The sequence below is a fragment of the Nitrospirillum pindoramense genome (assembly GCF_007827955.1).
GTDB lineage: Bacteria > Pseudomonadota > Alphaproteobacteria > Azospirillales > Azospirillaceae > Nitrospirillum > Nitrospirillum amazonense_B.
Genome location: NZ_VITR01000010.1, coordinates 115,343 through 226,543 on the forward strand (window position 1 = coordinate 115,343; position 111,201 = coordinate 226,543).

The window sequence follows — 111,201 nt, forward strand, 5'->3', positions numbered from 1 at the left end:
CGTGGTGGTCTACGTCGCCGTCTCCTTCACCGCGCTCAGCGTCGTGGGACCGGACGCTCTGGGCTCGGCCAAGGCGCCTTTGCTGCTGGTGGCGCAGGTCACGCTGGGCCGCTGGGCCACGCCCCTGATCGTCACGGCGGCGGTGGCCGCGCTGATCAAGTCGATGAATGCCATCTTCCTGGTCTACGCCCGCTTCCTTTACGCCATGGGCGCCACCGGCGTGTTGCCGGCGCCGTTGGGCCGCATCCACCCACGCTTTGGCACGCCGCACGTGGCGACGGCGGTGGCCTTCCTGGCGTCGTGCATCGGGCTGTTCCTGCCCGACAGCCTGCTGTTCCTGCTGCTGTCCATCAACGTGCCGACCATGATGAAGTATTTCGGCTCGTGCCTGGCCGCCTACAACGTGGCGGACAAACACCCGGAGGTGCGGGCCCAGGCCCGGCTGCGTTTCAGCCCCGGCCTGGTGAAGGCGCTGTCGGCCCTGGGCATGCTGGCCGCCCTGGTCATCGCGGCCCTGGGCTTTGGCACCGACTGGCGACCCTATGCCTTGCTCACCGTCTGGCTGGCGCTGGGATTGGCATATTACTTCCGGACCTGGCGGTGGCGGGCGGCGGCGATCTGAGCACTTTGGGACGATCTGAAACACCCGACACATAAGGAAGCAGAACCCGAAGGAGGCCTCGGGGGAGGGAATGGCCGCCACGCGGAAATGCGAGTGATTCTTATTGACTGTTCCCCGATATTCCGCGAAGCCTGAGGCCGCCACATCAAGATGGTTAATCCACCTGAATTGCATGGGGCGATGCAGGCGGAGGTGAGGTCGTGCGCGGCCCCAATATGCGACTAGCTCTTAATCGCATTTTTCCGCTGGTGGTGGTGCAGCGAGATTTTTGGGATTGTGGGGAGAACTCAGGTGATGAAGTCCAGGAAAGCGGCGTGCTTGCATGCCGCCTATCTCATGGGCACCGTGGCGCTGCTGGCCCTGGTGCCAGGCGGGGTGGCGCACGGGGCGGATGGCACCGACGGCGCGGTGTCCACGGACACGTTGGCGACGATTGACGTCTATGCGGACCGGGAGAACGCCCAGACGGTCGCGACCAAGCTGCCCATGACGCCACACGAACTGCCCCAGTCGCTGTCGGTTCTCGGCGCGGAACAGGTGCAGGAACAGAAGCTGGTCACCCTGGACGACGCCATGCGCCAGACGCCAGGCGTGATCGTCGAGCCCATAGACGGCAACCGTGTGAATTTCTATTCACGGGGCTTCGAGATCATCAACCTGCAGTATGACGGCATTCCCACCACCATGGATGACCGCATCTTCGCGCCGCCGGATCTGGCGGTCTTCGACAAGGTGGAGGTGCTGAAGGGCCCCGCCGGCTTGCTGGCCGGCTTTGGCGGCCCAGGCGGTGCCATCAACCTGGTGCGCAAGGTGCCGCTCAGCACCACGGCCGGCTATACCAACCTGACCGTCGGCTCGTGGGATAACTATCGGCTTGAGGGTGATTTCACGGGTCCTCTGAATGAGGCCGGTACCGTCCGCGGCCGGCTGGTCGGCGCGTTTCAGGAGCGGGACAGCTTCCAGGACTGGACGCATCAGAAGCGGCTGCTGGGCTATGGCACGATGGGGGCCGACCTGACGCCCGACACCACGGCCACCGTGGGCGCGTACCGGCAGGAGAACGACTACAAGGGCGGCTGGAACCTGCCGGGTAAGGTCAACGTGGTGGGCGGAAAATATGTCCTGAGCCTGCTGGATGTGCCGCGCTCCACATCGCTGGGGGAGAAATGGAACGATGACCAGTTCACCACCACCGGCGCCTTCGCCAATGTGGAGCATCGCTTCGGCAACGGCTGGCACATCAACTTGGGCACGCAGTACCTGGACAATGTGTTGGACCGGGTCATGGCTTATGCCTACGCCCCGGTGATCGCCGGCCAGAATACCACCACGATGTATGCCCAGAAGGTGCGCTACGACCAGTCGCAGGCGGGTACCGACATTTCCGCCTCCGGCCCCTTCAGCCTGTTCGGCCAGGTGCACGAGGCGGTGATCGGCGCCAGTTATGAACGGACCGAGTTCCGTGCCCGTTCCGCCAACGGCTACAACCCCAACGGCAGTATCTGGTCGTCTACGGTCAATGCCTATTCCCCGGTGGCGACGGCGGCGGAACCGGTGTGGGCCCCCTGGCAGCGGGACGACAGTACCCTGACCCAGACCTACAGCACCTATGGGGCGGTACGGCTGCGCCTGCTGGACCCGCTGCGCCTGATCGCCGGGGTGCGCGCGACCTGGTGGGACACGGCGGTCGACACCGCCCTTCCAACCAACACCCCGCGCAGCACGGCCTCAATCAATGGCAAGGTCACGCCCAATGCCGGCCTGGTCTATGAGGTGAACCCGGCCGTGGCGCTCTACACCAGCGTCACCAAAGTCTTTGAACCGCAGTCCTACACGGATGCCAGCGGCAAGGTGCTGAAGCCCCTGCAGGGCCTGCAGTACGAAGTCGGCACCAAGGTGGACTTGTTCGAAGGCCGCCTGCATAGCAGCGTGGCGCTCTTCCATGTCGATGAGGAAAACCGCGCCCAGGCCGACACGCGCTATCCCAACCAGTCCATCTATCTGGCCCAGGGCAAGGCGCGGAGCCAAGGCGTGGAACTGGACCTGACGGGCGAGGTGCTGCCCGGCTGGACCGTCACCGCCGGTTACGCCTACACCTTCGCGGAAAATCTGGATAGCAGCGTCACCGACAGCAGCGCCTTCAGCGCCATCGCGCCCAAGCATTCCTTCAAGCTGTGGACCAACTACCGCTTGCCGGAAAGCCTGGACCGGCGCTGGACCATCGGCGGTGGCGCCACGGTGCAGTCGGCCATGTCCAACACCTTCCCCACGCTTGGCAACGCCGTGTTGACCCAGGGCGGCTACGCCGTGTTCGACGCCCGCGTCGGTTTCGACGTGACGGAAAAAGTCAGCATCGCGGCCAATGTGAAGAACCTGTTCGACCGCACCTACTACCAGCGCATCGGCACACCGCAGTCGGGCAACATCTATGGCGAACCCCGGTCCGTGCTGGTGACCCTGCAGGCCAAGCTGTGACCCTGACGGGGGCGTGCCTTTGCCCCCGTCAGGGCGATGCCGCCAGAGCGGATCGCAAGAATGCGAAATCGCTATGAAGCGTGAATCCGCTCGCTGACAAGGACCTGGAACCGAGCGCGGTCACGTCCCCCCGGATGGTGTAGCAGGCACCGGTGCCGGAACAGCCCTGTAGGACGGCGTAGCCGGCCGGAAGGGCTGCCCCGGCGGGCGGTCATCGTGGGTCTTCGGTAAAGTCTGGTCACCACAACTATCCCCAACCGAGGGTGACCACGATGACCGACGAGATGATGGCACTGCGCAGCATGCTGGAAAAGGGCGCAGACGCCGATGTGCTGAGGCAGATGATCGGCTTTGCCGCTGAGCGGCTGATGGAATTGGAAGTCCATGCCCTGACCGGGGCGGCGCCTGGGGAGCGGTCACCCGACCGCCTGGTCCAGCGCAACGGCTACCGCGACCGCGACTGGGAAACCAGGGCCGGCACGGTGGAACTGCGCATCCCCAAGCTGCGCAAGGGCAGCTACTTCCCGGGCTTCCTGGAGCCCCGGCGCATGGCGGAAAAGGCGCTGACCGCCGTCATCCAGGAAGCCTATATCCAGGGCATCTCCACCCGCTCGGTGGACGACCTGGTGCAAGCCATGGGCATGTCGGGAATATCCAAGAGCCAGGTCAGCCGGTTGTGCGCCGACATCGACGACCGGGTGAAGGCCTTCCTCGACCGGCAGATCGAGGGTGACTGGCCCTATCTCTGGATCGACGCCACCTATGTGAAGGTCCGCCAGGACAAGCGCACCGTCTCGGTCGCCGTCACCATCGCCATGGCGGTCAACAGCGACGGCCGCCGCGAGGTGCTGGGCATGGACATCGGCCCGTCGGAGGCGGAAACTTTCTGGACCGACTTCCTGCGCAAGCTCAAACGCCGGGGGCCGAAAGGCGTCAAGCTGGTCGTCTCTGACGCCCATGAGGGCATCAAGGCCGCCGTCGCCAAGGTGTTCTGCGCCACCTGGCAGCGCTGCCGGGTGCATTTTATGCGCAACGTCCTGGCCCACGCCGGCAAGAACGGCCGCCGCGTCGTCTCCGCCTTCATCGCCACCGCCTTTGCCCAGAACGATGCCGCCGCGGCCAGAGCCCAGTGGCGCCAGGTGGCCGATCAACTCCACCCCAAGGTGCCCAAACTCGCCACCCTGCTGGACGAGGCCGAGAACGACGTGCTGGCCTACATGACCTTCCCGAAGGAACATCGGGCCAAGATCCACTCCACGAACCCCATCGAACGCCTCAATGGCGAGATCAAGCGCCGCACCGAGGTCGTCGGAATATTCCAAAACGAGGCCGCCATCACCCGCCTCGTCGGTGCCATCCTATTGGAACAGAACGATGAATGGGCCGTCCAACGCGCCCGTTACATGACCCTTGAGACCATCGCTCCGCTCAGCGATGATCCAACCATCATGCTGGCCACAATGGCCGCATGACACAGCCGGCCAGATATGCCGGAGAGCACGACGCCAAAGCGCGAGCTACACCACGTCAGGGGACACGATCCCGAGCGCGTTTAACCGAAACGTGCTCGGTTCCTAGAGCAGACTCAGCGAGAACCGCCTGCGCCTGGTTTTAAGCAGCCGGCTCCGGACGCAGACTTTCAAGGCCCTGCATCCTTGAACAGCCGCGACCGGGTGAGAATGCGCACGCCCTCCAGGGAGAACATGCCGCCCCGGCCGGGAAACGGGTCGATGATAAGGCGGGTGTGCTTCCAATATTCGGACCGGCCTTCCCCCTGTTGAGGGCTGCCGCCGATCTCACCCAGCAGGACGTCGCCATCACCCACCACAAATTCGCCGGTGGAGCGCTGCGGTCGCGGCGGCGCCCCCTTATTCCCAGCGCAGCATGTCCATTCCCGGAGCGCAGGACACTGAAAATTCGTTCTGCCTTCCATGGAATTCTGATTAAATTTTCTGAAAATGCCTCACATGGCGACACGAGAAATACTTTTAAATTTGGAATGCCTACTACAGGGAATTGAATATGCCTACTTGCCTGATTATTGATGACGATGAAATCATTCGCCGCGTTATGAAAGCGATGCTTTTACATCTTGGATGCAGCCGGGTGTGGGATGTTGCCGGCGGGCAGGAGGCGTTGGCTCTGCTTGGCGAAAATTCACCCGACATGATTTTTGTGGATTGGGTGATGCCGGGAATGAGCGGCCCGGATCTCATAAAGAAGATAAGGATGCTACCTAAAGGTAATTTACCCAAGATAGTGATGTTCTCATCTGAATGCAATATGAATAGGATCAATCATGCCTTTGACGCCGGGGCCGATGATTATCTACTAAAACCAACAAACATCGATTTACTGCTGAAGAGAATCCAAAATATGGGCTTTCTTGTCCAATAGTCTACTTTCCAGCTGTGACCTGTCGATATTTCGTGGGAGACATCCCATAGGCTTTGCGAAAGCGGGCCGTGAAGTGGTCGGCATTTGAAAAGCCTGCCAGCACGGCGATCTCTGAAATGTTCTTGTTATCCAGGCGACGATTGGCCAGCAGTGCGCGAGACCGCTCAAGCCGCAGGGTCCACAACTCCGCCATGAAACTTGTTCCCGTGGCGCAGAACAGCGAATGGAGGGTCCGTACGGAAATTCCATGCTCCGCCGCAAAGCCGGCGGGGCTAAGGGAGGGGCTGGAGAGGCGGTCACGCATATCCGAGCGCAGTCGGTCGAAAAGAGAGCGACCGCTGGCGCGGAGTGGCGCCGCATCTGGGCCGGCACATAACGCCAATAAACCGGCGATATTTTCCGCGATGTCGGCGGCGGGAAGCGCCAAGCCCCCCATTGTTTTGGGGGAGATCTCCAACATCATCTCCGCGATGGCTTTTCCCCACCCGGATATGGTCGATATTTCACTAAAGAACAATCCCGTCGGAACCGAACCGATTGAACGAATCCAAGATTTTTCAAAATATAAAGTTACAAACTCCACCGGCCCCTTCATTTCAGCTTGAAACGGGCTTGATATGGGATTGCAATACACATCACCAGGACGCCAATACAACTCATCTGAATTTGAATATATCTTGCCATTTCCCTTTCTGATCAGGGAAAGGCACAATATTTCGAGTCCATCCCTGGATATGTGAAAGGGCAAGCGCTGCGCCTGGATGTCGCTAAGCCAAAATTGGGTCACCTTCCCAAAGCCAAAGTCCACATATTCGGTGCTGGCGCTGAAATGATCGGCATCACGAAAGTCACACCGGACGCCATGGCAGGCATCCCCGACGTGATCGGCCCAGTATTCTTTTGCCTCCCGCTGCCCCATTCCCTCGGTGCTGAACCGGATAACGTCACTCGACAAACTACCCCCGTCGCACCGATGAAGGGTGCGTGCGCAGTGTGCATAAGGAGTATATTATATATTGAATAAATTCAGGCCGGAGGAGGGATGTATGGTTAACGCCCGGCCTGAAAGGATAGGTTTTATGGTTAATTATTCCTAGTTTGGGTAGATCGGGGCTGAGCGCCTGTCAGACACCGAGGGGCGTCGCTTCCAGCGCCCTGTTCTCCTCATCCGTGAACAGCCGCGACCGGGTGAGGAACCGCAGGCCCTCCGGCCCTTCCAGGGAGAACATGCCGCCCCGGCCGGGAACCACGTCTATGGTCAGGCGGGTGTGCTTCCAGTATTCGAACTGGGCCTTGCCCATGTAGAAGGGCTGGCCGCCGATCTCACCCAGCAGGACATCGCCGTCGCCCACCATGAACTCTCCGCGCGGGTAGCACATGGGGGCACTGCCGTCGCAGCAGCCGCCGGACTGGTGGAACAGCAGGGGGCCATGACGGGCCTCCAGCCTTTTGATCAGCGCCAGGGCGTTCGGGGTGACGTCCACCCGGACCACCTTGGCAGGTGATCCGGGGGTCACGTCGGCCCGGCTTTCTGACATCAGATCCGCCGGGCCCGTCATCAGAAGAAGCCCAAGGCGTTGGGGCTGTAGCTGACCAACTGGTTCTTGGTCTGCTGGTAATGGTCCAGCATCATGGCGTGGTTTTCACGCCCGATGCCGGACTGCTTGTAGCCGCCGAAGGCCGCGTGGGCCGGATACAGGTGATAGCAGTTGGTCCACACGCGGCCCGCCTGGATCTCCCGGCCGAAGCGATAGGCGCGGTTGATGTCGCGCGTCCACACGCCGGCCCCCAGGCCATACAGCGTGTCGTTGGCGACGTGCAGCGCCTCTTCCTCATCCTTGAAGGTGGTGACGGCCACGACCGGGCCGAAAATCTCCTCCTGGAAGATGCGCATGCGGTTGTGGCCCTGGAACACGGTGGGCTGGACGTAGAAACCGCCGGCCAAGTCGCCCGACAGTTCCGCCCGGGCACCACCGGCCAGGACCTTGGCACCCTCCTGCTTGCCGATGTCGAGGTAGGAGAGAATCTTCTCCAACTGCTCGGAGGAGGCTTGGGCGCCGATCATGGTATCGCCGTCCAGCGGGTTGCCCTGCTTGATGGCCCGGACGCGGGCGAGCGCCTTGTCCATGAAGCGGCCATACAGGCTTTCCTGGATCAGGGCGCGCGAGGGGCAGGTGCAGACCTCGCCCTGGTTCAGGGCGAACATGACGAAGCCCTCGACCGCCTTGTCGAGGAAGGCGTCATCCTGCGCCGCCACGTCGTCGAAGAAGATGTTGGGCGACTTGCCGCCCAGTTCCAGCGTCACCGGGATCAGGTTTTGCGACGCGTACTGCATGATCAGCCGGCCGGTCGTCGTCTCACCGGTGAAGGCGATCTTGGCGATGCGGGAACTGGACGCCAGGGGCTTGCCGGCCTCGACACCAAAGCCGTTGACGACGTTGATCACGCCTTTGGGCAGCAGGTCCTGGATCAGTTCCATCAGCACCAGGATGCTGACCGGGGTCTGCTCCGCCGGCTTCAGCACCACGCAGTTGCCGGCCGCGAGGGCGGGGGCCAGCTTCCACGTCGCCATCAGCAGCGGGAAGTTCCAGGGGATGATCTGGCCCACCACGCCCAGCGGCTCGTGGTAATGGTAGGCGATGGTGTTGTGGTCGATCTCCGAGATGCCGCCTTCCTGCGCGCGGATGGCGGCGGCGAAATAGCGGAAATGGTCGGCGGCCAGCGGGATGTCGGCGGCGCGCGTCTCGCGGATGGGCTTGCCGTTGTCCCAGGTTTCCACCGTGGCCAGGGTTTCCAGGTTGTCGTCGATGCGCTGGGCGATGCGCTCCAGCACCCGGGCGCGGTCGGCGGCGGAGGTGCGGCCCCAGTCGCGCTTGGCGGCGTGCGCCGCGTCCAGCGCGCGCTCGATATCCTCCGCGTTCGACCGCGGCACCTCGCAGATGACTTGGCCGGTGATGGGGGTGGTGTTCTGGAAATACTCGCCGGACGCGGGCGGCACCCACTCGCCGCCAATGAAATTGCCATAGCGGCTCTTGAACGAGACCGGGCTGCCATACTGTCCGGGGGCGATCTTGGCCATGTAACGTGTCCTCCAGCTTGTTTTGCGCCTCAGGCGGGCGGTTTGCGCTGGGCTCTCAATGGCAAGGGCCGTGCCAACCTCGTTGGTCTTTTCAGGAATCCCGTCGGATCAAGCCCTTAATCCATGCCACTTAGGTCGGGTTGCGGGGCCGGTCGATCTGCCTCATGCTGCCGTTCAAAGACAGGCGCCGGAACTGTCGCGAGCCGCGACAGCCGCGCAACACCTGTCGCAACAATCGGGCTTGCGACACCCGTCGCGGCATATGGGAGGATAGGCATGGCGAACGCCCCGCACAGCCCGGCGATGGCCGTGGCGCGTGAGCGATTGGGCGAGGCGGGTGGCCTGGAGGGCGCGCCCATCCCGCTGGTTATCGCCCGGTCTTGGCGGCGTTGCGCCGACCGGGGCCTGCGCGCGGACCGGCCGGCCCACCAGGACCCGCTGCCACGCGCCGATCTGGCGGCGTTGCGCGACCGTCATCATACCTTGATGCATCTTGCGACACCCGAGCTGGACACCCTGCACCGGGCGATGCGGGATCTGGGCGGCATGGTGCTGCTGACCAACGACCGGGGTCTGATCCTGGACGCGCGCGGGGATGCCGGTTTTGTTCGCCGCGCCCGCCGCGTCTCGCTCCAGCCCGGCGCCGGGTGGGGGGAGGATGACGAGGGCACCAACGCCGTGGGCACGGCTCTGGCCGAGCGCGCCCTGGTCCAGGTGCGGGGGCCCGAGCACTACCTGACCGACAACGCCTTCCTCATCTGCACCGCCATGCCGGTGACCGATCCCTATGGCGCCGTGGCGGGGGTGATCGACTTGTCGGGCGACACCCGCCATCCCCGGGCGGACGCCCATGGCCCCGATGCCCAGGCCCTGGCCCGCCTGGCGGTGGCCCATCTGGAACACCGCTGGGCCGTGCGAGCCGCCGAGGGGCATGAGGCGCTGATCCGCCTGCACGCCCATCCGGCCTGGCTGGGCACCCCGCAGGAAGGGCTGCTGGCGGTGGACGACGGCATCATCCAGGCGGCCAACCCGGCGGCGTTGACCCTGTTGGGCCTCGGGAATGAGGCCCTCGGCCGGGTCCGCCTGGACAGCGTGCTGAGCGGCGGACTGGAGCGGGGCGACCGGCTGGTGCGAACGGTGGCGGAGGATCGCCCCCTGCATGCCCGCATGACGACGCCGGGCAAACGCCGCCCGTCCACCTCTCGGCCGTCCGCCCGCCGTCCCGCGCGGCAGGATCAGGGGATGACTGCGGGCAGGGACGGCATCCTGTGGGACGCCACCACCCGCCCCCTGCTGGACCGCGCCATCCTGGCGCTGGACGCCGGCATTCCCATCCTGCTGCAGGGGGAGACGGGCTCGGGCAAGGAGGTGTTCGTGCGCGCGGCCCACGCCGCCTGCGGCCGCGCGCAGGCCCCGCTGGTGGCGGTCAATTGCGCCGCCATTCCGGAGGGGCTGCTGGAATCGGAACTGTTCGGCTATGAGGACGGGGCCTTCACCGGCGCCCGGCGGGGCGGGCACCGGGGCCAGATCCGCCAGGCCGACGGCGGCATCCTGTTCCTGGATGAGATCGGCGACATGCCGCCGGCGCTTCAGGCCCGCCTGCTGCGCGTGCTGCAGGATGGCGAGGTGACACCCGTGGGCGGCCGGCCGGTGAAGGTGGATTTCCTGCTGGTCACCGCCACCCACCGCGACCTGGCGGCCTGCGTGGCCCAAGGCACCTTCCGCGCCGACCTCTATTACCGGCTGAAACACCTGGTGGTGACCCTGCCGCCCCTGCGCGATCGCCCGCTGGACGCCATCATCGATGCGCTGCTGGCCAGCTTTGGCGCCGATGACCGGGGTATCCGCTTGGCCCCGGCCACCCGCACCCTGTTGCGCCGCCACGATTGGCCCGGCAACCTGCGCGAACTGGCCAACCTGCTGCGCACCCTGGTGGCGCTGTCACCGCCCGGCGCCCTGATCACCCCGGCCGACCTGCCGGCGGATTTGGCGGGCCGGGCCCCCAAGGACCTGGGCACGGCAACCCACCCCACGCCCAGCCTGAAGGCGCGGGAGGACGACGCCATCCGCCAGGCCCTGGCCCGCCACCGGGGAAATGTCAGTGCCGCCGCCCGGGAACTGGGCGTGCACCGCAGCACCCTGCACCGGCGCCTGCGACCGGACTGACCCTGGGGCCAGCCGGGGGAAATGGGTCAGGGAGCGATGGCCGCCAGCGCCGCCTCCGCCATGGCGCGATAGCCGGCGTCGGAGGGGTGCAAATGGTCACCGCAGTCATAGTCGGCGCGGATGCGCTCGGGATGGGCGGGGTCGCGGACCGCGGCATCGAAATCGATCACGTCGTCGAAGGCGCCGCTGGTGCGGATCCAGGCGTTGATCTTCTGCCGCACCGCGTCCTTTTCCGGTGTGGCGTAGCCGGGGAAGGTGGCGCCGATGGCCGGGGTGAGGGTGGCGCCATGCACCCGCAGGTGCCGCGCCCGCGCCCGGTCGATCAGTTGGCGGTAGCCGGCGATGATATCCTCCGCCGTCACCACGGGATGGGTGGCGCTGGTCCGCAGGGTCGGCAGGCCGCTGAGGCCCAGATCGTTGATGCCCTCCAGCAGGATGACATCTGTGACGCCGGGAACCGCCAGCACGTCGCGGTCGAACCGGGCCAGGGCCGACGGCCCGACCTCACCGCGCAGGACGCGGTTGCCGCCGATGCCGGCGTTGGCGATGCCGATATCGCGCCGGCCTTTGGCGCGCAGCAAGGCGGCCAACTGGTCCGGCCAGCCCCGCATCAGCCGGTCCTTGGCGCCGAAGCCGTCGGTGATGGAATCGCCGAACGCGACGATGGTGCGGCCTTGTGCGCCGGCATGGACCAGCAGGGCGGACACGATCTCCCGCGCGTCCTCGCCCCGCGCGCCATCCAGCGCGACGGCCTCGGTCCGGTCATCACCGGAAAGGATGTCGGTGTGATGGTTGTTGTCCGCTTGCGGCACCGTCACCGGCTGGGGCAAGTGCAGGCTCACCACCAGCACGGCCCCGGCATCGAGTGGCAGATCCAGCGGATCGCTGACCAGCGGCGCGCCCGCCGTCACGCGGACGGCGCGGGCACCATCAAAGGTCAGGGTACGGAAGGCGCCGGGCGCCACATGCCCCTGGGCGTCGGCCACCGCGACCGTGGCGTGGTCGACCAGCAAGTCCTGCGGCAGGGTCTCTGCCGACAGCCGGACGCGCACCTGGTCGCCGCCGGCACTGACGCGCAGGGTGTAGCGCACCGTGCCTTGCACCTCCGGCGCCGGCTTCCAGAAGGGCAGGGGCAGCTTTTCGATGGGCAGGGAGGGGCTGGACGCCCAGGTGGTTATCCAGCCGGCGGTCTCGCCTTTGGCCCAAGCCACCGGACACAGGCCCGCGATGAGGCCGGCCGCGGCCAGCGTAGTCAGCAATAGGGATCGCCGCATGGATTAGTCCCTCCCATTATCGTTTGTGTTCGCGGCCGCCGCAGTCAGTCTCCGACAGCCACATAACAATTATCTTTAATAACTTTTATAACGACACACGCGGCACGACAAGCCCTCATTGCAATCGGTTGCAGCTGCGCCTCCAACTCCCTTGGATGTTCGCCCCTTTGACCTTATGCCCGCAACTGATCCCGGATGGGCAGGCTGCGGATGCGTTTGCCGGTGGCGGCGTGGATGGCGTTCAGCAGGGCGGGGGCGATGGGGGGCACGCCGGGTTCGCCCACGCCGCCCAGGGGCGCGTCGTACTGCGCCGCCGGCATCAGGTGCACGCGGATGTCCTTGGGGGCGGCCTCGATGCGGGTGACCTCATAGCTGTCGAAATTATCCTGCTGCACCTGGCCGGCCTTGAAGCTGATCTCGCCCAGCGTGGCCAGGCTGACGCCTTGAATCACCGCCCCTTCCAGCTGCGCCCGCACCCGGTCGGGGTTGATGACGGGGCCGCAATCGAAGGCGATATCGACACGGGGGATGGTCAGCTTGCCCTGGGCGTCCACCGCCACCTGCACGACGGCGGCGGCATAGCTGGCGAAGCTGCGGTGCGCGGCGATGCCCCGGCCCTGGCCCTTGGGCAGGGGCTTGCCCCAGCCAGCCTCCTTGGCCGCCCGCTCCACCACGCCACGCAGGCGGCCGGTGTCATAGGCGTAGGCCACCGGGTCTTCGTTATAGTTCCAGCCGTCCGCCATGTCGGCCGGGTTGATCTGGCGGCCCGGGCCGATCAGGTCCAACAGGAAATCCTTGGGGTCCCGCCCGGCAGCGGCGGCCAGTTCAGCGACGAAGCTCTGCACCGCGAAGGCGTGCGGGATGTTGGAGACGCTGCGGAACCAGCCGATGCGGGTGTGGCTCTCCGCCTCCGGGTTCTCCACCCGCAGGTTGGGCACGATCCAGGGCGTGTTGACCGCGCCCATGCCCAGTTCCGAGGCGCCCTCATGCTTCACCCCGGGTGCGAAGGTGGCGTTGATGGCGGGGGCCACGGTGCGGTGCAGCCAGGCGACCGGCTTGCCCTTGGCGTCCAGCCCGCCCTCCAGCCGCTCCACCGACACGGTATGCAGAAAACCGTGGTGCAAATCGTCGGTGCGGGTGAAGGTCAGCTTCACCGGCCGGCCATCCATGGCGCGGGACAGCAGGGCCGCCTCCGCAATGTAATCCGGCTTGGACTTGCGGCCAAACCCGCCCCCCACCAGGGTCTGGTGCACGGTCACCTTCACGGCCGGGATGCTCAGCACCTTGGCCACCGTTTCCCGCGTGGTCTGCGGCGCCTGGGTGCTGCCCCAGATCTCGCAGGCATCGCCCGTCACCTGGGCCACCGCCGCCGGCGGCTCCATGGGCGCCTGGGCCAGGTGGGGGATGTAGTATTCAGCGGTGACGCGCTTGGCCGCCGCCTTCAGGGCGGTGTCCACGTCGCCCTGGTTGCGCGCCACCTGGCCGGGGGCGCGGGCCGCCGCCTCCAGCTCCGCCCGGTAGGCGGCGCTGTCATAGCGGACGTTGGGACCGTCGTCCCAAGTGATCTTCAGTTTCTCCCGACCCTTTAGGGCGGCCCAGGTGTTCTCCGCCACCACGGCCAGGCCGCCCTTGGGCAGAAAGCCGGAGGGCAGGGGCGCTGTGTTCAGCACCACCACCTTGACCACGCCCGGCACCTTCAGCGCCTCATCCACCTCATAGTGGACCAGCTTGCCGCCATGGACCGGCGGCCGGGCGACCACGGCATACAGCATGTTCTCCCGCCGCACGTCGATGCCATAGGTGGCGCGGCCGGTGGTGATGTCGAAACCGTCGACCAGGCCGATGTCGGCCCGGCCGATATAGCGGAACTTGGCGGGGTCCTTGAAAACCAGCGCCTCACGCGCCGGCACCGGCAGGGCGGCCGCGGCGGCGGCCACCTCGCCATAGCCCAGGCGCCGGCCGCTGGCGGCATGCATCAGGCTGTGGTGGTCCGCCGTCACCTCCGCCACCGGCACCCCCCATTGAGAGGCTGCGGCCTGGGCCAGCATCTGGCGCGCGGCGGCGCCGATGCGCCGCAGGGCCTGGAAGTGGTGACGCATGCTGCGCGAGCCGTCGGTGTTCTGGTTGCCGTAGCGCGCCTCGTCACCCGGCGCCTGGTCCACCCTGACCTTGGCCCAATCGGCGTCCATCTCGTCGGCGATGACCATGGCCCAACTGGTGCGCACGCCTTGTCCCATTTCCGCCCGGTGGCAGAGGATGGTGACGGTGCCGTCGGCGGCCACGGCCACGAACAGGCGCGGGTCGTCCTTGACCCCGCCGGGCATGGCGTCACCGCCATACTTCTTGGGGCTGTCCTCGGCCCGCGCGGCGGGGCCCAGCCCGCCGGCCAGGACGAAGGTGCCGGCGCCCAGCCCCATCAGGACGGCGCGGCGGCTGAGATTGGTGATGGTTCCGCTCATCACTTCGCACTCCCGCTGCTGGCCGTCTTGCGTTGCGCCCCGCCCGCCGCGCGCTTGATGGCGGCGCGGATGCGGGGATAGGTGGCGCAGCGGCAGATGTTGCCGCTCATGGCGTCGTCGATGGCTTCGTCGCTGGGATGGGGCGTGTCCTTCAGCAGGGCCGCCGCCGACATGATCTGCCCGGCCTGGCAATAGCCGCACTGCGCCACGTTCAGTTCCCGCCACGCCACCTGCACGGGGTGCATGCCGTCGGGCGACAGGCCCTCGATGGTGGTGACGGCCATGCCGGCGAGATCGCCCAGCGTGGTCTGGCAACTGCGGATGGGGGCGCCATCGGCATGCACAGTGCAGGCCCCGCACAGCGCTTCACCACAGCCGTACTTGGTGCCCGTCAGGCCCTGGACATCGCGCAAATACCACAGCAGGGGCATCTCGGGATCGCCCTCGAAACGCTGCTCCTGTCCGTTCAGCGTGAACGTGATCATGTCAACTGCCCTACCTTGTCATGCCGCGCATGGTGCCACCGGTCCCTCGAGAGGGGAACCGTTCTCGGCGGACTGAGAATGAACAGGTCAGCCGGCCCCCTGCATCTGCTGCTTGAAAGTCAGCTCAATGAACTCCGCCGGGCGGACCAGTTGCAAGGTCACGGAAACGATCATATAGCCGTTCAAGATGTCCTGCGTGGTCATGGTCGATCCCAGCCCGCATTGGACACTGAATGCGTCGCTGGCCTTGGCGCCGACCAATCCGCCCTGGGCCCAAAGCGCCGTCAGGAAGTTGGAGATCATGGCCGTGACGGCAACCCAGGTTTGCTGATCATTCCCCGCGAGAACAGACTGTTGCAGAGCGTTTTTGATAGACTGCTCGATATAGATCAGGGTGCGGTGCGCCTGGATATAGCGATAGTCGTTGCTATTGCCATCCAGGGTGCGGGCACCCCCCACCATCGGGGCATAACCGGAGAAGACACGCAGGATGTTGATGGCATTGCCGTTCAGTGGGACGTTGTAGTCCGCCTGCTGGTCATTGTTCATAAGTATCGTGGGCGCCTTCACGCAGCGTAGCGGCCGGTTGGCCGGGGCAACCCAGACGCCCCGATCGGTATCGGTTTCAGCCCAGATCCCGGCCGCGAACCCGCTGGGTGGCGCGATATTCAGCTTTTGGGCAATGATCGCTTCGATCTTCCCCAGCAGGGGCAGGACACCAAGCAGGTATTGGTTGGTGGCGCTGATCTCGCTGGCGCTGGGCGGCTGAGCCGGCGGCGTATCCGGGCAGGCCGCCGCCAGACGTGTCTGGACCTCCGCCAGTTTGGCGCCGGTGTAAAGGGACGCCGCTTCGTGGGCCAGCAAACTCCGCACCAGCGCAGCGCTACCCCACAGGCGGGTGTAATCGACCTCCCCGGTGGTGACCAGGCTGGTATACAGCGCCGGCGCATAGGCGGCGCCATAGCGGAAGGCGTCAGCCGCCGGAGCGATGGCGGCGTAGAAGGCGTCACGCTGTGCCGCCAGGCCATCGATGGTCCAGCTTTCAGGATTCAGCGCGCCCGGCAGGTCCAGGATGGCCATACGGTCCTGCAGGGCGGCCGCTTGCGTCAGCGTGGTCGTCACCACCGCCGCATAATCAGTGTCGGACAGCAGGCAGGCATCCGGCACCACGGTCATGGTTGGCCCCACCTGGGTCCCCGCCGCCTGCAAGCCGGCCAGCAGGGCGTCCTTGGAGACACCGCCTTGGCTGTAATCCGCGACCGACACGACATAGCAAGTGCCGCCGCCATTGGCATAGAAGGCCTGGATTGCCCGGTACAGGTTGAAACGCGGTCCGCTTGGTCTGACCGCGTAGTAAGCGGTTCCCTGGCCACTCGGCGGTGTCGCCTGGAAATCGGCTGTATCTGCGGTTGTGGGTACCACATCACAGGGCTGGGGATAGGCACCCCCAAAATAGGCCATGTAATCGGCGAGGGAACCCACCGCGACCGCTTGGCCGTACAAGGCCTTCAGGCTGGCGGGCGCTTGGGCGTGCTCCGTATGGCCGATGAAGATGGGGATGGCCGTCGGCACCCCGACGATGGCGGGTGGGAAGGCCGAAAGTTCCGTTATGTAAACGCCGGGTGTGGTGTAGCTGGTCGGCTTGGGCACGGGCAACATTCCCTTCATGAGCACGTTCCCGGCAGTATGCCCGCAGGCCAGAACCCGCCCAAGGCGAATATCACCTTACGCCTGCCCCACCAATTCACGCCTGGCCGTGGTCAGCACCCGCCGGCTAAGGTCGGCAAGGTGGTCGGCGGCCAGGCGGCTGACCTGCCAGAACAGGGGCACGTCAAGGACGGCGCCGGGGACCAGTTCCACCAGCCGACCGGCCTGCAAATGGTCGCGCACCAGTGGCGCCGGGTTCATGCCCCAGCCCATGCCGGCCAGCGCGCCGTCGACAAAGGCCTGGGTCGACGGCAGCCAATGGGTCGGGGGGACGACATCGCGGCCCAGTTCCCGGCGGATCCAGTCATGCTGCAGCCGGTCCTTCTGGTTGAAGGTCAGCGCCGGGGCGCGGGCCAGGTCCTCCGCTGTCACGCCCTCGGGGAAATACCGGGCGGCGAAAGCCGGGCTGGCCGTGGCGTGATAGCGCAAGGCGCCAAGGGCGGTGACGCGACAGCCCTGCACCGGCTTTTCCAGCGAGGTCACCGCCGCCAGCACCCGGCCGCGCCGCAGCCAGTCCGCCGTATGGTCCTGGTCGTCGATGACGATGTTCAGCAAATGGTCACTGGCGTGCGTGAAGGCCGCTGCCGCCGTCAGGAACCAGGTGCCCAGACTGTCGGCATTGGTGGCGATGGCCAGCGTCACACGGGATACGCCGGCCGCCGGATCGGCCAAGCCCGGCAGGTGCGCTGTCAACTCCCGCTCCAGCAAGCCGACATGATCCATGTGCCGGCAAAGCCATTCGCCCTTGTCCGTGGCGGTGCAGGGCGTGCCCCGCTCGATCAGCACGACGCCCAGCCGTTCCTCCAACGCCTTGACGCGCTGGGAAATGGCAGAAGGGGTGACATGCAGCGCAGCAGCGGCTTTCTCGAAGCTGCCCGTCCGTGCCACCAGCGCCACGGCCCGCGCCGCCGGATAGTCGATCATGGGTAAGTTTCGCTAAACCAGAATTAGTCTCATTAATTAGTCTAATTCCACGGGCCCCGCTATCACAAGGGCGGGCAACGTCGGGATTTCCTGGTCATGAATTTCTCCGTCTTCATCGCGGGCCTCAGCATGGGCCTCAGTCTCATCGTCGCCATCGGGGCGCAGAACGCCTTCCTGCTGCGCCAGGGCCTGCGCAATCGGCATGTCTTCGCGGTGTGCTTGGCTTGTGCCCTGTCGGATGCGGTGCTGATCGGGGCGGGGGTGGCCGGCTTCGGCACCATGATCGCCTGGCTTCCCTGGTTGGACACGGCCATGCGGTATGCCGGTGCCGCCTTCCTCGCCTGGTATGGCGCCAAAAGCCTGTGGTCAGCCTGGCACGCCACCGGGGCGCTGACGGCCGCCGGGCGGGCGGAGGATGACGGGCTGGCGAAGACCCTGTTGGCCTGCCTGGCCATCACCTGGCTCAACCCGCATGTCTATCTCGACACCGTGGTTTTGCTGGGGGCCGTGTCCACCCAATTCGACGGTTTCCAGGCATCCTTCGCGGCCGGCGCCATCACCGGTTCCTTCCTGTTCTTCTTTTCGCTGGGCTATGGCGCCACCCGCTTGCGCCCTGTCTTCGCGCGCCCCGCCGCCTGGCGCGTGCTGGAGGGCGCCATCGCCCTGGTCATGTGGTCCATCGCCATCACCCTGGTCGCCGGGCGGTAGCCTGAATAGTTCATCAGGGTTAGAGGGCAGCTTAAGCCTCAGAAATTACATAGGATTCGATTGCTAAAGCCGAAACTGCCGGTTCCCAAAGCACCATGCCCCGCCGACGTCGTAACGGTCGCGGCCTGCCAGAGGTCGTGGGCGGCCTCTGCTTGCAGCCTACGATAACGCGTCTGGAGAAACCCGCCAGGCTTGGTAGCACTCAAACAAAGTGACGGCGGCCAAGGAAGAGTTGTTTCTGCGACAGCTTCGCCACCGTCCCCGCGGATTGGAGTCACAACACAAAAATGAGTCACACCGATTTATATATAGAAATTGGATATAAAATCCCTTTATGATTGTATTTTTGACATTTAACCGCCTGAGGTAGTAGTGCCTATGGACGATCCACGCATCATTTTTAAAGCCCAGTTGGACATGGGACAAGCGCTTTGCCTATTGCCGTTGGGGCGCGTTCTGGTTGAGACGCCAACGCGCCTGTCTGACACATTAATACTTTACCCCCCTAATTTCTTCCTACCGGAAGATTTGCGAGTAGTTTCGTATCCAGCTTATGAGTTACAACGAACCTATAGTGATAACCTACCGCTAATGCAGAGCGCCGCGACCGGAGTGAGCCTCCAAGAATTCTTTGGATCAGCTCTACTGGCACTACCAGTCGAGATAGATTGGAAAGACTTATATAGACCAAAAACACACTCTGTACATCTTGAGATGATTTCAAGGGCGGCAGCTAAAGCTGAGATCGTTCTTGATCTGGTCCGATTCCACCACTGTTGTATGGTCCTCCCCGACACTCTGCCCGGACCGGCCGGATATTTAGAACAACAGGGGTTCTCAGCAGGTCTGTTCTATTCGCTGACCAATCACGAAAGCTACATTATAGCCGGTCAGATCATCAGCCATGTCGTAGTGGTCGGTTTGGGCTTAGACATGGAATCGCTTCAGCTAGACGACTACCCGAAAGGCGGCCAAGTCGAGAATCTGGCGCGCCACGGTTTGCGACTTTACAGCGCTGCGCTTACCGCATCCGACGACACTGCCAAGTTCATGCAGTTGATGACGCTGCTGGAGTTTCTGTCCAACCCTGATAACTACGAGAAGATGGAAAAGACTAAGAAGTGTATTGCCTGTCACGTAGCGCACGACCCCAGCGAATATGATCAAATCATGAACGATTTCCGTTTTCTGACTAGCGACCAGAACACGCCCAACAGGGGCCTGCGCCATAACATCGTACATTTAGGCAAACGGCTGGAGGATCTTCTCAGCGCAGATGAGCGCGAAGCGGTCCTCAAGCGATTGGATCGATACGTGGGCATAACGTTGGAAGATTTCATTGAACGTGGCGACGCCGACTGGGAGACGATTGACAAATATCGGAAAACGCGACGTTCGGCGCTGGGTATACAGCCGGAGTAATATTTCTCATTTATCCTATGCGCGAAACTGTTCATTCTTGTCCCTGTTGGGCTCCACCGTGCGATGAATTGCCCAGGTTAGACCCCAGGCGCGCGAAGGGGAACCATCACTGTGGTGGAGCGTTGTGCGGTGCTTTCAGTTGGTCCCTCCGCTGCAGGATGCCGCCCATGCGCCCCTTCACCCCCATCGCCGTCTGGGAAGCCCCCTCCGTCCGTCGCGCCATCGCCACGGTGGACGAGGCGTCGAATTGGCTGATCTATCGTTGGCCCGAAGCTCACCTGAACGATCCCGCCCGTCAGGCGGCCACCGCCGCTTGCCTGGCCGCCCTGGACGGATCGGGGGAGGTGGAAGCGGCGCGGGCGGCCTTCATCTCCGCGGCGCAGGCGGCGCGCATCCTCGCGGACGCGCCATAAAACATTGGGCGGCGTCCCGCGGCCCACTGATGAGTCCCGTTCATGGGACCGTGCAGACTTTCAGGCATAGTCGCCGCGCCATGCCCACCCCAGATTGCTCCCTAGCCCACCCGGTCGGCGGTTGGGGCAACAGGAGCAGGCGACGATGGAGATCATCCGCAACGGCGCGACGCCGTCCACCCGGGGATCCTCGGACTATTTCACCGGCACGGTGCGCCTGGACCAGTCGTTCCAGGCCGGGGCGCCGGCAACCTTGCGCGGCGCCACCGTGACCTTCGAACCCGGCGCCCGGACGGCCTGGCACACCCATCCGTTGGGGCAGACCCTGATCGTGACCGCCGGCCTGGGCTGGGCGCAGCGCGACGGCGGCCCGGTGGAGGAGATCCGCCCCGGCGACGTCATATGGTTCGCCCCGGGGGAGCGTCATTGGCACGGCGCCACGGCAACGACGGCCATGACCCACATCGCCCTGCAGGAGGCGCTGGACGGCAAGGTGGTGGACTGGCTGGAGCAGGTCTCCGACGCCGACTACCGGCGCTGATCACACGATGCCGGCCAATCCCCGTGCCGTGGCCACGAAGGCGTCCACATGCGCCGGATCGGTGTTCCAGGCGGTGACCAGGCGGATGCAGGCACCGTCCCAGCGATAGAACCGGAAGCCCGCCGCCTCCAGACCGGCGATCATCGGCTCCGGCAGGATGGCGAAGACCTCGTTGGCCTGCACCGGGCTGCGCAGGCCCACGCCCGGCAGGGCGTCCAGGCCGGCCGCCAGGCGGGTGGCCATGGCGTTGGCGTGGGTGGCGAGGCGCAGCCAGAGGCCGTCGGTCAGATAGGCGTCCAGCTGGGCCGACAGGAAACGCATCTTGGAGAACAGGTGGCCGGCGCGCTTGCGGCGATAGGCGAAGCTCTCCGCCAGGGCCTTGTCGAAGAAGATCACCGCTTCCGCCGCCAGGGCGCCGTTCTTGGTAGCGCCGAAGGACAGGACGTCCACACCGGCGCGCCAGGTGATGTCGGCGGGCGCGCAGGCCAGGCTGGCGACGGCGTTGGCGAAGCGGGCGCCATCCATGTGGATGCGCAGCTTGTGCGCCCGCGCCACGTCCGCCAGGGCCGCCACCTCGTCCGGGGTGTAGACCGTGCCCGCCTCGGTCGCCTGGGTCAGGGTCAGGGCCGCCGGCTGCACATGGTGGACGAAGCCGGCGCCGGCCTTGTTCAAGCTCGCGGCCAGGACCAGCGGGTCCAGCTTACCCTGGGGGCCGGGCAGGGGGACCAGCTTGGCGCCGCCGGACATGAGTTCCGGCGCGCCGCATTCGTCCACCTGGACATGGGCCTCGTCATGGCAATAGACGGCGCCGTAGGGCGGGGTCAGCACCGACAGCGCCAGGGCGTTGGCGGCGGTGCCGGTGGCGACGGGGAACACGGTGACGTCGCATTCGAACAACTCGGCCAGGTCCCGGCTCACCCGCTCTGTCAGGGGATCGGCGCCGTAGGAGGGCTGCGCCCCATCGTTGGCCGCGGCCAGGGCCGCCAGGATCTCCGGGGCGGCACCCACCACGTTGTCGCTCATGAAGTTCATCGAGGACCGTCTAAGCCTTGTTGCGTGATACGGAGGAGGATCGGGCCGCACGGCCACGAGATGAAAGCGAAAAAGCGCGGAAATCCGCAGTGCTGTCACGCCTCGCTGAAATATTGGGCAAGCACCGGCGGTCGGGATTGCGCCGCCGGCTTCGTGACAGACGCCATTAAATCTCTGTCATGTAGACCGATTACGCTGGTGGGCCGGCCATCGGTGTGACCGTAATCACGGCGTCCGGGGAACCTGCGGGCGCATCGTCTGGTTGGGTTCGGACGCACCATTTGAAGAAGATGGGGTGTCTGATGAAGTGGTTCCAGTAACGACCGCGATCTGGACCTTCCCGGTGCTGGGTTCCAGCAGCACGATACGCTGGGTCCCATTGGGAAGTCCGACCTGGACGGCCAGGCGGTTGCCCACGCTGGTCATGGCCTCGATGCGGCTGCCTTCGGGTAGCTTCAACAAGGGGGCCAGGGCCTCGGGCGACGCGGCCGGAAGGGTGATCGTGCCCGGTGCCGCGTCATGGCGGCCGAAGGCGCGGGGGTGGTTGGGGTCGGTGGCACGCCGCCAGATCTCCACCCCGATGAAGGTGAAACCGGCGACGATCAGTACGCCCATGATGACGAGGAAGGTCTTTATTGTCCGCACTTGCTTCAACCATCTGTGCCGCCCCGGGCCAGCCTGCCGACACCGCCTTCGCGCGCCCTGGCGCCGCGGCGGGTGAGGGCGGGGCTGACCGCCTGGACCTTGGCGCGCCGGTGGTCGACGGTGCGGAGGATGAGGATCTGGAGGGCGAGGAGACGGGTTGCACCCTTCTCGCCGTCACCATTCCCGACACCGCGGCCCGCGACCGGCTGGACAAGGCCCTGGCCCAACTGGCGCCAGAGACCGCCAGCCTCACCCGCTCACGCCTCCAGGCGTTGATCGGCGAAGGCCGCGTGACCCTGGATCAGCCGGGCGGCCAGACCATAGACGACGCCTCCTACCGGGTCAAACCCGGCCAGGTGTTCCACATCTCGGTTCCTGCACCCGAGGCGGCGGTGCCGATGGCGCAGGACATCCCGCTGACCATCGTCTTCGAGGACGATGATTTGCTGGTGATCGACAAGCCGGCCGGCATGGTGGTGCATCCCGCCGCCGGCAATCCGGACGGCACCCTGGTCAACGCCCTGCTGTTCCATTGCGGGGAGCGCCTGTCGGGCATCGGCGGCGTGCGCCGGCCCGGCATCGTCCACCGGCTGGACAAGGACACCAGCGGCCTGATGGTGGTGGCCAAGACCGATCGCGCCCACACCGGGCTGTCCGCGCAATTCGCCGACCGCACCCTGTCGCGCACCTACCACGCCGTGGTCTGGGGCGCGCCGGCGGAAGCCCAGGGCGAAATCGAGGGGAATATCGGCCGCCATCCGACGGATCGCAAGCGCATGGCTGTGGTAAGCAAAGGAGGCAAGCCGGCGCTGACGCGCTGGCGGGTCCTGGCGCGGCACGGCCTGCTGAGCACCCATGTGGAGTGCAAGCTGGCCACCGGCCGCACCCACCAGATCCGGGTGCACATGGCCCAGATCGGCCACCCCCTGGTGGGCGACCCGCTGTATGGCAAGGCGCGCCCCACGGGCGCGTTGGGCGCGCGGCTGAAGGAAGCGTCGTCGGCGGCGCAGGCCGGACTTCTCGGTTTTCGTCGCCAAGCGTTGCATGCGAAGGACATCGCCTTCCGTCATCCGGTGAGCGGTGGGATGCTGGCCTTTACCAGCGACCTGCCCGCGGATCTCGCAGGGCTGATTTCTAGTTTAGAATTATTTTAAAATGTGGTCGGATGCGCGTCTGAAGCGTATACTGATCAACGTGTCACCCCAACCCCGCCCGGGGGGCTCCATTGAGCATCCGGTACCGGGGGGATCGCCCGATATCCGGGGATCCTTAGCCGTGAAAGGTTGTTGACCATGGCCACCTTGCCCGCCATCCCCGCCATCAGCTCGGAATCGAGCCTGTCGCGCTATCTCCAGGAAATCCGCCGCTTCCCCATGCTGGAGCCGGAAAAGGAGTTCATGCTGGCCAAGCGCTGGCAGGAACATGAGGACGGCACGGCCGCCCACCAGCTGGTGACCAGCCACCTTCGCCTGGTGGCCAAGATCGCCATGGGCTACCGCGGCTATGGCCTGCCCCTGTCGGAACTGATCTCCGAAGGCAACGTCGGCATGATGCAGGCGGTGAAGCGCTTTGACCCCGACCGTGGCTTCCGCCTGGCCACTTACGCCATGTGGTGGATCCGTGCCGCGATCCAGGAATACATCCTGCACAGCTGGAGCCTGGTGAAGATGGGCACGACGGCCGCGCAGAAGAAGCTGTTCTTCAACCTGCGTAAGCTGAAGGGCCAGATGCAGGCCATCGATGACGGCGACCTGTCGCCCGAGACGGTGACCGCCATCGCCACCAAGCTGGACGTGCCGGAACAGGACGTCGTGTCCATGAACCGCCGCCTGGGCAGCCCCGACCACAGCCTGAACGCGCCCCTGCGCGTGGATGGGGAGGGCGAGTGGCAGGATTGGCTGGTCGATGAGACGGAAAGCCAGGAAATCCGCCTGGCCGACCGGGAAGAGCTGGGCAAGCGCAAGGCCCTGCTGGCCGGCGCGATGAAGGGCCTGAACGACCGCGAGCGTCGCATCCTGGCCGAACGCCGCCTGCGCGACGACCCGACGACGCTTGAGGATCTGTCGCAGGAGTTCGGCATCAGCCGCGAGCGTGTGCGCCAGATCGAGGTGCGGGCGTTCGAAAAGCTGCAGAAGGCGGTGAAGAACGCGGCGCTGGAAACGCATCTGGCCTAAGCCTGGACTTTCCCCCAGGCAGAAGGCTGGCGGTCGGCAGAAGCGGTCGATGGCAAGGATGTTTGAATAAGACGGCGGGGCCCTCGGTCCCGCCGTTACCTTTTATGGCATGGGGGCCGCGGCAATTCTGACAAACGGTGATAAAGCCAGCCTGCCACCTTCCGAATAAAAAGGAGAAAAAAGAAAGCGACCACACCTTTCGGCGCCGCCTTTATTTTTTTCATCTCTGGCCGACCAAGTCGGGCTTAAAGACCTTTTATTAACGATCACAGGCTATCACCATAAGCGACGCGTTTATGAATCAAAGAGCCTGAGACCGATATGAGCCACAAGGCCGACCTCGACAGCCTGGACATTGGATATCGGCGCCTGTCGGCCGCGGAGATCGAGCAGGCGCTGACCCTGCATCTTCGCTACCTGCAAGGTCAGCGGGGCGGGGCGCGGGCCTGCCTCAAGTTCTGCGACCTGTCGCACGCGGTGCTGCGGGGCCGGGTTCTGGCGGATGCCGACCTGACGGGTGCCCGCCTCAGCGAGGCCGACCTATCGGATGCCGATCTACGCTCCGCCTGTCTGTTCGGGGCCGATCTGCGGCGCGCCACGCTGGAACGGGCCAACCTGGTCCGTGCCGACCTGCGCGGCGCCGCCTTCAGGGGCGCCAGCATGCAGCGGGTGATGATGGTGGAGGCCGACCTGCGGGATGGCCATCTCATGCGCAGCAAGAACGGGGAATTGACACCCAACGTCCAGGGCAACGCCTCCGCCGAACTGGCAGAGGCGTCCATGACGCGGGCCGACCTCAGCCACGCCAAGCTCTCCAACGCCTTCGTCATGCAGACGGACTTGCGGGATACGGACCTGCGGGGCGCCGTCTTCATCCGGGCGGATCTCAGCGGGTCCGACCTCACCGGTTGCAACCTGGAAGGGGCGGACCTGTCGGAGGCCAACCTCAGCGGCACCAAGCTGGACGGGGCCGTGCTGACCCGCGCCCTGCTTCGCAGCACCAACCTGTCCAAGGCCAGCCTGCTGGGCGCGTTGCTGGACGACGTGGACTTGTCCATGGCCAACCTGACGGGGGCCGACCTGGTGCGGCGCCTGGACGATATCGCGGGCACCATCGGCGAAACCTTGCGCCGTCACCGCCTGTGGATCTTGAGCAACGGCGGCAAGGGGCAGCGGGCCGACCTCTCGGCGCTCGACCTCAGCGGCCAGGACCTGTCCAACCTGAACCTGTCGGCCGCCATCCTCAAGCAGGCGAACCTGAAGGGAGCGAAGCTCAGCGGCACGGTACTGGCCATGGCTGATCTGTCCATGGCGGACCTGCGCCACGCGGACCTGGCCGGAGCCGATCTGCGCGGCGCCTGCCTGGAGCGCGCCAGCCTCAACGAGGCCAACCTGGCCAACGCCGTGGCATGCCCCATGGATTTGCGCAACGGCCACGCCTGGCCAACCAATTTCAACAAGGCGCGCATGGTGCGGGTGAACCTGGCCGGCGCCGACCTGACCGCCGCGCGGCTGGAGGATGGGGACCTGACCCAGGGCAATTTGCGCAACGCCATCCTGGCGGGCGCCAGCCTGACGGATGCGATCCTGACCATGACCGACCTGCGCGAGGCCGACATTCGCAACGCTGACTTCCGCGGCGCCAAGAACCTGTCCGCCGAGTCCCTAGCCCTTTGAGTGGGGCCCTTTGAGTGGGGCCCCTGTGATTGTGGTAGAATGGCACTATGACCAGCACCATCTCCCCTCAGTCAAACGACCGTCGTAAAGCCGTGCGCCAGCCCGGCGAGGCCTATCCTCTCCGCGTGGGTCGCGAACCGGCGCGCCTGGTCGACTGGTCGGTCAAGGGTGTCGGCCTGCAACTGCGGGGGGGTGTCGACACCCTGGCGCCGGGTCAAACGCTGACGGTCAGCATCCACAGTGAGCTCACCAACGGCGTGGCGCTGTTCCCCGTCGTCGTCCGCCGGGTAGATACGGAACGGCGCGTCATCGGCGCCGATTTCCTGGATGAGGCGGAGGACGCCGCCAACTTCCTCGCCTGCCTGCTGGCGATGTCGGACGCCCGTTAGGGCAGATCGGCCAAAGGTGAGATCCCCTTTGGGCGCGAAGCTGCTCATGGACAGACTCAGCTGGTGCCGGCTGCGTCTGGCTTTACGCGGCCGGCACCAGTCCTGGACAGGACACCCCGCCCGCACACGCCTCGCACAGGCGTTGCCGTCCAGCCAATAAGCCCATTCCGGCGGGCGGCCAGGCTGTAGGGCGCGTCGTCGCACCGTGTGGGCGATGCCGCCGCCAGCCCGTGAAATTTCAGAATAACTGGCACCGTCCAGGCGCAATTCAAATTCCGTCACCCGCCCACCGCCGAACACCAGGTGGGCGTGGCGGCTGATCAAGCTCGGCGTGATCCACCGACCGCCGGCATCCCACACCTGCACCGCCAGGGTCTCCGGCCGGCCGGGAAGCTCCGCAGGGCGGCCAATCCAGGAGCTTCGGCCGTCTTTGACCGCCAGGGTGCCATTTTCGGCGCCACCGTAAGGCGTTGCCGCCTCCGCCGCCATGGTGGTCGGGTTGGCGTTCACCCATAGGGGTTCCCGCCGCTGGGCGGTGGCGCGATGATCAGCGGGGGATGGGGGCACGCCTCTTAAGGATTCCTGACAGGTCAGATTATCCGACAAGTCTTTACGATCGATCAATCCGCCGCTAGGATGGGCCCGTATCGTCGTCCTGGCCACCGAAATTGGCAGTTCCGGTGATCAACTGGCGGCTATCGATGGCCGCCAGCCGGCGAAGCAGGCAAGAGGCATGTCAATGGGCTCCCCCCTTCCGCCGCGCGGTGTCAACACGCGCACCCTATTCATCGGCCTGTCCCAGCCGCCCGGCGGCTGGAACCGCGATGTGGCCACAACACCCAATGGTGAGCGCCTGGAGGAACCGTACTGGCCGGACCATGACCGGCGCCTTCTGACAGGTCACCACTTGGCCATCGACTGCGCCCACCGCCATGATCTGGATGCGCCTATGGTTGGCCCCATGGTCGGCAAATGACGGCGCCGGTGTTCACCTTCCGGCAGGGGACGGCGCCGCTGCTGATCTCCTTCCCCCATGTCGGCATCCAGGTGCCGGGCGATATCGCCCCCCGCCTGGTGCCGGAGGCGCATGCCCTGGTCGACACCGACTGGCATGTCGACGCGCTGTACGACTTCGCGGACGCGATTGGCGCCTCCACCCTGGTGGCGGGCTACAGCCGCTATGTCGTGGATCTGAACCGGCCGGCGGATGACGCCAACCTCTATCCCGGCCAGGCGGGCACCGGCCTGATCCCGGAGGTGATGTTCGACGGCACGCCCTTGTATCTGCCGGGGCAGGGGCCCGACGATGACGAAAAGGCCGTCCGCGTCGCCACCTGTTGGCAGCCCTATCACGCCCAACTGTCGGCGGAACTGGACCGGCTGAAGGCGCAGCACGGCTACGCCCTGCTGTGGGACGCGCATTCCATCGCGGCGGAGGTGCCGCGCCTGTTCGACGGCCGGCTGCCCGACCTGAACCTGGGCAGCAACGCCGGGGCCTCCTGCGCCGGCAGTTTCGCCGACGCGGTATTCGGCGTGGCGCAGTCCAGCGGCTATAGCGCCGTGCTGAACGGCAGGTTCAAAGGTGGGCACATCACCCGCCACTACGGCCGGCCGGCGGCGCATGTCCACGCCCTGCAACTGGAGCTGTCGCAGGACACCCACCTGGCTCCCGGCCTGGTGCCGGCGCTGGACAGGAACCGCTGCGGCAGGCTGCGCCCGGTGCTTCGTTCCATGATCGAAACCTTTCTGTCCTCCGCCGCCCAGCATTACGCCGGCGCCTGAAGATAGCCTCATAGCATTTTGTTTTTCCTCGGGAGTTCTCGTGCCATGCACACCCTCACCCTGGTCCCCGGCCACCTGACCCTGGCTGACCTGCGCGCCACCCTGGCCGGGCCCGTCCGCCTGCTGGTGGACGACGCCACCCTGACGCACGCGGAGAAGTCCGCCGCCACGGTGGACGCCGTCATGGCCGCCGGCCACACGGCTTACGGCATCAACACCGGCTTCGGCCTGCTGGCCAAGACCCGTATCGGCAATGACCAACTGTCTCAGCTTCAGCGCAACCTGGTGCTGAGCCACGCGGTGGGCACCGGCCCGCTGCTGGACGACGCCATCGTCCGCCTGATCCTGGTGCTCAAGATTTCCAGCCTGGCGCGCGGCTATTCCGGCGTGCGCGGCAGCGTCATCCGGGCGCTGGTGGCCCTGGCCAACCATGGCGTCTACCCCTGCATCCCGTCCAAGGGCTCCGTCGGCGCCTCGGGCGACCTGGCGCCGTTGGCCCATCTGGTGGCGCCGCTGCTGGGCGTGGGCGAGGTGCGGGTGGACGGCCAGATCCTGCCCGCCGCCGAAGGCATCAAGCGGGCGGGGCTGGTGCCCATGGAGCTTGGCCCCAAGGAGGGCCTGGCGCTGCTGAACGGCACCCAGGTGTCGACCGCCCTGGCCCTGAACGGCTTGTTCGCGGCGGAGCGGGTGTTCCAGGCGGCTCTGACCGCCGGCGCCCTGTCGGTGGACGCGGCGCGGGGCAGCGACACGCCGTTCGACGCCCGCATCCATGAACTGCGCGGCCAGAAGGGCCAGATCGACACCGCCGCCACCTATCGCCGCCTGCTGGACGGCAGCGCCGTGCGCGCCAGCCACCTGGATTGCGAGCGGGTGCAGGACCCCTATTGCCTGCGCTGCCAGCCGCAGGTCATGGGCGCCTGCCTGGACCAGTTACGCATGGCGGCGGGTACCCTGCTGATCGAGGCCAACGCCGTCACCGACAACCCCCTGGTCTTCCCCGATACCGGCGACATCCTGTCCGGCGGCAACTTCCATGCCGAGCCGGTGGCCTTCGCCGCCGACCAGATCGCCCTGGCCCTGGCGGAGATCGGCAACCTGTCGGAACGCCGCATCGCCATGCTGGTGGACCCGCACCACAATGGTGGCCTGCCAGCCTTCCTGGTGAAGGACGGCGGCATCAATTCCGGCTTCATGATCGCCCACGTCACGGCGGCGGCCCTGGCCAGCGAGAACAAGGGTCTGGCCCATCCGGCCTCGGTGGACAGCATTCCCACCTCCGCCAACCAGGAGGACCACGTCTCCATGGCCACCTGGGCGGCCCGCCGCCTGATCGACATGGCCGACAACGCCGCCGGCATCGTCGGCATCGAGGCGCTGGCCGCCATCCAGGGCCTGGAGTTCCATCTGCCGCTGAGGACCTCGGAAGCATTGGAGGCGGCCCGTGCCAAGCTGCGCGCCGTGGTGCCGGCCTACGACCAGGACCGCTACTTCGCCCCCGACATCGCCGCCGCCAAGGCCCTGGTGGTGAACGGGGACCTGGGCGCGGGGCTGGCGTTCGAGTAAGAGGGGCGGCACCGGGGCGGTATGAGCGGGAGGGGAGCGGACCTTGACCACCACTGAGGAACGCCTGAGCGAACGGGCCTACCAGGCCCTGCGCGCCGACATCATGCTCTGCCGCCTGACGCCCGGGCAGCGGGTCAGTGAGGCCCTGCTGGCCGAGCGGCTGGGCTTCGGCAAGGCGCCCGTGCGCACGGCCCTGGCCCGCCTGTGCCAGGAGGGGCTGATGGCGGCACGGGCGCGCAGCGGCTTCACCGTGGCGCCCATCACGCCCGAAGACATCATGCACTGCTTCCAGATCCGCTTGGCGCTGGAGCCCATGGCCGGGCGGCTGGCGGCGGGGCGGCTGACCACGGCGCATGTCCGCCGGCTGGTGCGGGCCACCACCATCACGGTGGAACCGGACGACCCCGACCAGCATCGCAAGATCCTGGAAGCCGATCAGGATTTCCACGAGACCATCGCCGAGGCCTCGGGCAACCCGCGCCTGCACCAGATCCTGCGGAACCTGTACGAGCGCGGGCAGCGCCCCCTGTTCATGGGCATCCCCCAGTCGGAGGGGGCGGCGGCCTACCGGGCCGGCAGCCAGCCAGTGCTGGCCGCCCTGATCGCCGGCGATGGCGAGAAGGCGGCCCAGTTGCTGTACGAGCATGTCTATACCGGCCAGAATTTCGTCATCGAGGCGGTGCTGCGCCAATACCCATCACCGGAGGATGAAGGCGTGGATTAAAAATTTGATCGCGTTCAGGGCCCGGGCTGGGACGGGCGTCCCGGAACGTGCTAGGACGGGAATAATGGATAGGACAGGGCCCCGGACGTGCGGCCCACCTGATTGGCGCGAATGGGGAAAGGGACGGGTATGGGGTTATGGACGGTCAAGCCGGTCGATGCGCTCATCGCGGCCGGTGAGGGGAAGCACGGCGCCGCGAAGCTGACGCGCGGCCTGGGAACATTGGATTTGATCCTGGCGGGCGTGGGGTGCACGGTGGGGGCCGGCATCTTCGTCATGACCGGATCGCAGGCCGCCACCCACGCCGGCCCGGCCGTCGCCATCTCCTTCGCCTTCGCCGCCCTGGCCTGCCTGTTCGCCGGGCTGTGCTTCGCCGAACTGGCCACCGTCATCCCCGTCGCGGGCAGCGCCTACAGCTATACCTACGCCACGCTGGGTGAAATGGTGGCCTGGCTGGTCGGCTGGAACCTGGTGCTGGAATACATGATCAGCGGGTCGGCCGTGGCCGTGGGTTTCTCCGGTTATCTCAACGCCTTCCTGGAGCAATGGGGGGTGCATCTCCCCACCAACCTGGCGTCGGCCCCCTTGTCCTATTCGGATGAGAAGGGTTTCGAGTGGACCGGGGCCTTCATCAACGGGCCGGCCGTGTTCATCATCGCCCTGTGCGGCGTGATCCTCAGCCTGGGCATCAAGGAAACGGCGCGCTTCAACAACATCTCCGTGGCCATCAAGGTCGGCGCCATGGTGCTGTTCGCGGTGGTGGGCATCTTCTACGTCGACACCGCCAACTGGCACCCCTTCATTCCGGCGAACACGGGCGACGGCGCCTTCGGCTGGTCCGGCGTGTTCCGCGCGGCCGGCACCCTGTTCTTCGCCTATATCGGCTTTGACGCCGTTTCCACTGCGGCGCAGGAGGCGCGGTCGCCCCAGCGCACGGTGCCGCGCGGCATCCTGGGCGGCCTGGCCGTCTGTGTGACCCTGTACGTGGTGGTGGGCCTGGTCATGACCGGGCTGGCGCCCTACACCATGCTGGACGCGCCCGAGGCCATCTTCATCGCTATCCATCATGCCGGGCCGGCCCTGGCCTGGCTGGGCATGATCATCAACCTGGCCGCCATCCTGGGCCTGGGCTCCGCCATCCTCATCTGCAACTACGGCCAGATCCGCATCTTCTACGCCATGGCGCGCGACGGCCTGATGCCGCCGTCCTTCGCCTCGGTCAACCCGGAACACCATGTGCCGTGGCAGGCGACGCTGTGGGTGACCCTGGCCGCCGCCATCATCGGCGGCATCGCCCCCCTGGACGTGCTGGGCGACCTGGTGTCCCTGGGCACGCTGATGGCCTTCGCCCTGGTCTGCGTCGCCACCCTGGTGCTGCGCGTGCGCGACCCGCACCGCCCGCGCCCCTTCCGCGTGCCCTACCTGCCGGTGGTGGCCGTCGTCGGCGCCGTGATCTGCGTGGCGCTGATGATCTCCCTGGGCCTCAGCAACTGGATCCGCTTCGGCGCGTGGAGCGTGCTGGGCCTGGCCATCTACTTCGCCTATGGCATGCGCAACTCCGCCCGCCAGCGTGAGGCGCAACTGGCGGAGTGATCAGCCGGCGGACAGCAGAAGGGCGGGTTCGGAAGCGTTCCCGCCCATGCGCCGCCAGCGATTGACGGCGCCACGATCAAACGAAACAAACACTTCACCACCCTTGTCCCGGCCATCGGTCGCGATGACCCCATCGGCGAAGTCGCCCCCGGTACGTAAAAACGCGATGCCCGCCATCAGCGCCTGCCTATCGATGACGATCGCGTCTACAAGAAGCAGGCGTTCCAACTGATCCGCTATATCGGATGTGGAGAGGCGATACGCGCGTCGTAATACCCATACCGCCTCACAGACTGCGGGCAGGGGAATGACGATCCGCGTCGCTTTGACCAATAAGGCCCGCGCCTGCGTCGCCTGTTCGGGGTCATCTTCAATGAAAACGCGGACGAGAATGTTGGTGTCGACTGTAATCTTCATCGTTCGCCAGCCCAACCGGCCGCGATCGCTTCATTCATCTCGTCAATGGTAAGGACGGGCTGGCCGGGCCGTTTCAGCGCACCGAACAGCTCCGTTATGGCTAGGCCCGGTTTGGCATGGACCTGGACCCGGCCATCCGGCAATAGATCGACCACGACCTTGTCGCCTGGCCCTATGCCTAAGTGAGCCAGGACCTCCTGACGCAGGGTGACTTGGCCCTTGGCTGTTACCGTCAGTTCGATGGACATGGGGAAAAATCCCTCCCGTGGGGAATTCCCACATTGTAAGGCACGTAGCCCTTACTCGCAACTCACTGGACTTCACCCCTCCCAATCCCGTTCCAGGCGGCGGCTGGAAAAGATGAAGAACAGGGCGCTCAACAGGTAGAAGCCCAGGCCGATCAGCATGGAATAGCGCAGGGCCTCGGCGCCGAAGTGGGGCTTGAGGGCGTCGGACAGGCGGCCGAAAAAGAAGATGCCGAAGCCGATGCCCACCAGGTTGTTGATGAACAGGAAGATGGCCGAGGCGGTGGCCCGCATGGCCGGCGGCACCACATGCTGCACGGCGGCGATGATGGGGCCCAGCCAGGCGAGGCCCAGGGCCAAGGGCAGGGTGCATAGCGCCGCCACCAGCCACAGCTCCTTGGCCAGGAAGCCCAGGGCGTAGAGCGGCACCGCGATCAGGAAGGCCACGGCCGGCACCAGGGGATAGGCCGCCTTGGCGCGGCCGCCCAACCGGTCGGCCAGGGCGCCGCCCGCCCAGATGCCCAGCGTTCCCGCCACCAGGGTGCCGCCGCCCAGCAGCAGCGAGACGTCCGTCAGCGCCATGCCGTGCATGCGGCCCAGGAAGGACGGCATCCAGAACGCCAGCCCATACCCCAGGACGGAGCAGGAGGCGGCCCCGGCGGACAGCAGCCAGAACGACGGCTTGGTGCCCAGGATGGCCAGAACGGCCCGTAACGGCACCGGGCTGCCCGCGTTCTTCACGGCGTCGAACGCGCCGCGCGCCGGCTCACGCACCGTCAGCAGGAAGATCGGCGTCATGACTAGGCCAGCGATGCCGCAGACGGTGAAGGCCAGGCGCCAGTTCACCGCTGTGGCGATGTAGCCGCCCAGCAGGATGCCCAGGGCGCTGCCGAAAGGGATGCCGAAGGAATAGACGGCCAGGGCGCGGGCGCGCTGCTGCTTGGGGAAATAGTCGCTGATCAGGGAATAGGCGGGAGCCACGCCGCCGGCCTCCCCCACGCCCACGCCCATGCGGCACAGGAACAATTGCCAGAACAGGCCCACCTGGCCGGTGAGTGCCGTGAAGCCGCTCCACAGCGCCAGCGACACGGCCATGATGCGCACCCGGCTCATGCGGTCGGCCAATCGGGCGATGGGAATGGCGAGGAAGGTGTAGAACAGGGCGAAGGCCGGCCCGCCCAGCCAGCCCAACTGGGTGTCGGTCAGGCCCAGCTCCGTCTTGATGGGCACGGCCAGGATGCTGAGGATCTGACGGTCCACGAAATTCAGGGTGTAGACCACGAACAGCGCCGCCATCACCAGGGCGCGGTATGCCGGCCGGACCAGGGCCGGGGCCAGAACCGGTGACGGAGGAGGGGCGGCGGTCTCGGTCATCGTGCTCTCGCTCATGGGTGATCCTGGCTGGTCTCTAGCATAGTGGGGGCGGGCGGAACCGCTGATCTGAATCCCGCCCGCCCAGGCGCCGGACGCGCCGGTATCAGAAATGCAGGCCAACCGTGCCGGTGATGGTGCGCGGCGGGCCGTAATAGGCGGCGAAGGAATTGGCATAGGTGGCGCCGCCGAAGGGGTAGCCACCCACACGGTACCGCTCGTCCGTCAGGTTCTTGGCATGCAGGCCCACCTGCCAGTGATCATCGGCGGAGGTCCAGATGAAATTCAGGTCCAGCAAGGTGTAGCCTGGCTGGTCCAGGATGCTGGCAGTGTCGTACAGCTGGGTGAAGCTGCGGTACGACACGCTGGCGGAGGAGTTCAGGGTGCTCTTGTCATCGAAGGGCAGCAGGTAGGACAGGGTGAAGCCGGTGGTCCATTTGGGCGTGTTTTGGAAGCCGCGGGTGTTGGCCACGTCCACGTATTGCTTGCTGGCCAGGTCGTAGGACAGGAACTTGTCGAACTGCGCCAGGGTGTAGCCGACATTGGCCTGGGCCGTCAGCTCGCGGGTCAGCTTGGCCACGGCCTCCAACTCCAGGCCATAGATGTGGCTGGCACCGGCGTTGTCGACGAAGCTGGCGATGCCGGTGGCGGTCGGCACCTGGGTCGTCACCTGCTGCCCGCTGTAGTCGGCGTAGAAACCGGCCAGGTTCAGGGTCAGGCGCCGGTCCAGATAGTCCCCCTTCAGGCCCACCTCATAGCTGTTGACCGTCTCGGGGTTGTAGCCCTTGACCGTGTCGGGGGTCAGCACGGCGTCGCCGCGCATGTCAAAACCGCCGGACTTGAAGCCTTTGGAGTAGGAAACATAGCCGGTCATATCCGGCGTCAGCTTATAGCTGACGCTGGCGCGGGGCGTGAACTCGCCGAAGCCGCGGTCGTTGGTGTAGTTGGTGCGGATGGAGAAGGGGGCCTGCTGCTTGCCGCCGAACGCCGGGCTGCGGATGCCCAGGTAATAGGCGCGGTAGACGCTGCCCGTCTTGTCGTCGTTGGTGTAGCGGCCGCCCAGCGAGACCTTCAGGTCGTCGGTGATGTCATAGCTGAGGTCGGTGAAGCCGGCGATGCTCTTGGTCTTGACCGAACCGGACGTCAGGATGCTGAGACCCAGGTTCTGCACGTCGGTGTCGAAGGCGCCGGCCGCCGTGGCATCCATGTAATAGATGCCGGCCACACCCTGCAGCCGCTCACCGGTGTAGACGGCCTGGACCTCCTGGCTGAACTGGTGGTCCTTGTACTGGGCGGGCACGTCCAGATAGGGCTGGGGCAGGTTGTCGAAGTCGATGTTGGTCTGGGTGTAGCCGTCCCGGTAGGCGCTAATGGCCTTGAACAGCCACTGGTCCGACACCTGCCATTCCGCCGTCAGCGATAGGCCCCGGTTGGTCACGAAGTTATGGTCGCCGACACCGGCCATGGTGTCATAGACGTCGGCCAGGGGCGGAGTGCCGGCCGGTGTCGCCGTCTCGCGGTGGCCGCTCTTGGCGTTCGACATGTCGTTGGTCTGGTCGGCCGCCACCTTGATGGTGAATGTTTCGGTGGGCTTGAACTCCGCGCTGATGCGGCCAGCCACCACGTCCTTATTATACTGGTCGGCGCCGGTGTATAGGTTGTGGCCGTAGCCGTCATGGCGGTAGATGGCGACGGCGCCGCCGATGGCGAACTTCTCGCTGAGCGGCGTGCTGCCGGACAGGATGACGTTGTGCTCGTTATAGCTGCCGATCTCCACCCGGGCGTTGGCGGTGGGCTGGTCGGTCATGTCGCGGGTCACGTACTTGATGGCGCCGCCGATGGTGTTGCGGCCGTACAGCGTGCCCTGCGGCCCGCGCAGCACCTCGATACGGCTGACGTCATAAATGTCCAGCACCGCACCTTGCGGTCGGGCGATATAGACGTCGTCGACATACAGGCCGACGCCGGGCTCAAAGCCCCACAGCGGGTCCTGTTGGCCCACGCCGCGGATGAAGGCGATGAGGGTGGAGTTGGAGCCGCGCGCCACCTGCACCGTGGTGTTGGGTGACTTGTATTCCAGGTCGGTCAGGTTGACCGAGCCCTGGGCCTGCAACTGGTCGGCGGAAATGGCGGTGACCGCCACCGGCACGTCCTTCAGGTTTTCCGCCCGGCGGCGAGCCGTCACCACCACCTCCTGTATCGTGTCGTCCTCCGGGGCGGGGGTGACCGCTTGCGCCGCCGCCCCTTGCGCCCATGCGACATTCCCCATGACCAGGCCCGCGACCGAGGCCCGCGACATCCCCTTCAGCATCCGCCCCAGCGTCCAATCTGCAGCCTTGCCCATGTCCTTACCCTCCCGTTCTTTCCTTCGTTGATCGCCGTTTCCCGCCGGTTCCAACCAGTCAGGGCCAGCCTGCCAGGACCAGCCTGTCAGGGCGGCAGGCCGGCGGCGAAGCCGGCGATGATCTCGTTGAAGCGTTGCGGCTCCTCCAAATGCGGGGCGTGGCCGGAGGCGGCGAAAGTGACCTGCCGCGCCTGGGGCAGCGCCGCCACCAGCCAGTCCGCCGTGCCGGCGGGGTAAAGCTGGCTCAGGGCGCCCCGCAGGACCAGCATGGGCAGCCGCAAACTGCTCAGGTCCGCGCGAAAGTCCTGGACCAGAAGGTCCAGCCACAGCGCGGCCATGGCGTCGGCATCGCAGGCCGCGATCTCCGCCTCCGCCCAATGGCGCAGGTCGGTGCGCGGGGTGCCGGCGGCGAAGATGCGGCGGGCGATGCGCGGGGCGAAGGCGACCCAGTCGGCGGCCAGCAGGCGCGCCGCCTGGCCCCCCCGCGCCTGAACGGCCCCGCGCAGTCCCCAGGGCCAGCCGGCGCCATTGCACAGGCGCGGGCTCATGTCCACAACCACCAGAGCCGCCACCCGGTCGGTCATACCGTCCAACAAGGCGCGCCAGGCCACCATGGCCCCCATGGACCAGCCGACCAGCACGGCGCCGCGCAGGTCCAGGGCGGCCAGCAAGGCGCGCAGCGCCTCCGCCTGGCCCGTCACCGTGGGCCGGGGGGCGGGGGTGGCGCCGTGGCCGGGCAGGTCAGGGGCCAGCACCTGGAACGAACCGGCCAAGCCGGCGACCTGCGGGGCAAAGAATCCGCCATGCGTGGCCCAGCCGTGCAGCAGCACCAGGGGGCGCCCCTGACCCGCCAGGCGGTAGGCCATGAGGCCGCCGTCAGCCGGTGTCAGCGGGCATGCGTCCCCCCCGCGTGGCCGGGCCCCGGCCTGTCGCCCCAGTTCGTGCATCGGTGTTTCCCGCGCTTCGTGGTATCCACCGACACGAGCGTGCCGGCGGACCATCCTCCCGCCGACATGCTTGCCGTAAGATGAAAGTTGAGTCAACGTTCAAGTTATGAAAAACAAGAGAGGGAGGTGGGCCATGGTGCAATCGCGGGGTGCAATGGGACGGGACACGGTGGGGCGGGACGAAGTAGGGCAGGTTACGGACGCTAGCGAGGATGACGCCCTGACGCGGGACGGAATGGACGGACGGGAAACCGATATGCCAACGGCGGAGGCGGCGGGCGGCGACAAGGCCCCGCGTACGGAGCGGGGCAAGCGCACGTTGCGCAAGCTGCTGGACGCGGCCGCCCTGGAATTTGGCGAGCGCGGCTTTCACGAGGCGTCGGTCAGCGGCATCACCCAACGGGCCGCCGTGGCATTGGGCACCTTCTACACCTACTTCGACAGCAAGGAATCGCTGTTCCGGGCGCTGGTGGAGGACATGGGGGCGCTGACCCGGCGCTGGATCGCCGAACGGGTGGCCCAGGCGCCCGACCGCCTCACGGCCGAGCGGGTGGGCCTGGAAGCCTTCATCGAGTTCGTGCGCGCCCACCGCAATCTCTATCGCATCGTGATGGAGGCGCAGTTCGTTGCCGAGGACGCCTACCGGCGCTACTATCAGGTGTTCGCCGACGGCTATATCAACAATCTGGAGTCGGCCAAGAAGCGGGGGGAGATACGCGAGGGCGATGTGGAGGTGCGGGCCTGGGCCTTGATCGGCATCAGCGTCTTCATCGGCCAGCGCTACGCCGTCTGGGGCGACGACCGCCCGGCGGCGGAAATCGCGGCCGAGGCCGCCGATTTCATCGCCCGGGGGCTGAAGCCCTGATGTGACATGCCTTGCGTTGACGGGACCATTGCGTAACCGGAACAACAAGGGAGCGGGGCGCGCCGCGCCGCATCATGTGGGATCTGTTCGACCTGACGGCGCAACGCGCCCGGCTGTCGCCTGACCGCGTGGCCCTGGTGGATCTCACCACCAGCGACAGCCTGACCTATGCCGGTCTGGACGATCGCGCCGCCCGCGCCGCCGGCCTGCTGGCGGCCTTGGGTATCGAACCCGGTGACCGCGTGGCGGTGCTGTGCCGCAACCGTCCCGCCTTTTTCGTGCTGCTGTTCGCCTGCGCCAAACTGGGCTGCATCCTGGTGCCGCTGAATTGGCGCATGCCGGCGGCGGAATTGATCGGGGTGATGGCGGATTGCCAGCCCCGCCTGCTGTTCCATGGGGCGGAAGATGGCGCCACGGCGGCGACCCTGCCGGGCGACGTGCCGTGCCTCAACCTTGACGACGGCTTCGATGCGCGGGTGGGGGCGCACCGGCCCCTGTCGGCGCGGGATGTTTGGCCCGCCGACGACGTCTGGTACCTGCTCTACACCTCTGGCACGACGGGGGAGCCCAAGGCCGTGCTTTACACCTATGGCATGGCCATGGCGAACTACGTGAACCTGCGCCAGGGCGTGGATTTGGCGGAAAGCGACCGCACCCTGAACTACCTGCCGCTGTTCCACACCGCCGGCATCAACCTGCACACCCTGCCGCTGCTGATGGCGGGGGGCGAGGTGCTGGTGCGGCCGGGGTTCGACGCCGATGCCGTGCTGGACCTCATCGCCGATGGCCGCATCACCACCTTCTTCGGTGTTCCCGCCGTCTACCGACAGTTGGCGATGCATCCCCGGTTCGCCACCACGGACCTGGGCGGGGTACGGCGTTGGGCCTGCGGCGGCGCGCCGTTGGAGGACGCGCTGGCGCGCCGCTTCGTCGATCGGGGCGCTTATGTCTGCAACGGCATGGGCATGACGGAAACGGGGCCCACCCTGTTCCTGAACGACCCGGCCGGCGCCGAGGCCAAGGTGGGTTCCATCGGCAAGCCGCAGATCCTGTGCCGGGTGCGCGTGGTGGACGCGCAAGGGCGGGACGTGCCCCCCGGGCAGGTGGGGGAGCTGTGGGTGAAGGGCGCCGCCGTCACCCCCGGCTACTGGCGCCAGCCCGCGGCGACGGCCGCGGCCTTTTCAGACGACGGCTGGCTGCGCACCGGCGATCTCGTGCGCCAGGACGATGACGGCTTTTACTATCCCGCCGGCCGCTTGAAGGAGATGTTCATTTCAGGCGGGGAAAACGTCTATCCGGTGGAGGTGGAGAACGCGCTGCTGCGGCATCCCGGCGTGGTGGAGGTCGCGGTGGTGGCCGTGCCGGATGCAGTGTGGGGGGAGGTGGGACAGGCCCATGTCCGCGTCCAGCCCGGCACCGATGTGGAGAGCCTGGCGCGCCATTGCCGCGCCCTGCTGGCCGGCTACAAGGTGCCGCGCCATTTCGTCCTGGTGGACGACTTTCCCCGCACCGCCGCCGGGAAAATCCAAAAGCATCGGCTGAGGGCGCCGCTGCCGCAGGGCCTGGATTTGGCGTCGTGAGCGTGCCGTCGGGGCCTACCCGGGTGGATCGCGTCCTGACCCAGGATGATTTCGCCGCCTTCGCCCGCCTGTCGGGCGACGACAACCCCATTCATCTGGACGCCGGCCACGCCGCCCGCACCCGCTTCGGGCGCACCGTGGCGCATGGCGCCTTGCTGTGCGCGCTGCTGCGCGGGCTGGCGTCCGACGCGCGGCCCGGCCTGCCGCTGGCCCGGCTGGCGGTGACCTTTCCCGCCCCGGCCTATGCTGGCGAGGCGCTGATCTTCCGTGCCGACCCGCAGGACGACAGCCGCGTCCGACTTCTGACCCAGCGCCAGGCCGATGGGCAAGCCGTGTGCGAGGGGGTGGCGACCCTGGCGCCACTGGTCCCCGACGATGGCTGGACCGACCCGCTGGGCGGTTCCACCGCCAGCGTCACCCGCCTCTACACCGACGCGGATCTTGGCCTCTATGAGCGGCTGACCGGCCACCGCCTGCGGGAGCCGCTGGTGCTCAGCCTGCTTTCCTTCCTGTTGGGGGTGCGGCTGCCGGGGCCGGGCACCAACTACCTGAAACAGGAAACGGTGTTCTGGCGCCGAGTGCCGCTGGATGCGCCGCTCGATGCCACGGTGACCATCACCCGGTTGCGGCCCGACAAGCGGCTGGTGGACTTGGCCACGGTGTGCCGTGTCCATGCGACCGGGGGAGCGGGTGAGACCGTCGCCACCGGCCGCGCCCTGGTTCTGGTCCCCCATTGGAATCCGGAACGCTGGGCCAGCCATGCCCAATTGTCGGATTGCCAAGCCTGACCAGTGATAGTATCCAATATCCGACGGTGAAGACGCCGTCATTGTTGCATCAGGAGCGGGGCCGGCGTCCCGCACCAACCTGCCAACCCAGGCAAGGTGGTTTCCGCAGCGCACGCGGAGATGTGGCGGCCCCGGGATTGATCCCGCGCGGCGGCAACCAAGTGGGTCGCAGCGTATGGTCGCATGGCCGGTTCCGTCCGTCTGGAGTGGATACGCCGTGCATATACCCGCCGCCTTCCCCGTAAGCCTTTCCAATGTCGTTACGTCACCGGAAGAAGATCAGCCCACTCTGGCGATCGCCCCCGGCATCGTCACGGGGCCTGGCGACAGCGTTCACCCGCTGCGCGAGGAACGCACGCCCCTGCCAGGCGTATCTGACTGCGTCGCCCGCACCTATGCCGTGGTGCACCGCCGCCATGGCGTCCACACCCACATCTACACGGTGTTGGAGAGCCGGCATCACCAGCGCCGGGTGGTCCACCTGCGCCAGGTGCTGGCGGGCGAGCAACTGGTCGCGGCCCGCGCCTGGGTGCTGGCCGGCCGCCATCTGCGACGCCTGAGTTTCTGACCCCCGGGGAGACGCCTCAGATCCTGGGCATGGCCGGTTGCAGATAGCGCAGCAGGACGATCAACTCACCAGCATAGCCGTCCACGTCGGGCGGCGCGTCCAGGGCATTAAGGATCTGGGCGCGGCCCTGCAGCCAGGTGGAGACGATCTGCGCCTGGAATGGGGAAAGCGAGGATTGGCAGCCCACCACATGGTCGAGGGCCGCGCGGATACGTGATCCCCGATCCTGGCGGAAGGCCAAGTATAGCGGGACCAGCGGTGTGTCGCGGCAGGCCTCCAGCGCGAAGTCGCCCATGGCGTAGGTGGCGTTGCGCCCGGCGATGCGGTCCCCGTCAAGCGGCACCAGCATATGCTCCGCCACGGCCCGCAGAAAGACGCACAGGGGCGGGGGCTCGCGGTGGGTCGCTGGAACCTCCCGCCGCAGATCCTCATGGATCAACTGGAAGGCGCGGCGGATGATGTCGGCACGACAGCGGAAATGATAGGTGGTGGAGGATAGGGAGACGCCCGCCCGTTGCGCCACAGCGCGGTGGGTGACCGCGGCCACGCCCTGGTCGATGATGATGGCGACGGCGGCGACGGCGATGCGCCGCTCGGTCTCACCCCAAGCGTCCACGCCGTCCTGCGCCCTGCATGCCGGGCGGCGCAGGCGCTCATGCCATAGGCCGCTGTCACCCTGCGGATCGCACAGGTAACGGACGTTCTCCGCCACCGACAGGGCGAAGCCCGAGGCGCCACCGGCCACCAGCAGGGTGGAACGGTCCCCCACCAGGTAATGGGTCATGATGTCGGCCACATGGGCCGGCAGGCCGGCCAGGGCGAACAGGTCCCGGTTGCGCGCCTTCCGTTCCTCATACCACGCGGCCAGGATGGGGCGCAGCGCGGGGGTGTGGCGGGCCTGATGGATCAGCTCATACCACACCAACTCGATGGCACCCTGCCGGAAGGACAGATCCAGCGCCTGCACCACCAGCGCCTCCGCCAAGGCCGCCAGGGGCATGCCTTCCCGCCCGACGGACTCGTGGAACTGCACCCAGGTCTGCCGGTCCCGCTCCACCGCCGCCTGGAAGACGGTCTGGGTCAGGCTGTCCTTGTCCCCCAGGTGATAGGGGACGGCGCTGGCGGAGAGACCGGCGGCGGCGGCCAGATTACGGACGCTGAGGGCCTTCAGGCCGCCCTGGGCCAACAGGGTATGGCCATGGTCGATCAGCCGTTCCCGCACCCCGGCCAACGGCCGGGCGGTGGCGCGGGGTGGGGTCGCGGCCCCCGACGCGCGATCATCTGGGATATTGGATAAAGCCGAACGGGTCGGGGACATCAGGCCAGAGTTCATGACCGTGCTTTTTTCAACTGCCGTAGGGCACTGATAATCCATCCGGGTTAGAACAGCAATGCAAGGATGTCAGAATATATCACAATTGCGGTGCGGCAGCCCCTCCCAGCCCAGAAGATCGCCCAGCCGGGAGACGTCACGGTCCGCCCTGCTTACTTTCGGACAGGTAGGCCGCACTGAAGGTGTGCTTGGCGGCGGCGATGGGGTGGAGGGTCGGGTAGAACTGGACGAAGGTCGTGTCCACGGCGCCGTGCTCCCGATGACAGCTGTAGCAGCTTTGCTCCACGGGCAATTGCTCGGCCGGCGCCGGCGTCGTATCGGCCGCCGCGAAGGAGTAAAAGCCCCAGCCGTCGTCATGAAAGCGCGCGGTGTCCTTCACATGGACCTCCAGCCCCATGACCTCCGATGTCTGGAAATGGCCGTTCTTGTTGATAGAGCCTTTGTCCGCCGCGCCGCGCACCTCTAGCACGAAGGTCGTCTTCTCCGGCCAGGTGCCGGTTTGCTTGAAGGCGAGGTAGGCCTCACGGTTCACGAAGACGTTGTCGAACATGGAATGGCCCATGCTTCGGGCGGGTCCATAGGACATGTCCAGGCCGGTGGTGACATAGACCCATTCGCGGTACCCGTCAGGGAAGGCCAAGCGGTCATCCTTGTCGAAACGCGGAACGAAAGGGGTGGTGTCGTCCGCCGCGATGGACGAACCGGCGGTTACCGACAGCAGGCAAAACAGGGGCAACGCCGCCGCGAGACGGCGGGCGGAAAGAAACCAGGCCATGGGGGCCTCCGGTGATGGGTGTGGATGGGTTAGCCTGCTCCGGCTGGGGAGAAATGGGCTTGGTACTGGCTGGGGGACACGCCGTAGCGCTGGCGGAAGGCCCGGCGGAAGGCGTCGGCGCTGCGGAAGCCGATGGCGGTGGCCAGCGTCTCCACGCTCACGCCTGGCTGCACCAGGCGGCGGCAGGCCTCGCCCAGGCGCAGGTCGGCGACATAATCGGCAGGCGGACGGCCCAGGGCAGCGGTGAAGCGGCGCCGGAACTGCCGGGGGCTGAGGTTCACCCGCGTCGCCAACTCCTCCACCGACAGGTCGCGGTCCAGATTGCCCAGCATCCAGGCCGAGAGGTCGGCGAACCGGTCGGCCGCCCGGCTCTGGAACCGCAGGGGCTCGGAGAATTGGGCCTGGCCGCCGGGACGCTTCACGAACACCACCAGTTCCCGGGCCGTCGCCAGGGACAGCGCCGGCCCGTGATCCTCCTCCACCAGCGACAGCGCCAGGTCGATGCCGGCGGTGACGCCCGCCGCCGTGTAGAAAGGCCCATCCTTCAGGAACAAGGCGTCGTCGCAGACGCGCAACGCGGGAAACTTGCGCGCCAGGTCGGCCGCGTGGCGCCAATGGGTCGTGACCCGCCGGCCGTCCATCAGGCCGCTGGCCGCCAGGCCGTAAATGCCGGTGCAGACGCTGGCCACCCGGCGGAAACGATGGGCGTTATCCACCAGCCACCGGGCGACGGCCCCGTTGGTCGTGGGTTCCCGAAGGCCCTTGCCGCCCGCGATGATCAGCGTGTCCAAATCCGGCACGTCGCCGGCCGCCAGGCTGTATGCCGGCGTGAAAGTGATGCCGGATTCGCTGGTGAAGGCACCCGCCGCCACGCCGATCAGCACGACGCGGTAGGGGCGGTGGTGCGGCGACCCCGCCTGACCGGCCTCCGCCAGGTCGGCGGCGTTGGCGAAGACTTCGGCCGGGCCGGTCACGTCCAGGGCGTTGACGTCGTCGTAGCCGATGATGCCGATAAGCGCCGATGCCCGCGTCATGCCCGCCCCAATCCCGTCCCCATCCCGCCCCGATGCCGGGGTTTCGATGGGGACAGTATCCGCGGGACGGGCGCCGGGCGGAAGGACATCCGCCCGACACTTCCGGCCACCGCCGGTGGACCCTGGCCAAGTGGCACCAGCCGCCACCAGCGGCGGCTGGCCGCGCGGGGTCAGGGTACCTCGTGGCCCTGGCTGGCCTCCAGAATCTGGAACCAGTGCTGGCGCTGCATCTTCAGATGGGCGGCCTGAGTGTAGGTGCGCACCCGCTCCAGGCGCGTCGTGCCCAGCACCGGCACCGGCCGCGAGGGATGGCGCATCAGCCAGGCCAACGCCACCGTGCCGGGGTCATTCACCCCGATCTCCGCGCCCACCGCCTCCAGCGCCGCCAGGGTGCGTCGCGCCTGCTCCGTGGCGCCGGTGAACAGGCCGCCGCCGCCCAGCGGTGACCAGGCCATGGGACGCATGCGCAGTTCCAGCGCCTGGTCCAGCGTGCCGTCGAACAGGGGCGCCAGGGTGGTGACGGAAAATTCGATCTGGTTGGTGACCAGGGGCCGGGCCATCCGGGACTGCAGCAGGCGCACCTGCGACGGGTTATGGTTGGACACGCCGATATGGCGGATCATGCCTGACCGCAACAGCCGGTCCAGCGCGTCGGCCGTGTTGTCCGGGTTCATCAGCGGATCCGGCCGGTGCAGCAGCAGCAGGTCGATGTAATCCGTGCCCAGGTTGCGCAGCGACTGTTCCACCGAGGCGGTGATGTGGTCGCCGCAGGTGTTGTAGTGCTTCACCACATGGCTGGGCCGCTGGGGCGACAGCAGGGCGATGTCGCACTTGGTCACCAGTTGCAGGGAAGAGCGTTTACCGCCCCATTCCTTCAGCGCCTGGCCGAACAGGGCCTCCGCCCCGTAATCGCCGTAAATGTCGGCATGATCGAAGCTGGTGATGCCCAGTTCCAGGCACCCGTCCAGGAAGCGGGCAAGCTTTGCCGGGGTGCCGGTTTCTTCCCCCTCGCGGGAACGCCACGCGCCCCAGACCAGCGGCGACAGGCGCGGGCCTTCGGCATGCAGGCAGCTCAGGGCGTCGGGGACGGGCGGGATGTGGGTCGGGGTGCCAGGCATGGGTGCGATCCGGATCAAGGATGGGGAATGAAAGCCGTGGTTAAACCGTCTGGAAGAGGGGATGCCTTCGCAGCCCCCTGATATTCGACCTCTCCGAGGACCGCCGTCGAGTGGAAAACGTCAAATCATCCCAGCACCGTCGGTCATGGCGATGGCACAATCCGTGCATCGCTTTTTCATGCATTGTTGTCGTATCCCGTCGTGTTCCGTGTATTGGTGGACACGCTGGCGACACTGGATTTGAGGAGGGGCCCCAATGGGCTTGACCGCGATGGGCTTGACCATCCTGTTCGATGACAGCCGCCGGGTCCCCGACGACATTCTCGGCATGACCGGCGTTGGCAGTTTCGGCGGCCTGATCCATGGCCGGCGCACCTTGCTGCGCCATGTGCAGGAGGCGGCGCAGGAGGCGGGCCTGGCCCCGCCGGTCGTGCTGTCCAGCCGGGCCGCGCTGGATGAGGCGGCGGAGCGGGCGGCCACTGCCCCGGCCTCCACCCAATTCCTGCTGTTTCCCGCCAACCTGGCCGCCGCGGGGCCGCGGGAACATCTGACGCGCATGCTGAAGACCCTGGCCCAGGCCAGCGGCAACCAGGCCTGGCCGGTGCGCAGCGCCACCGACTGGACCGGCCTGGTGCTGGTGGAGCAGCGCCTGGCCGAAGGTGCCGTGACGGCGATGGCCCAGGGGCGCCTGCGCGAGTTCGTCGCCCGGCGACGCAAGGACTTCACCCAGCCTGACCAAGCCGACCTCGGCCTGATCGACCTGCGCGACCCGGCGCAATTCGTGGGATTTCTGGCCAACAATTTCGACGCCCGCCACTTCAACTCCATCAGCGACGGGCCGGACTACACCCTGGTGAAACGCTCACGCGACCGGGCCAAGCTGCGGCGGGAGTTCGACTATTACACGCTGCTGCCGGCGGAGCAGCGCATCTTCTTCGTGCAGCCCTTCGACTTCCAGGATGACGGCGACACGGCCAGCTATCGCATGGAACGCCTGCTGATCGCCGACATGGGCATCCAGTGGGTGCATGGCACCATGACCCCGGCGGAGTTCGGCCTGTTCCTGGATCGGGTGTTCAGCTACGTCACCCAGCGCCCGGCTCGCCGCGTCGGCCGGCCGGAGGGCAGGGCGGTGATGGACCGCCTCTACCGCGACAAGGTGGTGGAGCGCGTGGCCCTGCTGAAAAGCCTGCCGGCCTATGGCGACCTGGCGCCCCTGCTGGCCCGGGCCGTGGGCGGCATCGACGCCCTGATGGATCGTTACCTGGCAGCCTATGAGAGCCTGCGGGACCGGTTTCCCGCCGACCGGCTGGTGGTGGGTCACGGCGACCTATGCTTCTCCAACATCCTGTATTCCAAGACGACGCAGTTGCTGCGCTTCATCGATCCGCGCGGCGTTGAGTCGGCGGATGAGCTGCACACCGACCCCTATTATGACCTGGCCAAGCTGTCCCACTCCATCCTGGGCGGCTACGACTTCATCAACAGCGGGCAGTATGAAGTGGCGCTGGGCGCCGACCTGGGCCTGACCCTGGCCAGCAACGCCGGGGAACGCGGCTGGGCGCAGGCGCTGTTCCGCGAGCGCCTGGCCCAGGCGGGCTTCGACCCGCTGCTGGTCCGGCTGTGCGAGGCGTCGCTGTTCATCAGCATGGCGCCCTTGCACATCGACGTGCCGAAGAAGATCTTGGGCTTCGCCCTGACCGCCCGCGCCATCCTGGATGAGATCGACCAGGCGCGGCATGGCGGGAAAGGCGCTTGAAGGAGAGCACGCCGCCCATGCCCACCCCCGTCCCCCCGCCCACGGTCATCATCACCATGGCGGGCATGGGCCAGCGCTTCCGCGACGCCGGCTACACCGTGCCCAAGTACCGGATCGAGGCGCATGGCCGCTCGCTGTTCGCCTGGTCCATGCTCAGCCTGCGCTCTTTCATCGAGGCTGGTTCGCCCTTCATCTTCGTGGCCCTGCGCCAGGACAGGGCGGAGGACTTCATCGGTGAGCAAGCCGCTGCCCTGGGCATCCAGGACGTGGCCCTGGTCGAGCTGGATGCCCTGACCGACGGCCAGGCGACCAGTGCCCTGTCGGCCCGGGACGCGGTGGCTCATCCGGACCGGCCCATGCTGGTCTACAACATCGACACCCATGTCGATCCGGCGCATCTGCCGGCGGATGCGGTACGCGGCGACGGCTGGGTCCCCTGCTTCCCCGGGCCAGGCGCGGCCTGGAGCTTCGCGCGCGCTGACGGGACCGGCCGCATCCAGGAACTGCGGGAGAAGGAGCGCATCTCCGACGACGCCACCGTCGGGCTCTACTGGTTCTCCTCCTTCACCCTCTACGCCCGCGCCTATGCCGAGTTCTTCGCCGACCCGGCCAACATGGCGAAGGGGGAGAAGTACATCGCCCCGCTCTATAACCACCTCATCCGGGCGGGCCTGCCCATCTACCTGCACCGCATGCCGGTCGAGGCGGTGGTGCCCCTGGGCACCCCGGCGGAAGTGGCGCGCTTCCTAGAGGCGACGCCGCCGACGCTGTAAGCCTTCCCCGTCAGCCGCGATGAACCGAGGCACCCGCGCGAAAAAGCAGATCCCGCAACCAGCGATAATCGATGGCGTCAATAATGGAGGGGCTATTGTCCGCCTTTGGGAACGGCACTATCCTTGAGTGATCGCGATAGGTGAACCATACCCAGCAGCTACACCCTCGGCCGGCATTTCGAGGAATTCATCCAGCAGCAACTGCACAGCGGCCGTTACAACAACGCCAGCGAAGTGGTGCGTGACGGCCTTCGGTTGCTTGAAGCGCGGGAACGGCGCCTGTCGGCACTGGATACGGCGTTGGCGGACGGCATCGCAGATATCGACGCGGGCCGGGTTTACGACCTGCATGATGTCTGTGATGAGCTTGAAGCGGAGATCGCGGCGCTGCCGGACACGTCGCGCTAATGAAGGTGGTTCTTTCGGGTCGTGCCCGGGCAGGCCTGTGTGCCATCGCCCTTTATATTGCCCGCGACAATAAGGACCGTGCCTTTGCCATCCTGTCGGAAGGTGGCGGCGTCCTCATGCCGCTGGCAGCTTATCCCTTCGGTCCCCGCTTCGCTTGGTTAGGCGATCGGTTCGGCGTATCGTGGCAGGTGAGATTAGTGTAGCGGAGTAGATAATATCTCAATATATTGCAGAAAATAACACAGCATTTATTTTTTCCTTTCAAGTCCCCATTTTTTGTACAAGTGCATACAGCATATGAGAACAAATATGCTGATGACATAAATTCCAACCTCCCAATTTTTTTCTGGGCTGGCGGATATATTGTAGATCGCAGCCGATGAAATGCAGAGTAATAGCGGGGTTAGTGCTTCATCGGGGCCATCTGTGAACAGCATGTATCCTAGATCGAATCCAGCAGAAATAGCGAGGGCGGCGGCAATGTATTTAAAGGTGTGTATTCCAGTGAAATGGGAATAAACGCGCTCGATAAAGCAACCATTATTTGATAATGGTGGCGGTATCATTTCAAATGTTTGAAGTATTTCAATAAATCCCTTTAATAACATTACAGCCATTAAAGAAAAGCCTATGGAAAATTGAGAAAATATCTTAATTTTCTCTGCTATTTTTGGTATTTTTCCTCTGTAAAGAATATCTAATTGCATTTCATTGTCGCAATTTTCATTTTTATCAATATTTTCCATGGTTAATCTCTCATTTTTTTAGTAATTCCGCTAAGGCAAAAAATAACGCTTTCAATGTTACTGTTTCTACGCCCTCTCCGCATCGATACCGATATGCGGCCTGGAGATTATATCTCAAAAATTGAATTTAAAAATAGATTTCTATCATTTTAGCACTATGTTCTCTGGGGCGCGAGCGATTGCTTAAGGGAACATCCTGCACTTCACACCAGCACCCCGCCCAGGATCATGTCCTGGTGCAGGCGGATCAGTTCTTCCTCGCCCATGCGGCCGGCGGGGTTGTACCAGGTGCACACGCCGGTCAGCATGGCCAGGATGGCGTAGGCGGTGACGGGCGGGTCGGTGCGCTTGAATTGGCCGGCCTCCATGCCGTCCTCCAGGATGGCGACCAGCAGGCGTTCATAATCGCGGCGCATGGCCAGGATGGCGGTACGGTTCTCGCCCTCCAGGCTGCGCAGTTCCGATCCACCGATGAACACCTCGTCCGTGCGGCGGATGTGGTAGGAGACGTGGAAGCGGATGAAGCGCCGCAGCCGGTCCAGGGGATCGGCCGCCCCCTCCAGCGCCGTCGCCACCTCGGCCGACAGGGCCACCATATGGTCGCGGATGAGGATGAACAGCAGTTCCTGCTTGGACTGGATGTAGTTGTACATCGAGCCCGGCTGGATGCCGACCTCCTGCCCAAGCTGGCGCAGGGTGATGGCCTCATAGCCATGTTGCCGGATCAGGCGCAGGCCCGCCGCGCGTATCGCCTCCATCGTCTTGGGCCCGCGTGAGCCCACCGTCCGCACCATGCCGAAAATTCCAATTCCTGATGTTTCCGGGGCTTAGGGCCGCCGGCGCCCGCGACTTTTCAGCCCGCCGCTGGCGGCCGTCAAGATCACGCCCCATTTGGTCCCTAAATCACCCTTGCGGCCCGCCCGAAAGAAACGTATGACCGTTTGTAAATAAGCAATCTCACATTCCCCGAGGGAGGACAAGCCCGCCATGTCGATCTCCGCCGCGTTCCCCACCATGGATTTTGGTCTCGGCGAAACCGCCGACATGCTGCGCGACGCCGTGGCGTCCTTCTCGGCGGCGGAGATCGCCCCCCGCGCGGCGGAGATCGACCGCACCGACCAGTTCCCCATGGACCTGTGGCGCAAGCTGGGTGACCTGGGCGTGCTGGGCGTGACGGCGGAGGAGGAGTACGGCGGGGCGGCCATGGGCTATGTCGAGCACATGGTGGCGATGGAGGAGATCAGCCGCGCCTCCGCCTCCGTGGGCCTCAGCTACGGCGCCCATTCCAACCTGTGCGTCAACCAGATCCGCCTGAACGGCCGACCCGAGCAGAAGGCCCGCTACCTGCCCAAGCTGATCTCGGGTGAGCATGTCGGCGCCCTGGCCATGAGTGAGCCCGGCGCCGGGTCCGACGTCGTGTCCATGAAGCTACGGGCGGAGCGCAAGGGCGACCGTTACGTCCTGAACGGCACCAAGATGTGGATCACCAACGGCCCCGACGCCGACACCCTGGTGGTCTATGCCAAGACCGACGTGACGGCGGGCCCCAAGGGCATCACCGCCTTCCTGATCGAGAAGGGCTTCAAGGGTTTCTCCTGCGCGCAGAAGCTGGACAAGCTGGGCATGCGTGGCAGCCACACCGGCGAATTGGTGTTCGAGGACTGCGAGGTGCCGGAGGAGAGCATCCTGGGCCAGGTGGGCGGCGGTGTCCGCGTGCTGATGAGCGGCCTGGACTATGAGCGCGCCGTGCTGGCCGCCGGGCCCCTGGGCATCATGCAGGCCTGCCTGGACGTGGTCGTGCCCTACATCCATGATCGGGAGCAGTTCGGCCAGGCCATCGGGGAGTTCCAGTTCATCCAGGGCAAGGTCGCAGACATGTACGTGGCGCTCAATTCGGCCCGCGCCTATGTTTACGCCGTCGGCCGCGCGGCCGACGCCAGGAAGATCACCCGCAAGGACGCGGCCGGGGCCATCCTGCTGGCGGCGGAAAGCGCCACCAAGTGCGCGCTGGACGCCATCCAGGTCCTGGGCGGCAACGGCTACATCAACGAATACGCCACCGGCCGCCTGCTGCGCGACGCCAAGCTGTATGAGATCGGCGCCGGCACCTCTGAGATCCGCCGCATGCTGATCGGCCGGGAACTGTTCCGCGAAAGCGCGTCTTGATCACCACCCCGGTTATCACCGCTCCGGTCCGCTGACCATCCTGCCTGGCACCAAGGGGGAACACCCGCGTCATGCCCCAGCTGATTTCCCAGATCGACACCCGCGCCGCCGCCTTCGCCGACAACGCGGCGGCCATGCGCGCCCTCGTCAACGACCTGCACACCACCGTCACCGGCATCAAGCAGGGCGGGGGCGAGAAGGCGCGGGCCAAGCACCTGGCGCGCGGCAAGCTGCTGCCCCGCGACCGGGTGCGCCACCTGCTGGACCCGGGCAGCCCCTGGCTGGAGTTCTCGCAACTGGCCGCGCACGGCGTCTATGACGATGTGGTGCCGGCGGCCGGCATCCTGACCGGCATCGGCCGCGTCTCCGGCACCGAATGCGTGGTGGTGGCCAACGATGCCACGGTCAAGGGCGGCACCTACTACCCCCTGACGGTGAAGAAGCACCTGCGGGCGCAGGAGATCGCGCGGGAGAACAACCTGCCCTGCGTCTATCTGGTGGACAGCGGCGGCGCCAACCTGCCCAATCAGGATGAAGTGTTCCCCGACCGCGACCATTTCGGCCGCATCTTCTACAACCAAGCCACCATGTCGGCCGCCGGCATCCCCCAGATCGCCGTGGTCATGGGCAGTTGCACCGCCGGTGGCGCCTACGTTCCCGCCATGGCGGACGAGTCCATCATCGTTCGCAACCAGGGCACCATCTTCCTGGGCGGCCCGCCGCTGGTGAAGGCCGCCACCGGTGAGGTGGTGAGCGCCGAGGATCTGGGCGGCGCCGACGTGCATAGCCGCACCAGCGGCGTCACTGACCATCTGGCCCAGAACGATGCCCACGCCCTGGCCATCGCCCGGCGCATCGTCGGCAATCTGAACCGGGTGAAGGCGCCGGCCCTGGCCCTGCGCGAACCGGCGGCCCCCAAGTACGCCGCCGAGGAAATCTACGGCATCATCCCCACCGATAGCCGCAAGCCCTTCGACGTGCGCGAAATCATCGCCCGCCTGGTCGACGGGTCGGAGTTCGATGAGTTCAAGCAGTTGTACGGCACCACGCTGGTCTGTGGCTTCGCCCACCTGTGGGGCTATCCCGTCGGCATCATCGCCAACAACGGCATCCTGTTCTCGGAAAGCGCGCTCAAGGGCGCGCACTTCATCGAGCTGTGCAATCAGCGCGGCATCCCGCTGATCTTCCTGCAGAACATCACCGGCTTCATGGTCGGGCAGAAGTATGAGAACGCCGGCATCGCCAAGGATGGCGCCAAGCTGGTGACGGCGGTGGCCTGCGCCAAGGTGCCCAAGTTCACCGTCATCGTCGGCGGCAGCTTCGGCGCCGGCAATTACGGCATGTGCGGCCGGGGCTATTCCCCGCGCTTCCTCTACATGTGGCCCAACGCCCGCATCAGCGTCATGGGCGGGGAGCAGGCCGCCGGCGTGCTGGCCACCGTGAAGCGTGACGGCCTGGAAGCCCAGGGCAAGAGCTGGAGCGCGGAGGAGGAGGAGGCGTTCAAGGCCCCCATCCGCGCCCAGTACGAACACCAGGGCCATCCCTATTATGCCAGCGCCCGCCTGTGGGACGACGGCATCATCGACCCGGCCGAGACGCGCATGGTGCTGGCGCTGTCCCTCTCCGCCGCCCTCAACGCGGCCCCTGACGCCAATAGGGTGGAGCCCACCACCTACGGCGTCTTCCGGATGTGAGATCAAGACCATGACCGATGTTCTTGCCACAGTGGATCAAACCGGAATCGCCACCGTCACCCTGGACCGGCCGGCCCTGCACAACGCCTTCAACGAGGGCGTGATCGCCGAACTGACCCAGTTGTTCGGGCAGTTGGGCGCCGACCCGGAGGTACGCGCCATCCTGCTGAAGGGCAACGGCCCCAGCTTCTCCGCCGGCGCGGACCTCGACTGGATGCGGCGCATGGCGGGCTACAGCCGGGACCAGAACCATGCCGACGCGCTGGCCTTGGCGACCATGTTGCGCACCCTGAACCGGGTGCCTAAGCCCACCATCGCGGTGGTTCACGGCGCGGCATTCGGCGGTGGCGTGGGCCTGGTCGCCTGCTGCGACATCGCCGTCGCGGCCGAGGGGGCCGCCTTCTGCCTGTCGGAGGTCAAGCTGGGCCTGATCCCCGCCACCATCGGCCCCTATGTCGTGGCCGCCATGGGGGAGCGCGCCTGCCGCCGCTATTTCCTGACGGCGGAGCGGTTCAGCGCGGCGGAGGCCCAGGCCCTGGGCCTAGTGCATCAGGTGGTGCCGGCCGACCAGTTGGACGGCGCCGTGGCCACGCTGCTGAAGCGCCTGGGCGAGGGGGGACCCGCCGCCCAGACGGCGGCCAAGGCCCTGGTTTTCGACTGCGCCAACCGGCCGGTGACCGACGACCTGATCAGCGACACGGCGGAGCGCATCGCCCTGATCCGTGCCAGTGACGAAGGCCGGGAGGGTGTCGCCGCCTTCCTGGAAAAGCGCAAGGCCGCCTGGGTCCAGCCTGCAGGGGACAAGTGATGATCGAGACGCTGCTGATCGCCAACCGCGGCGAAATCGCCTGCCGCATCATCCGCACCGCGCGCCGCCTGGGCATTCGCACCGTGGCCGTCTATTCCGACGCCGACGCCGATGCCCTGCATGTGACGCTGGCGGATGAGGCGGTGCGCATCGGCGCGGCGCCCGCCCGCGACAGCTATCTGCGCATGGACGCCATCCTGGACGCGGCGGCCCGGACCGGGGCGCAGGCCATCCACCCGGGTTACGGCTTCCTGTCGGAAAACGCCGGCTTCGCCGAGGCTTGCGCCGCCGCAGACCTGATCTTCGTCGGCCCGCCGGCCAGCGCCATCCGCGCCATGGGTGGCAAGTCCGAGGCCAAGGCCCTGATGGAAACCGCCGGCGTGCCCCTGGTGCCCGGATACCATGGGGAGGAGCAGAACAGCGGCGTGCTGGCGGCGGAGGCGGCCCGCATCGGCTTCCCCGTGCTGATCAAGGCCTCGGCCGGCGGCGGCGGCAAGGGCATGAAGGTCGCCACCTCGGCGGAAGACTTCCACGAGCAGCTGGCCTCCGCCAAGCGCGAGGCGCAGGCCGCCTTCGGCAATGACCGGGTGCTGATCGAGAAGTACCTGGGCCGCCCGCGCCATGTGGAAATCCAGGTGTTCGCCGACAGCCATGGCAACTGCGTCTACCTGTTCGAGCGTGACTGCTCCATCCAGCGCCGCCACCAGAAGGTGGTGGAGGAGGCGCCGGCGCCCAACCTGCCGCTGGACCTGCGGCAGGAAATGGGGGCGGCGGCCGTGGCGGCGGCCAAGGCCATCGGCTATGTCGGTGCCGGCACGGTGGAATTCCTGCTGGACCCGGTGGAGACGGGCGGTGACGGCCGCTTCTACTTTATGGAGATGAACACCCGCCTGCAGGTGGAACATCCGGTGACGGAATACATCACCGGCCAGGATCTTGTGGAATGGCAACTGCGGGTGGCGGCCGGCGGCGCCCTGCCGCTGAGCCAAAATGAGCTGGCGGTGAACGGCCACGCCATCGAGGTGCGCCTCTATGCCGAGGACCCGGACAAGGGCTTCCTGCCGCAGACCGGCACCCTGTCGCACCTGCGTTTCCCGGAAACGGGCTCGCATGTGCGCGTGGATACGGGCGTGCGCCAGGGCGACGCCATCTCCATCCATTACGACCCCATGATCGCCAAGCTGATCGTCTGGGACGTGGACCGTCCGGCGGCGGTCCGGCGCCTGCGCCAGGCGCTGGCGGAAACCGAGGTGGGTGGCCTGTCGGCCAACATTCCGTTCCTGGCGGCCATCGCCGGCCATCCCGGCTTCCTGGCGGCTGACCTGGACACGCGTTTCATCGAGCGCCACCAGGCCGACCTGCTGCCCCCGCCGGCCGCCCCCGCGGGCGACGTCCTGGCGCTGGCAGCCCTGGGCGTGCTGCTGGAGCGCAAGGCGGAGACGGTGGCCGCCGCCGCCCGGACCAAGGACCCGTGGAGCCCCTGGGCCACTGGCGATAGCTGGCGCCTGAACGACGCCGTGCCGGAGGTTCTGGCCTTCGCCACCAGCCACGAGGGCGGCGAACCGCAGGAAGTGCGGGCCTGCCGCCGGCGCGATGGCGGTTTCGACATCACCTTGCCCACAGGCGAGGAACTGACGGGCCATGCCCGCTTCGAGCCCGATAACGCTCATGGGGGCCACCGGCTGGTGGCCGAGGTCGGCGGACGCCGGCTGACGGCCGGCTGGTCACGCCGGGGGCGGGAGCTGGACCTGTTCCGTCCCGGCCGGCACCACCGCCTCACCCTCATCGACCCGCTGGATGTCGGCATGGTCGATGCCGGCGGCGGCGGGCGCCTGGTGGCGCCCATGCCGGGCAAGGTGATCGCCGTGCTGGTGGCGACGGGCGACCGGGTGGAGAAGGGGCAGGCCCTGGTGGTGCTGGAGGCCATGAAGATGGAACACACCATCAAGGCGCAAGGCCCCGGTACGGTGGAGTCCGTGCGCTACGCCATCGGTGACCAGGTGCCGGACGGCGCCGAATTGATCATCGTGACGGGAGACGAGGCATGAGCGCCGCCGTGAGGATCGTTGAGGTCGGCCCCCGCGACGGTCTGCAGAACGAGGCCGCCCTGGTGCCCACCGACACCAAGGTGGCCCTGATCAACCGGCTGTCGGCCACCGGCCTGACGGTGGTGGAGGCGGGGGCCTTCGTCTCCCCCAAATGGGTGCCGCAGATGGCGGACACGGCCGAAGTGCTGGGCCGCATCCAGCGGCGGGCGGGTGTCAGCTATCCCGTGCTGGTGCCCAATGAGCGCGGCTTGACCCAGGCGCTGGCGGCGGGCGTGACGGAAATCGCCGTCTTCGCCGCCGCGTCGGAGGCCTTCTCCCAACGCAACATCAATTGCTCCATCGCGGAAAGCCTGGACCGCTTCGCCCCCGTGGCGCGCCTGGCCCGCGACAACGGCATCGCCGTGCGCGGCTATGTCTCCTGCGTGCTGGGCTGCCCGTATGAGGGCGAGATCGACCCCGCCAAGGTGGCGGAGGTGTCGGCCCGGCTGGTGGAATTGGGCTGCGCCGAAATCTCGCTGGGCGACACCATCGGCGTGGGCACACCGGGCAAGGCCGCCGCCCTGGTCCGCCGCGTGGCGGAAGAGGTGCCGGTGGCCCAACTGGCCGCGCATTTCCACGACACCTATGGCCAGGCGCTGGCCAACCTGCTGGCCTGCCTGGATGAGGGGATCCGCGTCATCGACAGCTCGGTCGCGGGCCTGGGCGGCTGCCCCTATGCCAAGGGTGCCACCGGCAACGTGGCGACGGAGGACGTGGTCTACATGCTGGAAGGTCAGGGCCTGTCCACCGGCGTGGATCTGGATGCGCTTGCCACTATCGGTGGCTGGATCTCCGACGCCATCGGCCGCCCCAACGCCAGCCGCGCCGGCCGCGCTCTGCTGGCCAAGGCGGGATGAGGCTCGGCTATTCGGCGATCTTTTGCAACACCAGGTCGTGAAGCGCGGTGGCGGCCTGGCTCAGCCGGGCCCCGGCCCGGCTGAGCAGGCCCAGGGTGCGGCTCAGCTCCGGTTCCCGCATCGGCAAGCCAACCAGGCCGGGATAGGTGTCATTGGCCAGGGCCAAGCCGGGTAGCACCGCGACCCCCAGCCCGGCGGATACCAGCCCCAGCGCCCCGGCGACATGGTTGGCTTCATAATGGATGGTGGGGCGGCGCGGCAGGCTGGCCAACACGTTTTCGATCAGCACCCGGTTGCCGCTGTTCAGTGACACGGCGATCAGGCGTTCCCTCTCCAGGTCAGCCCAGCGGGCCGTCGTCGTGACCGCCAGCGGATGGTCCCGCCGGACGGCCAGCACATAGGGTTCGCTGCGGATGGGCGTGAAGTCGATATCCGCGTTCTGGGCCCCCAGGAAGCTGATGCCGATATCGGCCTCGCCCTCCAACACCGCGTCCAGCACCTTGCCGGCGCTTTCGTCGATGACGCGGATGCGCACGCCCGCATGGGTTCCCGCGTAGAGACGCAGGATTTCCGGCAAGACGTGGTTGGCCACGGAGGGCACGCAGGCCACCGTCACCAACTGCTTGGCCCTGCTGGCGCGCTCCACCATGCTGGCACGCGCCAGGTCCAGTTCCTCCAGAATGACAACGGCGTGGTTCAGGAACTGCCGGCCGGCATCCGTCAATTCCACCTTGCGCGTGGTGCGTTCCAGCAGGCGCATGTCCAGCGCCGCCTCCAGCTTTTCGATCCGCCGGCTCAGGGCGGGTTGGGAGATGTACAGCCGATCCGCCGCCGCGCGGAAGTTCAGGGTCTGCGCCACGGTGACGAAGGCCAGCACCTCCCCGAATTCGAAATCCAGCCGCATGGCACCCCCAATTGATACGGCATAGTTATCAATTGAGAAGATAAATGCAATTCCCGTCCACCGGAGGCCATCGCACAATGGCTTGGAGAGTAAAAACCGGAGGAAACGGAAATGACCGGAAGTGACCCCCGTTCAACGGGCGGCGTCATTTCGCGCACGCTCGCCCTGCTGTTGCTGGCGTCACCTTTGCCGGCCGGCGCGGCGGACCTGCACGTGGCCAGTTCCGGTGGCTTTGCCGCCGCATACAAGGCGCTGGCGCCCGAGTTTGAAAAGCGCACCGGGCACACGCTGGTTTCCGTGTGGGGCCCCTCCATGGGTGATACGCCACAGGCCATCCCCAATCGACTGCGCCAGCACCAGGATATCGACGTCGTCATCATGGTGGGCGACAGCCTGGACAAGCTGGTGCGGGAAGGGGAGTTGATGGATGTCGATCACCGGGTTCTGGCCCTGTCCAAGATCGGCATGGCCGTCAAGGCGGGCGCTCCGCACCCGGACATTTCCACCGTCGCGGCTTTGAAAAAGGTGCTGCTGGACGCCAAGTCCATCGCCTATTCGGACAGCGCCAGCGGTGTCTTCCTGTCCACGGTCCTGTTCGAGCGCCTGGGCATCGCCGACGCCATGAAGGGCAAGGCGCGGATGATCCCGGCGGAACCGGTCGGCGCCGTGGTCGCCCGCGGCGAGGCGGAGATCGGCTTCCAACAGATCAGCGAGTTATTGCCGTTGTCCGGCATCGATATCGTCGGGCCTCTGCCCGATGACGCCCAGAAGGTGACGCCGTTTTCCATCGGCATCGCCGCCGGGACCCGCGACAAGGTGGCGGCCGAGGAGCTGATCGCCTTCCTGTCGTCGCCGGAGGCGGCACCCCTGATCGTCAAATCCGGGCTAGTGCCCGCCAACACAGCCGGTCGCTGAGGTTCCCCCATGCCAGGTTCCACCCTGAAACAGCCGTCCAGGCTGGCCACCGTGTTGCGCGTGACGAGCGGCAACTTCCTGGAAATGTTCGATTTCTTCCTTTACGGCTTCTACGCGCCCTACATCGCGACCACATTCTTCCCCAGTGGGAACGACACCGCGTCGCTGATGCTGACCTTCGCCACCTTCGGGGCGGGGTTCCTGATGCGGCCGGTGGGCGCGGTCATCCTGGGCAGCTATATCGACCGGATCGGTCGTAGCAAGGGCCTGGTGCTGACGCTGGCCATCATGGCGCTGGGCACGGTGCTGATCGCCTTCGTGCCCGGCTACGCCAGCATCGGGCTGCTGGCCCCCGCCCTGGTGCTGATCGGCCGCCTGCTGCAGGGCTTTTCCGCCGGGGTGGAGATGGGCGGCGTCTCGGTCTATCTGGCGGAGATGGCGACGCCCGACACCAAGGGGTTCTACGTCAGTTGGCAATCCGCCAGCCAACAGGCGGCGATCATGGCCGCGGCCCTCATCGGCTATGGCCTGAACCAAATTCTGCCGGCGCAACAGGTCCATGACTGGGCCTGGCGCATCCCCTTCTTCATCGGCTGCCTGATCGTGCCGGTGATCTTCGTCATCCGCCGGTCCTTGCAGGAAACGGCGGCATTCAAAGCCCGCGCGCATCATCCCAGCTTCCGGGAAAGCGTCCTGTCCATCGCCGCCAACTGGCGGCTGGTGCTGGCGGGCATGATGATGGTGGTCATGACCACGGTCTCGTTCTACCTCATCACCGTCTATGCCCCGACCTATGGCAAGAGCGTGCTGAAGCTAGGGGCCGGCGACAGCCTGCTGCTGACCTTCTGCGTCGGCCTGTCCAATTTCATCTGGCTGCCCGTGATGGGCGCGCTGTCCGACAAGGTCGGACGCCGGCCCCTGCTGATGACCTTCACCATCCTGGCCATGCTGACCGCCTATCCGGTGCTGAGTTGGCTGGTCCACGATGTCAGCTTCGGCACCATGCTGATCGCGGAGCTGTGGCTGTCCTTCCTCTATGCCAGCTATAACGCGGCGGCCCTGGTGACGCTGACGGAGGTGATGCCGCCGGAGGTACGGACGGTGGGGTTCTCGCTGGCCTATAGCCTGGCCACGGCGCTGTTCGGCGGCTTCACGCCCCTGGTGTCCACCTGGTTGATCGAGGTGACGGGGGACAAGGCGGCACCCGGTTTGTGGATGGCCGCCGCCGCCCTCTGCGGCTTGCTGTCGGTCCTCATGGTCTACCGTCGCGACCCGGCCACTACGCGCATGGTGGCGGATACCGTCTGATATCCGCCATCCCCGCCACCCGGTGTTGACACAGCCAAGCCACTGGACATCTGGGGACCGGGCGGTAGAAAATGGAAATGGCACGAGCCCGACGACAGGGCCGGCCATCAGTCAGGGGTGGAGCTGGCGGCAAAGACCGGCCCATCCGTACTCAACTTCGGGGAGTAGCGCACAATGACCTCCACCCACGGAATCCATCGACGATCCCGCTCACGGGGATATGCCCCCGGTGCATCCGGCCTGCCCGATGCCGGGGAGGCGCGCGTCCATAGTTGACCTGTCAACGGTCAGCACCGCGCCTTTTTACAGCCCCATACCCCTTATGACCGTCTGCGCCCGGAAAAAGCGGCGCGGCGTCGTTTCATGGCATAAGGCCGCAGCCGATGGCCCTTTCCGGAACGATTCCGCCTATTTGCCGCTTTTCGCCGACCGGCCGGCGCCCGCCCCAGGCCTCTACAGGACGGGGCCCGCCAGGTCCGCCGCCAGCGGTTTCGCGGATCGAAAGGTAGAAGAATTCCATGAGCAGCACCGTCACCCTATCCTCTTCCCTTACCGGCGCCCCCACCACCAACCAAGCCCTGCTGAGCTGGGTTGGGGAGGTCGCCGCCCATTGCCAGCCGGCCGCCGTCCATTGGTGCGACGGCAGCCAGGAAGAATATGACCGGCTGTGCGAGGAGATGGTGGCCCAGGGCACCTTCATCCGCCTGAACCCGGCCAAGCGGCCCAATTCCTTCCTCTGCCGGTCCGATGCCGGCGACGTCGCCAGGGTGGAGGATCGCACCTTCATCTGCAGCCCGACGGCGGAGGAGGCCGGGCCCACCAACAATTGGGCCGATCCCGCCGAAATGCGCCAGACGCTGCAGGGCCTGTTCAAGGGCAGCATGCGCGGCCGCACGCTGTACGTCGTGCCCTTCAGCATGGGGCCCCTGGGCTCCCCCATTTCCCATATCGGCGTGCAGCTGTCCGACAGCCCCTATGTCGCCGTGAACATGCGCATCATGACCCGCATGGGCGCGGGCGTGCTGCGCCAGCTGGGCGATGGCGACTTCGTGAAGTGCCTGCATTCCGTGGGCGCGCCGCTGGCCCCCGGCCAGAAGGACGTGGCCTGGCCCTGCAACGCCAAGCACAAGTACATCGTCCACTTTCCCGAGACGCATGAGATCATCAGCTTCGGGTCCGGCTACGGCGGCAATGCGCTGCTGGGCAAGAAGTGCTTCGCCCTGCGCATCGCCTCCGTTCTGGGCCGGGAAGAGGGCTGGCTGGCGGAGCATATGCTGATCCTGGGCGTGGAAAGCCCGGAAGGCGAGAAGACCTATGTCGCGGCGGCCTTCCCCTCGGCTTGTGGGAAGACCAACTTCGCCATGATGGTGCCGCCCGCCGCCTTCAACGGCTGGAAGGTGCGCACCATCGGCGACGACATCGCCTGGATCAAGCCGGCGCCGGACGGCACCTTGCGCGCCATCAATCCCGAGGCGGGCTTCTTCGGCGTGGCGCCGGGCACCAGCCTGAAGTCCAACCCCAACGCGCTGCTGACCCTGCACGCCAATGTCATCTTCACCAACTGCGCCCTGACCGATGACGGCGATGTGTGGTGGGAGGGTCTGACCGAAACGCCGCCCGCCCACCTGATCGACTGGGAGGGTAAGGACTGGACGCCCGCCAGCGGTCGCAAGGCGGCGCACCCCAACGCCCGCTTCACCGCCCCGGCCAGCCAGTGCCCCAGCATCGACCCAGCCTGGGAGGACCCCGCCGGCGTGCCCATCAGCGCCTTCATCTTCGGCGGCCGGCTGTCGCGCACCTTCCCCCTGGTGTTCGAGACCCGTGGCTGGACCGAGGGCGTGTACTGGGCGGCGACCCTGGGGTCGGAGGCGACCGCCGCCGCCGTGGGCCAGGCCGCCATCCGCCGCGATCCTTTCGCCATGCTGCCCTTCTGCGGCTACAACATGGCGGAGTACTGGCGCCATTGGCTGGACATGGCCGGCAAGATCGACACCCTGCCGCGCATCTACCGCGTCAACTGGTTCCGCAAGGATCACGAGGGCAAGTTCGCCTGGCCGGGATTCGGCGACAACATGCGTGTGCTGAAATGGATCGTGGAGCGCGTCCACGGCCGGGCGCCCGAGACGGCGGAAAACCTGTTCGGCCTGACGCCGCGGTATGAGGACCTCACCTGGGACGGCCTGGACTTCGGCCGCGACCAGTTCGACACCGTCATGGCGGTGGACCCTGTGGAGGCGGAGACGGAACTGCGCGACCAGTCCGAGCTGTTCGGCCGCTTCGGTGGCGACATCCCCCAGGAACTGATCGACCAGCAGGACACCCTGCTGGATCGCCTGGCCCAGAACCGTGAAGCGGCCTGAACCGTCGTCCCGCTAAAAGAAAACCCCCGGATGGTCCGCCATCCGGGGGTTCCTTCAGGGCGGCACGGGATTAATAGCCCTTCGCCCAATAGACGAAGGCCACCGTGTTCCAACTGGCCGGGCCGTTGGGGCGGCCGCCGGCATCCTGGCCACCGATGACGAAACCGGTCAGGCTGGGGTCATCGAAGGGGATCTTGACGACGGTGGAGGGAGCGAAACCGCCACCTGGATCATAAGACATGGTGATGCTGACCGTCCGGCCGTTGCCGGGGGGGATGACCACCTGGCCCACCAGCTTGTTGTCCTGGGCGCCGGTGCCGTTCCAGGTGATCGGCTGCTGGCCGGTGACCTCGATCACGATGCGCTGGGCCCAATAGGCCGAATTGGTGAAACCGTTGATCTTGATCGTCGTGCCATCCGGCACGGGGAAAGTGGCGGTATTGTACATGCTGTCCTCCAGGGCTGCTCTTGCGGCGACCCGCCGCGCAACAACTTAAGCGCGTACAGGCTTACCGCTTTCTCATACATCTTTTTGCGAGAGCTTCCCACAAAAATAGATTTATAAAGTTGTGAGAGCCTGATCCTGGTGGACGCGATAAGATAAGGGCTTCCGGCGCCCGGCAGAAAGGGGCCCGGGCAGAAAAGGGAGAGCGGCCATGACCCACCGCACCGCTGACTTGGTCGACGCCTATGAGGACAGCCTGCAAAGCTGTGAAATCCAGTTCCGCTCCTTCGGGGCGCGGACCTCCTTCCACGGCCCCATCCGCACCGTGCGCTGCCATGAGGACAACGCCCTGCTGAAGCACACGCTGTCCGAGGCGGGCGAGGGGGCGGTGCTGGTGGTGGACGGCCACGGGTCGCTGCGCACCGCCCTGGTGGGCGACGTCATCGCCGGCCTGGCGTTCAAGCACGGCTGGGCCGGCCTGGTGCTGTGGGGGGCCGTGCGCGACAGCGTGGCCCTGGCCCACATCGACCTGGGCATCAAGGCGCTGGGCACCAACCCGAAGAAAAGCACCAAAACGGGGGCCGGCCAGGCGGACGTGCCGTTGTCCTTCGGCGGCGTGCAGTTCACCCCCGGCGCCTGGCTTTATGCCGACGAGGACGGCATCGTCGTCAGCGCCGTGCGTTTGTAACGCCGTCACGCACCGGCTTACCCTGGCAGCGGAATGAATTCCTTGTCGTCCAGATCCGGCAGCTTCATGCGGCCGGCGCGCCAGTCGGCCTTGGCTTGCTCGATCCGCTCCTTGCGGGAGGAGACGAAGTTCCAGTCGATGTAGCGCTGGCCCAGGGGCTCCCCGCCCAGCAGCATGACCACGGCGGGGGTGACGGCGGTGAACAGCACCGGCTGGCCGGGCGCGAACACCAGCATGTGGCCGGCCTCTACCGTCCTGCCCTCAACCTCCACCGAACCGACGGCGACATAGGCCGCGCGCTCCGGATACTCGGCCGGCAGTTGCGCCTTGGTGCCGGGCTGCAGCACCCAATGCACGTAGAACATCGGGGAGTGGGTCTTGACCTTGGCCTTGGCGCCGAAGGCCTCACCCGCCACCAGCCGGGCCCACAGTCCGCCATGCTCGTAGGTCGGCAGGTCGTCCACGCCATAGTGGTGGAAACTGGGGTCGGTTTCCTCGTCCGCCTCGGGCAGGGCCACCCAGGCCTGGATGCCGTGCAGGGGGCCGCCTTCGGCCCGCGCCTTCTCAAACCGCTCGGAATGGGTGATGCCGCTACCGGCCGTCATCCAGTTGACCTCACCGGGGCGAATGGCCTGTTCGGAGCCCACGCTGTCGCGGTGCATGATCTCACCATCGAACAGATAGGTGACGGTGGACAGGCCGATGTGGGGGTGCGGGCGCACATCCCGCTCCAGCGGGATGCCCTTGGGAAACTCCACCGGGCCCATATGGTCGAAGAAGACGAAGGGGCCGACATGGCGGCGCTGGGCCACGGGCAGGATGCGCCCCACCTCGAACCCGCCCAGGTCGCGCCGCCGCTGGTCGATGACGAGTTCGATCATGGTCCTGTCCCCCACGGGTTTGTTGAACAACGAGGATGCCTACGGCATCCCGGCAGATCAACCGGCACGCGCCCGCCGCTTCATTTTAAAGCACATGGCGCAACAGTGCGGTGGCGGCCACCCCCACGATCACCGTGGGCAGCATGGGGAAGCGGCAGGCCATGGCCAGTGTGACCGCCAGGCCGGCCAGGTCGGCCGGGTTGGTGGTGGTGAAGGCCGGCGCGATGACCGAAATCAGCACGGCCCCCGGCACCGCCTCCAGCACCGCGGTGGCGCGGGGGCTGAGGCTGCGGTTGCGCAGCACCAGGAAGCCGGCGACACGGGTGCCGTAGGTCACCGCCATCATGGACAGGATCGCCAGCAGCGACGGGACATCCAGGGCGACGTAGCGGGCCAGATCATTCACGGCGCGGCCTCCCGCGTTTCATGTCCGGCGACGACATAGGCGACGGCCAGGCCGGCCAGCGTTCCCGCCGGCACGTACCAGGCGCCGGGCACCAGCAGATGGGTGACCGCCGCGACCCCCAGGCTGACGGGCCAGGGCAGGGCGCGCCGCCAGCCCTTCCACATCCCCCGGACCAGCACCAGGAAGACGGCGGTGAAGGCCATGTCGAAACCATAGGCGTGGGGGTCGCCCAGCACCGGCCCGACCACGGCACCGGCCACCGTCACCGCGACCCAGGCGACGTACAGGGAAACGGCCAGGCCCGCATAGTAGGGCAGGCTGATCCCCGGCCGGCCGGTGGCCGCCATGCGGCGTCGCGCGTCGTCCATGCCCAAGGCCCAGGTCTCATCCGCCATGACGAACAGAACCAGGGCCGCCTGCCAAGGGCGCAGGGACCGCAGATGCCGGGCGAAGGCCGCGCCCATCAGCAGGTGGCGGCAGTTGACCAGCAGGGTCATGCCGGCGATCAGCGCGATCTGCGGCGGGCTGCGCCACAGTTCGATGGCCACGAACTCCGACCCGCCGGCGAAGTTCAGGCCGCACATCAGCGCCACCTCAAGCGGGCTCAGCCCCTTCATCGCCGCCTGCGACCCCAGGACCAGGGCGAAGGGCGCCACGCCCAGCAGGATAGGCATCATGGCGGCCAAGCCGCGACGGAATTCGGTGGAAACGGAGCGGCCGGGCCCCTCATCCGGGGCGGCCCCCTTAATTACCACGCCCTCGGGTGCGGCATCGTCGGGATGGACGGTGGCGGTCATGGGCGATCCGTTCGTCGGGCTGGAATGGATGACCATGGTAGGGGAATGGTGTCGTTGGGGAACTGCATAGTCCGTGCCCTTGCCCTGCCAATTTGGCATCCTGCCCCCGCACGCGCCCTGGGCCCCGGGTTGGGCCGGCGCGAATGATACGGAGAGGAGCGAACAGGAAATGCTGGTTGTCGACATGGTGGAACTGCCCGGCCTGGTGGGGCGCGACCTGGGCCCGTCCGACTGGATGGTGGTGGACCAGGACCGCATCAACCGTTTCGCCGACGCGACCGGCGACCACCAGTGGATCCATGTCGACGTGCCGCGCGCCACAGAGGCGCTGGGCGGCACCATCGCCCACGGCTTCCTCACCCTGTCGCTGCTGGCGCCCTTCAGCGACCAGACGCTGCAGGTGCGCGACGCGGGCAAGGGGGTGAATTACGGCTTCAACAAAATGCGCTTCCTGGCCCCGGTGCCGGCCGGCGCCCGCGTGCGCAGCCACCAGGTCCTGACGGAGGTTGAGGAAAAAGGCGGCGGCTGGCTGTTGACACGCACCGTCACCGTGGAAATCGAGGGACAGGAAAAGCCCGCGCTGGTGGCGGAATGGCTGACCGCCGTTTACCCTTAGCGCTATAAAATCTCTTGGAATATTTTAAAAGCGCTGGATAAGGCGGCAAGGATTCAGCCCATTAATTCCCATCATTTGCCGAATTGCCGCCATCATCGCTTGCTGAACTGCCCTCCGTAGCAAGGGCGGGCGCCAACATTCAAAAGCGCCCGCCACACCGCGATACGGAGGAGCATCATGAACACCCGTCTTCTGCTGAGTGGCGTGGCCATGGCCACCCTGCTGGCCGGGGCCGCCAACGCCCAACTGATCGGCGGTCATGCCACCGGGGCCGTCACCGGTGGCGTGAACAGCACCCTGAACACCGCCGCCGGCGCCAACCTGGGCGGCACCGGGATCGGGACCTCCTTAAACGCTCAGGGGACCACCCAAGGCGCCGTCCAGGGGGCCACCCGCGCCACCAGCCAGGCGGCCACCGGCACCGTCAACCAAGCCGGCCGGGCGGTGGATAGCGCCGCCACGACAGTGAAGACCACCACGGACACCGCGACGGAAGCGGCGAAGGCGAACACCAACGCCGCCGTCAACGCCGCGGCCACCACGCAGGAAGCGCAGAACGGCACCGTGACCGGCGCCATGGGCGTGACGGACGGCACCGCCGCCGGAACGACCCAGACCACCGGCAGCACCCGTGTCACCGCCAGCGCCCCGGCGCCCACGGTCTCGGTCCCCGCTGGGGAAGCGGCCCCCAAGGTCACGACCAAGGATGGCGCCAGCCTGTCGGCTGACGCCAGTGGCGGGGCGCCCAGCGACAAGCACGGGGTGAACGCCCGAAACCGGGCGAGCGTGCGCAGCCACGAAACCGCCTCCGTGGCCGGCACCTCCGCCAAGGTCGACGGCTCGGTCAGCACCTCGACCACCACGGGCGTGGCGCCTCACTGATCAGCGGATCTGATCTGACAGGTCCCTGATCTGTTCGGAGGGGGCGGGACTGGCCACGGGGCTGGTCCCGCCCTTCCGCCTTTTGGGGATCAGCTGAAGACGATGGTCTTCTGCCCGGTCACCAGGATGCGGCGCTCGATATGCCAGCGCACGGCACGGGCCAGGACGGCGCATTCGATATCACGGCCAATGTCCACCAGATCTTCCGGCGTCTGGGTATGGTCCACCCGCTCGATCCCCTGTTCGATGATGGGGCCTTCGTCCAGATCGGTGGTCACATAATGGGCGGTGGCGCCGATCAGCTTCACCCCGCGGGCGTGCGCCTGGTGATAGGGCTTGGCCCCCTTGAAACTGGGCAGGAAAGAATGGTGAATGTTGATGCACCGGCCTGACAATTGCCCGCACAGGTCGGCCGACAGGATCTGCATGTAACGCGCCAGCACCACCAGGTCGGCGCCCGTCTGCTTCACCACGTCCATGAACGCGGCCTCCTGGGCCGCCTTGTCCCGCTTCATCGGGTCGCCCTTCACCGGCAGGTGGTGATAGGGGATGCCGCTCCATTCCACGAAGGAGCGCATGTCGTCGTGGTTGGAGATGACGGCCGGAATGTCGATGGGTAGGGAGCCCGAGCGGGCGCGGTGCAGCAGGTCGTACAGGCAGTGCCCGAACTTCGACACGGCGATCACCACCTTGGGCTTCACCGTCATGTCCACCAGTTGCCAATCCATGCGGAACCGGCGGGCAATCAACTGAAAGCCCTGGCGCAGGCTTTCCAGATCCGGGAAACCTGGGCCATCGGGGCGGAAGGCCGTGCGCATGGAAAAGCTGTTGTTCAGCTGGTCGTTGAAATGGTTGGATTCAGTGATCGACGCGTCGTTGTCCGCCAGATAGCTGGAGACGGCGGCCACCACGCCCTTCACGTCGGGGCAGGTCAGGACCAGGACATAGGGGCTGTGAAGGGCGGGGGGCGGCTGCGTCGTCACGGCGAACTATTCCTCAAGGCAGGCGAGCATTATTTGGAAGGAAGTTACGCGGGTCTAGCATAAACCGGCCGCGTCACGCACCCCTTCTGCGTGCATGGCTCCCCATGGCCGGGGCGCGCCAGGAACGCGGGCGGCCATCCTCAAACCCGTTCCGTCAGTTCCCCCGCGATCTGGCGGGCGGTGGTCTGCAACAACCCGATGGTATCGGCCAACGGCCGCACCAGGGGCGTGTGCTGCACGAAGGGCACGGTCAGCGCCGCCACCGCCGCCCCGGTGGGGCCGATGACCGGGGTGGACAGGTCCATCACCCCCATGACGTAGTCGCTGGCCGCCTGCTCATACCCCCGGGCGCGAACCGCCCCGGCACGGTCAATGAAGCGGGCCACCCGGTCCGTCCCCACAGCCCGCTCCAGCATGGCCCGCCACACGGCCTGGGTATCCGGCGACTGGAAGGCATAAAGCACGACACCGGACGTCGCCTCCACCAGGCTGCGGTGATAGCCGGGGCGGACGGAGAAGCCCAGATGCCCCGGATTCTCGATGCGCGCCACCACCACCATCTGGTCGTCCGACGCCACCGCGAGGTGGCAGGACTGGCCGATGGCCAGGGTCAGGTCGCGCATCAGCGGCAACGCCGCCTCCAGCAAAGTGCGCACGGGCGCCCGCGCCATGCCCAGCGTGAACAACTTGTTGGTCAGTTCATAGCCGTCCGCCGTCGTGGCCGGGGCGATGTAGCCCCGAAACTCCAGCACCTGGATCATGCGGAACAGCTCACTGACCGAGCGGCCCAGCCGGGCGGAAATCTGCGACGGCGTCATGGGCATGCCATGGCTGGCCAGCAGTTCCAGGATATCCAGCCCCTTTTCCAGCGCCGGCGCCCGGTACTTGCGTACAGCCTCCGCCCCGCTATCGGCCGCGAGGTCGTCGGGGGTGTCGAGGTCGGGCAGGGGGGCGTCGACGGTCATCGCGGGTATCCGCCTGTAAATTGCGCTTCTTGGGCTATGCCACCTGGCGCGGCGCCGGGCAAGATATGGTGAGCGCGCTTGACTTCGGGGCCGCCGCCACCGATTTTATATGCGGAAGGTGATTTCGTATATGAATGAAAATCACCCCGCCCCGGGAGTTAGCAGCGGTAGCCGAATGGACGCCTTTCCAATCTTCACCCCCCATTGTCCAGAACTGCCGCCCCTGGGTTTCGGCGCGGCCGCGATCGGCAATCTGTACCAGCGGGTGGAGGAGGGTGCCGCCCGCGCCGCCGTCGCGGCGGCGGTGGATGCCGGCATCCGCTATATCGACACGGCGCCGCACTATGGCTTCGGCCTCAGCGAAAGCCGCCTTGGCGCCGTGCTGGCCGACCTGGACCCCCGGGAAGAGCTGCTGCTGTCGACCAAGGTGGGGCGGGTGCTGGTGCCGGTGGCGCCGGACGCCGGGCCGGTGCGCCACGGCTTCGCCGACGCCGCGCCGTTTGAGCCGGTGTTCGACTACAGCTATGACGGGATCATGCGGTCCTACGCCGAAAGCCAGCGACGGCTGGGCCGCGACCGCATCGACCTGCTGCTGGCCCACGACCTGGGCACGCTCACCCACGGCGACGCCCACGCCGGCCATTTCCGTCAATTCCTGGACGGCGGCTATCGCGCCATGCGGGAACTGCGCCACCAAGGGGCGGTGCGCGCCATCGGCCTGGGGGTGAATGAGTGGCAGGTGTGCCTGGAGGCCATGGGGCACGCCGACTTCGACGTGGTGTTGCTGGCCGGGCGCTACACCTTGCTGGAACAGACGGCGCTGGACAGTTTTTTCCCCGCCTGCGCCACCCGGGGGGTGAAGGTCATCGTCGGCGGCCCCTACAATTCCGGTATCCTGGTGAACGGCACCCGGGGGGCCGCGCCGCTGTACTACAATTATGAGCCCGCGCCGGCCGCCATCGTCGACCGCGTGCGGCGGCTGGAGGCGGCATGCGACCGGTTCGGGGTGCCGCTGGCGGCCGCGGCCCTGCAGTTCCCCCTGGCCCACCCGGTGGTGGCCAGCGTCATCCCCGGCATGGCGGACTCAGCACAGGTGGCCCACACCCGCGCCCTGATGGACACGGCCATCCCGCCGGCGCTGTGGCAAGCCCTGCGCGATGATGGCCTGTTGCACCCCGAGGCCCCCATTCCCACCGCCCCAACCGCGCCCCGCTAACTCCCAACACGACGAAAGCCGCATGAGCACGCCCATCTCCCCCCTCATCCTGCTGCATCCGGATGACAATGTGCTGGTCGTTCGCGCCGCCATCCGCGCCGGCGACGCCCTGGACATCGACGGCACGCCCGTCACCGCGGCCCAGGACGTGACCGTGGGCCACAAGCTGGCCCGGCGCGCCCTGGCCGCCGGCGACAAGGTGCTGAAGTACGGCGCGCCCATCGGGTCCATGACCGCCGCGGTGGACGTCGGCGGCCATGTCCACATGCACAACATGAAAAGCGATTACATCGCCAGCCATACACGACAGGTGGTCGGCGGCAGCGAAGGGGGCCACTGATATGGGCGAGATGCGTGGATTTCTGAGAAGCGACGGGCGCAAGGGTATCCGCAACGTCATCGTGGTCGCCTATCTGGTGGAATGCGCCCACCATGTGGCCCGCCGCATCGTCACGCTCAGCGACGACATGGACGTGCACCTGATCGGCTTCCCCGGCTGTTATCCCAACAGCTACGCCTTCCAGATCATGACCAAGCTGTGCACCCACCCCAACGTCGGCGGCGTGCTGCTGGTGTCCCTGGGCTGCGAGAGCTTCAACCGCGAGGCCCTGCGCCAGGCCGTGGCCGCCAGCGGCCGGCCGGTGGAAACCCTGGTCATCCAGCAGGCCGGCGGCACGCGGGCCACCATCGAGGCGGGCCGCGAGGCCGTGGGCCGACTGAAGGCCATCGCCGGCCAGACGCCGGTGGCGCCCATGGCGCGCCATGAGTTGGTGGTGGGCACCATCTGCGGCGGCTCTGACGGCACCAGCGGCATCACCGCCAACCCGGCCGTGGGCCGCTGCTTCGACTGGCTGGTCGAGGCCGGCGCCACCTGCATCTTCGAGGAGACGGGCGAACTGGTGGGCTGCGAGCGCATCATGTCCGACCGCGCCGTCACGCCGGAACTGGGCGCGGAGATCGAGGCCTGCGTGCAGAAGGCGGAGCGCTACTACACCATCATGGGCTTCGGCAGCTTCGCCCCCGGCAATGCGGAGGGCGGCCTGACCACCCAGGAAGAAAAGTCCATGGGCGCCTATTCCAAGTCCGGCTCCTCGCCCATCACCGGCCTGATCAAGCCAGGCGACATCCCACCGTCCGGTGGCCTGTACCTCATGGACGTGGTGCCGGATGGTGAGCCGCGCTTCGGCTTCCCCAACATCTCCGACAATGCGGAGATCGTGGAACTGATCGCGTCGGGCAGCCACGTCATCCTGTTCACCACCGGCCGCGGCTCGGTCGTCGGTTCCGCCATCTCCCCCGTCATCAAGGTCTGCGCCAACCCGGAAACCTATACCCGGCTTGCGGACGACATGGACGTGAACGCCGGCCGCGTCCTGGAGGGCAAGGCCACCCTGGATGAGGTGGGGGCCGAGATCCTGGGCCTGGTCGAGGCGGCGGCGGCGGGCAACCGCACCGTGTCCGAGGCCCTGGGCCACCAGGAATTCATCCTGACCTACAAATCGTTCGAGCCGGTGGGCCCCGCCTGCCTGCCCACGCGGGCCGCTTAGCCCGCAGGGATCGCGCAGGGCGCAACGAGATAGCCAAGGGGCGGATGCCCCGCCGGCGTTTGAGGAACAAAGGAAGACTCTCATGGCACGTTTAGAGGGAAAGACGGCGGTGGTGACCGCGGCCGCGCAGGGCATCGGCCGGGCAGCGGCAGAGCTGTTCGCGCGCGAAGGGGCCACCGTCTACGCCACCGACATCAACACCGATAAGCTGGCCGAGGTGGCGGGCTGCAGGCAGCGCCGGCTGGACGTGCGCAGCGACGCGGACGTGGCCGCCCTGGCGGCGGAAGTCGGCACCATCGACGTGCTGTTCAACTGCGCCGGCTTCGTCCATGCCGGCACCATCCTGGAATGCGATGCCGGCGCCTGGGACTTCTCCTGGGACCTGAACGTCACCGCCATGGTCCGTACCATCCGCGCCTTCCTGCCCGGCATGCTGGAGGCGGGCAGGGGCAGCATCGTCAACATGTCCTCCGTCGCCAGCTCCATCAAGGGCGTGCCCAACCGCTTCGCCTATGGCGCGACCAAGGCCGCCGTCATCGGCCTGACCAAATCGGTCGCGGCCGACTTCGTGGGCAAGGGCGTGCGCTGCAACGCCATCTGCCCCGGTACGGTGCAGACCCCCTCGCTGGATGAACGCCTGGCCGCCACCGGCGACTACGCCGCGGCGCAGGCCGCCTTCGTCGCCCGCCAGCCCATGGGCCGCCTGGGCCGGCCGGAGGAGATCGCGGAACTGGCGCTCTACCTCGCCAGCGACGCCTCAGCCTTCACCACCGGCGCCATCCACGTCATCGACGGCGGCTGGACGGCGTAAGAAGTTTTATAAAATTCCCCACACTCGCCGGGTGCCGGTGGTCGCCGGCCTCCAGTGGCTGAGGTAAGCCTCCGCCACTGGTAGTACGCCTATCTAAGCCGGAAATCGGGGCCCATTCCGCCGCTGGTCGAAATGGCCAGCGGCGGGCGGCGGTGGCACGATCCGTGCCCATGCCGCCCCGCCTAAGCTTCGTCAAGACCACCCTTATCACCCTTGCCTTGGTCGGCAGCCTCGCCGGCTGCGCCGCGCTGCCTTCGGCCGATCCCGACATCGCCCAGGCGCTGGCCACGGCGGATGCCGCCGGCCGGCTGGACCTGTTGCGTCGTCAGGGGGAGATCATCGGTGGCGCGCCCTTCGTCGGCGGCAACAGCGTCACCCTGCTGCGCAGCGGCAGCGAAACCTATGCCGCCATGGACGCCGCCCTGGATGGCGCGCGCACCCGCATCGACATGGAAAGCTATGAGTTCGATGGGGTGGAGGGGTCACGCTTCGCGGAAAAGCTGGTGGCCAAGCGGGCGCAAGGGGTGGAGGTCAACCTAATCTATGACGCCTGGGGGTCGCAGGACACCCCGGACAGCGTCTTCGCCCGCCTGCGCCAGGGCGGGGTCAACCTGCTGGCATTTAACCCCATCGATCCGGCGGCACTGCTGACCCTGGACGTCAACCGCCGCGACCATCGCAAGCTGCTGATCGTGGACAATGCCGTGGCCATCGTGGGCGGCGTGAACATCAGCGCGGTCTATGACCGGCGCCACCATGCGGGCCCCGGGGAGCAAAGCAGGGGCGCGGAGAACCAGGACCCCGAACAGCGGCCCTGGCGCGATACCGACGTGCGCGTCGCCGGCCCGGTGGTGGCGGAGTTCGAGGGCCTGTATGCCCAAACGTGGGCGCAGCAGCGCCAGGCCCAAGGGCCAGATGCCGCCCCGCCGCTGAGCGCGCCCCCGCTCACACCGCGCACCCGGCCGGGCGAAACGGTCCTGCAGGCCCTCAGCGGCGCGCCGACGGAGGGGCGGCCCCTGATCTATCGCAGCCTGCTGGTGGCCGTGGCGCTGGCCCGCACCTCCATTCACCTGACCACCGGCTATTTCGTGCCGACGCCGGGCCTGGCCCGCGCGCTGTGCCAGGCGGCGCGGCGGGGTGTGAACGTGACCGTGCTGGTGCCGGGCCCCAGCGACAGCCCCCTGTCGGTCATGGCCGGGCGCGGCTATTACAGCGAGCTGCTGGCGGCCGGCGTGCACATCCACGAATACGCCGACGCCATCCTGCACGCCAAGACGGCGGTCATCGATGGCGACTGGTCCACCGTCGGTTCCTCCAACCTCGACTGGCGCAGCGTGGCCTTCAACAATGAAATCAACGCCGTGGTGCTGGGCGCCGGCTTCGGCCGGGAGATGGAGGCCATGTTCCAGCAGGATCTGACCCATGCCAAGGCCATCGATCCCGAGGCGTGGCGCCATCGCGGCCTGGATGAGCGCCTGGGCGAATGGGGCGCCCGCCTGGTCGAGGACGTGCTTTAAAGACGGTAGAAGCGCCGCGCCGTGCCGTCGAAGACGGCGGCATGGGCCGCAGCCGGCACCAGGCCGCGCGCCATGTCCAGCCAGCCGGCATAGTCGCCCGCCAGGTTCAGCACCGGCCAGTCGCTGCCCCACATCAGCCGGTCGGGACCGAAGGCATCGAGTAGGAGGTCGACATAGGGCCTCAACGCCTCGACCGTGGTGCGGGTGCCGGCCTCGGTCAGCAGGCCGGACAGCTTGGCATGGACCTGGGGCAGGGCGGCCAGAGCCCGCATATCTGCCGCCCAGGGCTCGATCTCGCAGCGCGCGATGTGGGGTTTGGCGCCATGGTCGATAACGATGGGCAAACCGGGATGCCGCCGGGCGAACCCCAGCAAGGCCGGCAGGTGGGGCGGCAGGACCAGGGCATCGAAGGTCAGGTCCTGCGCGACCAGGGCGCGGGCCGCCGCATCCACGGCCGGATCGGCGATCCAGTCCACCGGCAGGGACTGCAGCATGGGGCGCAGACCGCGCATCTTGGGCTGTTCCGCCAGGGCGGCAATGCGCCGGGGGGCCGTCGCCGCCTTCAGATCGGCCCAGCCGACCACGCCCAGGATGAAGGGATGGGCCGCCGCCTCGGCCAGCAGATAATCGGTATCCTCGTCGCAGGGCTGGGACTGGACCAGCACGCTGCCCGTGACGCCCAGCGGGGCGGCCAGGGCCTCCAGCTCCGCCCCGTCATGGTCGCGGTGGATAACGGCCAGGTCCGGCGTGGGCCAGGCGCAGCCATGGCGGCCCAGGCGCCAGATGTGCTGATGGGCGTCGATCATGGCGGGGAACTCAATGCGTGGCCACGATCTTCAGCCGGCCGTCACGCTCCCCCGCCGGCAGGCCGCGCCCGGCCAGGCCGAAGGCGGCCACCACGGCGAAGCAGAAGCCCGGCACCACCATGGCGACGGCGATGGACGTGACATCCGACAGCCGCCCCATGACCACCGGGATGGCGGCGCCGCCGATAATGGCCATGACCAGCCAGGACGAGCCGAGCTTGGTCAGCGGGCCCAGGCCGCGCAAGGACAGGGCGAAGATGGTGGGGAACATGATGGACATGAAGAAGCTGGTGGCGATCATGGCCCCCAGGCCCAGCCAGCCGCCGCCGAAGGCCCCCACCAGGCACAGCGCCACGTTGATACCGGCGAACAGGCCCATCAGCCGTTCCGCCGGGATGCGGCCCATGAGGGCGGTGCCGGCGAAACGCCCGGCCATGAAGGCCACCAGCGACAGGGTGAGATAGGCGGCGGCGGTCTTTTCCCCCGTGCCCGGCACGCTGTGCTGGGAATAGCGGATGAGGAAACTCCAGACCCCCACCTGAGCGCCGACATAGAAGAACTGCGTCACCACGCCGAACAGGAAATGGCGATGGCGCAACAGCCGGCGGAAGCCGCCCTCCTGCCAGGGCGCCCCGTCATCCACCGCCTCCTCCGGCCCATCGACTAGGGTGGGGAAGCGCACGGCGTAGACCACCAGGGCCCACAGCAGCACCAGCAACCCCAGCACCAGGTAGGAGGATTGGGCGGCCATCGCCTCCGTATCCCGGAAATGGGCCAGCGCTTCGGGCGACATCGCGGCCAATTGCTCGGGCGTGTATTCCACGCCGGACAGGATGAACTGCCGGCCCACCAGGACACCGGTGATGGAGCCTAAAGGATTGAAGGCCTGGGCCAGGTTCAGCCGGCGCTCGGCGCCCGCCGGGTCGCCCAGCACGGTCATGATGGGATTGGCGGACGTCTCCAGAAAGGCCAGGCCGCTGGCGATGACGAACAAGGCACCCAGGAAGGCGCTGTAGGCCCGCAGTTCCGCCGCCGGATAGAACAGCAGCGCGCCGACGCCATAGAGCGCCAGGCCGAAGACGATGGCGGCCTTGTAACCATAGCGGCGGGCGAACAGGGCCGCCGGCATGGCGCAGAAGAAATAGCCCAGGTAGAAGGCGGACTGCACCAGCCCCGACTGCCAATCCTGAAGGTCGAAGGCCTTGCGGAACTGCGCGATCAGGACATCGTTCAGGTTGTTGGCCACGCCCCACAGGAAGAACAGGCTGACGATCAGGGCGATGGGAACCACCCATTTCGGCTGGGCTCCCGATGGGGCCGCTTGGTGCTGCTGCGGATGGCCGTCCGACATGTCCCCTCCCAGGGTATTCTTTATCTCCGGCAGGCGGGGCCGGACGGACGCAGCACATCAAATATGAATTTATACGTCAAATATAAAAATGCCGATGGGCGGCGTGTCACAGGCCCACGTTACCCCACGGGCCCCTGTCACAGTGTCAGTGTCGCATGGCTGGGTCCGGGTGGCGCGGCCCGCCAAGGGATTGGCGCCGCAGGGCGCTGCGGCTAATGTCCCGCCCAATTATCGGGTTCGGCTGGCGGAGGATCAAGCCATGGCGCACATCATCGACGGCAAGGCGTTCGCGGGGCGCCTGCGGGAACGCATCGGCGCCAAGGTCGCCGACCTCACCGCCCGCCATGGGCTGAAGCCCGGCCTGGCCGTGGTGCTGGTGGGCGAGGACCCCGCCAGCCAGGTCTATGTCCGCAACAAGGGCGAACAGACCCACGCCGCCGGCATGCACTCGGTCACCCACCGGCTGGAGGCGTCGACCACCCAGGCCGACCTGCTGGCGCTGGTGCACAGCCTGAACACCGATCCGGCCATCCACGGCATCCTGGTGCAACTGCCGCTGCCGGCGCATATCGACAGCAACGCCGTGCTGGCCGCCATCGACCCGAACAAGGACGTGGACGGCTTCCATGTCGTCAACGCCGGCCGCCTGGCCGTGGGCCTGCCGGGGCTGGTGCCCTGCACGCCGCTGGGCTGCCTGATGCTGCTGAAGGACCATCTGGGCAGCCTGAAGGGCAAGCACGCCGTGGTGGTTGGGCGCTCCAACATCGTGGGCAAGCCCATGGCCCAGTTGCTGCTGCAGGCCGACTGCACCGTCACCATCGCCCACAGCCGCACCGCCGACCTGCCGGCCCTGTGCCGCACCGCCGACATCCTGGTGGCCGCCGTCGGCCGGCCGGAGATGGTGAAGGGCGATTGGGTGAAGCCCGGCGCCGCGGTCATCGACGTGGGCATCAACCGCGTGCCCGCCCGCGATCCCGCGGCCGCCGCCGCCGGCAAGACCCGCCTGGTGGGCGACGTCGCCTATGACGAGGCGGCAGCCGTCGCCGGCGCCATCACCCCCGTGCCCGGCGGCGTGGGCCCCATGACCATCGCCGTCCTGCTGCTGAACACCCTGACCGCCGCCTGCCGCAGCCACGGGCTGGAGGCGGAATTGGCGGAGTTCAACTGAAACCCATCATCATCCTTGACCAAGCCGCGCCCAGGCCTGATTATTATTAGCTGGGTGATTGCTTCGGGCTGGGGAAGCTGAAATGGCTGAAAAATCGCAGTCGAAGCAGGCGGACGATCGGACGGTTTCCGGCTCCTACACCAAGGAGGGCCGGGCGCTTTCCTACACGATCACCGTCCATGGCTTAAGCCGTGGCGAAGCGGGCCGCGTTCTATCTAACAAGAGCAGCCCATCGTCTGAACGCATGGTCACCGCGCCCAAAGGACCTAAGCGCCTGGGGGTGGCTAAGTCGTCTTAAGCAAGGCTAAACGCCTTGAAGTTACTGTTAGATACCCACGCCCTGTTCTGGGCCCTAGTCGAGCCGGATAATCTTGCCGCTGACACACGGCTGGCTTTGGAAGATCCAGCCAATCAAGTCTTTGCCACACTGGCTTCCGCCCAGGAGTTGGCCATGAAACTCTCAGCCAACCAATGGCCAGAAGCCAAAGGACTGCTTCAGGATTTTGAGCGCTTGGTGGTGGACGAGGCGGGATTCTTTCTCCTCGCCCCTACCGCTGTGGACTATCTGAACATGACGCGCCTACCGACGGTCGACGGACATAAGGATCCAATGGATCGACTGATCATTGCGATGGCCATCGCCCGGGGCCTCACCCTGGTAAGCAGTGACAACAACACTCCCAATTATGCCGTCGAATGGATCACGGCGGGGAAAGGCAGCGGTGGCGGTTCGCCCCGTCAGAGGGACCGCATCATACCGGTCGAGCCATTGACACCCATCCCCACGGTAGACCCGCAGATTTCCTGACTAGCGGTACAATTTTCGGGTCCTGGTTCAAGCCCCAGCCAGCCCAACCGGTTGCCGGCTTACCGTGTTTATCAGCGCCTCGCTCACCCGCGCCACCACGCCATCCCAATCCCCCGGCGTCGCCTGGTTGAACAGGCGCAGGGTGGGGTACCACGGGCTGTCGTTCCGGTTTCGGAACCATCGCCAGCAGCTGTCATGGCGGTTCATCACCCACACCGGCTTGCCCAGGGCGCCGGCCAGGTGAACGACAGAGGTATCGACACTGATCACCAAGTCCAGGTTGGCGATCAGGGCGGCGGTGTCGCCGAAGTCCGCCACCTCGGCCATACGGTCGATCAGGGGAAGGTCCGCCGGCGGCACCGCATCCTTCTGCAGGCTGTAGAGCCGCACGCCGGGCACCTGGGCCAGGGGCGCCAGCAACGCCGGCGCCACGGAACGGCGGCGATCCACCGCCGCCAGTTCCGGCCGGTCGCGCCGAGGGTTACCGGCCCAGACCAGCCCGACGCGCAGGCCGGGACCGTCCCCGGCCAGGCGGTCGCGCCAGGCGGCGATGTTCGCCGCGTCGGCGGCCAGGTAGGGCACCGCCGCCGGGATGGTTTCGACCGTGGTGCCGAAGGCCAGCGGCAGGCTCATCATCGGGCATTGCAGGTCGAAGGGTGGCAGGGGCTCCCCCTCCACCAGGATGTGGGTCACGCCGGGCAGGGGGCGCAGCAGGCGGGCCACCTGCGGCTGGACGGCCAGGGTGATGCTGAGCCCCCGCGCCGCCACCAACGGCAGGTAACGGCTGAATTGCAGGGTGTCACCCAGCCCCTGTTCGGCATGGATCAGGATGGTCTTGCCGGCCGCCGGCTCCCCCCGCCATTGCGGCTGGGGGAATTGGCGGGCGTAGGGCGTCATCTGGCGCGTCTGCCAGCGCCACTCATATTCGCGCCACCCTTCCTCATACTGTCCGGCGGACAGCAGCGACATGCCCAGATTGTTGTGGCACGCGCCGTACTCGGGCTTCAGGGCGATGGCGCGCCGGAAGCAGGATATGGCCCGCTCAAGTTCGCCTTTCGCCTGAAAGACGGCACCCAAGTTATTGTGGGCCTCGGGATAATCCGGGTTCAGGGCTAGGGCTGCCTGGATCTGGGTCTGCGCCCGGTCCATCTGCGCCTCGGCATGCAGGGCCATGCCCAGGTTGTTGTAGGGCTCGGCGTAGTCCGGCTGGGCATCAATGGCCTGGTCGAAGGCGCACGCCGCCTCGGTTCCCTTGCCCTGCGCCAGAAGAGCAAGCCCCAAGTTGTTGTAAGTCTTTGGATTATCCGGCAGCAGGGTGATGGCGCGGGAAAAGCAGCTCTCCGCCTCGGCATAGCGGCCATGGATGTAGAGGATGAGGCCCATGTTGTTGTGGGCGTCGGCGAAGTCCGGCTTCAACGCCAGCGCCCGCTGATAGCACAGCAGCGCCTCCGGCGCCTGACCCAGCGTTTGCAGGGTGGTGCCCAGGCTGCCATGGGGCACCGGGTCATCGGGACGCAGGGCCGCCGCCCGGCGCAGATGGGGCAAGGCCTCCTCATGCCGGTCCAGATCCTGCAACACCAGGCCCAGGTTGAAGCAGGCCTCGGCATGGTCGGGGGCGCGCTTCACCGCCTGGCCCAGCCAGGTCAGCGCCTCCTCCATCCGGCCGGTCAGGCGCAGCACCAGGCCCAGATTGTAGAGGGCGTTGACATAGTCGGGCCGGGCCGCCAGGGCGGCGCGGAATCCCGCCTCCGCCTCCGCCCAGCGCGACTGCAGGCGGCGCACCACGCCGCGGTTGTTGTGCGCCTCCGCGTAAGCGGGGCGGAGCGCCAGCGCACGGTCGAGCGCGACCAGTGCCTCCTCCAGCCTGCCCTGGGCCTTGAGGGCGTTGCCCAGGTTGTTGTGGCCCTCGGCGAAATCGGGCTTCAGCGCCACGGCACACTGGAAGCAGTCGGCGGCGGCATCGATGTCGCCCGTGGCCTCCCGCACCGTGCCCAGGTTGTTGAGCGCCTCCGGGAAGGCCGGTTTCAGGGCCAGCGCCTGGGTGATCAGATCCACCGCCTCCGCCATGCGCTTTTGCTGAAAGGCGACGACGCCCAGCAGGTGCAGGCTTTCCGGGTGGCGCGGCATCAACGACAGGGCCTTGCGGTACAGCACGGCCGCCGCCTCCAGCCGGCCAGCCTTGTGCTGGACCAGCGCCGCGGCGAAGGCCTTGTTCCCCGGGGTCAGGGGCGGTTTCGCGGCGGGCATGGGGCGGGCGGTCATGGGCGGATTCCAGTGGTGAAGGGGACGGCCAGCGCTGTGCGCGCGGACTGGACGACGCTGGCCCAGTCCCCAAGGCGCGGCTGACGGAATTGACGCAGGGTGGGATACCAGGGGCTGTCATCGCGGCCGCGCAGCCAGCGCCAGCAACTATCGAAGCGGTTCATCAGCCAGACGCTGACGCCCATGGCCGCCGCCAGATGGGCGACGGCGGTGTCGACGCTGATCACCAGATCCAGGTTGCTGATCAAGGCGGCGGTGTCGGCGAAATCCGCGACGCTGTCGATCAAGCCGCCCAGGCTTGCGGGCACGTCCTGCTCCGCCGCGTCCTTCTGCAGGCTGATGAAGCGGACGCCGTCTTCCTGCAACAGGGGCAGCAAAGTGGCCAACCCCATGGACCGGCGGCGGTCGGCCACCGCCACGTCAGGCGTGTCGGCGCGGGGGGCGCCCGCCCAGACCAGCCCCACCACCGGGCGGCGGTCGCCCGGCGCCTCGGCGGCCAAGCGGCGGCGCCAAGCCGCGGATTCCGCCGGATCGGCGGTGAGATAAGGGATGGGCGCCGGAATGGTCGGCACGGTGGTGCCGAATGCCAGCGGCAGGCTCATCATCGGGCAATGCAGGTCGAAGGGCGGCAGCGGCCTGCCATGGGCCACCACCTGGTCCACCCCTGGCAGCCGGCGCATGAGCCGCACCAGGGGCAGCGGCACCTCCACCACCACGCGCAGTCCCCGCTGGGCCACCAGGGGGATGTAACGGCAGAATTGCAGGCTGTCGCCGTACCCTTGCTCGGCATGGATCAGCACGATGCGGCCGGGCGCGTCCTCCCCCCGCCATTGCGGGCAGGTGAAGGGCCGGCGGGCGGCGGCCAATTGCGCGTCCTGCCAGCGCCACTCGAACTCCCGCCAGCCTTCCTCATAGCGCCCGGCGGCCAGCAGGGTCATGCCCAGGTTCTTGTGGGCGGCGGCATAGTCGGGCCGCAGGGAAAGGGCCCGGCGATAGTGGTCAATGGCCTGATCCAGCCGCCCCTGCATCTGCAGGACCACGCCGGTGTTGTTCAAGGCTTCCGGATAATCGGGCCGCAGGGCCAGCGCCCAGTCGAAAAAGGCGAGGGCGTCGTCCAGGCGGTTTTCCACCTGCAGCAGGTGCCCCATGTTGTTGTGGGCCTGGGGATCGTCGGGATCGCTGGCCAGCGCGTCCTCGAAGCAGCTCATGGCTTGGGCCAGGTCGCCGGCGTCGTGGTGCGCGATGCCCAGCGCGTTATGAACCCGCGCCTCGAACGGGTTAAGGATCAGCGCCTGGCGGTACTGCGCCACCGCCTCGTCCCGCCGTCCGTCAGCCTGCAGCAGGACGCCCAGATTGAAACGGATGTCGATGGAGGTGGGTTTCTCGGCCACCGCCGCCTGCAGCCGCAGGATGGCCCGCCGGATGGCCTCGGCGCTGGGCATGCCCGTTGCCGTCGCTTCGGCCGTAGCCGCCCAGTCTGGCACCGCCGCCATTCCGCCCCACACCCTCCGAACCATCAGCCCCTGGCGCCACCCCGGCGTCAGCCCAGGGGCCACCTGATCGCTTAAACGGGCGGCGGCCTGCCGGCTGTCGGCGTTTCGTGAGACTGCGGCGAGATGTCCTTGAGAGGGGTTGCTCAGCGCGCCTTGGGCTTGGGCGAGGGCGCCGCAGCTGGAGGAGGCGGGTTGGCCTGCTGCGGGTCCGTGGCATGGGGCAGCCTGGTCAGGGGCGTCTTCAGTACGGCGTCGGAGCCGACGACCGCCACGGTGGCGGTGCGGCCGGGGATCAGACGCAGGTCGGCGGGCGGATGGTCCAGGATCACACGCACCGGGATGCGCTGGGCCAGGCGCACCCAGCTGAAGGTAGGGTTCACGTTGGCCAGCAGATTGCTGCCGTCCGTCCGCTCCCGATCCTCGATGGCGGCGGCGATGCTTTCCACATGGCCGGTGAAGGCCCGGGGATCGCCCATCAGGCGCACCGTCACGGTGTCGCCCACGTGGATGCGGCCCAGCTTGGTCTCCTCGAAATAGCCCTGCACATGCAGGCTGTCGCTATCCACCAGGGCGGTCACGGCCTTGCCGGCGGTGACGTAGTCGCCGGGGCGCAGGTCGAAATTGGTGATGTAGCCGTTCACGGTGGCGACAACCTCCGTCCGGTCCAGATTCAACTTGGCGACATTGCGGTCGGCCACGGCCTGGAGGTAGACGGCCTCCGCCTCGCGGGCGGCGGCGATCGTCTGCTCCTGCTTTTCCCGCGACACGGCGGACGCGCTCAAGGACTGATAGCGGTTCCGTTCCAGCACGGCCTCGTCAAAGCTGGCTTTCTTGGCCGCCACCGCGGCGTCCGCCTGCTGCAGTGCCAGGGTGAAGCGTGCCTTGTCGATGCGGAACAGCACCTGGCCCCGGGTCACGGTCTGGTTGTCCCGCACCAGCACCTCGTCCACCAGGCCGGAGACGTCGGGGGTGACGCCGACGATGTCGGCGCGCACCCGGCCGTCGCGGGTCCACGGCTCATCCATGTAGTAAATCCAGAAGCGCCAGCCCACCAGGGCAGCGATGGCGACTACAACCAGGGTGACGGCCAGACGGGTCAGGGTGGTGATGAGGCTGCGCATGGCGGCGGCGTCCAGGATTGGGGAAAATGGGCTCAGGGGAGAGGGGTGTGGTGAGCGAACAGGGCCGCCACGCCACCCAGGACGATGACGTAGACGGCGAGGTCGAACAGCGGCCGGTGCCAAACCATACGGTAGGCACCCACCAGGCGCAGGACCCAGCGGACGGCCATAGAGATGAGGAAGGCGATCACGCCCCAAACCAGCAGCGGGGACACGAAGACACCGTGAATGTCCATTTCGCCGATCATGCGGCCAGGCTTTCCGGGTTGGGGGGCAGGGGAATGGCGGGTGGGGACGGCGGCAAGTCGGGCACGCCGTCGGACAGGGCCCGCCGGATGCCCGCCAGCGCCAGCAGGGCTTGGCGCGGCCTGCGGTCCGTCAGGGGCAGCAAAGCCGCCAGGGCGGCATCGATGCGGGCCAGCAGGGTGGGTGACGGCGCACGCGGCGCCCCGGCGCGGCTGATGGCGCTGTAATGCTGCGCCAGGTCGGCCAGAACGGCGTCCAACGCCGCGCGGGCCGGGCTGGGCAGGGCCCCTTCGACCGTGCGGAGTTCCAGGATGTTGATGCCGGTGCGGATATCGGCCAAGGCGTCGGCCGCGGCCACCTCCGATCCTGGCGGCAGGGCGGCCAGACGGGGCACCAGCAGGCCCATGCGGTCGAGCAGCCTGCCGGTGAACACCGGGCCCAGGGCGCCATCGGGAGCGGGAACGCGGATGTCGGCCACGCCACGAATGTCCGTCCAGCAGGCGCGCAGGATGCGCCGGGCGCCCCATTCCGCGCCTACCGCCCGCACCAGCGCCGTCACCAGCCCGGCGAACCCCATGCCCAGGACCAGCGCCAGGGCGCTGTTGAGATAGGCGGCGAAGTCGGCGCTGTAGGTATTACTCAGGCCCGCCAGGGTAGGGAGGGTGGCGCCCACCGCCAGGGCCCGGCCAGCCAGGCGCGGGTTGGCGATGACACGGCCCAGCAGCAGGAACAGGGGGCCAAGAACCAGGGCCAGCATCACGAAGCCGTCGATACGCGGCATGATGGCGAAGATGTAGATGCCGGCCAGGATGGCGGCCAGGGCGTTGTAAAGCGCGAAATCCAGGATGGCCGGCACTGGGTTGTCCTGCGCGGCGAAGAAACAGCAGGCGACGGCCGCCATTTCCAGGGCGATGGCGCCGTCCGCCCATTCCGTGCCGATCCAAAAGACGCTGCCCAGCAGGATGGTCAGGGCGGCGCCGGCGCCAGACCACAGGGCCATGCCCAGGTCCCGGTGCATGGCGACCTCCGCCCCCGCGCGCCCACCCCGCCGACGGCGCACCCGGTGGCCATGCCCCCCGCCCCGGATATACAGGCGCAGGTCGCGGCAATCCTGGATGGCGTCCATCAGGTCTTTGAGCCGCGTCAGCAGGTTCAGGGTCAGCACGCCGCGCCAATCGGCGGGCGGCGCGCGCAGCGCCGCGATGCGGACGCGCAGGGCCGCCGCGACCTCCGCCGGTGCCTCCACATCGTCCACCCAGTCGGCCAGATCGGCCAGCAGGTCCGACAAGGGGGCGGGCAGACCACCGTCAGCCTTCAGGGCCCGCACGCGATCCCCGACCCCCGACAGGATGGGCAGCAGCATCACCAGCCGCTGACGCAGGCGCCGCACCTCCTGGCTCAGGCCATGCAGGGGACTGGTGTCGTAATCCAGATGGGTGGCCATCATCTGCAACTCGACCGCGTCGGCCGCCAGGCGGCGGCGGTCGGACCGGGTAGCCACCGTCTCCTCCGCCCCCGACAGGGCCTCACGCGCCCAGCGGCCGACATCGGCGGCGAAGGCATCGATACGGCCGGTGACCACGGGGCCAATGCCCCGGGGGAAAATGACGCTGCCGATGACGGTGGCGCACAGGATGCCGACGGTGATCTCCTCCACCCGGGCCAGCGCCGCGTCGAAGACGGTGCCGGGATCGGTCACGGTGGGAAAACCGATAAGGGCGGTGCTGTAGGCCGCGAGCATGAAAACATAGCTGCGCGGGGTGCGGTCGAGCAGGGCCAGCGTCAGGCACGCCATGGTCCACAGGGCCATGGCCACACACAGCAGGGGCGGAGCGTCCACCAGGTTGGGGATGATGGCCACGGTGGCCACGGCGCCGATGATGGTGCCCAGCACCCGGAACACGCCCTTGGACCGCATGGCGCCGGCGAGCGGCTGGGACACGATGAAGACCGTGCCCGCCGCCCAATAAGGACGCGGTAGATCCAGGCTGAAACCGATGTAGAGAGCCGCCAGGGCGGCGGCCGCCGTCTTGGCGGCGAACATCCAGTCGCCAAAGCCTTGGGACCAGCCCCGGAAACACGCTTTGAACCAGGTGGCGGCCGCTGTCATGGCGCGCCCCCATCGGCGGCCCCATTGGCGGCGCCGTCCATCGCCCCCAGCGACCGGCCTAGCGCCCGCTCCACCGCCGTGAAGACGGTCAACGCCGTCTCCAACTGGTCCGGCGTCACGTCCGCCAGCAGACGCCGGCGCATGCCGTCCAGCGCGTCGTCCAGCCGCACCGCCAGCGCACGCCCCTCGGCCGTCAGGTGCAGGGTCTTGACCCGCCGGTCGCGGGGATCGGTGCGCCGTTCCAACAGGCCGTCCCTTTCCAGCATGTCCACCAGCCGCACCAGCGACGGCCCCTCAACCCCGACATGGTCGGCCAACTGGCCTTGGCGGATGCCGTCGCCCAGCCGGGCCAGCACCACCAGGGGCAGGGTGGTCGCCTCGGATTGACCATAGGCCTTCAGGGTCGCATCCGCCTCCCGCCGCCAGAAGCGCGCAAGATAGCAGAGCGTCAGGCCGAAGGCCCGATGCCGGGGCGAAAGAGGAAGAGGGGGCGCTTGTTCCATGCCATGAACATTAGGATACTAACGATTAGCCTTCAAATGACATGATGATGGGAGCTGGCTTGCATCGGGCGGATGACACAACCAGCGCCATAGACGCGCCCATCATACCATCTAAGATTGATCGCCAGCTAACGAACCGGCCCGGCGGATGCCGACCGGGGAGACGGCAAGACTGTTCGCCGCCCGTTCCAGGGCATGGGCATTGCGGAAGCCCTGGGCGCGGGCGGCCACGCCGACGTGGGCGGCGGCGGCCCGGCGCAGGCGATAGCTGGGCGCGGTGCGCGCCACCACCGCCAGCCCGTCCAGGCCGCGTACCACAAGCTCAATAAAAGTGTCGTGCCGGGCCAGGCAAGCCAATTGCCAATAGAGATGGGTCGTGCGCTCAAGACGGGTCATAGGCCTCTCCACAGGGAAAGGGCCCCACAGGCGTTCAGCACTGGGGAAGGGGAACATCGGCGGAACAGCCGATGCCCTGACGGTGCCCGAACAGCAACCGCCCGTCAATTCATAAGTTGCCTATTTAACAACTTCCGCACCGAGGACGGGTGCCTTTACAGCCGCCGCCCCACCCACACCACGCGGCCGATGATGTCGATGTCGGCCGCCGCCCGCTCATAGACGCGATGGTGCGGATTGTCCGACCGGATTTCGACCAAGGGCGGGTGCGAGCCCATGATCAGTTCCAGCCGCTTGATCACCACGCCTTGCCCATCCCATAGGGCGAAGACGCCGGGGGGCGAGGGGGACTGGTCCGCCAGGTTGACCATGACCCGGTCGCCGGGCATCAGCGTCGGCTCCATGCCATCGCCCCGCACCTCGACGATGCGCACGGCCGCCGCCCGCACCTGCAGTTCGGAACTCAGGTACGCGGCGGGGAAGCGCCACTGGGCGATGGTTTCATCCTCGCGGAAGCCCTGCGGCCGTCCCTCATGGCTGGCCAGGAAGCCGCCACGCCGGTCGCCGTAGATGTCGACCTCCGCCACCTCGACCGAGGCATCATCGCCCCACCCGGGCACCGACGGCGCCACCGGCTCCAGCAATTCAGCCACGCCGCAGCCCAGGCTGGCGGCGATGGCCATCATGCGCGCCTGCGACAGCCGCGTGCGGCCGGACTCCAGCTTGGAAATCACCGTCTTATCGGTGCCGATCAGGGCGCCCAGCTGTTCCTGGGTCATGCCTTTGGCTTCACGAAGTTCGCGGATGCGATTGGGGGGGCGGTCAGTCATACAAGCCAAGTTGCCACAGCGGCTACCATCCGTCAGTCGCCATACCGGCAACCGATTGACAATAAGTTGCCCATCTCGCATCATTTCGCGCATGACGCTCGCCGACTATCTTCAAGCCCAGGGGCTGACCGCCGCCGAATTCGCCCGGCGCATCGGGCGCAGCCGATCAACCGTCGGCCGCTGGTGCGCCGGCCTCCGCCACCCTGACGCCGCCGCCATGCGGGCGATCATGGAAGAGACCAAGGGGGCGGTGATGCCGAACGACTTTTTTGGTAGCTTCGAAGCGTGAGCCGTTCCTTAGACCAAAAATTGGTTGTCTTCTACGGCTGTTCTTACTTAAATTTACCACTCTTGCATTTCATGCCATTAAAGGAATTGTCTTGGGCATTTCTTCATCTATCAAAAATCACCTTAAAAGGGCCGTCTTCGTAGCTATGAGCCTGGCATTCTTTGGATGCGCATCGGACGACCCAACGAAACTTTCCTTCAAGTCAAGCAACAGCCAATCACTCCTGCTCATGGAAATGGATCCCGTTGCAGGAGAATACGCTGCAAGCATCGCGTCATTTGATGAACCTAATAACTTTGTCACTCTGTCTTTGACGGGCGGGACAGGACGACTGTTCAAAAAATCGGCAAATTCAAATTATTCTTACGCCATCGTAAGTCCAGGGGCCTACGTTTTCACTGGCTTTATTCAGCAAGAATCCTGGGCGCTTTGTTTCCATGCCCGTACTTTTGCCTTTACCGTGGAGCCTGGACAAAGCCTTTATCTGGGTCACTTGAAGACGCGCATTCATTTGGCGCAGCTACAGCAGCAGGTTTCCATGTTCGGGCCTATTTCGGTTCGTCAAGGCAACACCGTTTATTATCGGGACGGAATCCTGGCGCCTCAGATCCTGACCCCATCGGCAACCGATCTCAGCCGCGCACAACAATATGTTGACCAGTCCATGCCAAGAGTTCAGGCCACGCTAACCCCCGCCACCTACAGGTCAGCCAAGTTCGATGTCGGACACGACATTTTCGGCCATACCCTTTGCCTCGGGTACGGCCGTCAACCCCTGCCGAACAATTAAATGCCACTGGGTTGGAAGGGGCGGTTCTATTATGCTCCGAACCGCGCCCGCACGTCGTCCGCCGTCGCCGGCGGGCGCCCCATGAGCCGCCCGCCCTGGGCGGCGGCGGCCACCAGGGCGGCGTTGCCCGAGGCCAGGGCGCCATCTGGCAAGTGCAGGTTGTTCTCGAAGCCAACGCGGATGTGGCCGCCCAGGCCGGTGGCGGTCAGCACGCAGGCGTTCTCCCGCCGGCCGAAGGCGCAGACCGCCCAGGGCACGTCGCCGGTGTTGTCCTGGGCCGCGTCCGCCACCGGCTCCAGGAAGGGCAGCAGGTCACGCGGGTCGCTGACCTGGCCGGCGGTGTAGCGGCCCAGGACATATAACAGGAAGTGCGGCACCTCCGGCACCACGCCGCGCCGGCGCAGATCGTGCCAGCGCAGCAGGTCGTCGCGGGAATAGAGGATGGTCTGCACCATGATCCGCTCCCGCGCCAGCCAGGCGAAGAAGTCGGCGGCCTCCTTCTCATGCGCAGCGTCGGGCGCCAGTTCGCGGATGGCGAGCGACACCGCCTCTGGCCTCAGGGCGCGGATGACGGCCATCTGGTGGGGCGGGTGATACAGGCCGGCGGCCTCCGTCGTCACCTGGACGACCAGGCGGTCACCCACGGCATCGCGCACCGCCCGGGTGGCGGCGGCATAGGCATCAGCGTCCAGCAGGTGGCGCCCCTGGGCGTCGCGCACGTGCATGTGGATCATGGCGGCGCCCGCCTCCAGGCAGGCGGCGGCGTCCCGGGCGATCTCTGCCGGGTCCAGGGGAATGGCCGGGTGGTCGGTCTTCAGCCGCCGGGCGCCGTTGGGCGCCACGGTCAGGATCACGGGATCGGCATTCATTCGGTTCCCCCATTCATTCCGCGCCGCCAATGTTCAGGCGTTTCATCTTGTCGTACAGCGTCTTGCGCGGCACGCCCAGCGTTTCCGCGGCGCGCGTCACCTGGCCGCCGCTGGCGCGCAACGCCTCGGTGATCAAATGGCGCTCCACCCCATCCAGGATGTCGGCCAGGGGGGCGTTTGCGGTCGTTCCCCCCTCCGCGCCCGATATCTCATCCTCGGTCAGACCGAGCGCATGGCGGTCGGCGGCGTTGCGCAGCTCGCGCACATTGCCCGGCCAGTCTTTCAGCATCAGGGCGCGCAGCAGGGCCGCCGGCGGCTCGGCATAGGGCCGGCGGAACCGGGCCGCCGCTTGCAGGGCGAAATGCTGGAACAGTAGGGGGATGTCCTCCCGCCGCTCACGCAAGGGGGGCAGGGTGAGGCTGACGACGTTCAGCCGGTAATAAAGGTCGGCGCGGAACCGGCCGGCATTGGCCAGATCCAGCAGGTTCTCCTTGGTGGCCGCCACCACGCGCAGGTCCACCGCCACCCGGTCGTTGCCGCCCAGCCGTTCCAGCGCCCGGTCCTGCAGCACCCGCAGCAGCTTGACCTGCAGGGCCGGCGGCATGCTCTCGATCTCATCCAGGAACAGGGTGCCGCGATGGGCGTATTCGATCTTGCCCACCCGGCGCTTGGCGGCCCCGGTGAAGGCGCCGGCCTCATGCCCGAACATCTCGCTTTCGAACATGCTTTCCGGAATGGCGCCGCAGTTAATGGCGACGAAGGGATAGGCGGCCCGGGGGCCGCCCTCGTGCAGAGCGCGGGCCACCTGTTCCTTGCCCGTGCCCGTCTCCCCCAGCACCAGCACGTCCACGTCCGTGCCCGCCAGGTCGGTCACCAGGCGGCGGACCCGCGCCAGGGCGGGGCTTTGCCCCAGCAGATTGCTTTCCACCGCCGCGTTCCGCTCCAGCGCCTCGCGCAGACGCCGGTTCTCCCGCACCAGGGCGCGCTTTTCCAGGGCGCGGCGGATCACCTCCACGAAATGCTCGGTGACGAAGGGCTTTTCAATGAAGTCATAGGCGCCGTCCTGCATGGCCCGCACGGCCATGGAGATGTCGCCCTGGCCGGTCACCAGCACCACCGGCAGTTCCGCATCCAGCGCCCGCGCCCGGGACAGCAGGTCCAGCCCGCTCATCCCCGGCAGGCGCACGTCGGTCACCAGGATGCCGGGCGTGTCCACCGACAGGTCGGCCAGCGCCGCCTCCGCCGTCGGGTAGGTCGTCACGGCCAAACCCGCCAGTTCCAGCGTCTGGCGCACGGTCAGGCGGATGATCTCCTCGTCATCCACGAACAGGACAACGGGAGTGATATCAGGCGGTTGGCTCATCACGCTCAGCTATGATCAAAGGCAGGGTCAGCAGGAAGACGGCGCCGGCGCCTTCACCGGGACGGGCCTCCCCATCGCGGGCCTCCAACTGGCCCCCATATTCCTGGGTGATGGCCAGGGAGATGGCAAGGCCCAGCCCCAAGCCCTGGCCGCCCGGCTTGGTGGTGACGAAGGGATCGAACAGGCGATCGCGCACGGCCGGGGCCAAACCGGGGCCGTTGTCCGCCACCGCCACCCGCACGGCGGGGCGGTGGTCCAGCAAGACCGGTTCGGCGGTGATGGCGATGCGGGGCTCGGCAACCCCGGCCGTCGCATCCTCCGCGTTGCGGACCAGGTTGACCAGCACCTGCTGCAGCCGCACGGGATCGAAGGCCACGGTCACCTCCGGCACGTCCACCGTGACCTGCACCCGCGCCTCCTTCAGGCGGCGATCCAGCAGGGCCAGCGCCTCCTGCACCGCGCCGGGCAGGGGGACGGGTTGGGCCGGCCCCTCGCTGCGGCGGGAGAAGTTGCGCAATTGGCTGGAGATTTTGGCCATGCGGTCGACCAGGCCGGCGATGTGGACCAGGTTCTGGCTGACCTCCGCCTGACGGCCCTGCTCCAGCAGCAGGCGGGCGTTGTCGGCCAGGGCGCGCAGGGCCGTCAGCGGCTGGTTCAGCTCATGTGTCACGCCGGCTGCCACCTGGCCGATCATGGCCAGCTTGGCCGCCTGCACCAGTTCGGCCTGGGCATCGCGCAGGTCGACCGTCCGCGCCTCCACCTGGCGTTCCAGGTCCTGATAGGCGCGGTCCAACGTGTCCTTGGCTAGGCGCTGTTCACGCAGGCGCTTCACCCGCTGGCGTACATACAGTCCGGAGGCCAGCAGCAGAAGGAGCAGCAGCGCCACCCCGATGCGTGCCGTGGTCGCCGCCTGCTCCACCGGGTGGGCGTCCGCCGCCAACGCGATGGTCCAGCCATATCGGCCCAGGTCCCGTTCCACCAGCAAGGCCGGATGAACCTGAAGGGACCGAGGCAGGACCAGGGGCGGATGCTCCAGCCCCACATACTCCCGGGTATCTTCCAGGTATTTCAGCGTCCCGGCATCCAAGGGGCGGCGGGCATGGAATTTCCATTCCGGCTTGGATGACAGGAAGACGACCCCGAAGCGGTCCGCCACCAGCACCGCGTCGTGAGAGACGCGCCAGCCATCCTCCAGCGCGTCCAGCACGATCTTGACGGCCAGCACACCCACACGCCGGCCCTCGCGTTCCACCGGCGCGGCGATGAAATAGCCGGGCAGCCGGGTCACCGTGCCCACGCCGTAGAAACGGCCCAGGCCCTTGTCCCGCGCGTCCTTGAAATAAGGCCGGTATGAGAAATCGACGCCGACATAGCTGTCCGGCCTGTTCCAGTTGCTGGACGCCACCGTGCGGCCCGCGGCATCCATCAGGTAGAGGACGGCGGAGCCGGCGCTGGCGTTCACCGCCTCCAGATACCGGTTCACCCGATCGACGTCGGCCGCGTCGGCCTGTCCGGCACCGGCCGCCGCCAGCGCCGCCACCGCCGGGTCGCGGGCGGCGACGGAAGGCAGGTAGTCGAAGCGCTCCACCGCGCTGTCCAGGTTGTTGGCGTAGATCTCCAACCGGTGGCGGGCGTCGGCGGCCACCGCCTCCACCGCCCGCCGCTCGGCATGGCCCACCGCCAGCACCCACAGCCCCACGGCCCCCACCGCCGCCAGCAGCAGTGCCGCGATGCCGCCAGGTCGAATGGACAGTCGGGCCAGGGGAAGGGACCGCGCCAAGGCGGGATCAGTCGGTGGTGAGGCCGGCGCGTTCCGCCGCCTCATGCCGCTGCTGCTCCTCCGACACCAGGCGCGACAGGTCGCGCTTCAGGGCGTTGAACTCAGGCGACGCGGCGTCGCGCGGACGCGGCATCTCCACCCGGATGTCGCGCTTCACGGTGCCGGGGCGGTAGGTCAGGACGACGATGCGGTCGGCCAGGTAGATGGCCTCCTCGATCGAGTGGGTGACGAAGACGATAGTCTTGCCCAGGCGCGCCCAGATCTTCAGCAGCTCATCCTGCAGGGACCGGCGGGTCAGGGCGTCCAGCGCTCCGAACGGCTCATCCATCAGCAGGACGGGGCTGTCCAGCGCCAGGACGCGGGCGATGGCCACGCGCTGGCGCATGCCGCCGGACAGATCCTTGGGGAAGCGTTCGCCAAATTCCGAGAGGCCCAGCATGTCCAGCAGCTCGCGCACCCGGGCGTCGGCCGCGTCCTTGGCCATGCCCTTGACCTCCAGCCCGAAGCGGACGTTCTTGGCCACCGTCATCCACGGGAACAGGGCGTATTCCTGGAACACCATGCCCCGGTCGGGCCCAGGGTTCACCACCGGGCGCCCGCCTACGGTGATGCTACCTTCCGAGGGGTGGGAGAAACCGGCGATGGCGTTCAGCAGGGTGGACTTGCCGCAACCGGACGGGCCCAACAGGCAGACGAACTCCCCCGCCGCGATGTCCAGGTTGATGTCCTTCAGCGCCACCACCTCATTCCCCGGGACGGCGAAGCGCTTATAGACGTGGTTGATCAGGATGTCGGACATGGTTCAGTGCTCCAGCCCGCGATGCCAGCGCAGCAGGTGGTTGTTGATGCGGGTGACGCCGCTGTCGATGGCCAGGCCCAGCAGGCCGATGGTCAGCATGCCGGCGATGATCTTGTCGGACCAAAAGTACTCCCGCGCCTCGAGGATGCGGAAGCCCAGGCCGTTGTTGACGGCGATCATCTCCGACACGATCACGACGATGAAGGCGGTGCCGATGCCGATGCGCACGCCCGACAGGATGTAGGGCGTGGCCGCCGGCAGCATGACCCGGCGGAAGATGGTGAGGGGCCCGGCCCCCAGGTTGCGGGCGGCGCGCAGATAGATGCCGTCCACCTGGCGCACCCCGGCGATGGTGTTCACCAGCACGGGAAAGAAAGCGCCCAGCGAGATCAGGAAGATGGCCGGCGGGTTGCCCAGGCCGAACCACAGGATGGACAGGGGGATATAGGCGATGGGTGGGATGGGCCGCAGCACCTCCACCAGCGGGTTCAGCCAGCGGAAGGCGGCCCGGCTGGCGCCCATGGCCAGGCCCAGGGGCAGGGCCAGCACGGCCCCCACCAGGAAACCCATGACGACGCGATACAGGCTGCCGATGGCGTCGGTGATCAGTTCGCCCGAAAATATCCAGGCGATATAGCTGCTGTTGGCGGGATCGAACGGCTCGGCCGGGGCCAGGTAGGCGCACCAGCGCACCGCCACCGCCACGGGCGAGGGCAGGATCTTCGCATTGACCAAGCCGGAACTGGACGCCGCCTGCCAAATCGCAAGCAGCACGAGCGGCACGACGGCCCCCTGCAGGGCCGCCAACCAAGTGTTACGCCGCATTCGGGTACTCCCCATGAAAGCGCGAAAGAAGCGGATCGAAAAAGGGCCCGCCGCTTTCAGGAACGGCGGGCCCTGGAGCCTTACTGGATACCCAATTCCTTCTTGGCGTCGGCCAGCAGGTCCAGCTTCACGTAATCGGTGGCGGTCGGCACCTTGGCCATCTTGGACACGCCATACTTCGCCATGGTCTCGGCCGTGATCTGGATCTGGGCCGGGTCGATGTCATAGCTGTACTGGGCGTTGCCCATGGCGCTGTTGAAGTCGGCCTCGGTCAACTGCTTCTTGAACAGCGTCTCGCGCACATACTTGGACGCCACCTCCGGCTTGTCGATGAAGGTCTTGGTGGCCTTCACGAAGCAGCGCATGAACTTCTCGGCCACGGCCTTGTGCTTGTCGTGGAACTCCTCCGACATCACCAGGGTGCGCACGGGGCTGCCGATGGCGGTGTCGTAGGGCTTCATCACCTCGACGCCAAAGCCGCCGTTCACGGCCTGCGAGCCCTGCGGCTCCGTCTGCATGATGGCGTCCAACTGCTTCAGCATCAGGGCCTGGTTCAGGTCCGGATAGTTCAGGTAGACGATCTGCACGTCCTTGCCCGGCTGGTCGGACCAGGTGAGGTTGTTCTGCGCCAGCTCGGCGGCCAGCAGCACCTCCTGGATGCCGCCCCGGGTGACGCCCACCTTCTTGCCCTTCAGGTCGGCGACCTTGGTCACCTTGGCGTCGGGCGCCGCCACCAGGCGGGCGCCGCCCTTGGCGAAACCGGCGACGATGTAGATGGGGGCGCCGGCGGCGCGGCCGGAGATGGCGGCCTCGGACGCGGTGGCGCCCACGTCCAGCTCACCGGCCACCATGGCCTGCATGATATCGGGGCCCTTGGCGAAAATCCGCTCCTCCACCTTGATGCCGCAGTCGGTCAGCATCTGCGTGTAGGACACGGCGCCGAAGTGGGCCAGCTTCAGGTTACCCAGGCGCACCACATCCTCGGCGGCGGCCGGCATGGCCAGGACGGCGGATAGGGCGCTGGCGCCGAATAGGGCGGAAACGAAAGTCTTCTTGGACTTCATCTTAGGTGCCTCCCGGGCTTTTGGATCGAAGGCCGCCGATCATTGCCGGCGTTCCTGGGTACGCGTACGCTTGGTGGCGACCAGCATAGCAGAAGGCGTGCCAGTCAACCTGTCATGACATCGAAAACGCGCCAACCCCAGCGTACCTGCGGGTTCGTAGCATGGCCACCCGATGACGGGAGGGGGCGTCCAGCGGCCGATCCGGCGGTTTTCCCGGCAGAGACGGGTGCGGTCTGTAACCTTTTCCGCCGTTGTTGTGGGTGGTGCTGTCCCCGCCGATGGTTCAGGATCGTCTCACTCATCACGGGAGGAAACCGACGCCCATGCCGGGGAGCATCTTGTTCCGAGCTATGCTGGCCGGCACGGCGCTGCAGGTGGCCATGGTGGTGGCCGGCCACTACGTGCCGGTGATCGCCGATTTCTTCGCCGTGGGGGGCATGACCATCTCCGCCCTTGCCGGCTTCCTCTACGGCCGTACCCGGACCGGGCTGTCCATCGCTGTCATGGGCGGCGCGTTGGTGGGCGGCGCCTGCGCCCTCATAGGCATTCTGGTGTCGTGGCGGCTGGGCGACGTGCCCGCCGCCATCCTGGCGCTGGGGACGGCGCTGTCCGTCTTCACGGGGGCGCTGGGTGGCCTGGCCGGCTGGTTGTTTCGGGACGGGTACCGGGGCAGGTGGTGGCACGACGCCGCTGGGCGGTAGGCTTGGGAAGCGTTTTGGGTTATGACGGCCGCCAAGCGGCCGCAAAGGCCGATGGGGTTCCTGCCTTTCTGGAGAGCTTGATGGACCGATCCGTTTCCGCCCTGGGCCTGGCCCGGCGCGTCACTTTCTGCGCGCCGCTGGCGTTGACGCTGGCCCTGGCCGCCACGCCGGCCGACGCGCAGGCAGCCAAGCACGGCCTGACGCCAATGGAACTGGCGACGATGGACCGCGCCAGCGACGCGCACGTTTCGCCCGATGGCCGCCTGCTGGCCTTCGATGTCCGCACCGTCGACTACGCCAACAACAAGGCCACCCACTCCCTGTGGGTGAAAGAGATCGATGGCAAGGGCGACGGCCACCGCCTGGCCATTTCCGATGGCGGCGCCAGCACCCCGCGCTGGTCGGCCGATGGCAAGAGCCTCTACTTCATGTCCGGCCGGTCCGGCAGCCAGCAGGTGTGGAAGACGGATGCGGCTGGCACCCAGGTCACCCAGGTGACCGCCCTGCCGCTGGACGTGGGTAGCTTCAACCTGGCGCCGGACGGCACGCACATCGTCGTGTCCATGGCCGTGTTCCCCGGCACCGAGACGGGCGACAAGCCGGCCAAGCCGGCGGACATCGCCAAGTCCACCGGCGTGGTGTTCGACAAGGTCTTCGTCCGCCATTGGGACGAGTGGGCCGACGGCACCCGCAACCACCTGTTCGCCCTGGCGCTGAACGGCGAGGGTGTGGCCGCCGGCGCGCCCGTGCCCTTGATGAAGGGCTTCGACGGCGATGCGCCGGGCAAGCCCTTCGGCGACGACAGCGAGATCACCATCAGCCCAGACGGCAAGACGGTGGTCTTCACCGCCCGCCTGGCCGGCCGCACGGAACCGTGGAGCACCAACCTGGACCTGTGGCAGGTGCCCATGGACGGCAGCGCCGCCCCGGCCAACCTGACGGCCGGCAACGCTGCCATGGACACCGGCCCCGTGTTCAGTCCCGACGGGTCCAAGCTGGCCTGGCGCGCCATGAAGCGTCCGACCTTCGAGGCCGACCGCTTCGGCATCATGGTCCGCGACCTGAAGAGCGGTGAGACGCGCGAAATCGACCCCAACTGGGACCGTTCGGCCGACACGCTGGCCTGGACCGCCGATGGCCTGACCCTGCTGACCACGGCCTACGACGTGGGCCAGTCCAAGCTGTTCTCCGTCGATGTGAAGTCGGGTGCCGTGAAGGCGCTGACGGGTGAGGGCCATGTGACGGCCATCGACCTGGTGAAGGGCGGCGACAAGGGCGTGGTCTACATGGCCGACAGCCTGTCCGGTCCGTCGCAGGCCTACAAGGTGTCGCTGAAGGGCGGCAAGGCGGAGCAGCTGACCCATGTGGGCGCCGAGACGCTGGCCGCCGTCACGCTGGGCGCCTATGAACAGTTCAGCTTCCCCGGGTGGAACAACGAAGCGGTCCACGGCTATGTCGTGAAGCCGGCCAATTATCAGGAAGGCCACAAGTACCCGGTGGCCTTCATCATCCACGGTGGCCCCCAGGGCTCCTTCGGCAACGCCTGGAGCTTCCGCTGGAACCCGCAGGCGTATACGGGTGCCGGCTATGCCGTGGTCATGATCGACTTCCATGGCTCCACCGGCTATGGCCAGGCCTTCACCGACGCCATCAGCCAGCATTGGGGCGACCGCCCGCTGGAAGACCTGCAGAAGGGTTGGGCCGCGGCGCTGGCCAAGTACCCGTTCCTGAACGGCGACCGGGCCTGCGCGCTGGGCGCCAGCTACGGCGGCTTCATGATCAACTGGATCGCCGGCAACTGGAACGGCCCGTGGAAGTGCCTGGTCAACCATGACGGCGTCTTCGACAACCGCATGATGGGCTATTCCACCGAGGAACTGTGGTTCAGCGAATGGGAGAACGGCGGCAAGGTCTGGGAGAACCCGGCCGGGTACGAGCGCTTCAACCCGGCCAACCATGTCGACCAGTGGACCAAGCCGCAGCTGATCATCCACGGCGGCCGCGACTTCCGCATCCCCTTCGAGCAGGGCCTGGGCGCCTTCACCGCCCTGCAGCGCAAGGGCGTGCCCAGCAAGCTGGTCTACTTTGCCGACGAGAACCATTGGGTACTGAAGCCCCAGAACTCCGTCCAATGGCACCAGGAGGTGCTAGGCTGGCTGAACACCTGGACGGCCGAGGCCAAGTAAGGCCGGGCGTCAGCTGAGAGCGAGTGGAGAAGGGGCCGTCCATGGGGGGCGGCCCCTTTTTTTTGATCTCCGCCCCCTTGAAGACGGCGCCAGCGATACAACCATTGCTGCGTTGAATGAACCTCCACGTGACGCGCGATGGACCAGCAGCCACCACCCTCTGTTTCCGAACGTATAGCCACTGCTGCACTCAATCTTTGGAGCACGAAATCGGATGCGGCCTATGCCACTCCGCCTATTTCAGATAGTGCGTTTGACTGCTCATACTTCGTTTGGCTGGCCATCAAGACCGTCAATCCGCATTTCGTTCGGGAATCCTCAGCCGCAATCGCGGCGGATCGGCTACGTTTTGAGCCCGTGCTAGGACCACCTCAGGTAGGCGATATCGTTTATTTTCCAAAAGGTCAGGTTCCATACGAAGTGACCAAGAATGGTATCAGGCATGATTTCCCCGCCCATGTCGCCATCATGCTCTCGTCGTCTGAATTCGTAGGGATGCAGTCCAAAGGCGTTGGTCGGGTCAAGGTACCTGATACCTGGTGGTGGCCACGCAAGAAGGAGTTCTTTCGCTACAAGGGGCCTGCACAATGAAGCTGTTGGCTGCAACCGTCTTCGCAATGGGGATGATGCTGACCGCCGCTGTCCAAGCGGATGTTGCTCTGCCACCGATGGCCAACCCTCAAGGCTCGCCCGAAATGTTCGGGACCTGGACCGTGACCAAAGTGTTGTGCAGCCAGTGCAAGGGCCGGCAGCCGGCAGAGGTCGGTACGGAAATCATTCTTTCCGGCACCGCGTTTACCGATCCCTTCTCAACGACTTGCGCCTCAGACGTGGCCTATCCGAACCGGGCCCTATCCAGTCCAGAGGCGGTAAAACTATTCAAACTACCTAAGGGTGCCCAAAAGCTGCTTCCCGCCGGCGGCACTGTCATAGACACGCGTCTGAACTGCGGCGGCGGCCCCTACGCCCGCGTGCTTTTCCTGGGGGATGACAAGGCAATCTATCTCTTCGAGAGCGTCGACTTTCTGATTGAGCGCAAAGCGCACTGACGACAAGCAGGGTCGATACCAATGAGATTGCTACTTGCCGTTGCTCTTATCTTCACTGCTTCAGCGTCGAACGCCACTGCCGATGAGGGTGTTCATGTCAAGCCGATGGGAAATACTCAAGGTAAGCCCGAGATGTTCGGGACATGGACGGTCACCAAGGTCCTCTGCAGGGACTGCGCAGGTCGGCGACCGGAAGAGGTGGGGACGAAATTCACCTTCGCCCCGACATCGTTCACGGACCCCTTCTCAATCACCTGCACGAATGCCTCTTATCCCAACCGGGCCATTCCTGGCGATCAGGTCATGAAACTCTTTGGCACCAACTTGCCCAAGAGCGCCAAGAACCTCATTCCTCAGAAGGGGTCAGTCATTGATGCGCGGCTTGCCTGTGACAAAGGTCCCGTTGGCCGGGTTTTGTTCCTGGGTGACGGTAAGGCCATTTATCTCTATGAGGGCGAGGACTATTTCTTAGAGCGCGGCAAGACGCCGTGATTCCTCACCCCGCCTGGCGCGCCCGCTTCATCGCCCCCTCGATATCCGGCAGGAACACCGTCAGGATGCCCAGGGCCGGCAGGTAGGCGCAGATTTTGTAGACGGTGGTGATGCTGGTCAGGTCCGCCAGCCAGCCCAGGGCCGCCGCGGCCACGCCCGCCACCCCGAAGGCCAGGCCGAAGAACAGGCCGGCAACGGTGCCGACCTTGCCCGGCATCAGTTCCTGGGCATAGACGACGATGGCCGGGAAGGCCGAGGCCAGGCACACGCCGATGACACCGCTCAGCACGCTGGTCCAGAACAGGTTGGCGTAGGGCAGGACCAGGGTGAAGGGCAGTACGCCCAGGATGGACCACCAGATGACATGCTTGCGCCCGAAGCGGTCGCCGATGGGTCCGCCGGCGATGGTGCCCACGGCGGCGGCGCCCAGGAAGATGAACAGGTGCAACTGCGCCGCCTTCACCGACAGGCCGAAGGTCTGCATGAGATAAAAGGTGAAGTAGCTGGTGATGCTGGCCAGGTAGACATACTTGGAAAAGATCAGGACCAGCAGGATGGCGAAGGCCAGGCCCACCTGGCGCGGGGTGAGGCCGGTCAGATCCTCCTTCGCCGCCTTGGCGGCCTTGGGCTTGGCGTTGCGCTTGTACCACAGGCCGATCCTGGCAAGGACGATCATGCCCAGGAAGGCGGCGCATGAGAACCAGGCGATGCTGCCCCGCCCCTGGGGCACGATGATGAAGGCCGCCAGCAGCGGCCCCAGGGCGGAACCGGCATTGCCCCCCACCTGGAACAGCGACTGGGCCAAGCCATGCCGCCCGCCCGAGGCCATGCGGGCCACGCGGGATGATTCCGGATGGAAGACGGATGACCCCGTGCCTACCAGGGCCGCCGCCGCCAGCACCAGGGGGAAGCTGGGCGCCGTGGCCAACAGCACCAGGCCCACCAAAGTGAACCCCATGCCGATGGATAGAGAATAAGGTTTGGGCTTGGCGTCGGTGTAGAGGCCGATCAAGGGCTGCAGCAGCGAGGCGGTGATCTGGTAGACCAAGGTCACCAAGCCCACCTGGCTGAAACTGAGATCGAAGCTGCCCTTCAGGATGGGATAGATCGCCGGCAGCATGGACTGCATCATGTCGTTCAGTAGGTGGCAGAAGCTGATGGCCCCCAGCACCGTGAACACCGTGCCCCCGACCTTGGCGCCGGGTGCCGGGCCAACATCCAAGCCCGACCCAGCGGGCGCGGTTTCAATGACACCTTGTGCTTGGTTCACCACTCGTCCCCCCTTTTTCACGGCACCCGCCGCCCAAATGGCTTGCAATTCAGCGGGCGGTGGACAAGCTACCCCGGCAAGGGTCGGCCCGCTTACGGGGGCAGGCCAATTTCTTATCACAGTGGGCCAACACCATGGTGCGGAACGTCTGGTCCCAGACGCTGGAGAACTTGCCCGATCCGATTTTCGCGGTGGGCAACGATTATCCCCAGGGCCTCATCCTGCCGCCGCATCGGCACAACCGCTGTCAATTGCTGTACGGCATACGCGGGGTCATGACCGTGGCCACCGCGCAGGGAACCTGGATGGTGCCGCCGGAGCGGGCGGTGTGGATACCCGCCGGCGTGGTGCATGAGGTTGAGATGGTCGCCGGCCCGGGCGCCATGCGCAGCCTGTACATCGCCCCCGCCGTTCTGCCCCCGGCGCGGGAGGAGGGCGCGCTGGATCCCCGGGCGGAACGGTGCCAGGTGGTCGGCATCTCCCCCCTGGTCCATGCGCTGCTGGTCGAGGCGGCGGAGTTGCCCGCCGAAGTTCCCGAGGGAAGCCGGGGCAGCCTGATCATGGCGCTGTTGCTGCACGAGCTGCCGTCGCTGCCCGTGCTGCCCCTGTCCATGCCCCTGCCCACCGAGGCGCGGCTGGCCGCCCGCTGCCACGCCTTCGTGGCCGATCCCGACCCACATGCCACCATAGACGGCTGGGCCCATGAACTGGGCATGAGCCGCCGGGCCTTCACCCGGCATTTCCGCCGCGAGACCGGGCTCAGCTTCGCGGCGTGGCGCCAACAGGCCTGCCTGTTCGCGGCGCTGCCCCGGCTGGCGGCGGGGGAGGCGGTGACGACGGTGGCGCTGGACTTAGGCTATGACAACCCCGCCGCCTTCACCAGCATGTTCAAGCGCCTGCTGGGCGTGCCGCCCAGCCGTTACCTGCGCCCGGACATCGTGCCTGCCCCCTCCTGGACGTGATCCTCACGCGTCGATGATGGCGACCGCCCGGGTCCAACCGGCCGAGGCCCCTTTGATCTTGGCCGGGAAGCAGCTGACGGTGAAGCCGTTGGGGGGCAGCGCCTCCAGGTTATAAAGCTTTTCCAGGTGGCAATAGCCGATGTCGCGGCCAGCCTTGTGCCCTTCCCAGATCAGGCCGACGTCCTTGGTCTCGGCGAACTTCTTGGCGGTGTGGGAAAAGGGGGCGTCCCAGCTCCACGCGTCGGTGCCGGTGACGCGCACCCCACGTTCCGTCAGGTACAGCGTCGCCTCCCGCCCCATGCCGCAGCCGGCGCCCAGGAAATCGCCATGACCATAGCGGGAGCCGGCTCGGGTGTTCACCAGCACGATGTCCAAGGGCCGCAGGGTGTGGCCGATGCGGGCCAACTCGGCCTCGACCTCGGCGGCGCTGACGACGTGGCCATCGGGCAGGTGGCGGAAGTCCAGCTTGACCCCGGGGTTGAAGCACCATTCCAGCGGCACCTCATCGATGGTGATGGCCCGCTCCCCCTGGTTCATGGTGGACGCGTAGTGCCAGGGCGCATCCAGGTGGGTGCCATTGTGGGTGGAAAGGCGCACCGTTTCGGCCGCCGCGAATTCCGCATCCGGCATATCGTTGGGGTTCAGCTCGGGAAAGAACATCGTCAATTCGCCCAGCGTGTCCTTATGCGTTTGGTACTCGATATGCGGACGCATGAAGGGCGGATCGGCCACCACGTCGTTGTCGAGGGTGACGGAGATGTCGATGAAGGTGCGCGCCATGCTGCCGGTTCCTGTCTATGCCCCACGGGGCCGATGCGAACGACGGGACCGCCCAGGTTTCCCCGGGTGCGCAATAGCCTTGTTTCCTCCCGTCTTGGGGCCATTAGACCGGGGCGCGGGGGTGAAAGAAAAATCGATAAAACCCATGCGACGCCATCGACAGGGCGGATAGATCACGCCCCCTCCGCCACCCGCACGCGGGGGATCAAGGTCCGTACCAGCAGGAAGGCCAGGCCGTACGCGACGGCGCAATAGATGAATAGCGGGTGATAGCCGCCGTGGGCCGAGAGCCAGGTGGTGGCCTGCAGGATCAGCACCCCGCCCAGATTGCCGCAGAAGGCGCCCACGCCTATGGCCGTGCCCACCATACGAACGGGAAAGGCGTCGGCCGCCAGCGCAAAGACATTGGTGGAAAAGCCCTGGTGCGCCGCCAGCACCAGCCCGACCAGCAGGACCGCCGGCCAGGGGCTGTCGGCCAACAGGGCCAAGGGCAAGGGCAGCACCAGCAGGGCCGAGGCCGCCATGGGGATCCAACGCGCCCGGCTGGGCGACACCCCCGCCGCCAGCAGCCGCGCCGGCACGATGCCGCCCAGCAACGCGCCCACCGTGGCCAGGGCGTAGACGGTGGCCACCGGCGCCCCGATGTGACGCATGTCGAGGTCGAAGCGCTGGTGAAAGAAGTCCGGCATCCACAGCAGCATGAACCACCAGACGGGGTCGGTCAGGAACTTGGCCCCCGCCACGGCCCAGCAATGCCGGTCGCTCAGCAGGCGGCGCCACGGCCACGCCGGCTGATCCTCCACCGGGGCCGCCACAACCTGGACCCGGGGGCGGGAGGGCAGCAGGAACCACGCGGCCAGCCAAACGAAACCGGCGGCGCCGGTGATGAGGAAGGTGAGGTGCCACCCCCATTCCAGCGCCAGCCAAGGCAGGATCAGCGGGGTCAGCACCGCGCCCACGTTGGGGGCGGCGTTCATCAGGCCGATGGCGATGGACCGGCGGTCGGCGGGAAACCAGCCTGCCACCGCCTTGGCCGCCGCCGGCGTATTGGCGGCCTCCGCCACGCCCAGGGCCAAGCGACAGGCCAGGAACTGTCCCGTGGTCCGCGCGCCGGCGTGGGCCATGGCGGCCAGGCTCCACACCGCCACCGCCAAGGGATAGCCCCAGCGCAGGCCCACCTTGTCGATGAACCAGCCGGCCCCCACCAGGGCCAGCATGCCGGCCGCCTGGAAGGCGGTCATGACCAGGCCGTAATCCTCCTGCGTCCAGCCCAGATCGGCGTCGATCATGGGCTTCAGCAGCGCCATGCTTTGCCGGTCGGCGTAATTCAGGGCCGTGGCGGTGAAGACGCAGGCCAGCACCAGCCACGGCGCCCAGCCCAAAGGCCGGCGGGCCGCCAGGGCCGGGGGAGTTGCGGCGCTGGCGGCCGGGCCGGTGTCGGTCTGCGTCGTCATGCCCATGCCTCAGAACTTTGTCCGGATGCCCAGGCCCAGGATGCGCTGGGCATCACGCGGCACACCCAGGCGGACATAGGTGGTGGAGGGCACGGCCACGCCGTTGACCACGCTGGTGGCGCTGTCCGGCACCTTGGAGGCCGCATAGAACTGGTTCAGCAGGTTCTGAGCGTAGAGACGGACGACGAAGCGATCCTCGGGGGCGGCGAAGTCCACACCCAGGTTCCAGATCCCATAGGCCTTCTGGATGGTGGCAGGGGCCTCGCCGATGTCCATCTGCTGGTCCGACCGCCAGGAGTAGCTGGTGTCGATGGTGACGCCGACCGGCACGCTGTCCGGCAGGGGCAGCTTGTAGGCCGCGTCCGCCGTCAGCTTCCATTTGGGTGCATAGGGCAGCACCTTGCCATTGGGGTAATAGCAGGTGGCCGGCGCGCCGGTGGGGCAGGCGAACTGCACGATGGTGGCATCGGTGTAGGCGGCCCCCCCGTTCAGGGTCAGGCCCGGCAGGGGTCGCGTCAGGAAGTCCAATTCCACGCCCTGGGTGCGCACCGTGCCGGCGTTGACCAGGGTGCTGACGACGGCGCCGTTGATGTTGGTGAAGCTGTTGGTCTGGAAGCCGTCGATGTCGTCCCGGAACAGAGCCAGGCTGGCCACCACCTTGTTGTCCAGGGCGGAGGTCTTCAGCCCCACCTCATAGGCGTTGGAGGTTTCCGGCGACAGGCGGCCGGTGTTGTTGGCCGCCATGTTGAAGAAGATGTTGTAGGCCGGTCCCTTGTAGCCCTGGGAATAGGTGAAATAGGCCATGGTGTTGGGGCCCAGGTCGTACTGCACCCCCGCCTTGGCCGACGCGTCGTTGCGGCTGTAGTTGTTGGCGCTGGCGAAGCTGGCGCCGATGCCGGCGAAACCGGTGGCCGTGGCCACGCGCTGGAAGGTGTAGTCCAGTTCGTCATGCGTCAACCGGCCACCGAAGGTCAGGCGGAAATCATCGGTGATATGATAGGTGCCCTGGCCGAACAGCGCCTCGTTGTTGGTGGTCACGCTGTCCACCGCCGTGCCGGAGGCGCGGGCGTAGGTGGAACTGCCCGACGCGCAGGGGATGTTGCCGTTGGCCAGCGCCGCCAGGGTGGAGGCGGTGCAGGTGACGTCCGACCGGGTGAAGCGTTCCTTGGTGTCGGTGTGGAAGAAGAAGAACCCGCCGACGTAATCGAACCGGCCGCCGAGGTCGGACGCGTAGCGCAGTTCCTGCGAATACTGGTTCAGGTCGACATAGCCGTGGTCGGCCAGGCTGGTGCTGCCGCCCGGGACGGAAGACCCGACATAGGCCGGATAGCTGGCCGTGAAGTCACCGTCGCGCGTCTCCACATTGTGCCAGCCGCGCCAGGCGGAAATGGAGGTGACAGTGCCCGCCGGCAAGGACCAGTCCACCTGGACGGAGGCGCCGAAGTTGCGATCCTTGGTGCGCGGATCGACGTCGTTGTTGATGTCCTTGTTGGTCGCCGATGGATAGACGGGGGCCAGGGCCGGTATCAGGCCGCGCACGTTGGCGGCGCTGTTGGAAATGATCTGGATGGATTCGGCGCAGCAATTGTCATCGGCCTCGGCATAGTCGCCGATGAAGGTGACCTTGACCGCGTCGGTGGGCGTCCACTGCAGCTTGGCGCGGGCCCCCTTGTGGTCATAACCGTTGATGTCATGGCCATTATGGACGTTGCGGGCGTTGCCGTCGGCGTGGCCGTAAAAGGCGGCCAACTGCGCCACCAGGTCGCTGCTGATGGGGGCGGAAATGGAACTGCGCAGCCGCACCTCACCATTGTCGGCGCCCGAAGCTTCGGCATAGCCGCCGAAGCTGTGCTGGGGCTCCGCCGTCACGATGTTGATGACGCCAGCCGAGGCGTTCTTGCCGAACAGCGTGCCCTGGGGGCCGCGCAGCACCTCGACCCGGTCGATGTCCAGCAGGTCGGTCACCGCCATGCCGGAGCGGGCATAAACCACGCCGTCCACCACGGTGGACACGCTGGGCTCGGCGCCCGAGCTGAACGACAGGGTGCCGATGCCGCGGATGTTGAGTGCGGAATTCTTGTTGGTGGTGCCCTTGCGGAAGGTCACGCCGGGAACGAGGTTGGGCAAGGATTCGGACGTGCTGACGCCGGCACGGGCCAGCGCGTCGCCGGTAACGACGGACAGGGCGACAGGGACGGAGGTCAGGTTTTCACCGCGCTTCTGCGCCGTCACGATGATCTCGGTCAGGGTGTCGGCATCGGCGGGGGTGGACTGCGGCGCCTCGGCGGCATGGACGCCGGCACCGGCCAGCGACAGCGCCAGGGCGACACCGCCCAGCAGACGAACTGACAAACAACCTTTACCCGTCGATCCGACAACGGTGTTGGCAACGGCCTGCATCCCTTGAACCCCCTTCTGGGTTTAATTCACATTGAAAGATGTGTTTATTTAAGATTTTTCACGGACATATTCGGCACGCAAATTAACGCGGTCAACGAACTTCATCACCAATTTGGACAATTGGCGTATGCGTGGCGAACATTCCCCACAAAAAATCAGTTGAAACATAGGTCGACGGCGTGGACAGTGGGCGCGCCTGGACAGGGGCCCGACCACCCTGGTCAGCACCAACGATTTCGCTTCATGTTCAGGGACTTAACAATTCCGTTCCCGGACATGCCCGCCAGATGGAAAGGCCTGAGCCCCCATGTCGAACACCACATCCCCGTCCTCCCAGACGTCGTTATCGGCCGCTCCCCGTTGTGAGGTGAGCTGGTTTTCCGCCCTCTGCGACGACGACTACGAATTCCTGGGTGTGCGCGATCCGGCCCTGCTGTCCAGTTTCGAGCACTGTCGGAATATCGTGCTGACGGCGGAGAAGGGGGGATACGATAACATCCTTTTGCCGTCTGGCTACAGCCTGGGCATCGACACCACCGCCTTCGCCGCCGCCATGGCGCCACTGCTGCGCCGGCTGAAACTGCTGGTGGCCATCCGCTGTGGGGAAATGTGGCCACCGCAATTGGCGCGCCAGTTGGCCACGCTGGACCAGATGCTGCAGGGCCGGCTGAGCATCAACATCATCTCCAGCGACATGCCCGGCGAAACCCTGTCCAGCGTCGCCCGCTATACCCGCACGACCGAACTGATGGCGCTGTTGCGCAGCCTGCTGAACGGCGAGGCGGTGGACTTCAAGGGTGAGTTCTACAACGTCGCGGTCGAGCCGCCGCGCGTGCGGCCCGTCAGCGGCCGGGCGCCGCTGTTCTATTTCGGCGGCCTGTCGGAAGACGCGCGGGAGGCGGCGGCCAAGGGGGCCGACGTGTACCTGATGTGGCCCGACCGCCTGAGCGAGGTGAAGGCCATCGTCGATGACCTGTCCGCCCGCGCCACCCGCCACGGCCGCACGCTGCGCTTCGGCTATCGCGTCCATGTCGTGGTGCGCGAAACCGAAGCGGAGGCCCGCGCCGCCGCCGACCGCCTGCTATCCCGCCTGGACGCGGCGGAGGGGGAGCGTATTCGCAAGCAGTCGCTGGACAGCGCCTCCTTGGGCGTCAGCCGCCAGGCCGGCCTGCGCGAGGCGGCGGACAATGATGGCTATGTCGAGGAGAACCTGTGGACTGGCATCGGCCGCGCCCGGTCCGGCTGCGGTGCCGCCATCGTCGGCGATCCCGACCAGGTGCTGGCCAAGCTGCGGGCCTACCAGGCGGCGGGCATCGAGGCCTTCGTCCTGTCGGGCTACCCGCATGCGCGGGAATGCGACCTGTTCGCCCGTTACGTCCTGCCCCACCTGAACCACGGCCCCCTCTGAAATCTTCCCGGAGGGTGAGGTAAGGGAACATCTGTTCCCTTACCCCCGCCGCCCCCGCCGGTATACAACCGGCCTGCGCGGGAGTGGGGGAATGGGCAGCCATGGCTGTGGAAGAGTACAGGCAGCGGGTGAAATCGGAAAAGCGGACGGCCGCCCTGGCCGCCGCCGGCAAGGCCTTCCTGTCCCAGGGCTATGACCGGACCACCCTGGCCCAGGTGGCCAAGGAGGCCGGCATCTCCACCGGCACCCTGTTCAAGCACTTCCCGACTAAGGCCGCCCTGTTCGAAGGCATCATGGAGCAGCTGTGGGAGGCGGACCCGGAACTGCAACGCCCCTTGCCGCCGCCGGGCAACCCGGCCGGGGGCCTGACCGCCATCGGCCATGATTACGCCGGCAAGCTGCGCCAGCCCCATACCGGCCCCTTGTTCCGCGTCATCATCGCGGAGGCGCCGCGCTTCCCCGAATTGGGCCAAGCCCTGTTCCAGCGGGGCAAAGCGCCCTATCTGGACCGCCTGCATGCCTATCTGCGCTCGGAAATCGCGGCCGGCACCATGGCCATCCATGACGTTCCCCTGGCCGCGCGCCAGTTCCTGGGCATGATCAACGACCTGATCTTCTGGCCCACCTTCCTGGCCGCCGACCAGGGGGTGAGCGACGCGGAGGTGGGGCGGGTGATCGATGAGGCGGTGCTGACCCTGCTGGCACGGTATGGCCGCGGCATCACGGGCGGGGCACAGCGACCCTGAGCTGCTGGGCGAACAGCCACTCCCGCCAGCCAGGCGCCAGGATCATGTCCGGCGGCAAGCGGTGCTCCATACCCTGGTATCGGATGAAGACGGGGGCGCCACCGGCAGCGGCCACCGCCTCGGCCCAGGCATGGTCGGGGGCGTAAGGGTTTTCCATATCGGCGTCACCATGCACCTGCAGGGTAGGCACGGCGGCCACCCCGGCAGCTTGCGTCCGGTCCGGCGGCACGGCGGAGAAGACGACCGCCGCGGCGAAGCGGCCGGGCTTGGCCACCAACGCATCCAGCGCCGCCGAGGCCCCCATGGAGAAGCCCACGACATAAATCCGCGTCGTGTCCACCGGCAGGCGCCCCACCAGATCGTCCACCAGGGCCAAGACGGCGGGCAGGGAAGCACCAGGGTGGGATGCCAAAAGGCCATCCACCCCCGGCGCGTAGTCGGCGCTGCGCGTGTCCACCTGCGGTACCACCACATAGGCCGGAAAGCGCTGCCGCACGTCGGGCAGCGCCCAAGCCTTGGCGAAGCCAGTCATCTGCGCGGCGTTGTCCTGGCCGATGCTGCCGGAGCCGTGCAGGACCACCACCAGGGGCAGCTTGGCCAAAGTCGGCTGCGCCGCCACCGTCGCCGGTGCCAACAGACGATAAGGCACCGTGCGGCCGTCTGGAGCCGTGTAGGTCTTGGCGACAAAGTCGTCGCTCAGCGGCGCCTTGATGACGTCGTCCATTGCCTTAAGATCTGATGGGAACGGGGCATAGGGCAGGGTACGCTCGTCCACGCGCCCGGTCTGTGCCCAAGCGCCCGAAACCAGCGCCATCATCGACACCGCCACCCATCCCATCCGCAGCACGGCCACCTCTTCTTCAGTCCGCCAGCAACATGGGCGCGCGGCCGTCGACCAGCAAGTGGTCGCTCTCATCCTTCAGCGCGACGCCCGTCACCTGCCGGCGCAGCGCCTGCCGCAACAGCCAAGCCAGCTTGAAGGCCGCCAGGTCGTGGGACAGGCCGCCATCCCGAATGTTGGACAGGCAATTGCGCTCCGCATCCAGGCGCCCGGGGGCGGGGTTCAGGGTCAGGTAGACGCCCAGGCTGTCGGGGGCGGACAGGCCCGGCCGCTCCCCGATCAGCATGGCCACGGCACGGGCGCCCAGCGCCTGTCCCACCGCGTCGCCCAGGGCAACCCGCGCCTGCGACGCCACCACCACCGGCGCCAGGCGCCAGCCCTCCCGCCGGACCCAGGGCAGGAAGGCGGCCAGCAGGGGCAGGGCCTGGCGATGCACGGCGGTGGCCGACAGCCCGTCGGCGATGACGATGGCCAAGTCAGGGGTGGCGGCGGGTACGGTCGCCAGCCTATCGCGGCTGGCCGCATCCAGCAGGCGGCCCAGGTCCGGACGGTTGAGATAGGTGGCGCGGTCTGGCGCGGCGCTGTGCACCGCCACTGGCGCCAGATCCAGGGCCGCCAGTTGCTCCACCAGCCCCGCGGCGTCGAAGGGCGTGTGCACGGCATCCCGCGCCTGGGCATGAGCCAGAGCGAAGCGCAGCACCTCCGCCGTCGGCAGGCTATCGCCCGCGCGACCCAGGGCGATGCGCGCGGGGGTGGCACCAGCCAAGTGCGCCCAGGCGTCGGGCGTGACCGTCGGCCGGTCCATCAGCGCCATCCCCGCAGCAGGGGCTGGCTGGGCGACTGGGGCAGGGGGCGGCCGTCCGCGCCGGCGATGCCCATGGCTGACAGCCAGGCCTCGAACTCCGGCGCCCGCTTGAGCCCAAGCAGGCGCCGGACATAGAGGGCGTCATGGAAGGAGGTCGACTGGTAATTCAGCATGACGTCATCGGCCCCCGGCACGCCCATGATGTAGGACACCCCCGCGGTGGCCAGCAGGGTCAGCAGCGTGTCCATGTCATCCTGGTCGGCCTCGGCATGGTTGGTGTAACAGACGTCGCAGCCCAGCGGCAGGCCCAGCAGCTTGCCGCAGAAATGGTCCTCCAGCCCGGCGCGGATGATCTGCTTGCCGTCATAAAGGTATTCCGGCCCGATGAACCCGACGACCGTGTTGACCAGCAGGGGCCGGAACTCCCGCGCCACGGCGTAGGCCCGTGCCTCCAGCGTCTGCTGGTCCACGCCATGGTGGGCGCCGGCGGAGAGGGCGCTGCCCTGGCCGGTCTCGAAATACATGACGTTGTCGCCCACCGTGCCGCGCTTCAGCGCCTGGGCGGCCTCCATCCCCTCGCGCAGCAGGGCCAGGCTGACGCCGAAGCCCTGGTTGGCCGCCTGGGTGCCCGCCACCGACTGGAACACCAGATCCAGCGGCACGCCCCGGTTCATCAGTTCGATGCTGGTGGTGACATGGGTCAGGATGCAGGCCTGCGTGGGGATGGCGAAGCGCTGGATGACGCCATCGATCAGGCGCGCCAGGTCGCCCAGCACCGACAGGCTGTCCGATACCGGGTTCAGGCCGATGACCGCGTCGCCGCAGCCATAGAGCAAGCCATCCAGGATGCTGGCCGCCACACCGCCTGGGTCATCCGCTGGATGGTTGGGCTGCAACCGCACAGCCAGGGTGCCGGGCAGGCCGATGGTGTTGCGGAACCGGGTTACGACACCGCACTTGCGCGCCGCCAGGATCAGGTCCTGGTTGCGCATGATCTTGGAAACTGCCGCCGCCATCTCCGGCATCAGGCCGGGAGCCAGGGCGGCCAGCGTCTCCGGC

Annotated in this window: 107 protein-coding genes and 1 riboswitch (2 of these 108 only partly in view); of the genes, 55 read left to right on the plus strand and 52 right to left on the minus strand. The window is 66.9% G+C overall.

What is annotated here, in order from left to right; translation table 11 throughout:
• From FBZ90_RS17425 to FBZ90_RS17435, 3 genes are all read left to right on the plus strand, one after another.
• A protein-coding gene (locus FBZ90_RS17425) for an APC family permease (protein ID WP_186455873.1) crosses the window boundary here: on the plus strand, nt 1-622 show its 3' portion. The gene continues 701 nt to the left of window position 1, outside the view; only the last 622 of its 1,323 coding nucleotides appear in the window; the start codon falls outside the window, past its left edge; it ends in the stop codon at nt 620-622.
• A gap of 294 nt (nt 623-916) precedes the next feature.
• Nucleotides 917-3,097 (plus strand): TonB-dependent siderophore receptor, encoded by a 2,181-nt coding sequence (locus FBZ90_RS17430; RefSeq protein ID WP_145734037.1) that lies wholly within the window; start codon nt 917-919, stop codon nt 3,095-3,097.
• Between the two features lie 272 nt (nt 3,098-3,369).
• Nucleotides 3,370-4,569, plus strand: coding sequence for an IS256 family transposase (locus tag FBZ90_RS17435; protein ID WP_145734039.1), 1,200 nt, complete (start codon nt 3,370-3,372; stop codon nt 4,567-4,569).
• Nucleotides 4,570-4,736: 167 nt separating this feature from the next.
• On the opposite strand, the gene FBZ90_RS17440 is transcribed toward FBZ90_RS17435, so the two are convergent.
• A complete protein-coding gene (locus tag FBZ90_RS17440) occupies nt 4,737-5,030 on the minus strand; it encodes a DUF779 domain-containing protein (protein ID WP_145734041.1) in 294 nt (97 codons plus the stop codon).
• 89 nt (nt 5,031-5,119) lie between these two features.
• Between FBZ90_RS17440 and FBZ90_RS17445 the strand changes: the two genes are divergently transcribed.
• Nucleotides 5,120-5,494 (plus strand): response regulator, encoded by a 375-nt coding sequence (locus tag FBZ90_RS17445; RefSeq protein ID WP_145734043.1) that lies wholly within the window; start codon nt 5,120-5,122, stop codon nt 5,492-5,494.
• A gap of 1 nt (nt 5,495) precedes the next feature.
• Here FBZ90_RS17445 and FBZ90_RS17450 read toward each other — a convergent pair whose 3' ends face one another.
• The 3 genes from FBZ90_RS17450 to adh form a co-directional block, all read right to left on the minus strand.
• Complete coding sequence (locus tag FBZ90_RS17450; protein WP_145734044.1) at nt 5,496-6,413, minus strand: helix-turn-helix domain-containing protein; 918 nt, start codon at nt 6,411-6,413, stop codon at nt 5,496-5,498.
• Between the two features lie 205 nt (nt 6,414-6,618).
• A complete protein-coding gene (locus tag FBZ90_RS17455) occupies nt 6,619-7,032 on the minus strand; it encodes a DUF779 domain-containing protein (protein ID WP_145734046.1) in 414 nt (137 codons plus the stop codon).
• Between the two features lie 20 nt (nt 7,033-7,052).
• Nucleotides 7,053-8,573: an aldehyde dehydrogenase gene (adh, locus tag FBZ90_RS17460; protein ID WP_145734048.1), complete on the minus strand. Its 1,521-nt coding sequence runs from the start codon at nt 8,571-8,573 to the stop codon at nt 7,053-7,055.
• Between the two features lie 276 nt (nt 8,574-8,849).
• On the opposite strand from adh, the gene FBZ90_RS28670 reads away from it, so the two are divergent.
• Nucleotides 8,850-10,739, plus strand: coding sequence for a sigma-54-dependent Fis family transcriptional regulator (locus FBZ90_RS28670; RefSeq protein ID WP_145734050.1), 1,890 nt, complete (start codon nt 8,850-8,852; stop codon nt 10,737-10,739).
• A gap of 26 nt (nt 10,740-10,765) precedes the next feature.
• Here the strand turns inward: FBZ90_RS28670 and FBZ90_RS17470 are convergent, their stop codons facing one another.
• From FBZ90_RS17470 to FBZ90_RS17490, 5 genes are all read right to left on the minus strand, one after another.
• Nucleotides 10,766-12,013, minus strand: a complete 1,248-nt coding sequence (locus tag FBZ90_RS17470; protein WP_145734052.1) for an SGNH/GDSL hydrolase family protein — start codon at nt 12,011-12,013, stop codon at nt 10,766-10,768.
• 173 nt (nt 12,014-12,186) lie between these two features.
• Nucleotides 12,187-14,472, minus strand: a complete 2,286-nt coding sequence (locus FBZ90_RS17475; protein WP_145734054.1) for a xanthine dehydrogenase family protein molybdopterin-binding subunit — start codon at nt 14,470-14,472, stop codon at nt 12,187-12,189.
• A complete protein-coding gene (locus FBZ90_RS17480; RefSeq protein WP_145734056.1) occupies nt 14,472-14,957 on the minus strand; it encodes a (2Fe-2S)-binding protein in 486 nt (161 codons plus the stop codon). Before FBZ90_RS17480 ends, FBZ90_RS17475 begins: the two co-directional genes overlap by 1 nt.
• Before the next feature lie 87 nt (nt 14,958-15,044).
• Complete coding sequence (locus tag FBZ90_RS17485) at nt 15,045-16,625, minus strand: phage tail sheath family protein (protein ID WP_145734058.1); 1,581 nt, start codon at nt 16,623-16,625, stop codon at nt 15,045-15,047.
• Nucleotides 16,626-16,682: 57 nt separating this feature from the next.
• Nucleotides 16,683-17,588, minus strand: a complete 906-nt coding sequence (locus tag FBZ90_RS17490; protein ID WP_145734060.1) for a LysR family transcriptional regulator ArgP — start codon at nt 17,586-17,588, stop codon at nt 16,683-16,685.
• A 96-nt stretch (nt 17,589-17,684) separates the two neighbouring features.
• Here FBZ90_RS17490 and FBZ90_RS17495 point away from each other — a divergent pair, with 96 nt between their 5' ends.
• The 4 genes from FBZ90_RS17495 (at nt 17,685) to FBZ90_RS17510 (ending at nt 20,672) form a co-directional block, all read left to right on the plus strand.
• Entirely contained in the window at nt 17,685-18,296 is a 612-nt protein-coding gene (locus FBZ90_RS17495; protein WP_145734062.1) for a LysE/ArgO family amino acid transporter, read from the plus strand.
• Nucleotides 18,297-18,674: 378 nt separating this feature from the next.
• Nucleotides 18,675-19,718, plus strand: a complete 1,044-nt coding sequence (locus tag FBZ90_RS17500; RefSeq protein WP_145734064.1) for a hypothetical protein — start codon at nt 18,675-18,677, stop codon at nt 19,716-19,718.
• Nucleotides 19,719-19,885: 167 nt separating this feature from the next.
• On the plus strand, nt 19,886-20,131 hold the full coding sequence (locus FBZ90_RS17505) for a DUF982 domain-containing protein (RefSeq protein WP_186455874.1): 246 nt from the start codon (nt 19,886-19,888) through the stop codon (nt 20,129-20,131).
• A 145-nt stretch (nt 20,132-20,276) separates the two neighbouring features.
• A complete protein-coding gene (locus FBZ90_RS17510) occupies nt 20,277-20,672 on the plus strand; it encodes a (R)-mandelonitrile lyase (protein ID WP_145734069.1) in 396 nt (131 codons plus the stop codon).
• Here FBZ90_RS17510 and FBZ90_RS17515 read toward each other — a convergent pair whose 3' ends face one another.
• The gene (locus FBZ90_RS17515; protein WP_145734071.1) at nt 20,673-21,704 is read right to left on the minus strand and encodes a threonine aldolase family protein; all 1,032 of its coding nucleotides are present in this window, start codon (nt 21,702-21,704) and stop codon (nt 20,673-20,675) included.
• 225 nt (nt 21,705-21,929) lie between these two features.
• On the minus strand, nt 21,930-22,349 hold the full coding sequence (locus tag FBZ90_RS17520; protein WP_145734073.1) for a hypothetical protein: 420 nt from the start codon (nt 22,347-22,349) through the stop codon (nt 21,930-21,932).
• Between FBZ90_RS17520 and FBZ90_RS17525 the strand changes: the two genes are divergently transcribed.
• The 9 genes from FBZ90_RS17525 (at nt 22,340) to FBZ90_RS17565 (ending at nt 32,251) form a co-directional block, all read left to right on the plus strand.
• Complete coding sequence (locus FBZ90_RS17525) at nt 22,340-23,503, plus strand: RluA family pseudouridine synthase (RefSeq protein WP_420872609.1); 1,164 nt, start codon at nt 22,340-22,342, stop codon at nt 23,501-23,503. The two genes, FBZ90_RS17520 and FBZ90_RS17525, sit on opposite strands and share 10 nt — an antisense overlap.
• 138 nt (nt 23,504-23,641) lie before the next feature.
• Nucleotides 23,642-24,523: an RNA polymerase sigma factor RpoH gene (rpoH, locus tag FBZ90_RS17530; protein WP_145734075.1), complete on the plus strand. Its 882-nt coding sequence runs from the start codon at nt 23,642-23,644 to the stop codon at nt 24,521-24,523.
• Nucleotides 24,524-24,844: 321 nt separating this feature from the next.
• A complete protein-coding gene (locus FBZ90_RS17535) occupies nt 24,845-26,200 on the plus strand; it encodes a pentapeptide repeat-containing protein (protein ID WP_145734077.1) in 1,356 nt (451 codons plus the stop codon).
• A gap of 47 nt (nt 26,201-26,247) precedes the next feature.
• Complete coding sequence (locus tag FBZ90_RS17540) at nt 26,248-26,589, plus strand: PilZ domain-containing protein (RefSeq protein WP_145734079.1); 342 nt, start codon at nt 26,248-26,250, stop codon at nt 26,587-26,589.
• A 739-nt stretch (nt 26,590-27,328) separates the two neighbouring features.
• Complete coding sequence (locus FBZ90_RS17545) at nt 27,329-27,565, plus strand: hypothetical protein (protein ID WP_145734081.1); 237 nt, start codon at nt 27,329-27,331, stop codon at nt 27,563-27,565.
• Entirely contained in the window at nt 27,562-28,371 is an 810-nt protein-coding gene (gene hutG / locus FBZ90_RS17550) for an N-formylglutamate deformylase (RefSeq protein ID WP_145734083.1), read from the plus strand. Before FBZ90_RS17545 ends, hutG begins: the two co-directional genes overlap by 4 nt.
• A gap of 45 nt (nt 28,372-28,416) precedes the next feature.
• Nucleotides 28,417-29,934, plus strand: a complete 1,518-nt coding sequence (gene hutH / locus FBZ90_RS17555) for a histidine ammonia-lyase (protein ID WP_145734084.1) — start codon at nt 28,417-28,419, stop codon at nt 29,932-29,934.
• 43 nt (nt 29,935-29,977) lie between these two features.
• A complete protein-coding gene (locus tag FBZ90_RS17560; RefSeq protein WP_145734086.1) occupies nt 29,978-30,658 on the plus strand; it encodes a GntR family transcriptional regulator in 681 nt (226 codons plus the stop codon).
• Nucleotides 30,659-30,787: 129 nt separating this feature from the next.
• Nucleotides 30,788-32,251 (plus strand): APC family permease, encoded by a 1,464-nt coding sequence (locus FBZ90_RS17565; protein WP_145734087.1) that lies wholly within the window; start codon nt 30,788-30,790, stop codon nt 32,249-32,251.
• Here the strand turns inward: FBZ90_RS17565 and FBZ90_RS17570 are convergent, their stop codons facing one another.
• The 5 genes from FBZ90_RS17570 to FBZ90_RS17590 form a co-directional block, all read right to left on the minus strand.
• Nucleotides 32,252-32,668, minus strand: a complete 417-nt coding sequence (locus FBZ90_RS17570) for a type II toxin-antitoxin system VapC family toxin (protein WP_145734089.1) — start codon at nt 32,666-32,668, stop codon at nt 32,252-32,254.
• Nucleotides 32,665-32,916: an AbrB/MazE/SpoVT family DNA-binding domain-containing protein gene (locus FBZ90_RS17575; RefSeq protein ID WP_088874709.1), complete on the minus strand. Its 252-nt coding sequence runs from the start codon at nt 32,914-32,916 to the stop codon at nt 32,665-32,667. Before FBZ90_RS17575 ends, FBZ90_RS17570 begins: the two co-directional genes overlap by 4 nt.
• 72 nt (nt 32,917-32,988) lie before the next feature.
• The gene (locus FBZ90_RS17580; protein ID WP_211102131.1) at nt 32,989-34,302 is read right to left on the minus strand and encodes a spinster family MFS transporter; all 1,314 of its coding nucleotides are present in this window, start codon (nt 34,300-34,302) and stop codon (nt 32,989-32,991) included.
• An 88-nt stretch (nt 34,303-34,390) separates the two neighbouring features.
• Nucleotides 34,391-36,628, minus strand: a complete 2,238-nt coding sequence (locus FBZ90_RS17585) for a TonB-dependent receptor (RefSeq protein ID WP_246130471.1) — start codon at nt 36,626-36,628, stop codon at nt 34,391-34,393.
• Nucleotides 36,629-36,714: 86 nt separating this feature from the next.
• Nucleotides 36,715-37,494, minus strand: coding sequence for an alpha/beta fold hydrolase (locus FBZ90_RS17590; protein ID WP_186455875.1), 780 nt, complete (start codon nt 37,492-37,494; stop codon nt 36,715-36,717).
• A gap of 337 nt (nt 37,495-37,831) precedes the next feature.
• On the opposite strand from FBZ90_RS17590, the gene FBZ90_RS17595 reads away from it, so the two are divergent.
• The 4 genes from FBZ90_RS17595 (at nt 37,832) to FBZ90_RS17615 (ending at nt 41,376) form a co-directional block, all read left to right on the plus strand.
• Nucleotides 37,832-38,440, plus strand: a complete 609-nt coding sequence (locus FBZ90_RS17595) for a TetR/AcrR family transcriptional regulator (RefSeq protein ID WP_186455876.1) — start codon at nt 37,832-37,834, stop codon at nt 38,438-38,440.
• Between the two features lie 74 nt (nt 38,441-38,514).
• Nucleotides 38,515-40,020 (plus strand): AMP-binding protein, encoded by a 1,506-nt coding sequence (locus FBZ90_RS17600; RefSeq protein WP_145734095.1) that lies wholly within the window; start codon nt 38,515-38,517, stop codon nt 40,018-40,020.
• A complete protein-coding gene (locus tag FBZ90_RS28150; RefSeq protein WP_211102132.1) occupies nt 40,017-40,808 on the plus strand; it encodes a MaoC/PaaZ C-terminal domain-containing protein in 792 nt (263 codons plus the stop codon). The genes FBZ90_RS17600 and FBZ90_RS28150 overlap by 4 nt, the downstream gene beginning before the upstream one ends.
• A gap of 41 nt (nt 40,809-40,849) precedes the next feature.
• A riboswitch (SAM-I-IV-variant riboswitch) is annotated at nt 40,850-40,979 on the plus strand.
• Between the two features lie 46 nt (nt 40,980-41,025).
• Entirely contained in the window at nt 41,026-41,376 is a 351-nt protein-coding gene (locus FBZ90_RS17615; protein ID WP_145734097.1) for a hypothetical protein, read from the plus strand.
• A gap of 16 nt (nt 41,377-41,392) precedes the next feature.
• Here the strand turns inward: FBZ90_RS17615 and FBZ90_RS17620 are convergent, their stop codons facing one another.
• From FBZ90_RS17620 to FBZ90_RS17635, 4 genes are all read right to left on the minus strand, one after another.
• Complete coding sequence (locus FBZ90_RS17620; RefSeq protein WP_186455877.1) at nt 41,393-42,694, minus strand: TetR/AcrR family transcriptional regulator; 1,302 nt, start codon at nt 42,692-42,694, stop codon at nt 41,393-41,395.
• 151 nt (nt 42,695-42,845) lie between these two features.
• Complete coding sequence (locus FBZ90_RS17625; RefSeq protein ID WP_145734101.1) at nt 42,846-43,484, minus strand: cytochrome P460 family protein; 639 nt, start codon at nt 43,482-43,484, stop codon at nt 42,846-42,848.
• 29 nt (nt 43,485-43,513) lie between these two features.
• On the minus strand, nt 43,514-44,518 hold the full coding sequence (locus tag FBZ90_RS17630) for a GlxA family transcriptional regulator (RefSeq protein ID WP_211102133.1): 1,005 nt from the start codon (nt 44,516-44,518) through the stop codon (nt 43,514-43,516).
• Nucleotides 44,519-44,688: 170 nt separating this feature from the next.
• The gene (locus tag FBZ90_RS17635) at nt 44,689-45,636 is read right to left on the minus strand and encodes an aldo/keto reductase (RefSeq protein WP_145734103.1); all 948 of its coding nucleotides are present in this window, start codon (nt 45,634-45,636) and stop codon (nt 44,689-44,691) included.
• Between the two features lie 256 nt (nt 45,637-45,892).
• Between FBZ90_RS17635 and FBZ90_RS17640 the strand changes: the two genes are divergently transcribed.
• The 4 genes from FBZ90_RS17640 to FBZ90_RS28845 all read left to right on the plus strand — a co-directional run bounded on the left by FBZ90_RS17640 (nt 45,893) and on the right by FBZ90_RS28845 (nt 48,779).
• Nucleotides 45,893-47,395, plus strand: coding sequence for a capsular biosynthesis protein (locus tag FBZ90_RS17640; protein WP_145734104.1), 1,503 nt, complete (start codon nt 45,893-45,895; stop codon nt 47,393-47,395).
• A gap of 17 nt (nt 47,396-47,412) precedes the next feature.
• Nucleotides 47,413-48,168: a glycosyltransferase family 2 protein gene (locus tag FBZ90_RS17645; RefSeq protein WP_145734105.1), complete on the plus strand. Its 756-nt coding sequence runs from the start codon at nt 47,413-47,415 to the stop codon at nt 48,166-48,168.
• A gap of 147 nt (nt 48,169-48,315) precedes the next feature.
• Nucleotides 48,316-48,576: a type II toxin-antitoxin system ParD family antitoxin gene (locus FBZ90_RS17650; RefSeq protein WP_145734107.1), complete on the plus strand. Its 261-nt coding sequence runs from the start codon at nt 48,316-48,318 to the stop codon at nt 48,574-48,576.
• Entirely contained in the window at nt 48,576-48,779 is a 204-nt protein-coding gene (locus FBZ90_RS28845; protein WP_145734109.1) for a VOC family protein, read from the plus strand. The genes FBZ90_RS17650 and FBZ90_RS28845 overlap by 1 nt, the downstream gene beginning before the upstream one ends.
• A gap of 45 nt (nt 48,780-48,824) precedes the next feature.
• Here the strand turns inward: FBZ90_RS28845 and FBZ90_RS17660 are convergent, their stop codons facing one another.
• Nucleotides 48,825-49,322, minus strand: a complete 498-nt coding sequence (locus FBZ90_RS17660; protein ID WP_145734111.1) for a hypothetical protein — start codon at nt 49,320-49,322, stop codon at nt 48,825-48,827.
• Between the two features lie 203 nt (nt 49,323-49,525).
• Nucleotides 49,526-50,116: a TetR/AcrR family transcriptional regulator gene (locus FBZ90_RS17665; protein WP_145734113.1), complete on the minus strand. Its 591-nt coding sequence runs from the start codon at nt 50,114-50,116 to the stop codon at nt 49,526-49,528.
• A 193-nt stretch (nt 50,117-50,309) separates the two neighbouring features.
• Between FBZ90_RS17665 and FBZ90_RS17670 the strand changes: the two genes are divergently transcribed.
• From FBZ90_RS17670 to FBZ90_RS17690, 5 genes are all read left to right on the plus strand, one after another.
• Entirely contained in the window at nt 50,310-51,488 is a 1,179-nt protein-coding gene (locus FBZ90_RS17670) for an isovaleryl-CoA dehydrogenase (protein ID WP_145734115.1), read from the plus strand.
• A gap of 71 nt (nt 51,489-51,559) precedes the next feature.
• Nucleotides 51,560-53,182, plus strand: a complete 1,623-nt coding sequence (locus FBZ90_RS17675) for a carboxyl transferase domain-containing protein (protein ID WP_145734117.1) — start codon at nt 51,560-51,562, stop codon at nt 53,180-53,182.
• A gap of 10 nt (nt 53,183-53,192) precedes the next feature.
• Nucleotides 53,193-53,990 carry an enoyl-CoA hydratase/isomerase family protein gene (locus FBZ90_RS17680; RefSeq protein ID WP_145734119.1) on the plus strand — a complete coding sequence of 266 codons (798 nt, stop codon included), beginning with the start codon at nt 53,193-53,195 and terminating at the stop codon, nt 53,988-53,990.
• The gene (locus FBZ90_RS17685) at nt 53,990-56,038 is read left to right on the plus strand and encodes an acetyl/propionyl/methylcrotonyl-CoA carboxylase subunit alpha (RefSeq protein ID WP_145734120.1); all 2,049 of its coding nucleotides are present in this window, start codon (nt 53,990-53,992) and stop codon (nt 56,036-56,038) included. Before FBZ90_RS17680 ends, FBZ90_RS17685 begins: the two co-directional genes overlap by 1 nt.
• Complete coding sequence (locus FBZ90_RS17690; protein ID WP_145734121.1) at nt 56,035-56,934, plus strand: hydroxymethylglutaryl-CoA lyase; 900 nt, start codon at nt 56,035-56,037, stop codon at nt 56,932-56,934. The genes FBZ90_RS17685 and FBZ90_RS17690 overlap by 4 nt, the downstream gene beginning before the upstream one ends.
• A gap of 7 nt (nt 56,935-56,941) precedes the next feature.
• Here the strand turns inward: FBZ90_RS17690 and FBZ90_RS17695 are convergent, their stop codons facing one another.
• Nucleotides 56,942-57,838 (minus strand): LysR family transcriptional regulator, encoded by an 897-nt coding sequence (locus FBZ90_RS17695; protein ID WP_145734124.1) that lies wholly within the window; start codon nt 57,836-57,838, stop codon nt 56,942-56,944.
• A gap of 111 nt (nt 57,839-57,949) precedes the next feature.
• Between FBZ90_RS17695 and FBZ90_RS17700 the strand changes: the two genes are divergently transcribed.
• The 3 genes from FBZ90_RS17700 to FBZ90_RS17710 all read left to right on the plus strand — a co-directional run bounded on the left by FBZ90_RS17700 (nt 57,950) and on the right by FBZ90_RS17710 (nt 62,421).
• Entirely contained in the window at nt 57,950-58,753 is an 804-nt protein-coding gene (locus tag FBZ90_RS17700; protein WP_145734126.1) for a substrate-binding domain-containing protein, read from the plus strand.
• A 9-nt stretch (nt 58,754-58,762) separates the two neighbouring features.
• Complete coding sequence (gene tcuC, locus FBZ90_RS17705) at nt 58,763-60,061, plus strand: MFS transporter (protein WP_145734128.1); 1,299 nt, start codon at nt 58,763-58,765, stop codon at nt 60,059-60,061.
• 518 nt (nt 60,062-60,579) lie between these two features.
• Nucleotides 60,580-62,421: a phosphoenolpyruvate carboxykinase (GTP) gene (locus FBZ90_RS17710; protein ID WP_145734130.1), complete on the plus strand. Its 1,842-nt coding sequence runs from the start codon at nt 60,580-60,582 to the stop codon at nt 62,419-62,421.
• Between the two features lie 70 nt (nt 62,422-62,491).
• Here the strand turns inward: FBZ90_RS17710 and FBZ90_RS17715 are convergent, their stop codons facing one another.
• Nucleotides 62,492-62,869: an SRPBCC family protein gene (locus tag FBZ90_RS17715; RefSeq protein WP_145734132.1), complete on the minus strand. Its 378-nt coding sequence runs from the start codon at nt 62,867-62,869 to the stop codon at nt 62,492-62,494.
• A 208-nt stretch (nt 62,870-63,077) separates the two neighbouring features.
• Between FBZ90_RS17715 and rraA the strand changes: the two genes are divergently transcribed.
• Nucleotides 63,078-63,554 carry a ribonuclease E activity regulator RraA gene (gene rraA, locus FBZ90_RS17720; protein WP_145734134.1) on the plus strand — a complete coding sequence of 159 codons (477 nt, stop codon included), beginning with the start codon at nt 63,078-63,080 and terminating at the stop codon, nt 63,552-63,554.
• 17 nt (nt 63,555-63,571) lie between these two features.
• On the opposite strand, the gene FBZ90_RS17725 is transcribed toward rraA, so the two are convergent.
• From FBZ90_RS17725 to FBZ90_RS17735, 3 genes are all read right to left on the minus strand, one after another.
• Nucleotides 63,572-64,435 carry a pirin family protein gene (locus FBZ90_RS17725; protein ID WP_145734136.1) on the minus strand — a complete coding sequence of 288 codons (864 nt, stop codon included), beginning with the start codon at nt 64,433-64,435 and terminating at the stop codon, nt 63,572-63,574.
• 85 nt (nt 64,436-64,520) lie between these two features.
• Complete coding sequence (locus FBZ90_RS17730) at nt 64,521-64,841, minus strand: AzlD family protein (RefSeq protein ID WP_145734138.1); 321 nt, start codon at nt 64,839-64,841, stop codon at nt 64,521-64,523.
• Nucleotides 64,838-65,638: an AzlC family ABC transporter permease gene (locus FBZ90_RS17735; protein WP_211102134.1), complete on the minus strand. Its 801-nt coding sequence runs from the start codon at nt 65,636-65,638 to the stop codon at nt 64,838-64,840. The genes FBZ90_RS17730 and FBZ90_RS17735 overlap by 4 nt, the downstream gene beginning before the upstream one ends.
• Before the next feature lie 169 nt (nt 65,639-65,807).
• Here FBZ90_RS17735 and FBZ90_RS17740 point away from each other — a divergent pair, with 169 nt between their 5' ends.
• Both FBZ90_RS17740 and FBZ90_RS17745 read left to right on the plus strand, forming a co-directional pair.
• Entirely contained in the window at nt 65,808-66,254 is a 447-nt protein-coding gene (locus tag FBZ90_RS17740) for a MaoC family dehydratase (protein WP_145734139.1), read from the plus strand.
• A gap of 177 nt (nt 66,255-66,431) precedes the next feature.
• Entirely contained in the window at nt 66,432-67,136 is a 705-nt protein-coding gene (locus FBZ90_RS17745; RefSeq protein WP_145734141.1) for a hypothetical protein, read from the plus strand.
• Nucleotides 67,137-67,225: 89 nt separating this feature from the next.
• On the opposite strand, the gene purU is transcribed toward FBZ90_RS17745, so the two are convergent.
• Both purU and FBZ90_RS17755 read right to left on the minus strand, forming a co-directional pair.
• A complete protein-coding gene (gene purU / locus FBZ90_RS17750) occupies nt 67,226-68,119 on the minus strand; it encodes a formyltetrahydrofolate deformylase (protein WP_246130472.1) in 894 nt (297 codons plus the stop codon).
• Nucleotides 68,120-68,259: 140 nt separating this feature from the next.
• The gene (locus FBZ90_RS17755) at nt 68,260-69,084 is read right to left on the minus strand and encodes an IclR family transcriptional regulator (protein ID WP_145734143.1); all 825 of its coding nucleotides are present in this window, start codon (nt 69,082-69,084) and stop codon (nt 68,260-68,262) included.
• Nucleotides 69,085-69,259: 175 nt separating this feature from the next.
• Here FBZ90_RS17755 and FBZ90_RS17760 point away from each other — a divergent pair, with 175 nt between their 5' ends.
• The 5 genes from FBZ90_RS17760 (at nt 69,260) to FBZ90_RS17780 (ending at nt 74,175) form a co-directional block, all read left to right on the plus strand.
• Complete coding sequence (locus FBZ90_RS17760; RefSeq protein WP_145734145.1) at nt 69,260-70,300, plus strand: aldo/keto reductase; 1,041 nt, start codon at nt 69,260-69,262, stop codon at nt 70,298-70,300.
• Nucleotides 70,301-70,322: 22 nt separating this feature from the next.
• A complete protein-coding gene (locus tag FBZ90_RS17765; protein WP_145734147.1) occupies nt 70,323-70,640 on the plus strand; it encodes a UxaA family hydrolase in 318 nt (105 codons plus the stop codon).
• A gap of 10 nt (nt 70,641-70,650) precedes the next feature.
• On the plus strand, nt 70,651-71,847 hold the full coding sequence (locus tag FBZ90_RS17770; protein ID WP_211102135.1) for a UxaA family hydrolase: 1,197 nt from the start codon (nt 70,651-70,653) through the stop codon (nt 71,845-71,847).
• An 82-nt stretch (nt 71,848-71,929) separates the two neighbouring features.
• On the plus strand, nt 71,930-72,658 hold the full coding sequence (locus tag FBZ90_RS17775) for an SDR family oxidoreductase (RefSeq protein ID WP_145734151.1): 729 nt from the start codon (nt 71,930-71,932) through the stop codon (nt 72,656-72,658).
• Nucleotides 72,659-72,828: 170 nt separating this feature from the next.
• Nucleotides 72,829-74,175, plus strand: a complete 1,347-nt coding sequence (locus FBZ90_RS17780) for a phospholipase D-like domain-containing protein (protein WP_145734152.1) — start codon at nt 72,829-72,831, stop codon at nt 74,173-74,175.
• Here FBZ90_RS17780 and FBZ90_RS17785 read toward each other — a convergent pair.
• Together FBZ90_RS17785 and fucP are read right to left on the minus strand one after the other, a co-directional pair.
• Complete coding sequence (locus tag FBZ90_RS17785; protein ID WP_145734154.1) at nt 74,172-74,981, minus strand: amidohydrolase family protein; 810 nt, start codon at nt 74,979-74,981, stop codon at nt 74,172-74,174. The genes FBZ90_RS17780 and FBZ90_RS17785 overlap by 4 nt on opposite strands.
• Before the next feature lie 10 nt (nt 74,982-74,991).
• Nucleotides 74,992-76,332, minus strand: coding sequence for an L-fucose:H+ symporter permease (fucP, locus tag FBZ90_RS17790; RefSeq protein ID WP_145734156.1), 1,341 nt, complete (start codon nt 76,330-76,332; stop codon nt 74,992-74,994).
• Nucleotides 76,333-76,591: 259 nt separating this feature from the next.
• Between fucP and folD the strand changes: the two genes are divergently transcribed.
• From folD to FBZ90_RS17805, 3 genes are all read left to right on the plus strand, one after another.
• Nucleotides 76,592-77,500, plus strand: a complete 909-nt coding sequence (gene folD / locus FBZ90_RS17795) for a bifunctional methylenetetrahydrofolate dehydrogenase/methenyltetrahydrofolate cyclohydrolase FolD (protein WP_145734158.1) — start codon at nt 76,592-76,594, stop codon at nt 77,498-77,500.
• A gap of 82 nt (nt 77,501-77,582) precedes the next feature.
• A complete protein-coding gene (locus tag FBZ90_RS17800) occupies nt 77,583-77,798 on the plus strand; it encodes a hypothetical protein (protein WP_145734159.1) in 216 nt (71 codons plus the stop codon).
• 15 nt (nt 77,799-77,813) lie between these two features.
• A complete protein-coding gene (locus FBZ90_RS17805; protein ID WP_145734161.1) occupies nt 77,814-78,308 on the plus strand; it encodes a type II toxin-antitoxin system VapC family toxin in 495 nt (164 codons plus the stop codon).
• 27 nt (nt 78,309-78,335) lie between these two features.
• On the opposite strand, the gene FBZ90_RS17810 is transcribed toward FBZ90_RS17805, so the two are convergent.
• The 8 genes from FBZ90_RS17810 to FBZ90_RS17845 form a co-directional block, all read right to left on the minus strand.
• Nucleotides 78,336-80,570, minus strand: coding sequence for a tetratricopeptide repeat protein (locus tag FBZ90_RS17810; protein ID WP_145734164.1), 2,235 nt, complete (start codon nt 80,568-80,570; stop codon nt 78,336-78,338).
• On the minus strand, nt 80,567-82,063 hold the full coding sequence (locus tag FBZ90_RS17815; RefSeq protein WP_186455878.1) for a tetratricopeptide repeat protein: 1,497 nt from the start codon (nt 82,061-82,063) through the stop codon (nt 80,567-80,569). The genes FBZ90_RS17810 and FBZ90_RS17815 overlap by 4 nt, the downstream gene beginning before the upstream one ends.
• 143 nt (nt 82,064-82,206) lie before the next feature.
• On the minus strand, nt 82,207-83,184 hold the full coding sequence (locus tag FBZ90_RS17820) for an efflux RND transporter periplasmic adaptor subunit (RefSeq protein ID WP_145734168.1): 978 nt from the start codon (nt 83,182-83,184) through the stop codon (nt 82,207-82,209).
• 32 nt (nt 83,185-83,216) lie between these two features.
• Nucleotides 83,217-83,420, minus strand: a complete 204-nt coding sequence (locus FBZ90_RS17825) for a DUF1656 domain-containing protein (protein WP_246130473.1) — start codon at nt 83,418-83,420, stop codon at nt 83,217-83,219.
• Between the two features lie 8 nt (nt 83,421-83,428).
• On the minus strand, nt 83,429-85,540 hold the full coding sequence (locus tag FBZ90_RS17830) for an FUSC family protein (protein ID WP_145734173.1): 2,112 nt from the start codon (nt 85,538-85,540) through the stop codon (nt 83,429-83,431).
• The gene (locus FBZ90_RS17835; RefSeq protein ID WP_145734177.1) at nt 85,537-86,043 is read right to left on the minus strand and encodes a MarR family winged helix-turn-helix transcriptional regulator; all 507 of its coding nucleotides are present in this window, start codon (nt 86,041-86,043) and stop codon (nt 85,537-85,539) included. Before FBZ90_RS17835 ends, FBZ90_RS17830 begins: the two co-directional genes overlap by 4 nt.
• 111 nt (nt 86,044-86,154) lie before the next feature.
• The gene (locus FBZ90_RS17840; protein ID WP_145734179.1) at nt 86,155-86,439 is read right to left on the minus strand and encodes a hypothetical protein; all 285 of its coding nucleotides are present in this window, start codon (nt 86,437-86,439) and stop codon (nt 86,155-86,157) included.
• Nucleotides 86,440-86,594: 155 nt separating this feature from the next.
• Nucleotides 86,595-87,362: a helix-turn-helix domain-containing protein gene (locus FBZ90_RS17845; protein WP_145734181.1), complete on the minus strand. Its 768-nt coding sequence runs from the start codon at nt 87,360-87,362 to the stop codon at nt 86,595-86,597.
• On the opposite strand from FBZ90_RS17845, the gene FBZ90_RS27900 reads away from it, so the two are divergent.
• Together FBZ90_RS27900 and FBZ90_RS17855 are read left to right on the plus strand one after the other, a co-directional pair.
• Complete coding sequence (locus FBZ90_RS27900) at nt 87,361-87,558, plus strand: helix-turn-helix domain-containing protein (RefSeq protein WP_186455880.1); 198 nt, start codon at nt 87,361-87,363, stop codon at nt 87,556-87,558. The two genes, FBZ90_RS17845 and FBZ90_RS27900, sit on opposite strands and share 2 nt — an antisense overlap.
• Nucleotides 87,559-87,649: 91 nt before the next feature.
• Nucleotides 87,650-88,348, plus strand: coding sequence for a hypothetical protein (locus FBZ90_RS17855; RefSeq protein WP_145734185.1), 699 nt, complete (start codon nt 87,650-87,652; stop codon nt 88,346-88,348).
• 29 nt (nt 88,349-88,377) lie between these two features.
• Here FBZ90_RS17855 and FBZ90_RS17860 read toward each other — a convergent pair whose 3' ends face one another.
• The 6 genes from FBZ90_RS17860 to FBZ90_RS17885 form a co-directional block, all read right to left on the minus strand.
• Complete coding sequence (locus FBZ90_RS17860; RefSeq protein WP_145734187.1) at nt 88,378-89,217, minus strand: beta-keto acid cleavage family enzyme; 840 nt, start codon at nt 89,215-89,217, stop codon at nt 88,378-88,380.
• Nucleotides 89,218-89,230: 13 nt separating this feature from the next.
• Entirely contained in the window at nt 89,231-90,580 is a 1,350-nt protein-coding gene (locus tag FBZ90_RS17865; RefSeq protein WP_145734189.1) for a sigma-54-dependent transcriptional regulator, read from the minus strand.
• Nucleotides 90,564-92,405 (minus strand): sensor histidine kinase, encoded by a 1,842-nt coding sequence (locus FBZ90_RS17870; RefSeq protein WP_145734191.1) that lies wholly within the window; start codon nt 92,403-92,405, stop codon nt 90,564-90,566. Before FBZ90_RS17870 ends, FBZ90_RS17865 begins: the two co-directional genes overlap by 17 nt.
• Entirely contained in the window at nt 92,368-93,159 is a 792-nt protein-coding gene (locus FBZ90_RS17875; protein WP_145734193.1) for an ABC transporter ATP-binding protein, read from the minus strand. The genes FBZ90_RS17870 and FBZ90_RS17875 overlap by 38 nt, the downstream gene beginning before the upstream one ends.
• Before the next feature lie 3 nt (nt 93,160-93,162).
• Entirely contained in the window at nt 93,163-93,984 is an 822-nt protein-coding gene (locus FBZ90_RS17880) for an ABC transporter permease (protein ID WP_145734195.1), read from the minus strand.
• 80 nt (nt 93,985-94,064) lie between these two features.
• Nucleotides 94,065-95,048, minus strand: a complete 984-nt coding sequence (locus FBZ90_RS17885; RefSeq protein ID WP_145734197.1) for an ABC transporter substrate-binding protein — start codon at nt 95,046-95,048, stop codon at nt 94,065-94,067.
• A 323-nt stretch (nt 95,049-95,371) separates the two neighbouring features.
• Here FBZ90_RS17885 and FBZ90_RS17890 point away from each other — a divergent pair, with 323 nt between their 5' ends.
• The 5 genes from FBZ90_RS17890 (at nt 95,372) to FBZ90_RS17910 (ending at nt 99,476) form a co-directional block, all read left to right on the plus strand.
• Nucleotides 95,372-95,749, plus strand: a complete 378-nt coding sequence (locus FBZ90_RS17890; protein WP_145734199.1) for a hypothetical protein — start codon at nt 95,372-95,374, stop codon at nt 95,747-95,749.
• Between the two features lie 80 nt (nt 95,750-95,829).
• Nucleotides 95,830-97,935: a S9 family peptidase gene (locus FBZ90_RS17895; RefSeq protein ID WP_145734201.1), complete on the plus strand. Its 2,106-nt coding sequence runs from the start codon at nt 95,830-95,832 to the stop codon at nt 97,933-97,935.
• Nucleotides 97,936-98,073: 138 nt separating this feature from the next.
• A complete protein-coding gene (locus tag FBZ90_RS17900; RefSeq protein ID WP_145734203.1) occupies nt 98,074-98,526 on the plus strand; it encodes an NlpC/P60 family protein in 453 nt (150 codons plus the stop codon).
• Nucleotides 98,523-98,984 carry a hypothetical protein gene (locus tag FBZ90_RS17905; protein ID WP_145734205.1) on the plus strand — a complete coding sequence of 154 codons (462 nt, stop codon included), beginning with the start codon at nt 98,523-98,525 and terminating at the stop codon, nt 98,982-98,984. Before FBZ90_RS17900 ends, FBZ90_RS17905 begins: the two co-directional genes overlap by 4 nt.
• 21 nt (nt 98,985-99,005) lie before the next feature.
• Nucleotides 99,006-99,476: a hypothetical protein gene (locus FBZ90_RS17910; protein WP_145734207.1), complete on the plus strand. Its 471-nt coding sequence runs from the start codon at nt 99,006-99,008 to the stop codon at nt 99,474-99,476.
• 4 nt (nt 99,477-99,480) lie between these two features.
• On the opposite strand, the gene FBZ90_RS17915 is transcribed toward FBZ90_RS17910, so the two are convergent.
• Nucleotides 99,481-100,746 (minus strand): MFS transporter, encoded by a 1,266-nt coding sequence (locus FBZ90_RS17915; protein WP_338121733.1) that lies wholly within the window; start codon nt 100,744-100,746, stop codon nt 99,481-99,483.
• A 134-nt stretch (nt 100,747-100,880) separates the two neighbouring features.
• Here FBZ90_RS17915 and FBZ90_RS17920 point away from each other — a divergent pair, with 134 nt between their 5' ends.
• Nucleotides 100,881-101,708: an AraC family transcriptional regulator gene (locus tag FBZ90_RS17920; protein WP_145734211.1), complete on the plus strand. Its 828-nt coding sequence runs from the start codon at nt 100,881-100,883 to the stop codon at nt 101,706-101,708.
• Nucleotides 101,709-101,711: 3 nt separating this feature from the next.
• Here FBZ90_RS17920 and FBZ90_RS17925 read toward each other — a convergent pair whose 3' ends face one another.
• The 3 genes from FBZ90_RS17925 to FBZ90_RS17935 form a co-directional block, all read right to left on the minus strand.
• Nucleotides 101,712-102,488: a cyclase family protein gene (locus tag FBZ90_RS17925; RefSeq protein WP_145734213.1), complete on the minus strand. Its 777-nt coding sequence runs from the start codon at nt 102,486-102,488 to the stop codon at nt 101,712-101,714.
• A 173-nt stretch (nt 102,489-102,661) separates the two neighbouring features.
• A complete protein-coding gene (locus FBZ90_RS17930; protein ID WP_145734215.1) occupies nt 102,662-103,942 on the minus strand; it encodes an MFS transporter in 1,281 nt (426 codons plus the stop codon).
• A gap of 9 nt (nt 103,943-103,951) precedes the next feature.
• Nucleotides 103,952-106,294 carry a TonB-dependent receptor gene (locus FBZ90_RS17935; protein WP_186455881.1) on the minus strand — a complete coding sequence of 781 codons (2,343 nt, stop codon included), beginning with the start codon at nt 106,292-106,294 and terminating at the stop codon, nt 103,952-103,954.
• Between the two features lie 415 nt (nt 106,295-106,709).
• Here FBZ90_RS17935 and FBZ90_RS17940 point away from each other — a divergent pair, with 415 nt between their 5' ends.
• Complete coding sequence (locus tag FBZ90_RS17940; protein WP_211102136.1) at nt 106,710-107,750, plus strand: LLM class flavin-dependent oxidoreductase; 1,041 nt, start codon at nt 106,710-106,712, stop codon at nt 107,748-107,750.
• Between the two features lie 101 nt (nt 107,751-107,851).
• The gene (locus FBZ90_RS17945; protein WP_145734221.1) at nt 107,852-108,496 is read left to right on the plus strand and encodes a TetR/AcrR family transcriptional regulator; all 645 of its coding nucleotides are present in this window, start codon (nt 107,852-107,854) and stop codon (nt 108,494-108,496) included.
• Here the strand turns inward: FBZ90_RS17945 and FBZ90_RS17950 are convergent.
• The 3 genes in view from FBZ90_RS17950 to FBZ90_RS17960 are tightly spaced (at most 22 nt apart) and all read right to left on the minus strand, a layout consistent with a single transcriptional unit that may run on beyond the window.
• Nucleotides 108,471-109,334 (minus strand): carboxylesterase family protein, encoded by an 864-nt coding sequence (locus FBZ90_RS17950; protein WP_246130483.1) that lies wholly within the window; start codon nt 109,332-109,334, stop codon nt 108,471-108,473. The genes FBZ90_RS17945 and FBZ90_RS17950 overlap by 26 nt on opposite strands.
• A gap of 22 nt (nt 109,335-109,356) precedes the next feature.
• Complete coding sequence (eutC, locus tag FBZ90_RS17955; protein ID WP_145734225.1) at nt 109,357-110,142, minus strand: ethanolamine ammonia-lyase subunit EutC; 786 nt, start codon at nt 110,140-110,142, stop codon at nt 109,357-109,359.
• Nucleotides 110,142-111,201 carry the 3' portion of an ethanolamine ammonia-lyase subunit EutB gene (locus FBZ90_RS17960; RefSeq protein WP_246130484.1) on the minus strand. The gene runs 257 nt beyond the window's last position, so the window shows 1,060 of its 1,317 coding nt (coding positions 258-1,317); its start codon lies beyond the right edge, outside the window — the gene reads right to left on this strand; the stop codon is at nt 110,142-110,144. Before FBZ90_RS17960 ends, eutC begins: the two co-directional genes overlap by 1 nt.

Excerpts from the sequence above, each read along its gene's own strand:
- FBZ90_RS17430 (WP_145734037.1), top strand. The coding sequence starts at position 917 with ATGAAGTCCAGGAAAGCGGCGTGCTTGCATGCCGCCTATCTCATGGGC.
- FBZ90_RS17435 (WP_145734039.1), top strand. The coding sequence starts at position 3,370 with ATGACCGACGAGATGATGGCACTGCGCAGCATGCTGGAAAAGGGCGCA.
- FBZ90_RS17440 (WP_145734041.1), bottom strand. The coding sequence starts at position 5,030 with ATGGAAGGCAGAACGAATTTTCAGTGTCCTGCGCTCCGGGAATGGACA.
- FBZ90_RS17445 (WP_145734043.1), top strand. The coding sequence starts at position 5,120 with ATGCCTACTTGCCTGATTATTGATGACGATGAAATCATTCGCCGCGTT.
- FBZ90_RS17450 (WP_145734044.1), bottom strand. The coding sequence starts at position 6,413 with ATGGGGCAGCGGGAGGCAAAAGAATACTGGGCCGATCACGTCGGGGAT.
- FBZ90_RS17455 (WP_145734046.1), bottom strand. The coding sequence starts at position 7,032 with ATGTCAGAAAGCCGGGCCGACGTGACCCCCGGATCACCTGCCAAGGTG.
- adh (WP_145734048.1), bottom strand. The coding sequence starts at position 8,573 with ATGGCCAAGATCGCCCCCGGACAGTATGGCAGCCCGGTCTCGTTCAAG.
- FBZ90_RS28670 (WP_145734050.1), top strand. The coding sequence starts at position 8,850 with ATGGCGAACGCCCCGCACAGCCCGGCGATGGCCGTGGCGCGTGAGCGA.
- FBZ90_RS17470 (WP_145734052.1), bottom strand. The coding sequence starts at position 12,013 with ATGCGGCGATCCCTATTGCTGACTACGCTGGCCGCGGCCGGCCTCATC.
- FBZ90_RS17475 (WP_145734054.1), bottom strand. The coding sequence starts at position 14,472 with ATGAGCGGAACCATCACCAATCTCAGCCGCCGCGCCGTCCTGATGGGG.
- FBZ90_RS17480 (WP_145734056.1), bottom strand. The coding sequence starts at position 14,957 with ATGATCACGTTCACGCTGAACGGACAGGAGCAGCGTTTCGAGGGCGAT.
- FBZ90_RS17485 (WP_145734058.1), bottom strand. The coding sequence starts at position 16,625 with ATGAAGGGAATGTTGCCCGTGCCCAAGCCGACCAGCTACACCACACCC.
- FBZ90_RS17490 (WP_145734060.1), bottom strand. The coding sequence starts at position 17,588 with ATGATCGACTATCCGGCGGCGCGGGCCGTGGCGCTGGTGGCACGGACG.
- FBZ90_RS17495 (WP_145734062.1), top strand. The coding sequence starts at position 17,685 with ATGAATTTCTCCGTCTTCATCGCGGGCCTCAGCATGGGCCTCAGTCTC.
- FBZ90_RS17500 (WP_145734064.1), top strand. The coding sequence starts at position 18,675 with ATGGACGATCCACGCATCATTTTTAAAGCCCAGTTGGACATGGGACAA.
- FBZ90_RS17505 (WP_186455874.1), top strand. The coding sequence starts at position 19,886 with ATGCGCCCCTTCACCCCCATCGCCGTCTGGGAAGCCCCCTCCGTCCGT.
- FBZ90_RS17510 (WP_145734069.1), top strand. The coding sequence starts at position 20,277 with ATGGAGATCATCCGCAACGGCGCGACGCCGTCCACCCGGGGATCCTCG.
- FBZ90_RS17515 (WP_145734071.1), bottom strand. The coding sequence starts at position 21,704 with ATGAACTTCATGAGCGACAACGTGGTGGGTGCCGCCCCGGAGATCCTG.
- rpoH (WP_145734075.1), top strand. The coding sequence starts at position 23,642 with ATGGCCACCTTGCCCGCCATCCCCGCCATCAGCTCGGAATCGAGCCTG.
- FBZ90_RS17535 (WP_145734077.1), top strand. The coding sequence starts at position 24,845 with ATGAGCCACAAGGCCGACCTCGACAGCCTGGACATTGGATATCGGCGC.
- FBZ90_RS17540 (WP_145734079.1), top strand. The coding sequence starts at position 26,248 with ATGACCAGCACCATCTCCCCTCAGTCAAACGACCGTCGTAAAGCCGTG.
- FBZ90_RS17545 (WP_145734081.1), top strand. The coding sequence starts at position 27,329 with ATGGGCTCCCCCCTTCCGCCGCGCGGTGTCAACACGCGCACCCTATTC.
- hutG (WP_145734083.1), top strand. The coding sequence starts at position 27,562 with ATGACGGCGCCGGTGTTCACCTTCCGGCAGGGGACGGCGCCGCTGCTG.
- hutH (WP_145734084.1), top strand. The coding sequence starts at position 28,417 with ATGCACACCCTCACCCTGGTCCCCGGCCACCTGACCCTGGCTGACCTG.
- FBZ90_RS17565 (WP_145734087.1), top strand. The coding sequence starts at position 30,788 with ATGGGGTTATGGACGGTCAAGCCGGTCGATGCGCTCATCGCGGCCGGT.
- FBZ90_RS17570 (WP_145734089.1), bottom strand. The coding sequence starts at position 32,668 with ATGAAGATTACAGTCGACACCAACATTCTCGTCCGCGTTTTCATTGAA.
- FBZ90_RS17575 (WP_088874709.1), bottom strand. The coding sequence starts at position 32,916 with ATGTCCATCGAACTGACGGTAACAGCCAAGGGCCAAGTCACCCTGCGT.
- FBZ90_RS17580 (WP_211102131.1), bottom strand. The coding sequence starts at position 34,302 with ATGAGCGAGAGCACGATGACCGAGACCGCCGCCCCTCCTCCGTCACCG.
- FBZ90_RS17585 (WP_246130471.1), bottom strand. The coding sequence starts at position 36,628 with ATGGGCAAGGCTGCAGATTGGACGCTGGGGCGGATGCTGAAGGGGATG.
- FBZ90_RS17590 (WP_186455875.1), bottom strand. The coding sequence starts at position 37,494 with ATGGCCTACCGCCTGGCGGGTCAGGGGCGCCCCCTGGTGCTGCTGCAC.
- FBZ90_RS17595 (WP_186455876.1), top strand. The coding sequence starts at position 37,832 with ATGCCAACGGCGGAGGCGGCGGGCGGCGACAAGGCCCCGCGTACGGAG.
- FBZ90_RS17600 (WP_145734095.1), top strand. The coding sequence starts at position 38,515 with ATGTGGGATCTGTTCGACCTGACGGCGCAACGCGCCCGGCTGTCGCCT.
- FBZ90_RS17620 (WP_186455877.1), bottom strand. The coding sequence starts at position 42,694 with ATGTCCCCGACCCGTTCGGCTTTATCCAATATCCCAGATGATCGCGCG.
- FBZ90_RS17625 (WP_145734101.1), bottom strand. The coding sequence starts at position 43,484 with ATGGCCTGGTTTCTTTCCGCCCGCCGTCTCGCGGCGGCGTTGCCCCTG.
- FBZ90_RS17630 (WP_211102133.1), bottom strand. The coding sequence starts at position 44,518 with ATGACGCGGGCATCGGCGCTTATCGGCATCATCGGCTACGACGACGTC.
- FBZ90_RS17635 (WP_145734103.1), bottom strand. The coding sequence starts at position 45,636 with ATGCCTGGCACCCCGACCCACATCCCGCCCGTCCCCGACGCCCTGAGC.
- FBZ90_RS17640 (WP_145734104.1), top strand. The coding sequence starts at position 45,893 with ATGGGCTTGACCGCGATGGGCTTGACCATCCTGTTCGATGACAGCCGC.
- FBZ90_RS17645 (WP_145734105.1), top strand. The coding sequence starts at position 47,413 with ATGCCCACCCCCGTCCCCCCGCCCACGGTCATCATCACCATGGCGGGC.
- FBZ90_RS28845 (WP_145734109.1), top strand. The coding sequence starts at position 48,576 with ATGAAGGTGGTTCTTTCGGGTCGTGCCCGGGCAGGCCTGTGTGCCATC.
- FBZ90_RS17660 (WP_145734111.1), bottom strand. The coding sequence starts at position 49,322 with ATGGAAAATATTGATAAAAATGAAAATTGCGACAATGAAATGCAATTA.
- FBZ90_RS17665 (WP_145734113.1), bottom strand. The coding sequence starts at position 50,116 with ATGGTGCGGACGGTGGGCTCACGCGGGCCCAAGACGATGGAGGCGATA.
- FBZ90_RS17670 (WP_145734115.1), top strand. The coding sequence starts at position 50,310 with ATGTCGATCTCCGCCGCGTTCCCCACCATGGATTTTGGTCTCGGCGAA.
- FBZ90_RS17675 (WP_145734117.1), top strand. The coding sequence starts at position 51,560 with ATGCCCCAGCTGATTTCCCAGATCGACACCCGCGCCGCCGCCTTCGCC.
- FBZ90_RS17680 (WP_145734119.1), top strand. The coding sequence starts at position 53,193 with ATGACCGATGTTCTTGCCACAGTGGATCAAACCGGAATCGCCACCGTC.
- FBZ90_RS17685 (WP_145734120.1), top strand. The coding sequence starts at position 53,990 with ATGATCGAGACGCTGCTGATCGCCAACCGCGGCGAAATCGCCTGCCGC.
- FBZ90_RS17690 (WP_145734121.1), top strand. The coding sequence starts at position 56,035 with ATGAGCGCCGCCGTGAGGATCGTTGAGGTCGGCCCCCGCGACGGTCTG.
- FBZ90_RS17695 (WP_145734124.1), bottom strand. The coding sequence starts at position 57,838 with ATGCGGCTGGATTTCGAATTCGGGGAGGTGCTGGCCTTCGTCACCGTG.
- FBZ90_RS17700 (WP_145734126.1), top strand. The coding sequence starts at position 57,950 with ATGACCGGAAGTGACCCCCGTTCAACGGGCGGCGTCATTTCGCGCACG.
- tcuC (WP_145734128.1), top strand. The coding sequence starts at position 58,763 with ATGCCAGGTTCCACCCTGAAACAGCCGTCCAGGCTGGCCACCGTGTTG.
- FBZ90_RS17710 (WP_145734130.1), top strand. The coding sequence starts at position 60,580 with ATGAGCAGCACCGTCACCCTATCCTCTTCCCTTACCGGCGCCCCCACC.
- FBZ90_RS17715 (WP_145734132.1), bottom strand. The coding sequence starts at position 62,869 with ATGTACAATACCGCCACTTTCCCCGTGCCGGATGGCACGACGATCAAG.
- rraA (WP_145734134.1), top strand. The coding sequence starts at position 63,078 with ATGACCCACCGCACCGCTGACTTGGTCGACGCCTATGAGGACAGCCTG.
- FBZ90_RS17725 (WP_145734136.1), bottom strand. The coding sequence starts at position 64,435 with ATGATCGAACTCGTCATCGACCAGCGGCGGCGCGACCTGGGCGGGTTC.
- FBZ90_RS17735 (WP_211102134.1), bottom strand. The coding sequence starts at position 65,638 with ATGACCGCCACCGTCCATCCCGACGATGCCGCACCCGAGGGCGTGGTA.
- FBZ90_RS17740 (WP_145734139.1), top strand. The coding sequence starts at position 65,808 with ATGCTGGTTGTCGACATGGTGGAACTGCCCGGCCTGGTGGGGCGCGAC.
- FBZ90_RS17745 (WP_145734141.1), top strand. The coding sequence starts at position 66,432 with ATGAACACCCGTCTTCTGCTGAGTGGCGTGGCCATGGCCACCCTGCTG.
- FBZ90_RS17755 (WP_145734143.1), bottom strand. The coding sequence starts at position 69,084 with ATGACCGTCGACGCCCCCCTGCCCGACCTCGACACCCCCGACGACCTC.
- FBZ90_RS17760 (WP_145734145.1), top strand. The coding sequence starts at position 69,260 with ATGGACGCCTTTCCAATCTTCACCCCCCATTGTCCAGAACTGCCGCCC.
- FBZ90_RS17765 (WP_145734147.1), top strand. The coding sequence starts at position 70,323 with ATGAGCACGCCCATCTCCCCCCTCATCCTGCTGCATCCGGATGACAAT.
- FBZ90_RS17770 (WP_211102135.1), top strand. The coding sequence starts at position 70,651 with ATGCGTGGATTTCTGAGAAGCGACGGGCGCAAGGGTATCCGCAACGTC.
- FBZ90_RS17775 (WP_145734151.1), top strand. The coding sequence starts at position 71,930 with ATGGCACGTTTAGAGGGAAAGACGGCGGTGGTGACCGCGGCCGCGCAG.
- FBZ90_RS17780 (WP_145734152.1), top strand. The coding sequence starts at position 72,829 with ATGCCGCCCCGCCTAAGCTTCGTCAAGACCACCCTTATCACCCTTGCC.
- FBZ90_RS17785 (WP_145734154.1), bottom strand. The coding sequence starts at position 74,981 with ATGATCGACGCCCATCAGCACATCTGGCGCCTGGGCCGCCATGGCTGC.
- fucP (WP_145734156.1), bottom strand. The coding sequence starts at position 76,332 with ATGTCGGACGGCCATCCGCAGCAGCACCAAGCGGCCCCATCGGGAGCC.
- folD (WP_145734158.1), top strand. The coding sequence starts at position 76,592 with ATGGCGCACATCATCGACGGCAAGGCGTTCGCGGGGCGCCTGCGGGAA.
- FBZ90_RS17800 (WP_145734159.1), top strand. The coding sequence starts at position 77,583 with ATGGCTGAAAAATCGCAGTCGAAGCAGGCGGACGATCGGACGGTTTCC.
- FBZ90_RS17810 (WP_145734164.1), bottom strand. The coding sequence starts at position 80,570 with ATGACCGCCCGCCCCATGCCCGCCGCGAAACCGCCCCTGACCCCGGGG.
- FBZ90_RS17815 (WP_186455878.1), bottom strand. The coding sequence starts at position 82,063 with ATGGCGGCGGTGCCAGACTGGGCGGCTACGGCCGAAGCGACGGCAACG.
- FBZ90_RS17820 (WP_145734168.1), bottom strand. The coding sequence starts at position 83,184 with ATGCGCAGCCTCATCACCACCCTGACCCGTCTGGCCGTCACCCTGGTT.
- FBZ90_RS17825 (WP_246130473.1), bottom strand. The coding sequence starts at position 83,420 with ATGGACATTCACGGTGTCTTCGTGTCCCCGCTGCTGGTTTGGGGCGTG.
- FBZ90_RS17830 (WP_145734173.1), bottom strand. The coding sequence starts at position 85,540 with ATGACAGCGGCCGCCACCTGGTTCAAAGCGTGTTTCCGGGGCTGGTCC.
- FBZ90_RS17835 (WP_145734177.1), bottom strand. The coding sequence starts at position 86,043 with ATGGAACAAGCGCCCCCTCTTCCTCTTTCGCCCCGGCATCGGGCCTTC.
- FBZ90_RS17840 (WP_145734179.1), bottom strand. The coding sequence starts at position 86,439 with ATGACCCGTCTTGAGCGCACGACCCATCTCTATTGGCAATTGGCTTGC.
- FBZ90_RS27900 (WP_186455880.1), top strand. The coding sequence starts at position 87,361 with ATGACGCTCGCCGACTATCTTCAAGCCCAGGGGCTGACCGCCGCCGAA.
- FBZ90_RS17845 (WP_145734181.1), bottom strand. The coding sequence starts at position 87,362 with ATGCGCGAAATGATGCGAGATGGGCAACTTATTGTCAATCGGTTGCCG.
- FBZ90_RS17860 (WP_145734187.1), bottom strand. The coding sequence starts at position 89,217 with ATGAATGCCGATCCCGTGATCCTGACCGTGGCGCCCAACGGCGCCCGG.
- FBZ90_RS17865 (WP_145734189.1), bottom strand. The coding sequence starts at position 90,580 with ATGAGCCAACCGCCTGATATCACTCCCGTTGTCCTGTTCGTGGATGAC.
- FBZ90_RS17870 (WP_145734191.1), bottom strand. The coding sequence starts at position 92,405 with ATGAGGCGGCGGAACGCGCCGGCCTCACCACCGACTGATCCCGCCTTG.
- FBZ90_RS17875 (WP_145734193.1), bottom strand. The coding sequence starts at position 93,159 with ATGTCCGACATCCTGATCAACCACGTCTATAAGCGCTTCGCCGTCCCG.
- FBZ90_RS17880 (WP_145734195.1), bottom strand. The coding sequence starts at position 93,984 with ATGCGGCGTAACACTTGGTTGGCGGCCCTGCAGGGGGCCGTCGTGCCG.
- FBZ90_RS17885 (WP_145734197.1), bottom strand. The coding sequence starts at position 95,048 with ATGAAGTCCAAGAAGACTTTCGTTTCCGCCCTATTCGGCGCCAGCGCC.
- FBZ90_RS17890 (WP_145734199.1), top strand. The coding sequence starts at position 95,372 with ATGCCGGGGAGCATCTTGTTCCGAGCTATGCTGGCCGGCACGGCGCTG.
- FBZ90_RS17895 (WP_145734201.1), top strand. The coding sequence starts at position 95,830 with ATGGACCGATCCGTTTCCGCCCTGGGCCTGGCCCGGCGCGTCACTTTC.
- FBZ90_RS17900 (WP_145734203.1), top strand. The coding sequence starts at position 98,074 with ATGGACCAGCAGCCACCACCCTCTGTTTCCGAACGTATAGCCACTGCT.
- FBZ90_RS17905 (WP_145734205.1), top strand. The coding sequence starts at position 98,523 with ATGAAGCTGTTGGCTGCAACCGTCTTCGCAATGGGGATGATGCTGACC.
- FBZ90_RS17910 (WP_145734207.1), top strand. The coding sequence starts at position 99,006 with ATGAGATTGCTACTTGCCGTTGCTCTTATCTTCACTGCTTCAGCGTCG.
- FBZ90_RS17920 (WP_145734211.1), top strand. The coding sequence starts at position 100,881 with ATGGTGCGGAACGTCTGGTCCCAGACGCTGGAGAACTTGCCCGATCCG.
- FBZ90_RS17925 (WP_145734213.1), bottom strand. The coding sequence starts at position 102,488 with ATGGCGCGCACCTTCATCGACATCTCCGTCACCCTCGACAACGACGTG.
- FBZ90_RS17930 (WP_145734215.1), bottom strand. The coding sequence starts at position 103,942 with ATGACGACGCAGACCGACACCGGCCCGGCCGCCAGCGCCGCAACTCCC.
- FBZ90_RS17945 (WP_145734221.1), top strand. The coding sequence starts at position 107,852 with ATGGCTGTGGAAGAGTACAGGCAGCGGGTGAAATCGGAAAAGCGGACG.
- FBZ90_RS17950 (WP_246130483.1), bottom strand. The coding sequence starts at position 109,334 with ATGGGATGGGTGGCGGTGTCGATGATGGCGCTGGTTTCGGGCGCTTGG.
- eutC (WP_145734225.1), bottom strand. The coding sequence starts at position 110,142 with ATGGACCGGCCGACGGTCACGCCCGACGCCTGGGCGCACTTGGCTGGT.